This window comes from Microbispora sp. H10670, assembly GCF_014161385.1.
Lineage (GTDB): Bacteria > Actinomycetota > Actinomycetes > Streptosporangiales > Streptosporangiaceae > Microbispora > Microbispora triticiradicis.
Genome location: NZ_JABBWW010000001.1, coordinates 57,672 through 168,162 on the forward strand (window position 1 = coordinate 57,672; position 110,491 = coordinate 168,162).

A 110,491-nucleotide genomic window follows, 5' to 3' on the forward strand; every position below is an offset into this window, starting at 1 on the left:
CCCGCCACCGCGGGGGAACGGGCGTCGCGCAGGAGCGGACGGGGCGTCCCGGAGCCGTCGGCGGGCACGGTGTAGACGTCGGTGGTGTTCTCGCCGCGTACCCGTGCGTACATCACGTCGTGGTCGTCGAGCCAGGCCGCCTGGTCGTCGACGGAGGCCGTCTCGGCCAGTTCGACGTCGCGTCCGCTGCGCAGGTCGAGGACGTGCAGCCGCCAGATCGCGGTGCCGTCGGCGACCCGCTTCTTGTAGACGACCCGCGTCCCGTCCGGGGACAGCGACGGGCACTCGACGTTCTCCCGCACCGTCTCCATCCGGCGCCTCGCGAAGTCGCCCCGCACCAGGTAGGTGGAGCCCCCGGTCGACACCGTCGCGTAGAAGCGGTTGTCGTCGTGGTCGAAGGTGACCCCCCAGTAGTTCAGGTCGGCCGGCCGGTGCACCTTGCCCTTCATCACCAGCGTGAACGCCTCCAGGTTCTCGACGAGGGCGCCGGTCCTGGTGTCGAGGACGCCGGTGCGGGTCGAGAAGCCAAGGCCGGCGTAGGAGTCCCCGTTGACGAAGACCGTCCAGGAGACCATGCGGCCGGTCGGCGACACGCGGGCGCGGCTCGGCGCCCCCGGCAGCTCGATCCGCCGCGTCTCCCGCAGCCGGGCGTCCACCATGACCGCGTAGAACCTGGCCACCGCCGAGCGCACCGCCGTGAGGCAGACGCCCGAGCCGGCCGCCGTGTAGAAACGCACGCACTCCAGCCCCGACACCTCCCGGGGTCCGTCCGCGGGGACCGGACCGGACGGCGGGCCGGTGGAGGCCACCTTTCCGCCACCCGCCCCGGCGGTCACGAACACCAACCGGCCGGGCCCGTCGAGGTCGACCCGGCCGGGCCGGGAGGACGCCGCGGCCGCCGTCGTCTCCTGCCGCACCCGCTTCGCCGCGTTGGCCGTGTAGACCCACGCCGCGACCGCCAGAAGGACCGTCGCGGCCGCCAGGGCCACCAGACGCGTCCGCGTGCTCATCGTCACTTCTCCGCTTTCCGCCCCTGGCATCCGGCGTCTCGCGAAGCGCTCGCCGTGCCCTGCCCGACGGCCGCCAGGGCTGTTTCAGTGCTGATCGGGCGCTTTCTGCCGCCTGTTTCAGGCGAGGGCGAGCAGCCCCGCGTCCTCCACGTACCGCTCGCCCGTCTCCGGACAGATCCATCCGCCGTCCGAGGACGGCGTGAGCGGCCGGCCCGCTCGCCCGACCCATCCGATCCGCCGCGCCGGGTTGCCCGCGACCAGCGCGAAGTCGGGCACGTCCCGGGTCACCACCGCGCCGGCGGCGACCAACGCGTACCGGCCGATCGTCCGTCCGGCGACGATCACGGCCCGCGCTCCGACGGCCGCCCCCTCCCGCACCTGGACGCCGCGGGCCTCCCAGTCCCCGTCGCGCTTGAGCCGTCCGGTCAGGTCGGCCGAGCGCGGGTAGAGGTCGTTGGTCAGCACGGCCGCCGGGCCGATGAAGACGCCGTCCTCCAGCACCGCGGGCTCGTAGACGAGCGCGTAGTTCTGGACTTTCACGTTGTCGCCCAGCACGACGCCGGGGCCGACGTACGCCCCCCGCCCGAGGATGCAGGAGACGCCTATCCGCGCCTTCTCGCGGACCTGCGCGAGATGCCAGACCCGGGTCCCCCTGCCGATCGCCGCGCTCGGGTCGACGTCCGCCGAAGGGGCGATAACGGGTTCCTCGGTAGTCATGCCACTCCTCGGGTGTTCGGTGAATAATCCGGTCCATGACCGAGACCGCCCCGGCCGCCATGACCGTCGTCGTCCCGGCGCACAACGAGGCCACCGTGATCGGGCGGCTGCTCTCCGGGCTGCTCCGTGACGCCGAGCCGGGCGAGATGGACGTCGTCGTGGTCGCCAACGGCTGCACGGACGGCACCGCGGACGTCGCCCGCGGCTTCCCGGGGGTCCGCGTGCTGGAGACGCCCGTGCCGTCCAAGCGCGAGGCGCTGCGCATGGGCGCCGCCGCGGCCGGCGTCTTCCCGATCCTCTACGTGGACGCGGACGTCGAACTCGGCACGACCGACGCGCGGGCGATGTGCGCCACGCTGAGGGCCGACGGCGTCCTCGCCACGGCACCCGAGCGCGCGCTCCCGCTGGCGGACCGGCCCTGGCCGGTGCGTTCCTACTACGCCGTCTGGAGCCGCCTGCCCGAAGTGCGGGCGGGACTGTTCGGCCGGGGCGTCATCGCCGTCGGCGAGGAGGGCCAGGCGCGGCTCGACGCCCTCCCCTCCGTCATGGCCGACGACCTGGCGGCCTCCCTGGCGTTCCAGCCGCACGAGCGGGCGGTGACGGGGACGGCAAGGGTCGTGGTCCACCCGCCACGCACCCTCGGCGACCTGATCCGCCGGCGGGTCCGGGCGGTGACCGGAGTGGCGGAGCTGGATGGGAGTCCGGGCGGGCGGACGGCGCGGACCGGGGTGCGCGACCTCGTGGGCATGGCCCGCTCCCCCCGGCTGGTCCCCCACCTCGCCGTGTTCCTCGCGGTGACCCTGCTCGCCCGCACCCGTGCCCGTCGTGCCGTACGGCGCGGGGACTTCACCACCTGGCTCAGGGACGACAGCAGTCGCTGACGCCGTCCCGCCGGCGTCGCGGAGGCCGGTCATGACGGCGATCGGGACGGCCATCCCCGCGTCCACTGCGCCCTGGCGGCCCACAGCGCGCGCCAGTCGTCCCGGCGCGACGTGGGACGCCCCTGCCTGGCCGCGTCGGGCGGACTCATCCATCTGCTCAGCACCGCCCGCAGGAGCACCCCCGACTTCAGCAGCAGGACCGCCGCCCACCGCGTGCCCGGCGTGAAGTGCCGCCGGATCAGGGTGACCTTCCCCGTGTGCAGCATGACCTGCTTGCGCAGGCTGCTCGACGACAGGCCCCCCGGGTGCACGAACGCCGCCGTGGAGGTGACCATCGGGCGGTAGCCCATCCGCGCCGCCCGCAGGCAGAGGTCGGCGTCCTCGCCGTACATGAAGAACGCGCGGTCGAACCCGCCGAGCTCGTCCCAGGCATGCCGGTCCACCAGCATCATCGCCCCCGTGACGATCGGCACGCGCGACTCCTCCGGAGCCCCGCCCGGCGCCGGGGCGGCCCACGGCCGGGGCGTCTCGGGGTCGAGGAGCCGGTGGCCGGGGAAGGCCGTGCTCAGGCCAAGGCCGAAGCAGAGCGCCGACCACAGCGTCGGCCGGCCCCACCACGAGCGCGGGTCGCTCTCCCCGCTCTCGGTGACGCATCTGCCGCCGATGATCCCGGCGTGGGGGTGCCGCCGCGCCGCGTCGAGCAGCGCGGTGACCGCGCCGGGCTCCAGCTCCGCGTCGGGGTTGACGAACAGCAGATGCCCGCCCCGCGCGATCCGGGCGCCGGCGTGGCACCCCCCGGCGAAGCCGTCGTTCTCCTCGCGGGCCACGATGCGGGCGCCGGGCGCCGCGCCCCGCACCACGTCCACCGTGTCGTCGCCGGAGGCGTTGTCCACGACGACGAGCTCTCCCGTGATCCCCTCGCCGCGCGCGTGTTCGAGCGCCCTGTCCACGGCTTTCAGGCAACCGGTCACGTAACCCGCGCTGCGGTAGGTCACCACGATCACCGAGACGCCCAGATCCGGCCGGGCGGGCCTCGGCGCCACGGCACTCGCCCCCCTCATCCGCTCCAGCGCGGTCATGCGGATGAACGCCCCGTTCGTGCGGAGATAGCGCGGCCCTAATCGCCTGGGCTCCTGGAGCAGCCGGTAGAGCCACTCCAGCCCGGCCCGCTGCCAGGCGAGGGGAGCCCGCCTGACGACCCCTGCCAGCACGTCGAAGGAGCCGCCCACACCATGCACCACGCAGGCGCCGGTGCGTTCGCCCCAGGCCTCGACGAACCTCTCCTTCCTGGGCGACGACATGCCGAGGAAGAGCAGGTCGGTGCCCGCCGCGCGGATCTCCTCGGCCACGGCGCCCGCCTCGTCGTCCGAGAAGTAGCCGTCCCTGGCTCCGGCCACGACCAGACCGGGGTGCCGCCGGCGGATCTCCGCGAGCAACGCGTCGAGCACCTCGCGGGTCGCTCCGAGGAAGAACACCCGGTGGCCGCGGCGCTCGCTCTCCCCGAGCAGTGACGTGAACAGGTCGATGCCGGCCACCCGCTCCGGCAGGGACCGGCCGAGCAGCCGGGCGGCCCACACGACCGCCTGCCCGTCGGCCAGGATCATGTCGCACTGGACGACGGACCGCCGCAGTTCCGGCTGGGCCCGCATGTGCACGAGCTTCGCAGCGTTCACCATGCCGATCGACAGGAACGAGCGCGTCTCGACGGCGGACACGCACCGTTCGACCGCGTCCCGCAGCGTGAGCGGATCGATCGGCGTCCCGAAGACCACGGCGGGCGCCCTCACTTCGCGAGCTCCTCGAACAACCAGGCGTAGAGCAGCCACCCCAGCTCGTACGGCCGGCACTCGTGGTCGACCGCCACGGGCGGATAGACCCTGTCGAGCACGCCGATCCGCGTGCCCCTGCTGACCGCCGTGGACATCGCGCGTACGCCTCTGACGAGTTTGCGGGGATCCTCCCGGGCGGCCTTGCGCCAGGTCAGGCCGAGCTCTTCGACGATCAGTTCCTCGCCGGTCTCCGGTCGCCCGGTCATCCAGCCCAGCCCCAGGCGGATCGCGTCGAGGTGCGACGTGCCGCCCGCGTCCGCGAGGTCGAGCAGCGCCATCGGCGCCATGGACAGCTGGTGGACGCTGTACACCGGGTAGCCCTCGACCACCTCACCCGTACGGGCGTCGTAGTGCCACCACCACTGGCCCTGCGGTCCCTGGACCCCGCAGATGCCCGCCGCCACGCGCTCGGCGGCGGCGAGCGCCTCCGGGTCGCCGCCGCTCACGACGTGCAGCCGGGCGAGGGCCTGCAGCGGGTAGACCTGGTCGGCGAAGCAGCCGACATGAGCCCGGTACCAGGGCGCGGACCCGATCACATGACGGTAGAGCCGGTCCTCGCCGAGCCCGGCAAGGAGGCGCCCACGAGCCTTCCGGAGGCGTTCGCCGAGGCCGGAGGTCTCCCCGGCCGCCGTCGCCGCGGCCAGCGCGGAGAGCGCCCATGCGGCCTCGACCGTCGGGACCGGTCCGTCGAGGGCGTCCTCGACCTCGGCCAGCCGGGCGAGGGCGAGGGCGAGGTCGCCGTGCCCGCTCTCGGCCGCGGCCCAGCAGATCAGCGCCACGTCGCCGAGTCCGGTCACCTCCGGCAGGCGCTTGACCAGGTGCCCGGTCAGGTCGAGGGCGGTGTCGCCGGCGAGCGCGGCGCGCTGCCCGTCCTCCGGCAGGGCCGCGACGCCGAGCGCGACGATGGCGCTGTACCTGATGCTGCGCCCCTCCGGCACCGCCGTCCACCGTCCGTCGGGCTCGCGCCGGCCGCGGCGGGTGAACACGAACTCTCCGTCGGAGTAGCCCGGAGGAAGCCCGCGGATCGACAGGGCGACCATGCGGTCGACGAGGTCGGCGGCGGCGGGGTCGGCGGCACGGAGCCGATCGAGACGGGTCACAGCTCAGCCCTCCGGCGGCCGCACGACGTACCGCGATGTCTACTCTTCACCGGTACCTCCATTTCTGGGGAGAACGAGGAAGGCGGCCACGAGCGTGATCGCCAGCCCGGCCGCCATGACGCCGACGGCGGCCCGCGGCCCGAGCCAGGACCACAGGACGCCGAAAATCCAGGAGGCGGCCATCGCGGCGAGCGCCTGGCCGGTCTGCACGACGGCGAGCCCCGTGGCCCGGCGCCGTTCGGGGAGGAGCGGCCCGACGAGCGCGCTGACCACGCCGTCCGTCGCCGCGTAGCCGAGCCCCCGCAGCAGCAGCACGGCCACGGACACCACCGGATGGTCCGCGGCGAGCACCAGGAGGTAGCAGGCGAGCAGCGCGCCGTACCCTCCGAGGACGACCTTCGGCCGGCCGAGACGATCGGCGAGCCGGCCGGCGGGCACGGCGGCGAGGAGATAGGACGCGGACACGACGACCGGCAGCAGCGGCAGCCACCGCGCGGCGACGTCGAGCCGCTCCAGCACGAGGAGATAGAGGAAGGCGTCGCTGATCGTCGTCAGCGACAGGGGCACGACGGCGAGGAGCACCCGCCGGAAGGGCCCGGGACCGAGCAGCGCCGTGGCCTGGGTCAGCGAGACCCGCGCGCGCCCGCGCGCCACCCCGTCCGGTTCCCGGACGAACAGCACGAGCACCAGCACGCCGAGGACGGCCACGCAGAAGCTGGTGACGAAGACGGCGTCATAGGAGCCCAGCGCCAGTTCCAGCACGCCGAAGGCGACGAGCGGACCGGCGAGGGCCCCGGCGGTGTCGAGCGCGCGGTGCACGCCGAAGGCGCGGCCCTGCGCCTCGTGCGGCGCGCTCAGCGAGATGATCGCGTCACGCGGCGCCGTCCGCAGGCCCTTGCCCGCCCGGTCGACGCCGATGACGAGCCCGAGGAGGGGCGCCGACCTGCCGGCCAGCAGGAACCCGAGCTTGGTCACCGCCGAAAGGGCGTAGCCGGCTCCGGCGACCGCCTTACGCCGCCGGAACCGGTCCGCGACGTGTCCCCCGGCGAGGCGCAGCACGGCGGTGGCGCCCGTGTACACCCCGTCGAGCACCCCGAACTGCACCGTGCTCATGCCCAGGCCGAAGACGAGGTAGAGCGGCAGGATCGCCGTGACCATCTCGGACGAGACGTCCGTCAGCAGGCTGACCATCCCGATCGCCAGGACGTTGCCCGTGACGACCCGCAGCGGACGCCGTCCGGACGTCCGTTCGTCCCGGGGCCGCGTGTCCCCCGTTCGCGCCTCGGACAGGTACATGTCAGGCCACCAGCGAGGGCCAGGCGGCGTGCAGCGCGTCCCGCCAGTGGCGGATCGGCGCCAGCCCCGCCCGGGACCAGGCGGCGTGGCCGAGCACCCCGAAGGCGGGCCGGGGAGCCGGTCGCGGGAAGGCGGCGGAGGCCACCGGGCGCACCCGGTCCGGGTCGGCGCCGAGCAGCGTGAACACCTCGCGGGCCAGGCCGTGCCAGGAGGTGCTCGCGGAGCTCGTGCCGTGGTAGACGCCGGAGGGCGCGCCGGCCCCGATCATCCGGATGATCTGGTGGGCCAGGTCGTCCGTCCAGGTCGGCTGGCCGAACTGGTCGTCCACCACGTCGACGGTCGGCCGCTCGCCCGCCAGCCGGATCATGGTGCGGACGAAGTTCCCGCCGGTCGCGCCGTACAACCACGCCGTGCGCACGACGTAGCCGGTGTCGGGCAGCGTCTTGAGGACCGCCTGTTCGCCCGCGAGCTTGGTGCGCCCGTAGGCGTTCAGCGGAGCCGTCGGCGCGTCCTCCGCGTACGGCCGCCGCGCGGTGCCGTCGAAGACGTAGTCGGTGGACGGCTGCACGAGCCGCGCGCCCACCTCCCCGCACGCCTCGGCGAGGACCCGCACGGCGTCGCCGTTGACGGCGAGCGCCTCCTCCTCGTGGGTCTCCGCGTCGTCGACGGCGGTCCAGCCGGCGCAGTTCACCACCACGTCCGGCCGCAGTTCGCGGACGGCCGGCCGCACGGCCGCCGGGTCGCGCAGGTCCAGCCGGGCACGGTCCAGCGGCACGACCTCGTGCCGTCCGGCCCGCAGCACGGCGACCAGGGTGCTGCCGAGCATGCCGCCGGCACCGGTGATCAGCCATCGGGGGGTCATCAGGTTCGCTCTCGGGTGCTCGGGTCGGTGCCGTGTCGTCGTGGGCGGTGTCGTCGTCGGCGGTGTCGTCGTCGGTGTCAGGACCGGGCCTGCTTGAGGGGGCGCCACCAGTCCGCGTTGTCGACGTACCAGCGGACGGTGGCGTCGAGGCCCTCGTCGAACGCGATCCGGGGTTCGTAGCCCAGGGCGCGCAGCTTCGTGTCGTCCAGGGAGTAGCGGCGGTCGTGGCCCATGCGGTCGGCGACCCGCTCGACCCTCTCCCACTCCGCCCCGAGCGCGGCGAGCAGCTTCTCGGTGAGCCGCAGGTTCGTCAGCTCCGCCGTGCCGGCGACGTGGTAGACCTCGCCCGGCTGCCCGACCTCGGTCACGAGCCGGATTGCCCGGCAGTGGTCGTCGACGTGGATCCAGTCCCTGACGTTGCCCCCGTCGCCGTAGAGGGGGACCTTCACCCCCTCCAGCAGGTTGGTGATGAAGAGGGGGATCACCTTCTCCGGATACTGGTAGGGCCCGTAGTTGTTGCCGCACCGGGTGACGGAGACCGGCAGCCCGTAGGTCACCCCGTAGGCCAGGGCGACCAGGTCTCCCCCCGCCTTCGCGGCCGCGTACGGCGAGCGCGGGCGCAGGGGCGCGGACTCGTCCCAGGACCCGGAGTCGATCGACCCGTACACCTCGTCGGTCGAGACGTGCACGACCTTCCCGACCCCCGCGTCGAGGCACGCCTGCATCAGCGTCTGCGTGCCGAGGACGTTCGTCCGCACGAACGGCGCGGCGCCCGCGATCGACCTGTCGACGTGGGACTCGGCGGCGAAGTTGATCACGAGGTCGTGGCCGGGAACCACGTGCGCCAGTAGCTCCGCGTCGCAGATGTCGCCGTGCACGAAGTCGAAGCGCCCTGACACGGGCTCCAGATTCGCCGGGTTGCCCGCGTACGTGAGCGCGTCCAACACGGTGATCTTGTCGTTGGTCTCGGCGGCGGCCATCCGGACGTAGTGGGAGCCGATGAAGCCGGCGCCGCCGGTGACGAGCACTCTCATGGGGAGATCTGCACCTTACTGTGATCACCGAGCACGAGCCGGTGCGCCTTGGGCGTGTTGGGGGCCGGGGTGACCTCGACGTCGTGTCCGATGAGCGAGGCCTCGATCCGTCGCACCCCCTGGATCGACGCACGGGCAAGCACGATGGAGTACTCGATCTCGCTGTCCGTCAACCGGCAGTCCTCCCCCACCGAGGTGAAGGGACCGACGTAGGAGTCCGTGACGACGGTCCGGGGGCCGATGATCGCGGGACCCACGATACGGGAACCGCGCACCGACGCGCCCGCCTCCACCACCACCCTGCCGATGAGCTCGCAGTCGCGGACCTCGCCGTCCACCCGGGGCTCCACCGCTTCGAGCACGAGGCGGTTGACCTCCAGCATGTCGGCGACGTTGCCGGTGTCCTTCCAGTACCCGGAGATCACCTCGGGCTCGACGTCGTGGCCGGTGTCGATGAGCCACTGGATGGCATCGGTGATCTCCAGTTCGCCCCGCCCGGACGGCTTGAGTTCGGCGACCGCCTCGTGCACGACGGGGGTGAACAGATAGACCCCCACGAGCGCGAGGTCGCTCTTCGGAGCGCGGGGCTTCTCCTCGAGTCCGACGACGCGTCCCCGCGCGTCCAGTTCCGCGACCCCGAACTGACGCGGGTCGGAGACCTGGGTGAGCATGATCTGGGCGCTCGGGCGCCGGGCACGGAAGCGCCGGACCACCCCGTCGATGCCGCCGACGACGAAATTGTCGCCGAGGTACATGACGAAGTCGTCGTCGCCCAGGTAGTCGCGGGCGATCAGCACCGCGTGCGCCAGTCCGAGCGGCGCCTCCTGGCTCAGGTAGGTGACGTCGAGCCCGAAGGCCGAGCCGTCCCCGACCGCGGCCTCTATCTCGGCGCGGGTGTCGCCCACCACGATGCCGGCCTCCCGGATCCCCGCGGCCGCGATCGCCTCCAGGCCGTAGAACAGGACGGGTTTGTTGGCCACCGGAACCAGTTGCTTCGCCCGCGTGTGGGTGATGGGTCGTAACCTCGTCCCGGCTCCGCCGGCGAGCACGAGGGCCTTCATGTCAGTAGGCCCCCCTTCCCCCGGTCACCGCGGACCACGTCTTCCACAGCACCTGAAGATCCATCATGAGCGACCAGTTCTCCACGTAGCGCAGGTCCAGCCGGACCGACTCCTCCCAGGACAGGTCCGATCTGCCGCTCACCTGCCACAACCCCGTCATGCCCGGCCGGACGACCAGGCGCCGGTGCACGTCCGTGCCGTACTGGTCGACCTCGGCGGGCAGCGGCGGACGCGGCCCGACCAGTGACATCTCTCCCCGCAGCACGTTGATGAGCTGCGGCAACTCGTCCAGCGAGTAGCGGCGGAGCAGGTGCCCGACCCGCGTGATTCGTGGATCGTTCCGAATCTTGAACAGCACGCCGTCCGATTCGTTGGACTGCTCCAGGACCAGCTTGAGCCGCTCGGCGTCGACGACCATGGTGCGGAACTTCAGCATGTCGAACTCCCGGCCGTACCGGCCGATGCGCGTCTGCCGGAACAGCGCGGGACCGGGGCTGGTCGCGCGGACGAGCGCCGCGATGACCAGCATCGGGACGAGGAGGACCAGGAGAAAGGCCGCGGCCACGATCCTGTCGAAGGCGTTCTTGACCAGCCGTCGCGATCCTTCGAGCTCGGGGTGCTCGACATGCAGCAGCGGCATCCCCGCGACCGGACGGACGCTGATGCGTGGGCCGGCGACGTCCATCAGGGCCGGAGCGACGAAGAGGTCGGTGCCCCCGGACTCGATGGCCCAGGCGAGGCGGCGCAGCGCGGCGCCGTGGAGTTCGGGGCACGCGAGGACCGCGACCGCCTCGGCGTCGACCTTGTCGACCACGGCGGCCACGTCCCGGAAGTCCCCGAGCACGGGCACGCCGTCGATGTCGGAGCGCTGTCTCCGGAACTGCCTGTTCGGCAGGCATGCGGCCACCACCCGCATGCCGTGGTACGGCTGCCGCCGCAGCTGCAGCACCAGCTCCTGGACGGACTGCCGGTGCCCCACGGCCACGACCCGCCGCATGTACTCACCCCTGGAGCGCAGGCGGTGCAGCCTCTTCCGCATCCGGTGCCGGAAGAGCAGCGTCAGCACCGTGGCGAGCGGCAGCATCGCCATGACGTAGCTCCGGGCCACCATGGTCTGCGTCAGATACGCCCCGATCGCGACGGCCGCGGTGAGCCCGAGCCCACCCTGGGCCACCGAGCGGAACTCCGCCGTGCCCTCGCCGTGAGCGCGTGCCCGATACCCGCCCGCGAGTCCGACGACCAGAGGCCAGCCGAGCGTCAGGGTGGCGCCGAAGACGAGGTCGTAAACCGGGATGTAGGCCCCCAGCTGGAGCCGGGTCAGCTCAACTCCGCAGAAGGCCAGGGCCCCGCACAGGAAATCCCCCGCCGTGAGGAGTCTGCGAAAGGACCGCTCCGACACCCTTGCCGGGAGCCGGACGCCGAGGCCGCGGGGAATCACCCCCAGTTCCGCCAACTCTAACCGCGATTCCATGTCACCACGCCCAAGTAGCCAGACTGCGCAGGAAGATGACGCACCCCCCGTCACACAGGTTGACGCACAACTCATCTTTTTTCAGGGACGGGGAGCATGCACGAGCCTGATGGTAGACAGCGACCGCTCAGTACGGAATGTACGTGATCTGTCCACAGTTGGCCGGGTGAATTCGCGTTTTGGACTTGACGGGAACGTTCCAATATGCCCCTCGCGTCGGTCATCGCCCAACACCACTGACTTATACATCAGATCCTCGTCTATGATCTCCGCGTGGCGAGGGCGGGACAGCGGGTGAAAGCCGGAGCCGGGGTACGGCCGGCCGGGCGGTGCGCTTCCCACCACGACCCGACCGCGGCGACCGGTGGATGTCCGCTTCGGAACACGTCCGCCGCGTGGAACCGAGCATTGGACGCCTCGTGACGACATCCGGGCAGTTACCTCTCACTGTGACTCCACCGCCGCGGACGTCGCGCCGGCGCAAGGTGCTGATCGTCGTGACCCTCGCGCTCCTCCTCCCGCCGGCGGCCCTCTTCGCGGTGCTGATGCAGCGCCAGCACGTGTACGACACCAACCTCCGGCGGGTGCAGCAGGTGTTCCCCGAGGAGTCGGACCGACCGGCCAGAGCCATTGGAACCGCCCAGAACTGGCTGGTCGTCGGCGCGGACAAACGGCCGGGGGAGAGCGGCTTCCAGCGGTCGGACAGCCTGATGATCGCGCATGTCCCCGCCGACCGGAAGCGAATCTTCCTGATCGGCATACCTCGTGACTCGTACGTGACCATCCCGGGCCACGGGCACGACAAGATCAACGCAGCCTACGCGTACGGCGGCCCGCGCCTGCTCGTCCAGACGGTGGAGCGACTGGTCAAGGTCCGGATCGACCACTTCGTCGCGCTGGATTTCGACGGCTTCATCGACATGAGCACGGCGTTGGGCGGCGTCGACGTCTATGTGGCGCGCCAGGTACACGACCCCGCGAACAAAATCACCTGGCCGCAAGGAAACGTACATCTGGAGGGCGAGCGCGCGTTGCTATTCGTCCGCCAGCGTTACGGACTACCCGGTGGGGATTTCGACCGGATTAAACGGCAGCAGGCGTTCTTACGGGCGGTGGCCGAAAAGGTGGTCAGCAAGGGAATGCTGACCAATCCGTTCGCAGTGGACAAGTTCCTCCAGGCTTTGACGCGATCCCTGTCGGTGGACGCCGGGGTGGACATGAAGACCCTGAGGGGCCTGGCGCTCGAACTCCGCGACATACGCGGCGGCGACCTGCTGTCGGCCACCTACCCCGTCGCCGGCACGGGCACGGTCAAGGGGGCGAGCGTCGTCCGCCTGGACGCGAAGGAGGGCGCCAAGCTCACCGACTCCCTGCGGAACGACACGCTGGAGCGCTACTTCGCCGACCGGGGCGGGCTGAACGAGTCCTCCTTCGTCAGGTGACCCCGCTCGTCTAGTCGTACTCGAGATCGGGCAGGGGCGAGGGCGGCTCCGGGCTGCGCCACACCACGACGTAGTCGGCGCGCGCGCCGGCCACCGCCGTGCTCAGCCGGTCGAGGTCGAAGTCCGGCAGGTACCGCAGCCGGGCGAGGAAGCTCGCGTCGGTCGCCGAGTGCGGGACCACGCAGCCCTCGCCCTCCCGGTCCAGCAGGACGATGAAGACGTCGTCCGGCTGGCCGGACGGATCCCGGCGATCGTGACCGCCGACGCGGACCTCGACGACGTCCTCCCACGCGAGGGCCTCGACGCTGCCGTCGGCATAGTGACGCGTCACGCCTTCTTCGGTGACGTACACATAGGTGTCCGGCACTGGGTTGCCGTGCATGGGCGCGATTGTGACGACTCACAGCGGCCCCGTGCAAGACCGTTCAGACCCGCGCTCAGCCGTGCCGCCACCGCAGATGGTCGCGCACCGCCCGTACGGCCGCCTCCGCCGGTCCCTCCGCGATCGCGCGGAGCAGCGCCGCGTGCTCGGCCGCGAGCTCACGGGGGTCCTCGTACGCGTGCCTGAGCCGGACGAGGCCGAGCCGCGTCTCGGCCGCCAGCGTGCCGTACAGACGCTCCAGGCGAGGGCTCCCGGCGGCGGCGACGAGCGCCTCGTGCAGCGCCATGTGCTCGGCCACCACACTCGCCCACGGCGCGCCGGGCGGCAGACCGGACAGGCGGCCCAGCGCCTCCTCCGCGGCGCCCACCCGGCGACCGGCCACCGCCTCGGCCATGAGCTCCTCCAGCGGCCTTCTGACGTACATGAGGTCGGCCAGGTCGGCGGGGGTGATCACCGGGACGTACGCGCTGCGGTTGCGCTCGCGCCGCAGCAGCCCCTCGTGGACGAGGAGCGCCAGCGCCTCCCGGACGGTGGGGCGGGCCACGCCGTACCGGGCGGACAACTCCTGCTCGGGCAGCGCCGCTCCCGGCTCGACGTCCCCCGACAGCACCCGCTCGCGCAGCGCGGCGGCGAGCGCCTCGACGGTGGAGACGGGCCTCAGGGTGGTCACGGGGCCGAGCCTACTCATCGGGCCTACTCGCCGGGCCCACTCGCCGCCGGGCTCGTCGGCCGAGCCTGTCAGTGCCGCCCGGCCGTCGCCCTCGGCGTCCTCGGCGCGGGGACGTCCGGAGTGCGCGCCCGGGCGGGCAGGGCGACCACGGCGAGGCCCGCGGCGAGCAGCGCCAGGCCGGCGCACGAGACCGCGGACAGGTGCTCGCGCAGCGCCACGACGCCGAGCAGGGCCGCGACGGCCGGTTCGGCCAGCGCGAGCGTGGCCGCCGTGGCCACGGGGGTCGTGCGCAGGCCCCGGCCGTACAGGAGGTAGGCGAGGGCCGTCGTGGCGCAGCCGAGATAGAGCGCGGTCAGCAGGCCGCCCGGCCGGGCGAGCCACACCGGGCCGCTCAGCACGAGGACCGGCAGCATGAGGACGGCCGCGCCGCCGAAGAGCACGCCCATGACGATCCCCGAATCCGTCCCCCCGCCGATCGCGCGGGCCGCGACGACCGCGTAGAAGGCGTAAAGGAGCCCGCCGAGCAGGGCGAGCCCGATCCCCGCGGCGTCGGCGCCGCCGGCCTCCCCTCCGGCTCTCCCGCCGGTGACGAGCACCGCGCATCCGGCGACGGCGGCGGCCGTGGCGAGGGCCCAGCGCCCGCTCGGCCGCTCGTGCCCCACGAGCCAGGACAGGACCCCGGTGAAGACCGGGCCGCTGCCGATGGCCACCACCGTGCCGATCGCGACCCCCGTACGGTGGACCGCGGCGAAGTAGCAGAGCTGGTAGGCCGCCACGGCCGCGGCCCCCAGAGCCAGTGTCCAGTGCGCGCGGGCCCAATGCGCGAGGGCCCACCACGCCGGACTCCGTCCGGCGCTCCGTACGCGCTCGCGGGAACGGTCCAGAGGACGCGAGCGGAAGGAGCGGCGGCGCGCGGACACCGCCAGCGCGGCCAGCACGGCGCCGCCCAGCACCAGGCGGGCGGCGGCCAGAGAGACGGAGTCGGCGGCGGCGAGGGCTCCCGCGGTGCCCGCGGTCCCCCACAGCACGGCCGCGGCGACGACGGCGAGCGGACCGGATCGCGAGTACATGGGCTCGATTGTCTGACAATCAGACAGAATCGGCAAGGTCTTTGCCCCTCAACGTCGAGACTGTCCTGATACGGGCTGTGGCCCAAGTCGTTAGGAACGATCCCTGGTGGGCCGTCTCACGGATTGCTAGGGTTTCGCCACTAATTAACATGTGTGTAACCGACGGGCGGGGCCATGGCTGGTCGGAAACGGTCCATTCGCTTCAAGATTTTCGCGATCCTGCTGGTGCCGGTGACCGCTCTGGTGGTGATCTGGGGGTTCGCCGCCACCGTGACGATCGAGCAGGGGCAGCAGCTCCTGCGCATCCAGAAGGTGTACGACAACGTCGTCTATCCGGTCAGCGAGACGATCAACGCACTGCAGACCGAGCGGTTCGTGTCCGTGAGCTACCTCGCGTGGCGCACCACCTCGTTGCGTACGGACCTCCAGGGTCAGCGGCGCAGGACCGACGGCTGGGCGGCCGAGATGACCCGCCTGTCGGCGCAGGCCCGGGACGAGACGCCGCCCGCCATGTGGAGCCGGGTCCAGGACCTGATCCGGCAGGTCCGCGGGCTCGACGTCCTGCGCGGCCAGGTCGACGACCACACGCTGACCCGCCTTGAGGCGATCGAGGAGTACAGCTCGGTCATCGAGATCGCCCACCAGGTCTACGACCGGCTCATGATCTCGCCCGACATCGACATCGTCGCGCAGACCAAGGCGATCATCCTCCTCGTCCGCAGCCGCGAGGTGGTGAGCCAGCAGTCGGCGCTCGTGCTGGGCGCGCAGGCGGCCGGACGGATGTCGCAGGACGAGCGGGACGCCTTCTCCGGCATGGTCGGCAAGCGCCGCCTGCTCTACCAGCTCGGCACCAGCCAGCTCGACGCCACCCTGCTCAAGCAGTTCGGCGCCCTGAACGCCGCCCCCGTCTACTCGGCGTTCCTCTCGCTGGAGAACGACGTGATCGCCAGCGTGCGGCCCGGGCAGCCGCTGCCCCCCGACGCGATCGCCTGGCCGACGACGGCCCAGGCCCTCACCAGCCAGCTCACCGAGACGACCAACGTCGCGGCCGACATGACCGCCGCCCGGGCCATGCCGCTGGCGCAGGCGGTGCTCTGGCGCATCGGGATCGTCGGCGGCCTCGGCCTGGCCGCGGTGCTCGCGACCCTGTTCGTCTCCTTCCGGTTCGCCCGCACGCTGACCGGCGAGCTCACCGCCCTCCACCGCGCGGCCCGCGACCTCGCCGAGCGGCGCCTGCCCGACCTCGTACGGAGGCTGCGGCGCGGCGACGACGTCGACGTGGCGGCGGAGACGCCGCCCGTGGTGGGGCGCAGCGACACGGTCGAGGTCGAGAACGTGGGCAACTCGTTCACCTCCGTGCAGCAGACCGCCGTGGAGGCGGCGGTGGGCCAGGCGGAGCTGCGCAAGGGCGTCAACAAGGTCTTCCTCAACCTGGCCCGCCGCAGCCAGTCGCTGCTGCAGCGCCAGCTCGGCATGCTCGACAGCCTGGAGAAGGAGATCGCCGACCCCGACCTGCTGGAGCGGTTGTTCGGGGTGGACCACCTCACCACCCGCATGCGCCGCCACGCGGAGGGTCTGATCATCCTGTCCGGGGCGGTGCCCGGGCGCGGCTGGCGCAACCCGGTCCGCCTGTACGACGTGGTGCGCGCCGCGATCGAGGAGGTCGAGGACTACCTGCGGGTGGACGTGACCGTCCCGCACGGGTACTCCCTCGCCGGCGGCAGCGTCACCGACGTGATCCACCTGCTGGCCGAGCTGATCGAGAACGCCACCGTCTTCTCCCCGCCGCACACCCGGGTGCACGTCCGGGGCGAGGTGGTCGGCCGCGGTTTCGCGCTGGAGGTCGAGGACCGCGGGCTCGGCATTCCTCCGGAGGAGCTGGAGCGGCTCAACCAACGCCTCGCCGACCCGCCGGAGTTCGACCTCGCCGACAGCGACCGGCTCGGGCTGTTCGTGGTGGGCCTGCTGGCCCGGCGGCACAACATCCGCGTCTCCCTGCGCAGCTCGCCGTACGGCGGGACGAGCGCCGTCCTGCTGCTCCCGCAGGAGGTCGTGGTGGAGGGCGGGATCCACGAGCCGGTGGTGGAGCCTCTCTCTCAGCCGGAGCACGTCGCCCCGGCGCTCGCCCTCACGCCGCCGGTCGGCGGCGACCACGGCTCGCTGCCCAAACGGGTACGTCAGGCCAACATCGCTCCGCAGCTCAGGGAGGATCCGAGGGAGGAGCGGAGCGACGTGTTCTCCTCGTTCCGGTCCGGCTGGCAGCGCGCCCAGGAGGACTCGTGACCGAGCAGGAGGAGGGGCCCCTGCTACGCCCCTACACGATCACCCGGGGACGCACCCGTCCGACGGGGCCGGAGTTCGACCTGATGACGATCATCAGGACGGCCCCCGCGGCGTACCGCGGGGTCTCCGGTCTGGCCCCCGAGCACTGGCGGATCCTGCAGCTGTGCCGGGGGCCCTCCTCCGTGGCCGACCTGGCCTCGGAGCTGGGCCTCTCGCTGAACGTCGTACGCATCCTGCTGAGCGACCTGCGCGACCAGGGGCTGATCACGGCACGGCCGCCGGCGACCGTGGCCCAGCTGCCCGAGGAGCGTCTCCTGCGCGAGGTCATCCAGGGGCTGCAGGCGTTGTGACGCCTCAGGAGTCCGTCGCGCAGGACTCCACGAGGCGCTGCACGTGCCAGCGGGCCGGGGTCGTCAGCTCGTCGGCGTACCGGTCCAGCAGGTCCGCGCACTGCACCGGATCGGCGATCTCGACGGACGGCAGGACCAGGATCGCCTCCTCTCCGTCCAGCACGAGTTCGCCCCGCACGCCGAACGCGCCGTCGCCGACCGCGACGGCGGTCTCGAACACGAGGTCGTGCCCGGGCAGCTCCAGCGCCACGCCGAGCCGTACGGCGGGCCCGGCCAGGTCGGAGATGATCTCGACGCGGACATGGGGGAAGAAGTCACGGGAGAGGGACCGTCCCATCTCGCTGAACCGCGCCGCCGTGCGCTGCAACGCCCGCAGAAGCTCGGCGGCGCCCTGACTTTTGGCGTCCACCCCCGCAGGGTAGATCACCGCAGGTAGCGGTTTGGCCGAATATTTAGGTTGGTCCGGAAATTTCCCCTGGGAAAACCGTCGTCAGCGGAAGGCGTAGCACTCGACCTCCGCACGCCGGCGGGTCAGCCCGCCGCCCACCGACTCCTCCACGCACGCCCGCTGGGCGGCGCTGAGTTCGAGGGGCCCGCAGACGGAGACCCCGGAGTACGTGCGGCAGTCGAGGGCGGGGTTGAACGCCCCCACGACGTACTTCGCGCGCACCTGCGCCCGGCACCGCGCACGCGCCTGCCCCGTCTTCGGGTACCGGCACTGGCCGACGAGGACGTCGTACTGCTCCTGGCTGACCTCCTGCCGCTCGACCCCTCCCTCGGGCGGCGCGGGAGCCTGCCGGTACGCGCTCCGCAGGCCGGTCCCCGGGCGTACGCCGGTCCCGGCGGCGACCGCCGCGACCGCGGCGGCCGTGCCGAGCGTCGTCATGGCGGCGAGCACGGAGACAGCGACGATCTTTCTCATGCGATCCCCCCGAGGAGGAACGTACCCACGAGCGACAATCCGCCCCAGGCGCCCCGCCGGACCACAATGGACGACCGTGACCTCACGTCATCGTGAGATCGGAGAAGTCACCACGTTGGGTAAACGCGATATTGCCGAGTGTGGTCGAAGAAGATCGCGGGTAGATGTGGTCCCGGAACCGAAGGGGACGGCCTTCCGCCGTTCAAACTCATTTTCCTCGGTCCAAATCCGGTCATTCTCGACACAACGGAGCTTTTACGTGCGATTTGTTCACGCGGTCACGACTGGCGTCCTGGTTCTCGCCGGACTGACGGGTACGAGCGCGGCCGCCCTGGCCGGCACCGGACCGACCGACCCCTCCGGGGCGGCGTTCACCGGCTACCAGGTCGTCGCCCTGCCCAACGCGAACGTGCCGAACTTCACCCGGCGGACCGTGTACTGCCCGGCCGGCAAGCGTGCCGTGGGCGGCGGCGGCGAGGCGCAGGGCAACGACGCCGTCCTCGTGGGCAGCTTCCCCACGGCCGACGGCACCGGCTGGATCGCCCTCGGCCGGCAGCCCCGTTACGACAGCGTGGGCATCAGCGTCTACGCCATCTGCGCGTACACCAGCTGACGCGGCCCGTCCGCGGCGCGCCCCACAGCGCGCCGCGGGCGCGGACCGCGCCGGGAGGCTCACCCCGAGGCGCGGGACGGGCGCCTTCCGGCGTGCGCCGCCGTGTGCGTCAGAGTGTGCGTCAGAGTGTGCGTCAGTGCATGGGAGGCCCGGCGGGCCATGGCCTTGGGACGCGAGAGCGCCCGCGGGGCGGGGCGCCCGGCGGGCGGGTCCTCCCCGGAAGGCGCGGCGAGCACCTGGGCGATGTCACACGCCCGGCTCCCCCGGCACAACGCGTTCTGGATGCCGATTCCCTCGTTCGCGACGTTGACGGAGACCTGCTGGGTGCCCCGGTTGCTGACGGGGCTCGACGCCGAGAGCGCCGGCCGCGCCTCATCCCTTCCCGCCGACGCTCCCCGGTCCCGGTGCGACTCCCGCGGATGACCGGCCGCAGCGGCGGCGGGCGCCGCGACGGCGAGAGTCAGCACGAGCGACGCACAGGCGAGAAGCCCCGGACCGCTCCGCATAACCGGCCTGCCGTACCACCGACACCTCATCGCGCGCCGCTCCCGTCAGCCGGACCGCTCCTGCGGCCCCTCCTCGTGCGGGGCCGTTACTCAGGCTAGTGATCCGCCTTTTCCCAGCGTCCGGCACGCGCTGCGTCTTACGCCATCATTGCCATATTCGTCGGCGCACGGTCCGGTCGATCGATTCGCGGCCTGGACGCGCGGCGGGAAACGTCACCAGCCGAAGGCGTTGACCGGCATGTTCTGCCAGATCTTGCAACGCTTCGGGCCGGGGCCGCAGAAGGCGCCCTGGGTGTTGATGCGGCCGCCGACCGTGATGCCGGTCTGCTGCTGGCCCATCATGAAGGTCGGGCTGTAGACGCCGTTGAGGTTCTGGTTGAACCTGCCGTTCCCGGAGCCGAACTGCCTGGCCGTGGCCACCCCTCCGGCCGCCACCTGCCCCTCGCCGCCTCCGTGTCCGCCTCCGTGCCCCCGTCCGTGTCCGGCGGCGTGCGTCACCACGCCCGGGCGCAGTGGAGCCGTGCTCGCACCCGCCTCCCGCGCGGTGGCGGCCGAGGCGAGCGCGGCCACGAGGACGGCCAGTGTCAGGCGGCCGGCCACGAGCGCCGGAATCATTCGCGAAGGGGGCGTACAGTCGCGGGACATCTGGAAACGCACCTACTCACCAAGGCCATCCGGCGACGGGTCTCGTCGTGGACATAAGCAACGATGCCCTCATACCCCATTCGATGGCCTCGGTTCCGGCCCTGCCAAGCGCGGCATGGATGATGACTCAGCTTTTGCAGCAATTCCGCTTATCCGGCAAATACGCGCAGAATCACCATTTCTACGACACCTGGGCGACCGGTGACACGGGAGCGGACGTGGGGTCCGGCCTGCCGTCCTGCCTCGGAGACGTCCATACGGGCCACGCCGGCGAAGACGTCGGCAGCGTCGTGGCGGCGGGCCGCGCCGGAAGACCCGTCCCTTGGTCGAGCCCGTGACCGACGCCCAGATCGACGCCCAGATCGAGGCCCAGGTCGAGGCCCAGGTCGAGGCCCACGGTCAGCGTTCCGTCGTCCGGCAGTTCCCGCTCGCCGCATCGGTCCCAGACGGCGAGCGGGCCCTCGAAGCGCGACGTGAGCAGATGCTGCAGCGGAGTGCGGGGCAGGAAGAGGTCGACGTCGGGCGTCGCCCGGCGCACCGCCCGGGGCAGTCGCGGCTCGCGCAGCCGGACCAGTGTGGCCGGTTGGGAGCGCTCGGCGAGCGCGCGGATGTCGAGGAAGGACAGGTTCGCCACCTCCCGGGCCGCCGAGACGTGCCGCACCAGCACGCGGACCGGACCCGGCGCGCCGTCCATCCGGGCGAGCGCGGGCTCGGCCCCGGCGTCGCAGACGATCTGGTCGGCGAAACCGTCCCTGAGCGCCACGACTCCCCCGGCCTCGATCACCGCGACCGCCTCCGCCAGTGCGTCCTGGCCGAGCAGCCCGTCCCAGCGCAGCGCGGGGCCGCAGGCCGCGCATCCCATCGCGTCGTCCGGGCCACGCCGCGAATGGGGCCGGTCGCACTCGCGCCGGCAGTCCTCGCACAGGGCGAGCGGCCGTACGCGCGGCTCGCCGGCGGGGGGACCGCACTCACGGCACCGGACCAGCGGGTAGAGATGCCTGCGCCCGCGCGGGTCGAACAGTTCGCGTACGCAGCCGGGGCAGATGCGGTGCTCCAAGCCGTACCCGTCGATGCCCACCGGCAGGGTTCCCGCCGTCGCGGAAGCACCGGCGGCCCGCCCGCCGGGAGAAGTCAAGATGCCCATGGCGTCCGCACTGCCCCGGATGATCGACACTAATCCCAGAGACACCAATAGCCACAGATGTCACATATTGCGCATCTCGCCCACCGGCGCGAGACTGATGATCTCGATCGGCACAGCAGACCGGAGAACCACGGTGACCGACGGACCAGGATCGCCCGCGATCGACTCCTCCGCCTCGCACTCGGCCCGCGTCTGGAACTACCTCCTGGGCGGCAAGGACAACTACGCCGTGGACCGCGAGGCCGGCGACATGATCATGCGGATGTTTCCCGACATCGCCCGGATCGCCCGTCAGCAGCGGCGTTTCCTCGTCCGCGCGGTGCGCTACCTGACGGCCGAGGCGGGTGTGCGCCAGTTCCTCGACATCGGCACCGGCCTGCCGACCGCCGACAACACCCACCAGGTCGCCCAGCGCGTCGCCCCCGAGAGCCGGATCGTCTACGTCGACAACGACCCGCTCGTCCTGGTGCACGCGCGGGTGCTGCTCACCAGCACGCCGGAGGGCAGGACCGACTACATCGAGGCCGACGTGCGCGACACGGACACGATCCTGGCCGCCGCCCGGAACATGCTCGACTTCGACCGGCCCGTCGCATTGATGATGCTCGGGATCCTGGGGCAGCTTCGCGACGAGGAGGACCCGTGGGCGGTCCTGGCCCGCCTGCTCGACGCCCTGCCGCCCGGCAGCTATCTGGCGGTGAGCGACGGAACCGACACCAGCGAGGCGCTCGTGCGGGCCATCGAGATCTACAACGCCAACTCCGCGAGTTCCTACCACCTGCGCGCCCCCGAGGCGCTCGCCCGCTTCTTCGAGGGCCTTGAGCTCGTCGACCCCGGAGTGGTCACCATCCCCCGCTGGCGGCCCGACGTCGCGGACACCGAAAGCTCTCCCCGCGCCGTGGACGCGATCTGCGGCGTCGGCCGCAAGCCCTGACGGACGGCCGGGCCCGGCCGCTGAATATTTCACCGGCTCCGGCGTGGGCCGGCAGGGGTCTCGTACGGATTCTCCGAGGTCCCCTCACACTCTCGTCCGTTCGTTGCGGAAAGGGCGCTTTCCCCTGACGCGGACGGTGTACACGCGCCGGGCGATTGATGAGTCTGGGGATCGTCGGCGCCCCTCCGGCATCCGGAGCGGCCGCCGGGACACGCCCGGCTCACCTCACCTGGAGAACGATCGCCCATGACATTCGGCGGCAACCGGTTTCTACGCGGACTCCTGACGGCCGCCACGGCCACGGCCCTGGGCGGAGCGGGGCTCGTCCTGGGCACGACCTCCGCCGACGCCGCCGTCGGCTGCGAAGTGACCTACGCGACCACCCAATGGGGCACGAACTCGGGCGGCTTCACGGCCGGCGTCACCCTCACGGGCACCGGCGAGTCGCTGAACGGCTGGAAGCTGACGTTCTCGTTCCCCGGCACCCAGCGGCTCACGCAGGGCTGGTCGGCCAGGTGGACCCAGTCCGCCAACCACGTCGTCGCGGAGAGCGAGACATGGAACGGCTCGGTGCCCTCCGGCGGATCCGTCCACCTCGGCTTCAACAGCACCTGGACCGGAAGCAACCCGCCGCCCACGGACTTCGCCGTGAACGGGGTGCCGTGCCAGGTGATCCTCATTCCGAACCCGTCGCCGAGCCCTTCGCCCAGCCCTTCACCGAGCCCTTCACCGAGCCCTTCACCCAGTCCTTCACCGAGTCCCTCGCCGAGTCCGAGCGTCAGCCCGAGCCCGGACGTTCCGGTGGACAACCCGTTCATCGGCGCCACCGGGTACGTCGACCCGGGCTGGGCGGCCGACGTGGAGTCCTCGGCCGTCAAGGTGGACGACGCCACCGCGGGCAAAATGCGCGGTCTGAAGAGGACGTCCACCGCGGTCTGGCTCGACCGCATCGCCGACGTCACCGGGGGCTCCGGTGTGGCGAGGACGCTCAAGGACCACCTCGACGAGGCCGTGCGGCAGAACGCCGGCTACGTCACGCTCGTGCTGCACGACCTGCCCGACCGCGACTGCCGGTCGCTGGTCTCCAACGCCGAACTGCACGAGGCGCAGGGCGGCCTGAACCGCTACAGGACCGAGTACGTCGACGCCATCGCCGCCCTCCTGGCCAGGCCCGAGTACCGGAACCTGCGTGTCGCCACCGTCATCGAACCGAAGGCGCTGATCGACCTCATCGTGGGCACGGGCACCCTGCGGTGCCTGCAGGCGCAGCAGTCGGGCGTGTACACGACGGGTATCCGCTACGCCCTCGACAGGCTCTCGCCCCTGCCCAACGTCTACACGTACCTGGACGCCGGCAACGCGTCGCTCGCGGGCTGGGACACCAACTTCACGCAGCTGACGACCCTCATCACCGAGACCGTGCGCGGCACGGCGGCGGGGCTGAACAGCCTCGACGGCATCGCCACGAACGTCGCCGACTACGTCCCCCTCACGGAACCGTTCCTGCCCGACCCCAACGGCACCGTGGCCGGCCAGCAGCTCATCATGAGCAGGTTCTACGACTGGAACCCGCACTTCGACGAGCGGGACTACGCCCTCGCGATGCGCGGCGCCCTCGTCGCCAAGGGCCTGCCGAGCTCACTCGGCGTGGTGATCGACACCTCCCGCGACGGCTGGGGCGGACCGGGCAGGCCGACGGCCGTGAGCACCTCGCTCGACCTCAACACGTACGTGGACCAGAGCCGCGTCGACCGGCGTCCGTCGCGGGGCGCCACCTGCAACCAGAACGGCGCGGGGCTGGGCACGCGGCCGGTCGCGGCGCCCGTTCCCGGGGTCGACGCCTACCTGTGGATCAAGCGGCCCGGCGAGTCGGACGGAGCGGGCGGCCCGATTCCGCCCGCGGGCTCGGACCAGCCACTCGACGGTGTGTGCGACCCGAAGGGCAACCTCACTCCCTGGACGGACTCGATACGACCGACCAACGCCCTTCCCAACGCGCCGCTCTACGGCGACTGGCACCACGAACAGTTCGTGATGCTGGTGAACAACGCCTACCCCGCGCTCTGAGCACGCTCCGGCGCCCCGCTGCGAAAGGCCGGGCGGCTAGCCGCCCGGACGGCTCTGGAACAACTGGGCGTCGGTGCTCGGGGGCGCCTGTGTCGAGGTGTCGACCTGGGAGGTGATGTCGATGCCGTGCCTGAGCTGGGTCCACAGGCCGAGGATCGCCGCCGCCTGGGCGACGATGAGCGCGATCCCGCTGCCCGCCGTACCGAGCCGGTAGACGACGGCCACGGGGGTGAGCCGCGACGCGAGGCCGCCCGGACGGGTCTGGAGCGTGCGCGCGTCCATGAGGACGGCGACCACGGTCAGGACCAGGAAGAGCAGCAGGATCCGGACGAGAGAACCGCGCACGGGGGCCTGTCCGATGAGGTTGTTCAGCACGGCGTGCGCCCCCGTGGCCGCGCCGTACGCGAGCACGGGCACGGCCCCCTTCAGGTAGCCGCGCCTGCCGGGCAGGCGACGCCACAGCGCGCCCAGCACGAACCCGGCGACCGGCCAGATCAGCAGCCCTCCGATCAGGTCGCCGGCCAGCCCGTAGAACCCGTTGGGCTCGCTGAGCCGGTCGAGCCAGCCGTCGTGGCCCATGCTGTCGGTGCTCCAGGTGGCCCAGATGAGGAACACGGCGGCGGGCGCGCCCACGTAGGTCGCGTACCGCGAGGCGAGCCGCGCGTTGGCCCACCATGAGCTCCCCGGGCCGCGCGCCAGCGCGAGGTCGAGCGGGGTCAGGCCGTCCTCTCTGCGGGGATCGAGGCCGATCTCCCCGCGTAACCGCCCGATGCGCTCCACGACCGGCTCGTTCTCCCTGTGGTAGGCGGCGTCGTCCATGTCTCCCGCGGCCCAGCGCCGGCGCAGGCCCTTCTCCCGCGCCTCCAGGGCCCGGTGCTCCTCGACGATCACGGCGAGCCGCCGCCGCGACACACCCGGGTCCGCGGGCTCGGCCCGTCGCGTCAGCCGCAGCAGCAGAGACAGCACCGCCAGACCGGCGAGCGCGGCGAGCGGGACGGGCATCCCCGCGTACGTGCTGGGCCATCTGATCGTGCCCACCACGAACAGGAAGGCGACGAGCCACGCGGTGAGCGGCCCGACGGCTTCCGTGCGCCGTCCGTGCAGACGCAGCAGCAGCAGAAGCAGGAGCACCACCAGCGGCCACATCAGATAGGCGAGGTTCCGCAGCAGAAAGAAGGGCGACACGACGACATCCGGCAGGTATCCCCAGGTCCGCAGGCCGGTGACGGCCGCGTGGGCCACGAACGCCAGGGTCGTCAGCGCGAGCCCCGGGACGCTCCAGCGCAGCAGCGCGCGGACGGCCCGGGGCGTCCTCCTGTCCGGTACGCGAGCCGCCCGCACCGCTATCACCCACGCCGCTGTGGTGAGCAGTGACGCCGTCGCGACGGCCGATGCGATCCACGCGGGGTCCGCCTGCTCGTGGACGTACCGTCTGGCCAGGGGCGCGAAGCCGCTGACGGCGACGAGCGCCACTCCCGCGAGCACCACTCCCGCCAACGCCGGACCGGTGGGCCCTGGACGGGTGCGCCCGGCGCCGGTGGGCGCCCGGCCGGCCCGCCGGATTCGCGGGCGCGCCCGCCGCCACGCGGCCGCGCAGAGCGGCGCCGCCAGGATGAGAACGGCCCCCACGTCCGTCAGGCCGATGAGGTGGGACAGGAAGAGCGTCCCGCTGAGGAGGAGTACGGCAGCGATCACCTCCACCGCGATGATCATCGCCAAGGTGCCGAGAACGATCCTGACGAGGGCGCGCTCGTCCCGGTCGGCCGAGCGCCGGCCGAGCAGCACGAGCAGTCCGGCGAGCAGCAGGTACGGCAGCGCGAAGCCCAGGCAGGTCGCGACCGTGAGCACCTTCTGTCCTCCGGAGCCGGTCCAGCGCTGGAACGCGGACCGCGCGGACAGCCGGAGGGCGACCTCGACGCGCGGTGGGGCGGCGGCGTCCCGCCACACGTATGTGTGGCCGGGCCGCACCTCCGACGGCAGGGGCATCACTCCGCGCACCTCGGAGTCCGGCGCCCGCACGGCCACGGCCCGCCAACGCGCCCGGGCCAGCCCGGGCGGCAGACCGGCCGGTGAGAGCTGCAACGCGACGAACCGGGTCCGGCCGGACGTCCGGCTCGACCAGAGCCCGGCGCGATTGGGTTCCAAAGGATCAGTCGCTCGGGAGGCGGCATTGGTTACAGCCAGGGCGGAGATGTCGGCGCGGCCGCCGGCTGCGCCGACAGAGGCCGTTGAGGGGCCGCTCAGGGGCCGCTCAGGCGCCGTTCGCCCTTCGTCGTGATGACGTACACCTGCCAGTTGTAGTAGGCGTAGTAGTTCCTGATGTCGCGCTTCATCTGGCGGGTGTGCAGCAGGACCGCGTCCACGTACGCCTGGGAGTGGTTGTAGGCGTACAGCGCCCGCCGGTAGTCGCCCGGCGCTCCCGACGCGTGCAGGTAGTTGGCCGCGGCGAGCAGGGCGTCCCGGGTGTCGTCGATGTCGCCGCCCATCCCGTACGCCTTCCAGGTGCCGGGCATGAACTGCATCGGCCCCTTGGCGCCGACGTAACTCGGCGACCGGACGCGGCCGAACTTGGTCTCCACGAGCATGACCGCGGCCAGCACCTGCCAGTCGATCCCGAACCGGCGCCCGGCCCGGCGGAAACCGTCGAGCAGGACGTCCGCCGGTTCGGGCGGCTCGATGCGGAACTTGACCGGCCCGCTGACGGGGTGGGCCAGGGAGAGCAGGTCGCGTACGGCCGTCACGTTGTCCCGCGCCCGCGCGGCCTGGTCCTTGGACAGTTTCCCGTAGGTGCGCGACGCGACGCCGGGGTTACGGGCCAGATGACGGTAGAGGCGCTGCTCGTACAGGGCGAGCAGGACCACCGGCTCGGGGGCCTGTCCCCTGGCGGGGTCCCCCGTGCGCCGCCAGTCGTCGACGGCGTCCCGCAGCAGCGCGGTCGTCCGGGTCAGCGCCTCGGCCAGCGCGGCCGGATCCTTGGGGATCTTCGCGTCGGGCGCGGGCGGCTTCGCGGGCGGCGGCTGCTCCGGCGTCGCCGGCGCGGACGGGCCTCCGGAAGGCGGCTCCGGCGGCGTCACGGACGCGGCCGGAGCCTCGGCCCCGCCGGAGACGGCCGGCGATCCCTCGCCCCGCGCGCCGGCGCAGCCGGACAGCGAGACCAGACCGGCGAGCCCGCCTGCCAGCAGGCCGGCGAGCAGGCGCGGACGCCGCGACGCGGAGAGGAACAGGACATGACTGGTACGGGCGCGCTGATCGTTCATCGGTCCCAACGTATGCCCGGCGGCGCCGTTTCACGTCGTCCCGACGCCGGGGCGCCGTGCGCCGCCGTCCCCATGGCGGGCGGCGGCGACGGGAGGGATACAGCCGGCCGTAACCTTTTCCGGCCGCACCCCATTCCCCGTTCTCCCACATCAGGTGTTGACCGGATAAGTAACCGGGCAGTAATGCTCGACTCGTGCGCCTGCCCCGGGTGAAATTCGAGCACCGGCCCCACCGGTACGAGGACGGCACCATTCGCATCGGCGGCGAGATTTACGGGATCGCCGCCGAAATCGAGGATCCGTACGGCTGGGTCTGGACCGCCCTGTGCCTGATGGACGGCACCCGCTCCCGCGAGGACATCGCGGACCGGCTCCGCCTGGCCCATCCGGAGCTGCCGGACGCCGAGTCGGTCGTCGAACAGCTCGTCGCGACCCGATACGTGGAGGACGCCGCCGCCGTGCCGCCCGCCGCGCTGAGCGAGCGGGAGATCGACCGGTACAGCAGGAACCAGGCGTTCTTCCGGATGGTCGGCCCGGGCCCGCACAGCTGGGAGGCGCAGCTGCGGCTCAAGGGCGCGCGGGTGGTGGTGCTGGGCCTGGGCGGCACGGGCAGCCACGCGGCGTGGGCCCTCGCCGCCGCGGGCGTCGGCGAGATCCACTGCGTGGATCCCGACCTGGTCGAGCTGTCGAACCTCAACCGTCAGGTGCTGTACGGCGAGGCCGACGTGGGACGGCCGAAGGCGGAGGCGGCCGTCGCGCGGCTGCGCGGCGTCAACTCCGACATCACCGTCACCGGCGACCGGCGGTGCGTCGGCAGCCGCCGCGAACTCGCCGAGCTGATCGCGGGTTTCGACGCGCTCGCCCTCTGCGCCGACCGGCCGGACGGGCACCGCATCAGGGTGTGGGCCAACCGCGCCTGCGCCGCGGCGGGGATCCCGTGGGTGGGCGGCGGGTACAGCGGGCCGCTGGTCACCGTGGGCTGCTTCACCCCGGACGCCGGCACCTGCTACGAGTGCCTGTGCGACGGCGAGGAGGCCCGGCGCCGTCCGGGCACGCCGGTGGACCTCGGCGGACCGGGGGTGATCGCCACGTCGGCGGGCCTGTCCGGCCAGCTCGTCGCCCACGCGCTGATCGCGCTGCTGACCGGGGCGTCCGCGCCGCCGGCCGGCACCATCCGGGGAGTCAACCTGATCGCCGCGGACCACCATGTGCGGGTCAGCCATCCGCCCCGCCCCGGCTGCCCGGTCTGCGGGACCCGGGTACGCGCCCGTTTCGATTCGAATGGGCGCATTTCACCGGCATGACCGAAACAACGATTACCACAACGAATTGACACAATCATTGACTGCGTGCCACCGGCGGCGAATCATGAACGCGTTCTCGCGAGAACATCCCCGTCCCTCACCCACGAGAGGAACCGGATGACCCCCAACGAGCACGAGATCGAAACCGCCGACGAGGCGGCCCCGCCGGTCAAGACGAAAATCACCATCCGGCTGCTCGACAAGATCGAGACGACGAACGCCAGCAACAGCGTCGGCAACTGACGCCGGTGCCGCCACCGTGGTGTGCGGGCGCGCAGCGGGAGCGCCCGCACGCCGCAGGCGGTCGTGCCGCACCGGCCCCGCGGCCCCGCGCCGCACCGCGACGGACGGCCCGAAGGAGGGAAGGGTGGCATCCACCCGCACCATCTTTGACGACGTACGGCAGGCCGAGGCGCGGGTGCTGCCCGCCGACGCCTACCAGGCCGAGTTCGCCGAGGAGTTCGGCCGGGCGACCGGCGTGGTGTGGAAGCTCGAACGCGCCCAGGAGTTCCGCGAGCCCGACGTCCCGAGCTGGCGGGCGATGATGACCGGCGACTGGGAACGTTCCCTCGCCCTGATCGCGGAGATGCGGGAGCCGCTCACCGCCTACTACCGCACCCGCCCGGCGACCCGCAGGCTCCGCGTCGTGGAGACCCCGCTCACCCCCTATCTCCAGTGGGAACTGCGCGTCCTGGCCGTCAGGGCGGAGGCCGGGGAGCGTCCACGGGTGCTCGCCGCGGGCGCCGTACGGGAGTTCGAGCGCACCGCGCCGCTCCCCGAGCTCGTCGCGATCGGCTCGTCGCTCCTCTACGAGGTGCTGTACGACGAGATCGGCGGGCACGTCGGCGCCCGGCGGATCACCGACCCGGACCTCGCGGGCCCCTGCCGCGCCGCGATCGGGTCGCTCTACGAGCGGGGAGAGGACGTGCGGGCGTACGTCGAGCGGGAGGTCCTCCCGCTGCCGCCCCCCTCGGCCTCCTCCCGGTCGCGCGGCACCCACCGCCCCTGAACCCCGCGCCTGGAGGCCGCGATGAGCCAGGACGCCGGGCAGCCGGCGGACGGGACCCGGGTCCGGCTGCGCGACCTCGCGTTCCGGCGGGACGGCTCCCAGTGGATCGTCGGCCGCCCGGACGGGCAGGAGTTCGCCGCGGTGCCGTACGAGGGGATGCGGGCCATCAGGCTGCTGATGGAGGGCGCGACCATCGAGGAGGCCGAACGGCGGCTGCGCGGCGAGACGGGCGCCGACCTCGACGTCCGGGACTTCGTCCGCGCCCTCGGCGAGCTGGGTTTCCTGGACGAGCCGGGCAGGCCGGCCGCCCCGGCCGAGCCGCCGACGTTCCCCCGGCTGCGTGCCCGGCACGTGCGGTGGACGCTGAGCCCGCTGCTCCACACGGCGGTGGCCGGCGTGATCGCCGCCGGGACGGTGACGGCGGTGATCAGGCGGGAGACGCTGCCGGGCTGGCGGGACCTGCTGTGGAGCGAGCACGGCACGCTCGTCCTGCTCTCGGAGATCGCCGTCGGCTGGACGCTGATCTTCCTGCACGAGATGGCGCACCTGTCGACCGCCAGGGCGGCCGGGGTGCCGGGCCGGATCCGCCTGGGCACGCGGTTGCAGTTCCTGGCCGTCCAGACCGAGGTGTCCGGGATCTGGCTGGCCGAGCGGCGCGTCCGCCTGACGGTCTATCTCGCCGGGATGGCCGTCGACGCGGCGGCCTGCTCGGCCGCGATCGTCCTGGCCGCCATCCTGGGCCGCCACACCGTGCTGTCCCTCGTCACGCTGACCTCGGCGTCCATGCTGACCACCCAGTTCCTGGTGTTCATGCGCACCGACGTGTACTTCCTGCTGCAGGACCTGACCGGCTGCCGGAACATGTACGGCGACGCCACCGCCTACGCGCGCCACCGGGTGCTCCGGCTGCTCGGCAGGCCGACGCCCGACCCGCTCGCCGGCCTGCCCCGCCGGGAGCGCCGCAGCCTCCGGGCGTACGCGGTGCTGGTGGTCGTGGGCACCGTGGTCTGCCTCGGGGTGGCGTTCGCGGTCACGCTGCCCGCGACGCTCGTCCTGCTCTGCCGGGCGGTGCGCGCGCTCGGCACCCCCGCCACGCCCCTCTCCGTGCTGGACGCCGCGGCGGTGCTGCTGGCCGCGCTCGCGTTCCAGGTGGCCTGGGCGCGGGCCTGGTGGCGCAGGCACGGCCCCCGTCTGCGCCGCACGCTCTCCCGCCCCCGCCCCCGCCCGCGGCCGTAGCCGTCGCGCAGGCGCCCCCATCGATACTCGTGTAAAAAATTCTGTACACGAGGTCAAAGATTGGCTACCTTGGAGATGTCAAAGATGTTGTACATCGAGAGGAGCCGCTCATGACTCACCTGGAGAAGCGCGCCTGGATCAGGCTGGTCGTCGCCGTGCTCGCCTACGCGGCGTACGTCGTCGTCGTCCTCAGACGGGCGGGCGGGGGTCCGTTACCCGACACGCCGTACACCGCCGCCCTGCTGTGGTCGGTCGGCGGGGCCATCGCCGCCACGATCGCGGCCGAGATCGGGATGGCGATCGTGAACCCCCGCGCCTCCCGCGTGCAGGACGCGCGTGACCGGGAGATCGGGCGGTTCGGCGACCACGTCGGCCAGGCGTTCGTCGTGATCGGCGCGGTGGCCGCGATGCTCATGGCGATGGCCGGGTGGGACCGGTTCTGGATCGCCAACGTGGTCTACCTCTGCTTCGTGCTGTCGGCGGTCCTCGCCGGGATCGCCAAGGTCGTCGCCTATCGCAGGAGCCTGCCGGAATGGTGAAGCCGACCCGCGTGACCAACCGCATCCGCACGCTGCGGTTCACGCACGACGAGATGACCCAGGCCGAGCTCGCCGAGCGCATCGGCGTGACCCGGCAGACCCTCATCGCCATCGAACAGGGCCGATACTCGCCGTCCCTGGAGATGGCCTTCCGGATCGCCCGCGTGTTCGGCGTTCCGCTCGACGACGTGTTCCAGTACCCCGACCTTCCCGAGGAGACGCCATGAAAGCCATCGTCCAGGACGCGTACGGCCCGGCGGACGTGCTCCGCCTGAGCGACGTCGACCGCCCCGAGATCGGTGCCGAGGAGGTGCTCGTCGAGGTCCGCGCCGCCGCGGTGGACCCCGGCGTGTGGGTCCTCATGACCGGCCGGCCGTACCTCATGCGCCTCGCGGGCTTCGGGCTGCGCCGGCCGAAGGTGGCGGTCCGGGGCCGTGACGTGGCCGGGGTGGTGGCGGCCGTCGGCGCCGGAGTGACCCGGTTCCGGCCGGGTCAGGAGGTGTACGGCACCTGTACGAGCGGCTCGTACGCGGAGTTCGCGAGGGCGCGGCAGGACAGGCTCGCGCCGAAACCGGCCGGCCTCACGTTCGAGCAGGCCGCCGCGATGCCGGTCTCCGGCATGACGGCGCTGCAGGCCGTGCGCGACGTCGCCGGTGTGCGGCCGGGGCAGCGGGTTCTGGTGATCGGCGCCTCGGGAGGCGTGGGGTCGTTCGCCGTGCAGATCGCCAGGGCGTACGGCGCGAGCGTCACGGGCGTGTGCTCGGCGGCGAAGGCGGACTTCGTACGGTCGCTCGGCGCCGACGACGTCGTCGACTACAGCCAGGAGGAGATCGACCGGGACGGGCCGCGCTACGACGTCGTCGTCGACACCGCCGGGAACCGGCCGCTGTCCCTGCTCCGGCGCGCCCTGACGCCGCGGGGGACGCTGGTCGTCGTCGGCGGCGGGCACGTGGCCCACCGCTTCACCGGGGGCATGGGACGCACGTTCCGGGCGCCGCTGCTGTCACCGTTCACGGGGCAGCGGCTTCGCCCGGTCATGACGCGAGAGCGCGCCGAGGACCTGGAGGAACTGACCCGGCTCGCCGAGTCCGGCGCCGTCACCCCGATGATCGACCGGGTCTATCCCCTCGCCGACGCGCCCGACGCGATCCGTCACCTCATGGGGGGACACCCGGGCGGCAAGGTCGTCGTCACCGTGAACGGGACGGCCTGAGGCACGGCGGAAGCATCGGTGGGCGGCTCTAGGCAAAAGTGATATCACTTTGCTAGTGTCTTGCTAGACATCGAGGAGCGTGCACATGACCGACCTGCAGATCGCCGTCGACATGCCGGCCCCCCAGACGCACGAGAGAGCGGCCCGCGAAACCGGGGGATGGCCGATGCTGATCCTGGCCCTGCTGGGCCTGCTGAGCCCCTTCGTGCTGGTCCCGGTCGGAATCGGCATCGCGGCCGGCGGGAGCGGCGGCTCGGGGGCCGTGCTGATCATCGCCGGGGTGCTGCTCCTCCTGGTGGCCGTCGTCGCCTTCACCGGGCTCACCGCGGTCGCTCCGGGCGAGGCGCGCGTGATCCAGTTGCTCGGCCGCTACGTGGGCACGGTCCGTACGCCCGGCCTCCGGTTCGTGGTGCCCTTCACGCAGAAGCGCCGGGTGTCGACCCGGATCCGCAACCACGAGACCGACGTCAGCAAGGTCAACGACGCCGACGGCAACCCGATCGAGATGGCCGCGGTGGTGGTCTGGCAGGTGGAGGACACCGCGAAGGCCGTCTTCGAGGTGGACGACTTCGTGGAGTTCGTCGCCTTCCAGACCGAGACGGCGGTCCGCCACATCGCGGGCAGCTACCCCTACGACGGGCACGACGACGTGCTCTCCCTGCGCCAGAACGCCGACGAGATCACCGGCCGCCTGTCGGCCGAGATCCAGGCCCGGGTGGCCTCGGCGGGGGTCCGGGTGATCGAGTCGCGCATCACCCGCCTGGCGTACGCCCCCGAGATCGCGCAGGCCATGCTGCGCCGCCAGCAGGCCGGAGCGGTCGTCGCGGCACGTCAGCGGATCGTGGAGGGCGCGGTCGGCATGGTCGAGGCCGCCCTGGCCCGCCTCGACGAGCACGACGTGATCGAACTGGACGAGGAGCGCAAGGCCACCATGGTCAGCAACCTGCTCGTCGTCCTGTGCGGCGACCGGGACGTGCAGCCCGTGGTCAACACCGGTTCCCTCTACCGCTGACCGTGGCGACCGACCGGAAGAGCATCCTGCTGCGACTGGACCCCGCCGTGCACGACGCGCTGGCCCGGTGGGCCGGTGACGAACTACGCAGCACCAACGCGCAGATCGAGTTCCTGCTCCGCCAGGCGCTGGCGGAGGCGGGGCGGCTTCCCCGCGAGGCCGCCCGCATCCCCCGGCGCGGCCGGCCGCCCAGGACCTCGGCCCCGCCCAACGGCTCCGCGGCCACCCAGGAGCCCGACGAGCCCGAAGGCGGAGCTCCGCCCGGAGACGACTGAGAGAAGGCGACCTCATGAACGTTCCCGGCTCCCTGCCGGCCCGGCTCTACCTGCTCGGCTACGACCCCCGTAAGGAGCGGGTGGTGACGAACTACCGCTTCCCGTACCTGCTCCGCGCCGCCGCGCTCACCGAGCTGCTCCTCGACGGCCGGATCGCCGACGAGCGCGGCAAGGTGCGGGTGGTGAGCGAGCAGCCGCTCGGCGATCCGGTCCTGGACGACCTGCTGCACCAGATCGCCGGGTCCCGCCCCAAGCCGTGGCGGCACTGGATCGACAAGGACGGCCGCGCGACGGTCCGGGCGGTCCGGGACGAGCTGGAGACGCGGCACTGGGTCCGCGTGGAGCTGCGCCAGCCCTTCCTCCTGGTCTTCAACAGGACCCAGGTGCGCGTGCGCGATCCGCGCGTGGTGAAGCGGCTCACGACGCAGGTCGCCACCGCGCTCAACGGTCCTATGTCCCGGGTCGGCGAACGGGAGGCCGCCCTGGTCGCGCTGGCCGCCGCGGGAGAGCTCCGGACGGTGCTGCCGCGGGCCAGGCGGAAGGCGTACCGGCAGCGCATCGCCGAGCTGGGCGAACGCGGCGGACCGGCGACGCCCGCCCTGCGCAAGGTCATCCAGCAACTGCACGCGGCGTCCGCCGCCGCCATGAGCGGGGGCGGCTGACCCGCCCGCACGACGTCGTACGGCCCCGGCGTTCCGGGGCGGCGGGCCCCGGCGGGGGCGTCACGGTGCGGCGAGGCCTGGGGCGATCGTGCGCAGCGCCTCGGCGAGGTCGGCGGCGGACGGCGCCTCGTCGGGATCGACGAGCCACTGCGCCGCCATGCCGCCGAGCAGCGCCTGGTAGAACGCGCCGACGGCCATCGCCTTCCGCGGGTCCGCGGCCGGGTCGAGGTTCTCGAAGAGCGCCGCGAGTCCCAGCTTCGCCTGGCGGTTGGCCGTCGCGAAGGCCTCCCGCAGCTCGGGCAGGCGGTCCATCTGCGCGATGAGCTCGAACTGGATGGCCCACAGGGGCCTGAGCCTGGCGAAGGACTCGATGATCCGGGTCCAGGTGGCCTCGAACCGCTGCGCGGGCGTCCCGCCGAGCGCCGGTCCGGCGGCGAGGGTCCGCTCGATCTCCTTGCCCCACTCCTCCATCGCATCGACGAGAGCCGCGTTGAGCAGCGCCTTCGTCGACCTGAAGTGGTAGCCGATGGAGGCGAGGCTGGTGCCGGCCGCGGTCGCGATGTCACGCGCGGTGGTGCCGGAGTACCCCTTCTCCATCAAGCATCGCCTGGCACCGGCGAGCAGGTCTTCCCGGTTTCCCATGCGCAGATCCTAACCGATTCACGGACTGATGTCTGAGACATATGTACTAGACAAAATATTGAGACGTTTGTACAGTCCGAGTCGTGACGAACATCCTGATCTCCGGCGGAAGCGTCGCCGGGCTGACGCTGGCGCATTGGTTGCGTGAGCACGGGTTCACCCCCACCGTCGTCGAGCGCGCTCCCCGCCTGCGGGAGGGCGGCTACAAAATCGACGTCCGGGGCGCGGCACTCGACGTCGTCAGCCGCATGGGCCTGCTGGACGAGGTGCGCCGGCACAGCACGGACATGCGCGTCGCACGCTTCGTCGACGCCCGGGGGAAGCAGGTCGCGACGATGAACGCCGAGGTGTTCGGCGGCCGCGAGGGCGACGACGTCGAGATCATGCGCGGCGACCTCGTCCGGATCCTGCACGGCGCGGCCGGAGACGGTGTCGAGTACCTCTTCGACGACTCCGTCACCGCCCTGGAGCGGACGCCCGGAGGGGTGCGCGTCACCTTCGAGAGCGGCCCCCCGAGGACGTTCGACCTGGTGGTGGGTGCCGACGGCCTGCACTCCAACGTCCGCGCGCTGGCCTTCGGCGAGGAGTCCCGGTTCGTCCGCGACCTCGGGCACCACATCTCGATCTTCACGGTGCCCAACCACCTCGGCCTGGACCGCACCGAGATGATGCACCCCGCGCCGGGCCGGAGCGCCGGGATGTACGGCACCCGGCGAGACGCCGACGCCAGGGCGATGTTCCTGTTCTCCTCCCCGCCGGGGGCCGGCGACGGGCGGGACGCCACCCGGCAGAAGAAGCTGCTCGCCGAGGTCTTCGCGGACCAGGGCTGGGACGTCCCGCGCCTCCTCGACGCCATGTGGGACGCGCCGGACTTCTACTTCGACTCGATCAGCCAGGTGTGCATGGACGGCTGGTCGTCGGGCCGCGTGGCCCTCGTGGGCGACGCCGCCTACGGGCCCTCACCCGCATCCGGGCAGGGCACCAGCCTGGCCCTGGTCGGCGCCTACGTGCTGGCGGGCTGCCTCGCCGCCGCGGCCGGAGACCACACCGCCGGGTTCGCCGCGTACGAGCGTGAGATGCGGCACTTCGTCGAGGAGAACCAGAAGCTCGCGGCCGCCAACATCAAGGGCATGGTGCTGAGGTCCGCGGCGCAGATCCGCTTCCAGATGCTGATGCTGCGCCTGATGCCGCACCTGCCGGGGAAGGACCGGATGATCGAGCGGGTCACCGGGCCGATCCGCCGGGCCGCGACCGCGATCACGATCCGGGACTACCGGGTCCCGTCGGTATGAGCCGCACCGCCGGGCGTCCCGGGCCGGGCGGGGCTTCTGGGGCCGCCCGGAATGACGGTGCGCCCGGCTGCGCCCCCACGGCGGAACCGGGCGCACCGAGCCGGCCCCGGACTCTGGCGGCAGAACGGCGGCGAGATGGCATGGGGATGGCGGCGAACCCACGTCCGCCGTCGCGAGGCCGGTGCTCGCGCGGGTCCGGTGGGTCCGCCGCCTCCTGGTGGGCGGCGCCGTCAGGGCGCCGCCGGTCTCACGAGCCGGTGCAGGTGACGGTGGGAGTCGACGCCGTACCGTTGGCGAGGAAGCCGAACGTCGTCGACGCGGACGGCGCGAGCGAGCCGTTGTACGAGGCGTTGCTCACGGAGACCGTCGAGCCGCTGGTGGTCAGCGTGCCGTTCCAGACCTGGCTGATGGTCTGGCCGCCGGCCAGGGTCCACTTGACGGTCCAGCCGCTGATCGCCGAGCTTCCGGCCGTCACGGTGACCTCTCCCTGGAAGCCGCCGGACCACGTGTTGGTGGTGCGGTAGGTCGCGCTGCAGGCTCCGGTGACCGGCGGAGTCGGCGTCCGCGTGGGCGTGGCCGACGGCGACTGCGACGGCGACTGCGAGGGCGACTGCGAGGGCGACTGGGAGGGGGACTGCGACGGCGACTGGGAGGGCGACTGTGACGGGGACTGCGACGGCGACTGCGAGGGCGTGGCCGAAGGCGACGGCTGGCCGTTGCCGCTGAACTGCCACCAGTTCACGTTGAACAGGTTGCCGCTGCCGCCGGTGAACTTGAGGTACAGGTCGTGGGTGCCGGTCGCGCCGTTCACCGAGCAGGAGACGGTGGTCCAGGTCTGCCACCCTCCGGTGCCGGAGACGTTGCACGTGCCGACCAGGGTGCCGTTGACGCCGTCCAGGTGCAGCTCGATCTTGCCGCCGGAGTTGGCGGAGGCGACCCGGGCGCTGAAGGACGTCGCGCCGGAGCCGAAGGCGACCCCCTTGACCTTGATGTAGTCGCCGTTCTCGATGAACCCGACGTTCATGCCGCCCTCGGTGGAGGCCTCGGTCTCCACACCCGACTCCCACGCGATCGTCTCGGCCTCCTGCCGGACGTACGGGTTGAGCGTGCCGATCTGCGGCGCCCCGGTCGTGGTCATGTTGATCGTCGGGATCGACCCGTCAGAGCCGTAGGTGAACTTCTCCACCGCCACCGACCGCGTATAACCACCGCCGCCCGGCAACGCGCCGTTGTGGTAGAAGAAATACGACCCGCCGTTGTAGTCGATGATCCCCGGGTGGTTGGTGAAACTGCTGCCCTGCGTCGACATGATCGTGCCGCGGTAGGTCCACGGCCCGGTCGGGCTGGAGGAGGTCGAATAGGCGATGAACTCCGAGCAGCACTTGGCCGCGAACACCATGTAGTACAGGCTGCCCCGCTTGTAGAACCAGGGCCCCTCCTCGAACAGCGTCGGCCGGTTGGCGTCCCCGTTACGCGTGCCGAAGCCCGACGTGGTCAAGGTGACCTTGGTCGCGCTGCCGGAGTAGGAGATCATGTCGCTGTTCAGCTTGACGTACCACAGGTTCGGGTTGCCCCAGTACAGGTAGGCCTGCCCGTTGTCGTCGATGTAGACGGTCGGGTCGATCTCCCCGTTTTCGACCAGCGGGCGCCCGATGGCGTCCTTGAACGGGCCGGTGGGGCTGTCGGAGACGGCCACGCCGATGGCCATCCGGCCGGTCGAGCGGTTGGTCGTGGGGACGTACCAGTAGAACTTGCCGTTGCGGTAGACCGCCTGGCCCGCCCACGCGTCCGACTTCGCCCAGCTGAAGGTGGCCACGCTCAGCGGGGAGCCGTGGTCGGTCCAGTTCACCATGTCGGTGGTGGAGAAGACCCGCCAGTCCTTCATCGTGAAGTAGGTCGAGCCGTCCTCGTCGTGACCGGTGTAGAGGTACACCCGCCCGTTGTAGACCAGCGGGGCCGGGTCAGCGGTGTAGATCGTCTGCACGATGGGGTTGTCCGCCTTGGCCGTCGTGGCCGGCAGCAACGCCGCCATGCACAACAGGCCCGCCATCCAGACGACACCACGCCTGAGCCGGGCCCGAAGGGTGAACGCCGATCCCATACTCACCTCCTGGGGTAGTGACCACGCGACTTGCGCATCGACACGTTCAGCGGCGACAAGTACTACCTAATTGTTAGCGTTAACAATCACGGGCGCACGATTCCGTTCACCCGCTTGTACGGAATTCGTCTCCGTCAACGCGTGCCGCGGCGACCGTGGACATCGCCACGGCGCGGAGCCAATCCCATGCGGGCGGGATGGTCAAGGTTCCGGGCCCGCGCCACGGCGGCGTCACGCGCCCGGGCCACCCGTCCTGAACTGTGTCCGGAGCGCCGCGACCGGGACCTCCGTACCCGTGCGTGGTGTGAAACTTTCAGCTCCGCGACGCGGCGGAAAACCTGCCCGTCCGCCGGTCAGCCACCCGGGCCGACCTCGTTGTCCGGCGCGCCGTCGCCCGCCGTGGGCAGGTCGCCTCGTTCCACCGGCACGCGGGGCGGCGCGGTGCCGGCCTTCCCGTCGCCGGTGGCGCGGCGCGCCCCGGCGACGGCCGCCTTCAGCGCCGCCCGGCCGACGTCCGTCACCCCTCCACTCAGCTTGATGAGGACGTCTCCCCTGAGCGCGACGTACTCGTGGCGGTCACCGGCCATCCGATACCAGCCCACCTCGTCGTGGACGCAGAGGACCAGCGCGTCCGGAGGCGTGGCGAGGTTGATCGGAGTGCTCCGGCACACGTCGTCATCGAAGGCGCCCCGGTCGACCCGCAGTTCCACCTGACGTCCGCCGGGCGCGGTGTAGAAGACGCCGAACCCCTCCTCGTTGATCCCGCCCATGGACTGCTCGGCCATCTCGTATCCCGGCAGATCGACGAGATAGACGAGGTCGGGCGCGACCCCCAGCTCCCGCAGGTGATCCATGTCCACACCGGAGGAGGCCGTCACCGACCCGCACGCGCCCAGGCAGGCGAGCCCGAGAGCCGCCGCCATGGCCCATCGGCCTCTCCTCACCCGGTCATCGTCCCCGGCCGGGAGCGTTCGACCACCGCGCGAGCCGCATCGTCGCTCCTTGATCGCCTGCAGGTGTCCCCATTATGCGCGGAAAGCGGCGGTTCGTCCTTGAGACGGTTCAGCGGGCGTCTCCTGGGCGCCGCGTGGTTTCGCCCGGACGTGCATGCGTTCGCCCTGGGTGCCGAACAGGCTGAGGATCTCCACCGGCGCCTCGCCGGTGCTGCCGAACCAGTGCGGCAGCCGGGTGTCGAACTCCGCGGCCTCCCCCGCCCTGAGGACGAGGTCGTGTTCGGCGAGCACCAGCCGCAGCCTTCCGTTGAGCACGTAGAGCCACTCGTAGCCCTCGTGCGTACGCGGCTCGGGATCACAGCGCTCCACCGAAATGATCATCTTGTACGCCTGCAGCCCGCCGGGGTGCTGGGTCAGGGGCACGATCGTCGAGTCCCAGCGGCTGATGGGCTTCAACCGCACCCGGGGGTCGCCGACCGGCGGCGCGCCGACGAGTTCGTCGAGCGGCACCTGGTAGGCCCGCGCCAGCGGCAGCAACAGCTCCAGCGTGGGCTTGCGTTCGCCGGACTCCAGGCGCGACAGGGTGCTGACCGAGATGCCGGTGGACTCCGCGAGCCGGCTCAGCGTGCTGCCGTTCTGCCTGCGCAGCGCACGCAGCCGGGAACCGACGGAGGCCAGGACGGCGGCGTCGTCGTTTGCCATACCGGCAATCTTACTTGTCGTTTTCGCACGCGGACAGGCCGATTCCACCGCGCCCGCGCCGGAAGTCGCGTGGCCGCCCGGTGAACGAATGTCCTCGATCGGACGTCATATGGGCGAACGGAGGGGAGCGTCATGCGTACCGCAGTCGTCACAGGGGTGATGGTTCTCGGCCTGGCGAGCGTGCCGCCCGTGGCCGCGTCCGGTGCGGCCCACCAGGGCCACCTGGGCTATCAGGGCCGCCAGGCGGATGCGCCCGCGCCCACGTGGAAGCCGGTCAGGGTGAACACGCTGCCCGGGGACGACGTGCTCAACGACGTGACGGTCCTGGGCAACGGGTCGGTGTGGGCGGCCGGGCACCGGGTCGTGAACGGCAGGCAGCGGGGTCTCGTCCAGCGGTTCGACGGCCGATCCTGGCGGGTCATCCCGAACAGCCCGCCGTACGAGCTGCGGGCCGTGACGGCCACCTCCGGCACGAACGCGTGGGTCTTCGGCGAGGGCAGGGCCGCGCGCTGGAACGGCCGCGGATGGACCACGATCGCCCTGGGCAGTGGCTTCTCGGCGACGGACGCCGACGCGACGGGCGCGAAGGACGTCTGGGCGGTCGCCGGGACGGCCGCCACGGCGAGGCACTGGACCGGGTCCTCCTGGAAGAGCGTCCGGCTGCCGGGCCGCGCCTCCGCCGTCGACGCGTACAAGGCCGGCGTGGCCTGGGCGGCGGGCGTCAAGGGCAACCGTCCCTCGATCATGCGGTGGAACGGGACGTCCTGGACCCTGGTCCCGGCTCCGGCGCTCGCCCTTCCCGCGCCGGACGCCGTCGTGACCATCCAGGACATCGCGGTCGTGGGATCGAAGAACGTGTGGGTCGTCGGCGGGGTCAGCTGGGAGGGCGCCGACGAGCAGGGCGACGACGTCGACTTCGGCCGCACCCTGGTCATGCACTGGAACGGCAGGTCGTGGACCGTCTCCATCGGCTCCGCCAACGCCCAGCCGTACACCGAGGTGGAGCCCGACGGCAGGGGCGGCGTCTGGGTCCTGCAGGGCAACTGGAACCCCACCCTGTGGCAGGTCACCGGCTCGACGTGGCGACAGGCCCGGCTCCTCCGGAAGTCCGGCACCGACGCCGTCGTGTTCTCCGTCGCCCGCAGGCCGGGAACGACGACGATGTGGGGCGCGGGCTTCACCGTCCCGCAGGGCGACCCCGACGACCCCTCGGCCAACGGCACGTTCTGGCGTACGCAGTGACCGCCTGACCTCGCCACGCCGTGCACCGACGGCGTGGCCGGTGCTTCGGGATCGCCCGCGGCCGGTGGAAGACACCCATCGGCCGGTTTCGCGCGCCTTGGCGACCTGCGGAAGGCCGATCAGCCGGTGTGACGAGCGTCACGTTTCCGCCTACCACACCCGCCCTGACCTGCGGCTCCTCGCTTTATGACCCCTTTATGCGGTCATAATCCTATTTGCCCCCTTTGCGGCAATACGGCGCGCCTTGGTAGTTTCCTTGCCCAACGAACCCGGCCAGCCCGTGTTCGGAAAGCGCATCCACTGTCACCGGCGCCATGCCCTCTCCCGCCCCCCTGGGCGCCGGTGATGCCGAATCCGTGCAGCAAGGAGGCTCGGAGCCGGGGAACCAATCGACCTTCCATCCGAAGGTCCGGGGTGAATCGGCGCGTAAGCGCTGTAGGGCGACTTCCCTGCCCGAATCCGTCAGCTAACCCGGTAGGCGCAAGCGGAAGACCCTAGGAGAGATCCCCCTGTCCGCCAACCCCACCACTCTGCTTCGCGCTGCCTGCGTCACGGTCGGTAGCGCAGCGCTCACCCTCTCCCTGGCAGGTTTCGGCGCCCTGCCCGCCGGCGCCGTCACGGGGACCGTGACAGCCCCGCCCCCGGACTCGACGGCCATCCCGCCCGAGCCCCCCGTCACGGCGTTCACCCCGTACGCCGGAGAGGCTCCCACGGCCTCCACGGCGGAGTCCTCCGTGAACACGAAGCTCACCAAGGCCGCTGTCCAGCAGGAGAAGGCCGAACTCGCCATCAAGGTGGCGAAAAAGCAGATCGGCGATCCCTACGTCTGGGGCGCCACGGGCCCGGGGGCGTTCGACTGCTCCGGGCTGGTCCAGTTCGCCTGGCGCAAGGCCGGCGTCAAGATCCCGCGTACGACGTGGTCGATGCTCAACGCCGTCAAGAAGAAGGTCTCCCTGGCGCGTCTCAAGCCGGGCGACCTCATCTTCACCAGTGGCGGCGGCCACGTGGGCATGTACATGGGGAACAAGAAAGTGATCAACGCTCCCCACTCCGGCGCGGTGGTCAGGGTCGACCGCCTCAAGGGCTACTGGAGGAGCAACTTCGTCACCGCCGTACGCCCCGGCGTGTGACCCCGGCGTCGTGGACGACACCCCGGCGGGGACGTCCGGTCACACGTGACCGCGTCCCCGCCGGGGGCCGGCCAGGCCGGCGGCACGCCGGCGGTCGTCCCGGCGCCGCCCGTAAGGGCGGATTCGGCTTGCCGCAAGGGTTCGGGGATGCGGAAGGATTGGGCCATGGACCGCCAGCTGATCAGCCATCTCGCTCATCGGGACCACCCCATCGCCGCGCCGGTCTCCGGTGCCAACGTGACCCGGCTGCTGCGCCGGGCCCGGCTGGCCGAGGGGGCGAGAATCCTCGATCTCGGCTGTGGCGAGGCGGCCTGGACGCTGCGCGCGCTGGCGCTCTACCAGGACGCGACCGCCGACGGTGTGGACATCTCCGCGCTCGGCCTCAAGGCGGCGGAGCAGGCGGCCGAGGTCCAGGGCGTCTGGGAGCGCATCCGGTTCCACGAGCGGCCGGCCGCCGACTTCCCGGTCGCCGAGCAGTACGACCTGGTGCTCTGCGTCGGAGCCACGCACGCGTTCGGCGGGCTCGTCCCGACCGTCGAGCACGTCCGCCGTTACCTGCGGCCGAACGGGCTGGCACTGGTGGGCGAGGGATTCTGGGAGCGCGAGCCGACCGCGGAGGCGCTCACCCGGCTGGGCGCCGCGAAGTCGGAGTTCCTCGACCTGCCCGGCACCGTCGCCGCCGCCGAGTCCCCCGGTTTCGACGTGGTCCACGCGTACACCAGCGACCTGGCCGAATGGGACGAGTACGAGTGGTCCTGGACGGGCACGCTGCTGCGCTGGGCCAACGAGCACTCCGGCCCGGACGCCGACGACGCTCGCACGGCGGCTCTGGAGCACCGCGACATGTGGCTGCGCGGTTACCGGGGCATCCTGGGGTTCGTCACGCTCCTCCTCCAGCGGAGGAACTGACCCGATCCCCTACAGCTGACGGAGCACCCGCATGGCGTCCTCCTCCAGGCGCGATAGGTCGCGGAGGATGACCCCGGCCTGCTCCAGGTGTCCCGCGTCACCGCTTTCTCCCGCCTTCGCGATCAGGACGGACACCTCCGTCCAGAGGCCGGCGGCCTCGGCGTACAGGCGGTGACCGGTGCGGAGGCCGCCGTCGTCGATCAGCCGGGTGCACTCGTCGAGGAAGTCGCGGTAGAGGGCGCGGAACAGGGCGCCGCCGGTTCCTCCCTTCTCCATGAGGAGAGCGGCCTGCGGCAGGTCCCGCCGCGGCTCGGCGGCGCGTAGCAGCCATCCGGGCACCAGCTTGCCGGCCTTCTCGATGCCGCGGTGGCCCAGGTTCGCGATGGGAGCGGCGAGGAAGGCGTCGGCGCAGTCCCGGATGGCGGGAATGATGTGGTCCTGCCAGTTGAGCGGGCGGGCCGGCAGGGTGATGGTGAAGGACCGGTTCCTGGCGGTCATCGGGCCGCGTTCGGCCCGCGCCCTGGCGAGGCCGTCCCGGCCGGTGCGTACCGCTCCGCCCTGCTGGTCGGTGTCCACCAGGTAGACCTCGTGCTCGTCGTAGCCGTACATCGCGACGACATGACCACCGAAGTGCACCTTGGAGCGGAAGTAGTCCAGGTGGTAGCAGTCGAGCTGGAGGCCGACCGGCCGGCCCGCGTCGACGCGGGAGGCCACGTTCTCCCACGCCTTGCGCGACGAGGTGGTCTCCTCGGTCGCCAGCGTCAGTTCCAGCCGGGCGGCCAGGTTCCTGGTGAGTTCGAACGGCTTGACCCGGCCGCCGAGGAAGGGGATCGGCATGGCCTTGCTGTCCCAGTAGACGAAGGACAGGCCCGACCCCAGCCCGAACAGCATGGGCTCGGACAGATCGAGCCCCTCGTGCCGCAACAGCACCCCCAGCGCCGTCGTCTCGCAGTGGCGCATGCCACGGGTCTCGACGTCCTTCACGAAGGTCATGCGTCGCTCTCCTCATGCCGGCCGACGTTCACCCTGACACCTCTATCGCACCTGATGTGAGTAGGGAGGTACTCATGCGGAGCGTCAGAGGCCTGTCTAGCCTTCGAGCATGTCGATCGAGCTCGCCGTCGCGCTGGGCGCGATCGCCACCAAGGCGGCCGTCACCGCGCTGCTCCAGCAGGGCGCGTGGGACGACGCCAACTGGGCGATCGTCGCGCACCAGGTGATCGACGCCGTGGTCGGCGTGCGGAACCGGCCCGACGCGGGGGTGCAGCGGATCGGCCGGCGGCTGGACGTGCTGGAGCGGCAGATCGCGGCGGTGGGGCGGAAGGTCGACCTGATCCCGGTACGGGAGTTCGACGAGCACATGGCCGCAGGGCGCCGGTATATGCGGGACCTACGGGACCAATGGCGCACCGCCTACGACCGGTACGCGCTCGTCGAGCGAGCACAGCACGAGTTCGTCCGTGCGTTCGGCATCGCGGAGAACATGAAGGACGCGTCCCGGCAGGCACTGGCGGACACCGCCATCGCGGGCTGCTGGTTGTGGGTGCCCTCCATGCCGGACGTGATCAAGACCATCGGGCAGGCACGGCTGATCCTGGAATGGGAGTTGCTGTTCGGCGCGACCCTGCCCACCAGCTCGTACGCCGATGTGGTCAGGCTCTGCAGGGCGTACGGCGAGTGTCCCGCATGGACCGGGAATCCCGTCGTGCCGGCGAGCGGTCCGCCGACGCCCGGCGCCCGGGTGGCCGTCAGGGCCGAGTACAACCGGTGGACCAGATGCGCGGGCGTCGACATGCGGGTCAACCCGGCAGGCGACGACGGTGCTCGGCAGCGGACGGTCACGACGCGCAGCGGGCTGGTGATTCCGGTCGACACGGCTCCGGGCCCGCAGGAGCGGGTGAAGATCGAGCTGCACAACAGGCGCGCCGACTGGATCTCGGTGTCGGTGACGGCGGACGCCGTCGTCGTACGACTGCCGCAGCACAACAAGCTGCCGGGTCAGAACAGGGTGGCCCCGGGGAGCTCGGCCGCGCTCACTCTGCCTCGGCCGGGGTTCCCGGTGTCCTCCTCACTGTACGGAAGCCCTTCAGGCCTGCCGCCGGATCAGTACTTCGCGAGCCCGCGGAACGGCCTGGCCTCGAACACGTCGCCGATACCGCCGATCCCTGCCATCGGTTTCGTCCTGCCCCAGCGCTCCAGGCGGCTCCGGGCCGCACCGCCGCCCTCGACGCCGCGGATCCCCCCTCCCAGGCGGAACCAGAGAACGTCCTGGTGGCAGTCCGCCCTGGACTGGGTCGAGGAGAACTGGTGACTCCGATTCCGCCGCTGCCATGACCGCCGGCCTCGGCGCCGGAGGGGCCTGAAGCGCAAAGCTCCGAGATGAAATTTTCATCTAGGCGGCGACGGCGGTCACGGCCTTTTCCCTGGTCAAAACCGAAGGAATGGCCGCTCCCGGGCTAAGGGCCGTCGGGGAGAAGACAAGATCCTTGACACACTTCATGACTTCCTATTTGCTCCGGTTCACCACCACTTCCAGTCGCCCGTTAGAGAGGAGCACTTGGCCGCCCCCGTCACTGTTAGCGTTAACAAGTTGTGGCCTCAAAAACGCACGGCAATGCGCCATGCCGACGCTGACGGACATCTGAACTCGCCCTGCTCTTACGCAGCAGGGAAGGGGCGAGCACGCACACGCCGACGACGGTCGGTCACCGCGCCGCTCCGGGTCGACTGACGGTGGGCTCACCTGGCGTTTGAATCCGTCCGGCAAGACTGCCCGGCCGGCATGCACAGGCCGGCCGCGGACGCCCCACCGGACGAAAAAAACAAATGGCTTCCCTATCGACACACGTCCATTTTCGAATGGCAAGGGAGTTGCGGGAAATTGAGACAGAAATCCATTTTCGCCGCTGTCGCGGCGGCCGCGCTTCTCGTTCTGGCGACGGGACAGGCGGCGCTGAGCGACAGCCTTGACGCGACGAAGTCGTCCTCGGCCACCGCCGTCGCGGCGGCGACCGCCGGATGCGGTAAGACCCCGACGCTGAGAAGCGGTTCACAGACGATCACCACCAGCGGCAAGAATCGTAGCTGGATCCTGAGGATTCCCGACAACTACGACAACACCCGCCCCTACCGGTTGATCATCGCATACCACTGGCTGAACGGCACCGCCCAGATCGTCGACTCGGGCGGCTCGGACGGAGCCGTCTGGGCCTACTACGGGCTCAAGCAGCTGTCGAACAACAGCACGATCTTCATCGCGCCGCAGGGCATCAACAACGGCTGGGGCAACAGCAACGGTGAGGACCTGACCTTCACCGACGACATGCTGAAGCGGGTCGAGGGCGATCTCTGCGTCGACACGACGCAGCGCTTCGCCATGGGGTGGAGCTACGGCGGCGCGATGAGCTTCGCGGTCGCGTGCGCCCGGCCGACGGTCTTCCGTGCCGTCGCGGTCTACTCCGGCGCGCAGCTCAGCGGGTGCAACGGCGGCACCCAGCCCGTCGCGTACATGGGCATCCACGGCATCCACGACTCGGTGCTCAACATCTCGCAGGGACGGGCGCTGCGCGACAGGTTCGTCTCGAACAACGGCTGCACGCCCCAGAGCCCGCGGGAGCCCTCGCAGGGCAGCCTGACGCACATCATCACCGCCTACTCGGGATGCCGGGCCGGATACCCGGTCGTCTGGGCCGCGTTCGACGGGGACCACACCCCCTCTCCCAACGACGGCTCCACCTCCACCAGCGGCGCCAGGACCTGGACGACGGCTGAGGTGTGGAAGTTCTTCACCCAGTTCCAGTCCGGCCCGTCGCAGTCGCCCTCGGCTTCGCCGTCCCAGTCCCCGTCGCAGTCGCCCTCGCAGTCGCCGTCCCAGTCCCCGTCGCAGTCGCCGTCCCAGTCGCCGTCCCAGTCGCCCAGCGGCGGACCGGGCGCCTGCCGCGTCACCGCCACGGTCAACGCGTGGAACAACGGCCTGACCGAGAACCTCGCCATCACCAACACGGGCTCCTCCACCGTCAACGGCTGGTCGCTCGTCTTCACCCTCCCCGGCGGGCAGACCATCACCAGCGGGTGGAACGCCACCTACTCGCCCACCAGTGGCCAGGTCACCGCGAAGAACATGAGCTACAACGGCACGCTGGCGCCCGGAGCCACCACTGAGGTCGGCTTCCAGGCCACCCACACCGGCAACGCCGGCAAGCCCACCTCGTTCACCCTGAACGGAAGCCCCTGCACCGTCGCCTGATCGGCGAGGGTCACCGGGGGTGGCGCCCGACCGGGCGCCACCCCCGGACGCGTCCGTTCGTACGGCCGCGAGGACGACGCGGTCCAGCGCGCGAGGCGCCGGAAAGGCGAGCCGCAGAGCTCCGCTCTTCACACCTTGCGATGAGGTCACGAAGGCGGTCAGGCGGCCTCACGTTGGCTAGCCTCACCGCATGCCCCTCGCCTCGATCCCCAGCCCTGCCCAAGGGGTCTGGCACCTCGGATTCATCCCGATCCGGGCCTACGCGTTGTGCTTCGTCCTCGCCATCCTCTTCGGCGTCTGGCTCAGCGAGCGGCGCTGGCGCGCCCGCGGGGGCGATAAGGGCGTGATCGGCGACCTCGCGGTGCCCGCGGTGGTCTTCGGGCTGGTCGGCGCCCGCCTCTACCACGTCGTCACCGACTGGCAGACCTACTTCGGCCCGCGCGCGATCAAGGAGCCCTACCGGGCGCTGTTCGTCTGGGAGGGCGGGCTCAGCATCTGGGGCGCGGTCGCCCTGGGAGGCGTGGGCATGTGGCTGGCCTGCCGCCGCCGGAGGGTGCCCCTGGGCGCCGTGGCCGACACGGTCGCGCCCGCCATCGCGTTCGGGCAGGCGATCGCCCGCTGGGGCAACTGGTTCAACCAGGAGCTGTACGGCGGTCCGACCACGTTGCCGTGGGGCCTGGAGATCGACCAGGCCCACGGCGGCGAGCCAGGCGTGCTCTACCACCCGACGTTCCTGTACGAGTCGCTGTGGGACGCGGCGCTCGGTTTCGCACTGATCCTGGCCGGCAGGCGGTTCACGCTGCACCACGGCCGCCTGTTCGCCCTCTACGTCGCCGGCTACACGTTCGGGCGGTTCTGGATCGAGGGGCTGCGGATCGACCCCGTGGGCGGAGTGGACCACGCGGTGACGCTCCTCGGGCTGCGGATCAACCAGTGGACCTCGATAGTGCTGTTCGTCGGCGCGCTGGTGTATCTCCGGGTGACGCGTGACAAGGACGGCGAACAGATCCCGGTGTCCGCCGCACAACAGGGCCGGCCCGCACAGGATTGAATCCCTGTAGCCGCCTCACGGCCTGATGCCTGCGGGGAACCCGGTCCAGCGCAGGCCCGGCGGAAGGTGGCTCATGTCGTTGAACATCACGATCGTGGGCGGCAGCCCGAGCCGGTACTCGATGACCGTCAGCGCGGTGTTGGCGCTGTTCAGCCCGAGCCACCGGGACGGCGGCGCGTCCATCGCGTGCCGCACCAGCCACGCGATCGGGTAGGCGTGCGTCACCAGGACCTCGTTCATGTCGGGCCGGGTCCCTTTCGTGCCCGGATCGGGGACCTTCGCGAACCTGGCGACCAGGGCCTCGGCGAGCCTCCGGCCCGAAGCCGCCTCGGTGTCGTCGTAGCCGTCGAAGAAGCCCGCCCAGGACGCAGGCGTCTCGGCCGCGCTGGGTACGTAGGGCACGTGGTCGACGAGTTCGGCGGCCTCGGCCACGGGCACGTCCGGTAGGTGACGGGCGATCTCGTGCGCGCTCGCCACGGCACGTGGCAGCGGAGAGTGCCACACGGCGTCGACCGGCAGGCCCGCGAGCCGTTCGCCCAGCAGGCCCGCCTGCCGGCGCCCGATGTCGGTGAGTTCCCCGAACGCGTCGGCCGCGCCGTGACGTGCCAGGTAGAGGCGTCGGATTGTCATCGGGATGCCTGGGTTCCGGTCGGCTTGGCGCTGCCCGGTCACGCGTTCGCCGCCGTGACTGTGCCGTTGGTGCCGTCGACGGTGACGACGGTGTCGTCGCGGAGCCTGCTCGTCGCGGCCGGGATGCCGAGGACGGCGGGGATGGCGTGCTCTCGCGCGACGATCGCGGCGTGCGAGAGCACGCCTCCGGTCTCGGTGACGACGCCGGCGGCGATGCGCAGCAACGGCGTCCAGGCGGGGTCGGTGAAGGGGCAGACGAGGATGTCGCCCGGGCGTACGCGCGCGAAGTCGCCGGGACCGCGGACGATCCTCGCGGTTCCGGTCACGGTCCCGCGACTGCCCGGCGTTCCGGTGAGCCGGGCGGACGGGATGCCGGAGACGCGGGCACGCGCCGCCGACGGTGGGAGTGCGGCGGTGACCGGCCGTGCCTGCAGAACCCAGGCGCGGCCGTCGGCGATCGCCCACTCGATGTCCTGCGGTCCACCGAGCACGGCGGCGATCCGTCTGCCCAGCGCGGCCAGCCACCTGGCGGTCGCGTCGCCGACCGCCGGCCGGTTCCGGGCAGCGGTGGGCACGTCCTCGACCACGAGCCGCGCGCCGCGCCGGTCGAGGCGCTGCCGTTTGTCCGCGATGGTACGGGTGACCGACCCGTCCGCGGCGACGAGGTAGGCGTCAGGGGTGACCCTGCCCTCGACGACGCTCGGGCCGAGTCCCCAGGACGCCTCGATCCGGGTCGCGTCGTCCGGGCCCGCGGGGGTGAACATGACCCCGGACGCCTCGGCGTCCAGATGGCGTTGGACGATGACGGCCATCAGAAGATCGTCGGAAGAATGGCCGGCGCGGCCGGAGGCGGCCCGGTAGGCGACGGCACGCGGGGAGAACAGCGAGGCCCAGCAGGCACGTACGGCCCTGGCGACCTCGTCGGCTCCGTGCACGGCGAGGAAGCTCTCGTGCTGACCGGCCGCCGACGCCTGTCCGGTGTCCTCCTTCGCCGCCGACGACCGCACCGCCACGGGCGGATCGCCGATCTCGCCGAGCGCGCGTCCCAGCGCGTCGATCACGGCGGCGTGGACGGGGCGGTCCTCGATCGTCCGCCGGGCCGCGGCGACGCCCTCCGGCTCGCCGGCGAGCCGCCCGAGGTCCAGGTCGCGGACGGCGGCGAGGTAGGCGGCGAACGGGACGACGAAGCCGTCGGGCACCGGCAGACCCGCGCGGAGCAACGCACCGAGCGCGCCGGCCTTCCCCCCGCAGGTATCGGCGACGGCCTTCACGAGGGGTACGATCATCCGCCCGCCCTTCAATGTTTCATTGACAACAATTTGTTGATTGTGCATTGTGAGACCCATGCACCGCAAGGACGACATGGCGCACGGCGCGCACGCCGACCACATACAGGCCCAGCGTGAGCGGGACGCGCGTGAGCGTCTTCTGCGCCTGGGCGCGGACACGCTCGACGCCCGTCCGTGGCGACCCCCGCCCGCCCCGCCGTCGGCGGTCGACCTCGTGCAGTTCGCCGTCTGGCGCAACACCGACCTGGACCCGGAGGACGTCCTGAGCGCGCTCGCCCTCCTGCCCGCGGCACGAGCCGAGGTCGAAGGACTCGAATCCGCCCTGCTGTTCATCGCCCGCGGCGCGGGACTGACCTGGGCGCAGATGGCGCAGGTGATGGGGTTCAACTCCCCGCAGGCGTGCCAGCAGCACTACACCCGCCTGACGGCGCGACAGGACGCCGAGTCGTGACGCGCGACTCCACGCCCGGCCTCCTGGTCCTGCACGCCGTGCGCGTCACCGGGTTCGCCGACACTCCGGTGATCGCCCGCCGGTACGGGCTCGACGCGGTCACGACGGAGCAGGTGCTGCGCGACGCCGAGGCACGCGGCTGGGTCGAGCACACCGCCTTCGCCGGCACCGCGGGCTGGTCGTTGACCGAACCGGGCCGGGCCGAGAACGAGCGGCAGCTCGCGGCCGAGCTCACCCGCGCCGGCGCCGCCGACGAGGTCCGCGACGTCTACCGGACGTTCCTCCCGCTGAACGCCCTCCTGCTGCAAGCCTGCACCGACTGGCAGCTCCGGCCCACCGCCGGCGATCGGCTCGCCGTCAACGACCACTCCGATCCCACCTGGGACGCAGGAGTGCTCCATGAGCTCGCCTGCGTCGAGCGGGCGCTCACGCCACTCGCGGACCGGCTCGGTCGCGTCCTCACGCGGTTCCGCGGATATGACACGCGATTCACCGCGGCCCTGGCGCGCGCCCGGGCGGGGGACGGCGCCTGGGTCGACCAGACCGGCCTGGACTCCTGCCATCGGGTCTGGTTCGAGCTCCACGAGGACCTCATCGCCACGCTCGGCCTCGACCGGCACGCGCAACCCTGACCCGCCGTCCCAGCTCGATACGCGGACGGCAACTGCAATACTTCACACCCGTTTTTCCACTCTTGACACTTCCACGGCAGCCGCCACAATGACGGTGTCGTCGCGAGTTGCGCCCTCTCGACGTGGACCATATTCCGTGGTTTTCGGGTCGAGACGTGGGAGTTCACACATGCACTCAGCATTTCGGCGTGCGTTCATGGCGGCGGTCATCGCCGCCGCGGCGATTCTCGTGCCGACGGGGCCCGCATCCGCGGGGATCTGGCAGCTCACCGACGGGTTCGAGCCGTCGACGAATCCGGCGTCCCGATGGACCTTCACCGCGAACGGGGATTGCAGCGGGCCGGTGTTCGGCAGCGCGTCGAACACGCCGCGTACGGGGAGCGGCATGGCCGCCATGGCGGCCTACACGAAGGGCGACTGGTGCGCGCTCGGGCGGACCATCACCCTCACGCCGGTGAGCGTTCATCCCGGGGCGCGTTGCACGGCCGGCGTCTGGACGGACCTGTGGGGTGAGTGGGCCCAGTTCAACCTTGAGGTGATCGACCCCGACACGTGGAGGTACATCGCGCTGAAGTCGATCACCCAGGACTGGGTCCACGGCTGGGAACAGCAGACAGTGAGCTGGACGGCGCAACGCTCCGACGTCGTGCTGCGGTTCGCCGTCGTGCAGCGGGAACCGTACTGGCACAACGCGGAGGTCGATCTCGACGACGTCGTGGTGCAGTGCTCCTACTGATCGGCCGAGCCGGCCGGGCCGTCCGGCCCGGCCGGTGCTAGCGGTCCGGGTCGTGAACGACGGCCCACTTGTCACCGCGCTTGAAGTAGAGCATGTCCGTACTGATGTAGAGCGTGGGAGATACCTTGCGGTCGTTGCGCATCCACAGCCTGCCGGCCCGTGCCGTGGCGAGATCGAAGATCACTGAGGCCTTCCGCCCCCGCTCGTCGCGCTGGTTCAGCGTCACGAAGCGGTCGGCCACGATCGACCGGGGGCTGTCGCCCGGCAGGTCCAGAACCCGGCTGCCGTCCCGGCGGATCGCCTGGCTGCCGGTGATGCACCAGGTCACGTCGCACTGCGCCCGCGCCGGATCGTCGAGCCGCTCCCCCGTGCTCAGGTTGAGCAGGTTCGTCATGGCCGCCGGACCATCGGCGGGACGCCCCGCCCAGGGCCAGGAGAAGAGACGCAACCCCTCCGTGCCCGGGACGAACGACGGTTCACCGCCCGCCACCGGAACCTGGTTGACGCCCCCCGACCTGGTCGACGACCAGAAGATCCTGCCGCCTCCGACGGCCAGGTCCACACCGTAGATGGTGTCCCCGTTCACCTTGTCCACATCGAGCTCGGCCGGGAACGAGACCACCGTGCGGGGAGATCCCCCGGTCAACGGGATCGACATGATGCGGATGTCCCGGTCCGCGTACTCGAACCAGGCGATCACACCTTCGCCCACAGCGGGCGAGTCCACCGGCGCGATGGGATGGTCGATGACGGCCAGACGCCGAAAGCTCTGCGATTCCAGGTGATAAGCCCACAGTTCAGGCGCGGGATCGTAGCCCTTCTTCGACACGTACCCGAGCATGGTGCGTGAATCGATGAACGCCTTCGGCGTGAAGGCCTCACCGTTGGGGACCTTCCGAGGGACCTCGGCGACCACCGAAGGCAGCACCTGTTCCAACGGCGGCGCGATCTCCTCCACGATCCGCGGTTTGTGAACGCGGGGCGTGGGCCTGGCCGTGACGGCGGGTGAAGGCTCGGGAGTCCGCCATGTCACGGCCGACGCCGCCCAGATCACCAGACAGGTGGCCATCGCGGTCGCCGGTACCAGGCCGCGGCGCCCGCGCCGGGTCTGTCCCTCGGTCACCTGGCGGAGCAGATCCGGCGGCACGGCCGGGATCCGCGCCTCGGCGCGGGCGAACGTACGGCGCAGCGCCTCTTCGACGTCGTTCATCGCAGGCTCCTTAGCGGGGTGACGATCTCGCGCAACTTGCCGAGGGCGCGGGACGCCTGACTTCGTACGGTCCCGGGAGAGATGCCGAGGATCTCCGCGATCTCGGCGTCCGACCGGTCCTCGTAGTAGCGCAGGACCAGTACGGCACGCTGCCTCTTGGGCAGTCTGGCCAGTTCGCCCCAGAGGTCCAGCGGGGGTTCCGCCACCGGTTGCGGCTGTTCGGGCACCTCCCATGCCAGGTGTTCGCGCCTGCGCCGTCTCCATACGGAGATGTGCAGCCGGGTGATCGTGGTTCTCACGTAGCTCTCCGGGTTGTGCTTGCGCCGCACACGCGGCCATGAGCCGCGCAGCCGTACCATCGCCTCCTGAACGAGGTCGGCGGCGTCGTGCGGGTTGCCGGTGAGCATGTAGGCGTAGCGGAACAACGCGTCGATCCGCTCGGCGGCGAAGTCCGCGAAATCCGGCGCGTCATCCACGGGCGGGAGTCCTCTCGTCCATCCCGGCTGAGACGCATCAGAACCCCGATATGTTGCATCATCTGGAAACCGCCCAAGCGGGGCGGGCCCGTACGCCGGGAAAGGCGGCCCCGCACCTGCAGGGGGCGCGTCCTCGTAAGTAGTGCCGGATCGGCTGAATGAGTAGTGCCTGCTCTACCTGCACAGGCGCCCATTGCCGATGCTGAGGGCGCAAGAGTCGGTTCCCGATCGGGAGGAGGCACCGAGATGACGGTGCAGGACATGGCCAAGCAGGTACTGGAGATCTCCGACGGCGAGGGGCGGGAACTGCTCGAGGAGTGGGCCGCCGTGGAGAACGCCACGTTCACGGCCTACGCGAGCAGGTACCTCACCACCTTCATGCACCCGTGCAACAAGACGCACTGCTGAGGTCGTAGCGGAATTCAGATCCACCTGAATCCGGGCGGGTGGGTCGGCGGGATCCCCGCCGGCCCACCCGCGTTTCGCGAACGGAGCCGATGATGGCGAAACCCGGCGTTCCCCTCCTGTTGAGAAGGCAGACGTTCAAGGCCGAACTGTCCGCGCAGTCCCTCGATTTCCAGTCGCTCGTGGGCCGGCCCGCACGATATGACGACGGCTGCATGCCGTGCGTCATGATCACCACGCGTGCCGACGACCGCGAGGCCGACTACATCTCCCTGCGTCTGGCGGCGGCGGGGATACCCCTGCTGAGAATCGACAGCGACCGTTGCGCGGGAGCCGAGCTGGTCTGGGACGTCTTCCGCGGGATCGTGAGCGTGGGAGGTGAACAGTTCCGGCCCAGGGTCTTCTGGTCGCGGTACTTCTCGGCGAGTTCCATCGACGCCCCAGCGCCGGACGGAATCGCTCACTATGTGCGGGAGCAGTGGGGCGCGTGGGCGGAAAGCATGCAGCCGCCCATGGACGTCGTCATGGTCAACCGCCTGACCGGACGGTGGCAGCCGAGCCGGATAGCGCAACTCGCGGCGGCGCGGAAAGCGGGACTGCGGGTCCCCGCCAGCGTGGTCACCACGTGTCCGGGCCTCACACCGGATCTGATCCCGGGATCTGGTGATCTGGTGATGAAAAGCCTGGGCGAGCATCTGATCGAGGAGACTCCCGGCAATGCGATCGGGTTGTTCCCCCGGAGAGTGAGCCGGGCCGAGTTGTCGCGCGACCGGACGGTGGAGTCCGCCCCGGTGTTGGTCCAGGAGTTCGTGCCGTCCAGCGGGGAGCTGCGGATCAATTGGGCCGACGGTGAGTTCGTCGCTTTTCGTCTGGACAAGCGGTCCATGGATGTCGAACGGCTGGACGTCTCCGAGGTGTCGATCGAGCGGGTCCCGATGCCGCCCGAGCTGACCGGGCCGCTCACCCTGCTCTGCGAGCAGTGGAATCTACAGCTGGCGGCTTTCGACCTTCTCGACACACCGTGGGGATATGTGTTCCTCGAGGTGAATCCCGCGTTCGACTGGTTGTGGCTGGAAAATCACGTCGAGGGAAGGCCCGTCTCGTCGGCCGTGTGCGATTTCCTGATCAACGCCTTCGAGGAGGTCTCGTCATGAGGGTGCGGGTCGCCGAGCACGCGGTGCTCTACTGGGACGACGGGAGGTTGGTCTGGGACGACTACCTCCATCAGCAGCAGTTCGCCCTGACCGAGGACAGCTCGCGCGTACTGTGGTGGTTCGGGAAGTGGCGCGAGCTGCGCAGCATCGAACGGTATGACGCCGCGCTCGTCCCGATCGCGGAGCGGCTGCTGGAGGCAGGGCTCCTCATCGCCGAGGGCTCCGACCGGCATGAGCGGCAGAACGAGCTCAAAAACCGGTGGGGAGTGTGGGGGCCACCGGCCGCGTACTACCATTTCGCGACTCGTGCACGGTCCGGCAGCAGGATCCTGACCGCCGGAGAGGACAAGGCCAGAACTCGTGAGAAGGTCGGCGCCTCTCCCGCCCCGCCGCCGTTCAAGCCGACCGCCGGCCGACCGCTGATCGCGCTCCGCAAGCAGCGGCCGAGTGATGCCGGCTGGCCCCACCCGCGCCTGATGGACGCCCTGTGGGCACGGCGCTCGACACGGGCCTATCTCGACAAGCCCGTCGCTCTCGACGACCTGGCGGGCATCCTGACGGCCGCCGGCGGCATCATCGCCTTCCGCGACGATCCGGAGTTCGGCCACAACGTCTTCAAGGCCAGCCCTTCGGCAGGGGCACGTGACCCCATCGAGATCTACCTGTACGCGGGTAACGTGGAGGGTGGTCTCGAACCGGCGATATACCACTTCTCGCCATCGGCCCACGGGGTGACGCGGATGGGGGACGCGCCTTCCCCCAAGAGGCTGGTGTCGGCGCTGGGCGGCCAGGCCTGGCTGGCCGCGGCTCCCGTACTGCTCATCTACACGGCGATGATCGAGCGAAGCCAGTGGCGCTACGGGGCCGCTCGTGCCTACCGGGACATCTCGCTCGGACTCGGTCACGTCAGCCAGACCGTGCTGCTGACCGCGACGGCCATGGGCCTGGGCGCCGTCTTCGCCACGGCCGTCCGCGACGAGGAACTCGAAGAGCTTATTGGCTGTGACCATATGTCCGAGATAGTGCTCGGCGTCACCGCACTCGGCCATCCCCGCGGTTCGACACCGTCGATCCCCGACGACACGGCTCTGTGACCGGCAGGTCCCTCGGGAAAGGGCCGCGCGGGGTGAGCCGCGGAGCACGGCCACGCGTACGCAGGGCCGGTCGGTCCGGGGGAATCCGAGCATGGACCTGATGCCGAGGCTGCCGCGATCCGCCTGGGTGACGCTCGTCTCACACGCCTTGTCCGCGGTGGGCACCGGCATGACCATGCCCTTCCTGATCGTTTATCTCCACGGCGTGCGCGGGATCGCCGTCGGAACAGCCGGGCTGGCGGCGGCCACGGTGGGCGTCGGCGCCCTGATGACCAACCTCGCGGGAGGTATGGCGATCGACCGTTTCGGCGCGCGTGCCGCCCTGATCGGCGGATAGTCGGTCGCCGCGGCCGGGACAGCGTTCATCGCCGTCGTGGGGGCACCGTGGCAGGCCTTCGCCGCCGCGGCCCTGGCCGGGGTGGGCGGAGCTGTGGCGTCTCCCGCCCAGGATGCCCTGCTGGCGCGACTGGCGCCCCGGACTCGTGCCTCGGCTTTCGCGGTCCGGTACGCGATCACCAATGCGGGCGTTACCGCCGGGGGCCTCGGCGAGGGTTACCGCGAGGTGGCGGGGGATCGCCTGTTCCGGAGGATCTGGGTCTTGACCGTGCTCCTGGTCCTGGCCGGCTACACTCCCCTGATCTCGGTGTTCCCGGTGTACGTCACCGAGTCGGCCGGGCTCGGCCCGCACGTCGTGAGCATCGCCTTCGTCGCCGACGCCCTGACTGTGGCCCTCGCCCAGCTGGCCGCGCTCCGGCTGCTCCGCGGCTGTCGCCGCACCAGCGTGATCATCGCCGCGTGCGGCTGGTGGGCCACCGCCTCGTGCCTGACACTCGCCACCGGCCGGCTCGGCACCGGCTTGACGATCGCCGCCTGCGTCCTCGCGGCCGTGATGGTCGGAATCGGCGAGACCATGCTGTCCCCGGCCCTTCTGCCTATGATCAACGATCTCGCCCCCGAGCCCCTGTCCGGCCGCTACAACGCCGCGACGTCCCTTGCCTTCACGGTCGGATTCACCCTCGGGCCCGCGCTGGCCGGGTTGATGCTCCAGCACGGTCTGGGCGCTCATCTGATCACCGGATCGATCGTCATGTCCGGCCTGGCCGCGATCCTCGCTCACCGGCTGGCCCTCCGGCTGCCCGCATCCGCGAACAGGATGACGCAGGCTCCGCCCGCCACACCCCAGGTGTCCGCGCTGTAGGGAACCTCAACCCGCCCGGCCCGCCGTGCTGTGTGCCCGCGGTCGTCACAAACGGCATCACTACTGATGTGCGGTTTTTCGCACCTTCCCCTCCCCTGCCGTCGGCTCCCGTCGGACAATCAGGAGGCGTCTCCGGCCGGCCCCGCCGACGCGGCCGGCTCCCGTACAACGCGCCCGATTGTCCAGCGGAAGGAGAAAGCTGCGGTGTCGACGGCTGAGATGGTGCCGAGACGATGGTCCTTGGTAGGCCGTGAACCGGAGCGGAAGGCGTTCACGACGGTCCTCGATGAAACCGGTTACAACGGGTTCCTCCTCTTCGGGGAGCCCGGCGTCGGCAAGACACGGCTGGCGGAGGAATGTCTCGCCGTCGCCGTCGGCCGGGGACACGCCGTGGGTCGCGCGGTCGCGACCGGCGCGGCGGCCCAGATCCCCCTCGGGGCGATAGCCCATCTGCTGCCGGACGGCGTGGACCTGTCGGATCCCGTCGCGGGCTTCGCGACGGCGGTCCGGCTCATGTCGCGGGCCTACAGCGCAACGGCCCGCCTCGTCCTGCTCATCGATGACCTGCACCTGCTCGACACCGCCTCGGCCCTGCTGCTGCGCCAGCTCATGGAGACCGGCGCCGTCTTCCTGGTGGGCACGGTGCGCTCCGACGCCTCGTCCGAAGAGAGCGTCGTGACGCTCGGGCGGGGCGATGCCGTCCATCACGCCGACCTCGCGCCGCTGACCTGGCGGGAGGTGCACGAGCTCCTCCAGTGCGCCCTGGCCGGGCACGTCCACCGCGAGACCGTCGACCGATTACACGCCGCGAGCGGGGGCAATCCGCTCTATCTCAGCGAGCTGGTACGCGGTGCGCTGGCCGAAGGCCGGCTGACGAACGATGGGGAGATCTGGCAGCTGGCCACCACCGAGCTCCTTCCGGTCACCCGCCGCCTCACCGATCTGATCCGCCACCGGCTCGCGACGGTGGCGCCGAGCGGCCGTCGCCTCCTCGACGTCCTCGCGCTGTGCGGCCCGGTGTCCGTGGCCGACCTGGAAAGCGACCCCGGCACCGACGCCCTCGACGAGCTGGAGCGAGCCGAACTCGTCACCGTCGTACGGGACGGACGGCGCACGTACGCCCGCCTGGCACACCCTCTCTACGCGGAGGTGCTGCCCGCGGGCATCACCGAGGGGTGGCGCCGGGAGATCCTGCGCGAGCAGGCGAACAGGCTGGAACGGACCGGCTCGCGCCGCCGGGAGGACGCCATGCGCCTGGCCTCCTACCGGCTCGCCGGCACCGGCACCGCCGATCCGGCCCTCCTCCTTCAGGCCGCCCGGCTCGCCGCGTACGGCGACGACCATGCCCGCGCGCTCGTCTTCCTCCGGGCGATTCCCGAGCAGGCCCTCACCTTCCCGGCGCTGCTCCTGCTCGGCCGTACGTTGTCGGAAGCGGGCCGGCCGCAGGAGGCCGAGGAGGTGCTGTGCCGGGCCGACAGGTGTGCCGCCACAGAGAGCCGCGCGCTCGCCGTGGCGCTGGCGCGCACCCACAATCTCATCTGGTGCCGCGGTGCGAGCCGCGAGGAGGCCGTCGCCGCGAACGACGCGGCGCGCGACCGCGTCACGAGCGCCGCCGGGCTGTGGGCGCTGCGGGTGAACGAAGCCAACATGCTCTCCAGCCTGGGCCACCACACCGAGAGCCTCGGCCTGCTCGACGGCATGCCTGACGGGGAACCGCCGCCGGAAGACATCGCGGGCGTGGCGGCCTGGACGGCCGCCGCCGCGACGAGGTCCAGCGCGCTGTCCTTTCTCGGCCGGAGTGAGGAGGCGGTGCGGTGGGCCGAACGCGCCGTGGCCCTGTGTGCCAGGGCGAGGGTGGAGGGCAGAAGCCGCAGCCCGCATGAGGCGGCCGCGCGGTCCGCCCTCGTCCTGGCCCTGACCGAGAGCGGGCGCCTGGAGGAGGCACGCGTCACCGCGGAGCGCGCCTACACCGATCCGGGTGCGGCGCCGACCGGGTGGCAGCGTACGCTCCTGGTCTTTCCACTCGCCCGCAACGCCTTGATGGCCGGCCGCCCCGCCTCGGCGCGTCGGTGGTACGCGGAAATCGCGCGCGACACCCGCCCCCAGGCAGTGGTCATCCGTCCGCTCGCCCTCGCCGGGCTCGCCGCGGCCGCGGCCCTGCAGGGTGACGTGCGCGCGGCGGAGGCCGCCCTCGCCGAGCACGCCGGCCTCGCGGCGCCGGTGCACGTGCCCGAGGAACGGCTCGGCGAGGCGTGGTCGCACGTCGCGCGGGGAGACCAGGAGGCGGCCAGGACGGTGCTCAGGGCGGCGGCGACCGAGGCCCGCGAGCGGGGGCAGTTCTCCTCCGAGACCGTACTCCTTACGGACCTCGCGCGGCTCGGCGTCGCGGCGGAGGCGGCGGGCCGTCTCGCGGAGCTCGCGAGGACCGGAGGGCCCTTCACCGCCGCCCGGGCACGGCTGGCGACCGCGCTGGCCACTGGTGACCAGGGCGGCTTGACAGCAGTGGCTGGAGACCTGGACCGGATGGGGGCGAGCCTGCTCGCGGCGGAGGCGGCGAGCGCCGCGGCGGAGCTGTGGCGCCGTTCCGGCAACCCCAGGCAGGCCTCCGCCGCGGCCGCGCGGGCGGCCGCCAGCGCGGCCATGTGCGAGGGCGCGCGCACGCCCATGCTCCAGGCGGCCGACGCGGCCGTACCGCTCACCGCCAGGGAAAGGGAGGTCGCGATCCTGGCCTCCGAGGGGATGCCGAGCAAGGACATCGCGGCCAAGCTGACGATCTCCGTCAGGACCGTGGACAACCACCTGCAGCGCGTCTACGCGAAGCTGGGCGTCTCGAACCGCCGGGAACTGGCCGGCTGGCTCCGCCGCACGACGGCCTGACCCTGGAAGGGGATTCCGCTGTGGGACTGCCGGGGCGGAGCCCCCGCCTGGGGGTTCGGGGCGGGAGTCCCAATGAGGGCAGCCCGAGCGGAGCCACGAATCCGGCTACGGGCCACACCCCGATGGGTGCGGTCCACAGTCCGGCGGATCAGGCCCTCGCCGGCGCTCCGGCCGGCGGGATACGGGCCGCGATCTGCTCGCGGGCATGCGTGCAGTGTCGCGGAGCCTGCTCGTCGCGGCCGGGATGCCGAGGACGGCGGGGATGGCGTGCTCTCGCGCGACGATCGCGGCGCGCGAGAGCACGAGGGCGATGTTCGTGCCGATCCGGCAGCGCCTCGTGCGGACGCCGCCAGATGCCGCTTCATACCACTCTTCAGGTTCCCGAGCAGTTGCTACGCCATTCCCGGCGCTTCGCCTGGCTCTTTGTATCGCATTCCTTCAGACACTCTCGCGCGGGGGCGCGACATCAGCAGGAACCATGCGACTTCGCGATCAGCACCAGCGATAGTAGTAACCTGAGTTCTCCCACGCCCCGCCGCGGAAGAACTGAGTGTAGAAGCTTTTCCAGTAGCGGCCCTGCACGTACCCGCCGGTGTAGTAGTTGGAGTAGTAGTAGAGCGATCCCTGCCCTGTGTAACCCTCCAGATGGTCAACGGCGCAGGAGGTGTAGTTCAGGCTGTAGGTACCGACGGGGAAGGTGTCCGCGCGTGCTGGGGTTACCGTCACGGTGATTGCGAGCGCGCTCAGGGCGAGTCCGGTGGCGGTGTCCACGAGAAGTCTTCGCGGCCTCTTCAACATGGAATCCTTTCTGCGGAATCATTTCTCTTATCTTGGGGCACAGCGCCGATTCGAGCATTGTGAATCAGTGCCACGCAATTGGATGAACACGCCACTCGCCTGGGTCGACGCGGCCTCGGAGGACGGCCGTTCACTGAAGGAAGGCGATCAGGCTTGGTGGAAGCCGGTGGTGCCGTAGGCGACGAGGGCGCCGTTGAGGTCGCTGAAGATCCACCCGTACACCGCCACTCGCCTGGAGCCGACATACACTCGCGGCGACCAGCAGTTGTATGTGTTGGGACCGCTACAGGGTGTCACGTTGAAGGTGACGTTGTCGCTGTACAGGTCGACTTCGAGGTTGTTGGGTATGATCGATCGGGTATATCCCTGGGCGTATCCGCACCCATCGACGTAGAGCAGTACGCTGCCGACCTGGAGCCCGGCGGCGTTGTACAGCCGCGTCTGATCGACCTGGTGAAAGCTGCATGCGGCCGTCGACGCGGAGGCGGCGACGGGATGGGCTCCACTGACCGCCGGCAGCGATGCGCCGGCGATCGACAAGGCGGCCAGGCGTCGACCCATTCGCTTGATCAAGGTGTTTCCTTTCTTGCTCAGGCGACCTGGACGGGACTGGAGGCGCACCCGCGCCTGATCCCGTTCAGGTAGACGCAGGTGGTGGAGTAATATTTGACGTTTTCGTTGCCCCAGCTGCCGTGGTCGACTCCGTCATTGATGCCGGACCGGCACTGGCGCATGTTGGTTGTCGCGACCAGAACGCCGGCGCGGTATAAGTCCGTGATCTGGGTGCAGCCGCTGGGAATGCTGCCGTCGAGGTAGGAGTCGGCGATTACGGAAATCATCCGGCCGTCGTAGCTGATGCAGGCCTTGAGAACTCCGAAGCCGACGCCTGCCGACGAGGAGCACCCGCCCCCCGAGGCGGCCGAGGCCGGGCCTGGGGAGAGTAGCGCCAGGCCAAGGACGGTAACCGCTGCCGCAGGCAGTAGAACCGATGCCCTCTTCATAGTTGTCCTCTTCTGTCTGGCGGGGGATGTCGACGGCCGTGGCCGATGACAGAGTCTCGTCGGTATGCCACTCACCGCTATGTCGTAAAGCGCCAACGGGTTGAATATCCGTGCCATGCCTCTGCGCCGGCACGGTTTCGGGCGCACTGGTAAGACCGGTAACGATATTGAACTGTTCATGGCAGGACCCTGGATCGTGAGGCGGTCCCCCCGATCCGGCGCAGGAGTTCGGATGGCTCTCCGCGTCCGGCATTCTCCGTCCGCGCCGCTCACTTGCTCAGGCTCGACCGCCGCCGGTGCGCCGATACGCGCCTGGAGTGAGACCGAATGCGGCAGTGAAGCAGCGGCTGAAATGCGCGGGATCCGGGAACCCCCAGCGAGCGGCGATGGCATGGACGGGACGATCTGCGAGATCGACCGACAGAAGATCCTTCCGGCAGCGTTCCAGGCGTAGGGCGCGGATCCATGCGCCTAAAGTCGCGTCCTGTCCCTCGAAGAGGCGGTGTACGGTGCGGACCGACAGATGGTGAGCGGCGGCGATCGAGGTCGGCGTCAGGTTCGGGTCGCCGAGGTTCTCCTCGATGTATTCACAGATCGAGCGCTTGAAGCGATGGCCTGTCGGTATGTCATCGTCAGCTTCCGGCGTCAGCACCCCGGTGACCGCGCTCACGAGCATGGCGGTGACAATCTCGATGTCGGCACGCGTGTAATGGTCGCCACCGCACAGAATCCTCCGCCCGAGACAATTCAGAAGCCCGGTCATCTCCACGGAGACCGGCAATCGGCACGCGGCGTTGTCTCGAAGCGTGGCGATGGGAAGATCACCGAGAGTGTCGACTTCGATGGACAGCATGAGGAGGTCGGAGAACCGGCCGGCCGCACGACGCCATCCCTCGTGCGGAGCGGAGCTGAGGTAGTACGCCGCCTGTCCAGGATGGAGGATCTCCTGCCGGTCGAACTGTGTCAGGCCGGTCCGCCCGCCCATGCTGATCAGCATGCGCACGACCTGCGGGTCGCCGCTCCGGACCAGTTCCCATGGGCGGCGCAGAGTCAGGTCGAGCGGCCCGTAGGTCCTGAAGCGACAGATGGTCACGCTGCCGAGATCACAGAACTGCGCGTGCGCCGAGAATGGCGCGTCACCGTCGTGGACAAGCTCGACCGGCTCGGGCAGCCGCATCGCCCGCTCACGAAAGTACGCGAAGCGGTCCGGAGCGCGTATGTGCCGCGTGGTTATGTCTACTGTTCGCACGGATCTCTCCTGGCCCGCAGCGAGTGAGCAGTCAGTTCTCGAACATCGCAGCGGGTCCGAAGGTCCGCAGCGAATCGGCCACCGCCTGGAAGCCGTAGCGCAGCATGTCGCTTTCGTACCGGGCTATCGCCTCTGCTGGGGCCGTCCGGCCTGATACCGCGCCGGCCAGCGCTTCACTCAGAAGACAGGCGTCCTGCATCGCGACGTTCGCGCCGTCTCCACGACCGGGTGACATGGTGTGTATGGCGTCCGCTCTGGCCGCTGCAGAGTCCAGGACAGATAGCCCGGCACGTGAGTCAGCGTTGTTCCCGGCGCGAGACGGGCGGCGGCGTCGGCGACAGGTTCGCGTGTGCGGCAGGTGGCCACCATCAGCGTTACGCCGTCCGGTCCGATGACGCGGTTGAAAGTGTCGAAAGGGTCTGGGGGAACCCACTCCAGGGTGTCGTCGGCAATGGGGGTCATACCGTAGATCGCCCAGTGCAAGGCGTCGATTTCGGCGTGTGGCAGCAGTTGCCGCCGGACCGCGGAGTTGGTGCCGTCTGCTCCGACGAGCACCTCCGAGGTGACCGAAGTGCCGTCGGCGAAACTTCGGTCATCGATCGGGGAAATCGGGCGGACGAGAAGCTCATGGCGCCCGCGGGAACCATCCAGGGGACCACCTTGACGGAGAAGCGGCCCGCCTTGACGGCTGGATCCCGCTCCGTCAACTCGCGGGCGCGCTCAGGCGGGACATTGAGGACGGCCAGGCCGCGGAAGGGCTCGTCCTGCCCTCCGAGCAGCGGGCCGGCGACCACCAGGTGCCCGGCCTCGTGAAGTTCCGCAAGATGGGACATGTGCGCGTCCTGCAGGTCACGCGCTTCTTGATCGTCCAGCTGTGGCGCATCCGGACGCAGGATGAGCAGAGCCACCGAGTAGTGGTCGAAGTCCATCACAGCCCCCGCCTGTCAGCTCGCCCGCTCGGTCCTGCGTACCGCGGCGGCCAGGAATCGCAATACGCGCTGCCACGCGTCGTGGCAGGCCTCATGGTGCTCGGCGTAGGTCTCATCGAAGAACCCGTGGGGCGCGTCCGGGTAGGTCACGACCTCGTGCTCGACTCCTGCCACCGTCAGCGCCTCGTCGAACTCGGCCACCGCCTCGGGAGGGATGCCCTGATCAGCGCCGCCGAAGAGGGCGAGTATCGGAGCCTGGAGTTCCGCGGCGTGCTGAGTCGGCCCCGGTCCGTACGGGCCGGCGATGCCGGGCGCTCCATAGAAACCGACGACGGCAGCGAAACCGAAAGCCGGCGCGGAGGCGAAGAACGCGTTGCGGCCACCCATGCAGAACCCGAGGGCGGCGGCTGGGCGACCCAGGTGGGCGGCGGCCGCCATGATGTCCGCTTGGATGTTCTCTCTGGTGAGCCCGGGGAGGTGCGACATGAAGGAGAAGTCCGGTCCCCGGTCGTCATCGGCGGCGGTACGCCCGTAGTAGTCGATAGCGACGGCCGGATGTCCCTGCTCAGCTAGCCGTACGGTGAGCTGTTTGTAGAACTCGTGCAGCCCGCGCCAGTCCGGGAGCACAACGACACCCAGACCCTTCACCTCCTCGGGCTGCGCATGGTAGGCGGTGAACGACGATCCGTCCGCCGAGGTGAGGCGGACGGTCGTGCCGTGAACGGTCGTGATAGGGGGCTGAAAGCGCGGAGGCGCGGCATCGGTGTCGTAACACATGATGCGGCAATCTACCAAAGCTAGATTGATAAAGCTATATTTGGTTTTATGACGGCAAAGGACCTCCGGATCTCCGTCGGGCTACTGGCCCGGCGCATCCGGCAGCTGTACACGATCGCGTCGGACGACGACCTGACCTTCACCGAGCTCGGGGTGCTGGCCAGACTCGAACGCGAGGGTCCACAGAGCTCAGTGCAGCTGGCCGCTCTCGAACGGATCAGCGCGCAGGCCGTCGGCACGTCCCTGAGCGAGCTTCATCGTCGCGGCCTTGTGATCAGGGAAGCCGACCCCGATGACGGCCGACGCGTGATCACTTCACTTTCGGATGCCGGGCGCATCGCTCTGAGCAACCGCGAAGAGGTGATCACTGAGCGTCTCGCCGTAGTCGTGAACAATCTCAGCGCCGAGGAACGGGATCGGCTCGCCGCAGCACTCCCGGTGCTCCGTCTGATCGCCGAGCGTCTGTGACGTCCGCTTGAGTCGGAGAGGACTCGGCGGCCGCTTGAGCACCTCTTCGCAGGCGGTGAAGTAGGCCTTGGGCCCGCGTGGGTGGCGGCGCGGGCCGGCGTGATGGCGAGCATCGTCTTGCCAGTCCCGATCGGGCCGATGAACCTGACGTTGCCGGCGTCGTCCAGGAAGCGCGGCACGCCCGGCTGTCGTCTGTGCAGAGGTGGTGAGGTACGAATCTTCTTTGCGGGCCCTGGGCGGGTTGTCATGGAGAACTGGATGTACAGGTTCACGAACGCCGGTCGTCCTTGAGGTATCCGTACGCCCCCGGCCACCCACCCCCTCGAACTGACAGGCGAGGACGGCCTCGCAGGGATCAGTACGTGTCGGCGGCACGGCGCTCAGCTCACGCAGCCCGAGGCCGGCCTCCTTACCCCTCAATATCAGCGCCACTCGCACCAGCGCGTCCCGCCCGTAACGGCGCTGACCGCCGGCACGCCGAGCGGGTTCGATCAGGCCCATGCTCTCCCAGTGCCGCAGCACATGCGTGGCCAGGCCGAACCGCTCTGCCAGCTCCCCTATGGTCAGTTCCCCACGTGACTTCATGCGTACATCAACCAGCACCGTCGGCCGCATGCTCAAGCAAGCGATCGCGGTCACCCGCGTGGTCAACTCATGTGTGCTGCTCGAACTGGACGGTCACGCCGTGCTCACCGACCCGTGGTTCACCGAACGATGGTTCCTGCGCCGTGGCGAGCCACTCGGGCTGCGGGTCGCGGAGTTGCCGCCACTCGCCGCGATCGTCGTCACCAATCCGGCCACCAACCACTGGACCTGCGCGGGCTGCGCGAGTTCCCCGACAAGGACTCCACGCCGCTGTACGTGCCCACCGCGGGCATGGCCCGCCGGGCGAGAGCGCTGGGCTTCCGGCGCGCGGAACAGGTGCGCTGGGGAGAGACGCGCGAGATCGCGCTCAGGCTGTCCATGCGGGTCGCGCCTGCCGGGCGGACCCTGGCGTGGCCCAACAACGCCTATGCGTTCACCACAACGGTTCCCGGCTGTTCTTCGGCGGAGAGATCGCCAAGGTGACGCTCCTGGAGCGGTATCGCGCCGAGCACCCGCCGGTGGACCTGGCCCTGCTGCCGGTGAACGGCCTGCGGCCGCTGTGCGGACCGCCTCTGGTCATGGGTCCCGACCTAACCTGTTACGCGCCGCTGGTGCTTGTGGGGGTGCGGCTCCCGCGCCGCTCAGCCAGTTGGTAGTCGCATCGCCGGCGCGATCAATCAGTGCTTACACGCGTACGAGGCGAACCGCCTTGCCGCAGAGCTTGCCCATGTCGTCTCCGTCCGAGGTGAGGATGATGACGGGGCGGGTGGAGCGAAGAGCCGTGGCGGCCACGACGGCGTCGATCGCGTATTTGTGGCCGTGCAGACCGCTCTCACGGAGCAGTTCCATCGCGTGGGCAGAGACCTCCTCGGTCACCGGCTCGACACGCAGCCGCGACAGGTGCCAGCGCAACCGATCGTTCGCCACTCGGCCGTCGAAGGCCTCGATAGGCGTCAGGGCACTGACAGCGACGCGGAAGTCGTTGTTCTGTGCCTCTCGGACGATCGCCGTGACTCGCTGATCAGCCGCACACCACTTCGAGAGCCCCTCGGAGTCAAGGATGACCGTCCCCGCACTCAGCTTGCTTCGTGCGCGTGCCATGCACGCTCCTCCTGTAGCTCCGGAGCGGACTTCACGCTACGGAACAGCTGCTCGGCCTCGTCCCGCAGATGCTGCGGGATGGGACCGCTCTCGTTCTCGTTCGCCTGCAGGGCCTCCTCCAACAGGTCCCGCTCGATCTGCCGCTCCACAGCGGCATCCACATAGGCCGAGAAGCCGCGCGCGCCGACACGTTCCTTGATCGCGCGGATGTTGCCGGCCCGCAGAGAGACGCTGACCTTGACCGCAGGCCCTTCCCCTGGCGGGAAGGCTTGTTCAGGCGTATCCATAGAGGCAGTTTACTACTCTGAGTAGCAAAACTACCGGCACTAGAAGCAGGAATCCTCCGAGCAACGCGACGCCGCCCGGAGGCCTCACGATTCCACCACTCCATGCCGAGCCTGCTGAGCCAGGTGGTCGAGTGATCACAGGTGCCAGCCGAGCAGGTTCCAGTGCAGGCAGAACCAGAGGAGGGTGAGCAGTCCCGCCAGCACGACCACCTGGTGGCCGCGGGCCAGGACGCCCGCGCCCCGCCAGGCCCTCACGGTGGTGGCGAGCGCGGCGACGGTGAGGGCGAGGACCAGCAGCGGCAATACCAGGAGGACCTGGACGTTGGCCGGCACGCCGTACAGGATGCTCGTGTCGCCGGTCAGGACCAGCGTGAACAGCACCACGAACACCAGTCCGACCGCGGCGGCGAGCCCGGTCAGGACACGCCCGGCACGCCAGACACGCGGAACGGGACGCTTCTTGGCCCGGCGGACCACAGCGGCCACCGGCAGGCCGAGCACGGCGGTCAGGGCGGTGACGGCGAACAGCAGGACGATGACGACGTCGACCGGCGGGGTGTCCCACCAGGGGACGCGTTGGTAGGCGGGGCCGTCCGTGGCCACGTAGGCGACACCGCTCGCGCCGGTCACCGGCGCCAGCCGCTGCATGCCGCCGTCCTGCTGGTACAGCCCGGGCCGCAGCGGGCTCCACGTCGAGCCCCTGAAGATGAGCTTCCCGCCCTCCACCCGCAGCCGGGTGGAACCGGTCAGGGCGACCACCTTCTCGATGCTGGACTCGGCGGACCGGGTGAGCTTGTAGAAGCCCTCGACGGGCACGACGGAAGCACCGCCGTCGGGCACGGCGCGCCTGCCGGGCAGGAAGCGGTCGAAGAAGGCAGGAACGATCTTGGTCATGGCGTCGGCCCCGTCCAGACTGTTCGTGGAGACGAACAGGCCGAGGTCGGCGTCGGGCACCAGCAGCAACGCGCTCTGGAAGCCCTCCCAGCCGCCGTCGTGCATGATCACGCGATGCCCGTTGAGCGTCTGCTCCTTGAACCCGTGGGCGTACCCGTCGATGCGCGGATCGGCCGCGAACGTCCGCCGGTGCATGAGCCGGGCCGTCGGCTCGTCGAGGATGCGCCGGCCGCCGAAGCGTCCGTCGAGCAGGTGGGCGATCATGAAGTGGGCCATGTCGTTCGCGGTGGCGCTGATCGACCCGTCGGGGGCGAGGTTGTCGAAGACGAACGGCTTACGCCGATACGCCCCGCCCTCGTAGTCGTAGCTGCGCGCCAGATCCGTGGCCAAGGGGGCGGGGACGGGCTCGGCGGCCGTGCTGTGCCGCATCGCGAGCGGGGCGAGGATGTGGTCGCGCACGTACTCGTCATACGGCTGCCCGCTCACCCGCGACACAATGTATCCGGCCAGCGCCGCCCCATAGTTCGAGTACGCCGACACCTCGCCGGGCGGGCGCACCCGCGCGGGCATGTTGTCGGCGAGATAGTCCGCCAAGGGCGGCACGTCGTCCTTGCTCCGCGACCCCACGCCGATCGTGCGGTCCTCGAACCCGGCCGTGTGGTCCATCAGGTCCTGCAGCGTGATCGGCCGGGGGTAGGTCGCGGGGATCCGGAACGCGGTGAGGTAGCGGTTCACGTCCGCCTTCAGGTCCAGCTTGCCCCGCTGCACCTGCTGCATCACCGCGGTCCAGGTGAACAGCTTGGTGATCGAGGCGATCCGGACCATCGAGGTGGCCGGGTCGAAGGGCCTGCGGTTCTCGACGTCGGCCAGTCCGTACCCCTTGCTGAAGAGCGTCTTCCCCCCGCCCACCACCGAGACGACCGCGCCCGGCACGTGGTCGGCCGCCAGCCCGTCCGCCATCGCGGCGTCGAAGAAGTCCGCCAGCGCGCGTCCGTCCGGAAGATGGGTGGCCGCCGCGGCAGGGGGGGCGACGCAGGGCGGCACGAGGATCGTCAGCGCCGCGCACGCCGCGACGAGCATCGAACGGAAGAGATACACGGGACGGCTCCTGACCTTGTCGAGGCCATCCACGATGCGGCCGGCGAGGGTCCGGCCACATCGCCATCGCGGCCACGGGCGTCTCCGACGAAAGTCGGAGACGCCCGGCGTACGGCATCGACGCCGGTATGAGGTGGCGCGCCGCCGCCCTGGCTACGCTGAAGCGATGCTGTCGTACCGCGCGGCGCTGCGGCGGGTGACCGCGCTCGGGCCACACGCGATCGGCGCGGCCTCCGTGGCGCTCTCCCTGTTCCTCACCGTCCTGGCGGTCAAGACGCCGTGGGCGCCGCTGCCACGACCCGTCATCGCCGCCGCCGGGCTGGCGGGCACGGGTGCGGTGTGGTTCCGGGGCCGGTGGCCGGTCGCGGTGGCCGTCGCCGGGGCGGGCGCGTACGTGCTGTCGGGCAATCCGGGCCCGCTGCTGATCAGCCTGTTCTCCGGCGCGGGCACGCGTTTCCTGGCTCTGGCGGCGATCGGCATGGCGGGGTTCCTGGCCCAGCAGTGGGTGGACGGCGGCACGTTGGGCACGGACGCGCTGATCTCGGCGGTGACCGCCACCGGCGTCACGCTGACGGCAGGGGCGTACGTCACCACCCGCCGCGAGCTGACCCGATCGCTGCGCGAGCGCGCCGAACGCGCCGAGACCGAGCAGCGTCTGCGCAACGAGCAGGCGAGGTCCGCTGAGCGCGGCCGGATCGCCCGGGAGATGCACGACGTGCTCGCGCACAAGGTGACGCTCATTTCGCTGCACGCCGGCGGCCTGGAGGTGAACGCGGGCGCGGGGCCGGAGCGCGTCGAGCGGGAGGCGGCGCTGATCAGGGTCAGCGCGCAGGAGGCGCTCGAAGAGCTGCGCAAGATCCTTGGCGTGCTGCGCGCCGGGCCCGACGATGACGACGGCTTCCCCGACCTGCGGCGGCTGGTGGACTCCTGGGTATCGGCCGGCGGGACCGTCACCCTGCACGGCGATATCGGGACGTGGCCACCGGAAACGGCGAGGGCCGCGCATCGCCTCGTCCAGGAGGGGCTGACAAATGCGCACAAGCACGCCCGCGGGGCCCCGGTCACGGTCACGGCCACCGGGAACAGGGAAGACGGCGTCACGATCGCGGTCGCCAACGGACGATCGTCCCAGCCGAGTCTGGAGACCGGCGCCGGGGTCGGTCTGGAGGGCCTGGCGGAGCGTTTCCGGCTGATCGGCGGAACGGTGCGCGGCGGGCCGGACGATGCGGGAGGCTGGTGTCTTGAGGGCCGGCTGCCGTGGCACGCCGCGGACGCGTTCCCAAGGGAATCACATGATCAGGACACTGCTGGTTGACGACGAGTCGCTGATCCGCGCCGGACTGCGGTTCATCATCGAGTCGGCGCCCGACGTGGAGGTCGTGGGCGAGGCCGAGGACGGCAACCAGGCCGTCGACGCGGTCCGCCGCCTGGGGCCCGACGTCGTCCTGATGGACGTCAGGATGCCGCGGTACGACGGCCTGGCCGCCACGGGGGCCATCCGCCGGCTCGCCCGGCCACCCGCGGTGATCATCTTGACCACGTTCGACAGCGACGAGCACGTCTTCACCGCCCTGGAGGCGGGAGCCTGCGGGTTCCTGCTCAAGGACACCTCGCCGCACGACCTGATCCGGGCGATCCGTCTCGCGCACGGCGGCGACTCGATGCTGTCCCCGCGGGTCACTCGGCGGCTGATCCACCGGCTCACCACCGACCAGCCCATCCGGCGCCGCCGTGACGCGCTCGCCCGGCTGGAGACCCTGACCGGCCGCGAGCGCGAGGTGCTCACCGAGGTCGGGCTCGGCCACTCCAACACCGAGATCGCAGCCCGCCTCAACATGAGCGAGGCCACGGTCAAGAGCCACATCTCCCACCTGTTCGACAAGCTCGCCGTCACCAACCGCGTACAGGTGGCCATCGCCGCCTACCGCGCCGGCCTGGTCGAATGACCCGGCCCAGCCCCCGTAGTTCCTGCGGAAGCGCCGCGTGCGATGGCGTACTCGGTGAACCGGCCGCAGGTATCGAATCCGAGGCGGCGGTAGACGGGCTCACCGTCCGGAGAAGCCTGCAGGACCGCGGTGCGACAGCCCTCGTCGTACGCGACGTGCAAGGTGGCCAGGGTGACGGCGCCGCCGTAGCCGTGCCGGCGGTCCGTCGCGAGGGTCGCGATGTTGTAGATCCCGGCGATTCCCCCGTGGAGGAAGACCTCGGCCGAGCAGACCGGGCGGCCGCTCACGTAGCCGACCAGATACCGGGCGGGGCAGCCGGGCGCGAGGGCCCACTCGGCGGCGTCGGTGAAGAACCGGCGCACCGTCGCGGCCGGCGGGTCCCAGTTCGCGGCCAGGACCATCGCGTAGTCGGCGAGCCGCTCCGGAGTCGTCACCAGGCGGATGTCCAGGCCATCGGCGTGCGGCTGCGGCAGGGCGGAATGCAGGTCCTTCCACATGCCCGTCTCGGCCTCGGCCGCCCGCAGACCGGCGCCCCTCAGGAGCGAGGCGAGGTTCGGTGGTGTGGAGGCGGGCCCGACCCACCAGGAGAAGGGGCGACCGGTTGCGGCCAGCGCACGGACGGTCTCCTCCACCCGCGCGGGGGCGGTGTCCACGGTGAAACGCGCCGCCGCGACGATGTTGAAAGTGTCGTCGTCGAGCCCGCTGTCGGCGATCAGGAGGTCGTCCGTCTCCGTGACAGTCGAGCGATCCATGCGACGGTGCAGGTGGCAGGCATGCTCGGCAAGGTTCTGCTCCATCCTGACCAGCAGATCAGGATCGCCGGGAACCCGTGGTTTCGCCTCATTCACGTAAATCATCACATCATGCCTTGTTTGCGGCTCGGGCGCTGTTTTCACGCCGCGATCGGGTGACGAATGTCCGGGCCGCCCGTCCACACCGACGGACGATGCTGTTCGGCATTCGCCCGCGAGCGTGGATCTGCCCCGAAAGGGCGGCTGATGAGCCACGCTGGACGTGTGAAGGACGACGGGCTCTACACGATCGGCCAGGTGGCGCGGCTCGCCGGGGTGCCGGTGCCGACGGTCCGGTACTACTCCGACGAAGGGCTGGTACCTCCAGCCGGTCGGTCGGCCGGCGGCTACCGGCTCTACGATCACGACGCCCTGGACCGGCTGGAACTCGTCCGTACGCTGCGAGATCTCGGCGTCGAGATCGCGACGATCACACGGGTGCTCGCCGACACGCAGACTCTGGCCGAGATCGCCGCCGGGCAGATCGCGGCCATGGAGGACCAGATCCAGACCTTGCGGGTACGCCAGGCGGTGTTGCGCTACGTCACCACCCGCCGTACCGGCACGGCCGGAATCGCCCGCGTGAACCGGCTCGCCCGGCTACCGGCGGAGCGGCGCCGGCAGCTGGTGGCCGATCTCGTGGCCGAAGCGACGCGCGGGCTCGACATGGAGCCCGCGTTCGCCGCGCACCTGCGCTCGATGCTGCCCGACCTGCCGGACGACCCATCGGCCGAGCAGCTCGACGCGTGGCTGGAGCTGGCGCACCTGGTCGGCGACCCCCACTTCCGGGAGAGCGCACGCGAGGCGTTCGAGCGACACGCGACGGACCGCTCCTCCGGCGCCGAGCACGGCGACCACGAGAGCTGGGCGCGGGCCGAGCAGGCCGCGCTGGACCTCGTCGGCCGCGCCCTGAAGGACGGGATTGCGCCGGTCTCCGCCCTGGCCCGGCCCATCGTGAACGAGCTGGTCGCCGTCTTCGCCCAGGCCCACGGGCGGTCCGACGACGCCGGGTTCCGGCTCTGGCTCGCCGAGCGGATCCGCATCGGGGCCGACCCTCGGGTCTCCCGATACTGGCAACTGCTGGCCATGATCAACGGCACGCCCCCGAAACCCGATCCGGTCCCTGCGGCCCGCTGGTTCCTCGCCGCACTCGACCCCGCGTACCCGGCCTCTAGGGAACGGGATGATGCCGGAGCGCCTGGGTGAACCAGTCGAACGCCGGCGCCAGGCTCGGCGGCGCCGGCCAGCCGTTGATCGTGTACAGCAGGGCGAAGTACCGCTCCGTACGGGGATCATCGGCGATCTCCAGCCGAGTCAGCAGCTTCCGGCGGTACTCGGCACTGTCGGGATGACCGAATGTCGCGGTGTATCCGGCGATCAACTCCACCAGCACCGTTCGCGCCTCCTGCGAACCCGGCTCGACCCCGTCCGCCTGCGCCTGCCGCACCCGTTCCCGGACCAGCTCGGTCACCTCGTGATGCAGACCGGTCTGATCCCCGGCCGCCCTCTCGGCCGCCTGATGCTCGGCCATCCTGCGGACCCTGGCCTTGAAGTCGGCGTCGCGGACCAGCTCGGACAGCTCCGCCCAGGCGCCCAGCTGCTCAGGGCTGGGATCGGCGGGCATCTCGGGCACCACCGTACGCAGCATGGCGACGAAGTCCGGGTTGGCGTCCAGATCACCGAAAGTCTCGTCGATGAAGTCGTCGATGAGGCGCTTGCCATCCTCAGCGGACGGCGTCACGTATCGCGGCATGGAATGCGCTCTCCCGAAGTCGGATCGGATGGGTCGCGGACGGCGGAAACGAACAACGCGCCGCCCACGGCATCGATCCTGGAGTCTCCGGTTACTTGAGACTCAAGTGCCGGTCCGAACAAAGGCTCAGCCCACGTCGTGAGCGGCGAGGAAGCCGTCGACGGCGGCGAGGAACTCCGTCGGTTCGCCGGCATGTACGTTGTGGCCGGCCGCGGCGGTGGTTCCGGGGCGAGCGGTCGTTCCGAGGTCGGGCCGAGACCGGCCTCCGGGATCAGGTCGCGAGGGCGGTGCGGCGGCCGCGGCGGGCCACCTCGCGCTCCAGGTACCACTCCACGGCCAGCAGCGGGATCGTCCAGCCGAGCCAGCCGGACAGGCCTGCGATCGTCCACGCCATCAGATCGGGGTCGCCGCGGAAGACGGTGTCCTGCAGCGGGGACAGGGCGATGATAAGGATCACGGTCCACACCCTGTTGGTGATGATGGAGTAGGTCAGCACGGCGCTGCGCAGCATCCAGCGCCGGTGGTCGGCGTACCGGCGGGCGCGGGCGGCGCGCCAGCCCGCCAGGGTGAAGGCGAGCCACAGCAGGGCGAGGAGCACGTCGCTGACCGCGAGGAACAGCCCGAACGGGGAACGCGCCCCGATGACCAGACCGGTCAGCCCGGCGGGCAACACCCCGGCGAACACGTAGACCCGCCCGGCGCGCCGGTGCCACGCCCGGTGCCGCCGCCGGAACCACGGCCACACCTGGAAGAACGCGGTGACCATGGCGACCGAGGCGAACAGCACGTGCGCGACGAGCAGCGGGTAGTGCAGGCCGAACCCCTGTGGCTGCGGCACCCGGGACAGCGACGGGTCCCCGGTCAGGTACGGCGGCAGCGAGAACGCGAGGAACCCGGCCGTGACCAGGCCGAGCGGCGCCGTCCAGCGGCGCCGCCACCACGGACGCCGGTGGGCCGATACCGGCGGAGGACTGTCGATCGTCGTGTGCATGACGGCTCCAAGAGGACGGTCGAAGATGCGTATCCCATACGCTTAATGCGTATCATATACGCAACGCGTAGGCCGTACGCAAAGTGCTAAGCTCACTGGAATGCCGGACGACATCGGGAACGAGCTGCCGCACGCGCTGAACGTGCTGTGGGGGCGGGCCAAACCGAAGGGGCGGGGACGCACGCCCGCGCTCAGCTTGGACCGGATCGTGGCGGCGGCCATCACCCTCGCCGACGAGGAGGGCCTGGCCGCGCTGTCCATGGCCCGGCTCGCCGAACGGCTCGGCTGCGCGCCCATGTCGCTGTACCGGCACGTGACCGGCAAGGACGACCTGCAGCTGTTCATGCTGGCCGCCGCGCCCGGCACGCCGCCGGAGTTCGGCACGGCGCCGGCCGACTGGCGCGGCTCACTCACCCGGTGGGCCGTCGAGCTGTTCGGCGTCTACCTGCGGCATCCGTGGATTGCCCAGCTGGCGAACTCCCCGCCGATGGACCCCGGCCAGCTCGCCTGGCTCGACGCCGCGCTGCGCTCCCTCGGCGGCACGCCGCTGGACCCGCGGGCCCGGTTCTCGGTGGTCATGCTGGTGCTGCACTACGTGCGCGGCGCCGCCCAACTTCTGACGTCCATCCCCGCCGAACCAGAGGAAGGGGCCGACAGGGCGTACGCCGCCCTGCTCACCGAGCTCGCCGACCCCGGCCGGTTCCCGGCGCTGGCCCGCGCCGTCGAGGCCGGGGTGTTCGACCCCCAAGCGGGGGCCGCTCCGGACGACGACTTCCGCGCCGGCCTCGACCACCTGCTCGACGGGGTGGGAGTGGCGATCGAACGGGCCGCCGGGGACTGAGCCGGGTCAGCGGGCCGGCGCTGCGCCAGGAGGCGCGGACCTTCGGCCCGCACAGCCGAGGCGGCCGGACCCTGCGCCTCGAAGCGGAGTGCGAGCGCCTCGTCGGTTTCGGTGCCGCGCATGCTCCGCGACGACCGGCGCCTCCTGCCGACGCGGGCTAGATCGTGTCGGCCGATCCGGAGAGAAACGAGTTCTGCTTGGACGGAGCGACGGGGAACCTCACCCCGGTGAGGTCTTCGGAGACGGCCCACAGCCGCTGCTGGACGGCCACCTCGTACGACTTCGAACTGGAGGTGACCAGCCGGGGGTGGCCCATGACTTCGAAGCGTCCGCCGGGGCCGTAGTACTGGCCGCCGAGCACGGCGGGGTCGGTGGCGGCGCGCAGGGTCGGCAACGCGCCCATCGCCGGCGTCTGGGTGATCAGCGGCGCGAGCCAGGTGAGCGGAAGCCGGAGGGCCGCGGGGGTGTTGCGGGCGAGCTCGGTGCTGGACACGCCGGGGTGCGCGGCCACCGCGACGGTGGTGCCGTGCGTGGCGAGCCGGCGCTGCAGCTCGTACGTGAACATCAGGTTGGCCAGCTTGGACTGACCGTAGGCGGCGACCCGGCTGTACGACCGCTCCCACTGCAGGTCGTCGAAGTGGATCGCGGCCCGGATGCGGTGGCCGGTGCTGCTGACCGTCACCACGCGTGAGCCGGGCACCGGCAGCATCAGGTCCAGCAGCAGCCCGGTGAGCGCGAAGTGGCCGAGGTGGTTGGTGCCGAACTGCATCTCGAAGCCGTCCCGGGTGGTCTGCTTCGGGGTGTACATCACGCCGGCGTTGTTGATCAGCAGGTCGATCCGGTCGAGCCGGGACCGCAGCGCCGCCGCCGCGGTCCGGACGGAGTCGAGCGAGGTCAGATCCAGCGCCTGTACGGTCACGTCGCCGGTCATACCGGCCGCGGCCTGCTCGCCCTTCTCGACGTTACGCACGGCGAGGACCACGGACGCTCCTCGCTCGGCGAGCGCCTTGGCGGTCTCGTACCCCAGTCCGGTGTTGGCCCCGGTCACCACGGCCACCCGCCCGCGTTGGTCCGGAATATTCGCCGTCGTCCACTTCTCGCCCATGCCAGGCTCCCAACTAACGTACCGAAGGTATCTTCCTTCCGCAACGCTAAAGTACCTTCGGTACTTTGTCAACGTACCGAAGGTACTTAAATTAAGCTGGCGACCGTGGCTTTCCAGCGGGCGCGAACCGAAGAGCAGCGGGAGATCCGTCGGCGGGCGATCCTCGACATGGCGTCGGCGATGCTCCACGAGATGCCCGTGGCCGCGGTCACCCTGAACGAGCTCAGCCGCAGGGTAGGCCTGGCGAAGCCGAACGTGCTGCGCTACTTCGAGTCTCGTGAGGCGGTGCTGCTGGAACTGCTGGACCGCTTCCTGCAGGAGTGGCTGACGGAACTGGCGGGCGAGCTGGCCGCCGGCATCGACGAAGATCTACCCATGGCCGAGCGAGCGGCAGCGGTGGCAGAGATCCTCAGCCGCTCGCTCTCCAGTCGAACGGTGCTGTGCGACCTCTTCGGCGCACAGGGCAGCGTCCTGGAACACAACGTCTCCGTCGAGGTCGTAGCACGCTACAAGCGCGCCTCCCTGGACCGCCTGACAACCATGACCGCCCTGATCCAGAACTACCTGCCGGAGCTGGGCGAGAACGCAACACTGTTCAGCCTGCAAACCATGGTCATGGCCGGCGCGTTGTCGGCGTACAGTACACCCCCACCCAACCTGCAGGAGGCCTACCAGGCCGAGCCCGACCTCGCCCGCTTCCACTTGGAGCTGGAAGACTCCTTGAAGCTGGCCCTGACCGCAACCCTCCTGGGCGTGCTACCCCGCCGCTGACCTGCCTTGCACTGGGCAGGACCTGGAGCCTCGATCCTCGGCCGGGACCAGGCCCGTCGGGCAGGCGGCCCACCCGGATTGGTCACCTAGCTCGACGTTGGTGCCGCCGATGCCGCACTAGGTGTTAGCACTCCACTTCAGGCAACAAATCTCAAGGCTCGTGTCCGCCCTGTCAGGACCATCGACCAAGGGGAACACTGCTCTCCGTACTGGTGGGCGGGACAGCGTTCAGAGCCGCTCCGGCAGGAGCATGAACGCTCCGGTGTGCCGTGGGCGGACAACAGTGAAGTGGCGGCGATCGAGAGTGGCCACCTCTGTGATATCGAGTCGTTCAGCGACGGCGACGACGGAGGCATCCACCGCGCCGAGGGGAAGGCTGGCGTACGTCTCAACCAGAGTGCTCATTCGTTGAAGATCACGGTCCGCGAGCTCCACCAAGGTAAGGCCAGACCCGAAGGACCGCAGGAAGGCCGCCTCCGCCTTGCTCCCCTGTCGCTTCTCGACGAGTTGACACACCTCGGTGACCACGGTCGCGGGGACGAGCAGTGGCTCTGGATGGGTCTGCAGAAGGCGGGCACAGGCCTCGTGGTAGCGATCGCGGATGTTCAGGGCGGCGATCAACGGACCCGAGTCAATGACGATCACAAAGAGTGATTGTCCTCCGCACGCAGGATCTCCTCCGAGCGTTCCGCGAAATCCGGCTCGGCTTCAAGCAGGCCGATGAACGGCAGGTCACGTACCACAGGCGCTTCTTCGAGCTGATCCCGGACAAGCCGGAGCAGAGGAGCCACCTTCTCCTCCGGCAGCCGATCCACCAGGTGGTGGAGTTCCTCGCGCATCACGCTCATGCATCGAGTGTAATCAGTCGGGCTGCTACGGACAGTCCCGTAGCGTCTTCACTTCCGCGAACCTCGCCGCTGCCGAAGCTGTCGGCCCAGGGCCTACAGGCGGGGAGCCTGGCGTCTCCGGGCCGACGAGACCCACCCTCAGGCTTCGCCGGTGGTGAGGCCGACGGGGCAGCTCACACCGATGCCGCCGATGCCGCAGTAGCCGTTTGGCACCTTGAAAAGGTATTGCTGGCGGTAGCACTTCGCCTCGGGCAATAACTCGCAGCTAGCGCGGGTTGGACCGGAAGTCAGCCCAGAGGTCGACCGCCTGCTGCAAGTCGAGAGCGGCGACGTCCTCGCGAGACATACCAACCGTGTAGATCAAGCGATCCGCGAGCCAATCCGGCACCGGCTCCCTGGAAGGCGGTTGCTCGACGCGGATGTGATCGGCCAGTGCGCCCAGGCGTTCGATGACTCGGCCAAGCCGCATCACCTCGGGACGCTCCTCACCAGCAGCACGAACCCTGGCCGTCGCCTCGGCGTAGACCTCACCATCGGCTCTTTCGCCGACAGCCCATACTTCGCAGATCTCGATCGACTTTTCGTCTGTGATCCGATAGACAACCCGCCAGGTGTTACGCCCGACCACGAGCTTGCGGAAGCCGGTCAGCTCACCGCCCAGTGGATAGCCCGCCTCAGGATTGTCGAGCAGGAGAAGGATCTTCTTGAGCACCTTGGGCGCGGCGTCCGGACCGATTCGCCGCAGGTCATCGACCGCCGGGGCCGTGAAGACGACGTCAGACACGGGCTACTCGTCGTCCGGCAGCGCAGCCAGGGACTCCCGCGTGTGCCCGAAAGCAGAGAGCACGTCGTCGAGCGGGACACGCTCTCCAGAGTCGGTTACCGAGCGCGCGAGCACGAGCGCCAAGTCCCGGAGATCGGCGGCGGCCTCCTCCAACTCTTCCAGGCGCCGGATGCTGACAACCGCCGCCACCGGCTGATGCCGACGGGTCACCACCAGATCGGTCCCACGCTCAGCGTCAGCGACGAGACGCGCCACCCCACGCTGGGCCGCTTCTGTGACACTCAACTCGGCAGCTTCATGCAGCATGGCCATGCGACTACTGTACAGCAATCTGTATAGGACAGCAGGAGGCGCCTCAGTCGTTCGACGATGATGACGGGCGCTGTCAGCGTGTCCCATCTCTCGTTGCCCCTCGTCCACCTTCCCAAGGGGCAACGACTCACGATCCTGCCAGGCAACTGATCAGGCTTCGCCGGCGGTCAGGCCGACGGGGCAGCTCGACCTTGGTGCCACCGATGCCGCAGTAGCCGTTTGGCACCTTAAAACGGTATTGCTGGTGGTAGCGGTTCACTCCAGGCAATAAGTCGCGCTACGACCCCGCGACATTGCTCCCGCCCTCGGCGCTGGGAATGGCTGTGTCACATTCGCCAGCAGGTCAGCCGGCCTCAGACATCGGTGTCCTTGGGATGACGGGGCGAGGCATAGACGATCCATACCGTGTGAGCGGCGTCATCGATCACGTAGCGCACGCGCCCGCCGCTGGTAACCTCGAACTCCCATTGCTCGATGTCCTGTCCGTTGTGGCAATGAGTCGCGAGGTCGCCACGCAGGCGATGCTGACGCTCATGGTCGGTGCGTGAGCGTGGATCTGCGCGCAGCGTCTCCAAGCATCGGCGTGTGTTGGCCAGGGCATGACGGCATAGTTCCTCCCAGCCCTTCACCGCATCGCTCGTACCGAACCGTGCGTCCCATTCGCTGTCAGGAGGCGGGACTGTGACCCGGTCTCCGCGCTTCGGACTCATACCGAAACCTCAACCGGCCCGAAGTCTCCGCTCGTCGCCTCACGCGCCTGCGCATAGTGCGCGGGGTCGGCCTTGATCCGGGCGGTGGCCCGCCAGCCTGCGATGACTTCCTGAGTAGCGGCGTCGACATCCAGCTCGGCCGCGTCAGAGAGCGCCTCAACCAGTTCAAGAGTGAAGGACCGCACCTCATCAGAGGAGAGGTGACGAACCCAGGGAAAGACCTCAGGCATGGCGATGACCAGGGCGCGGGCGGTCGGATCATGCCTCAGCAGCGCGAGGAACAGACGGGAAGCAGTGGCCAGCGTCTGCTCGCGTCGTTCCTCACGGTCAGCCGCGGTCAGGTAGAAGTCCTGGGCATCCCGGTGAGTCACACGTACGCGACCGAGTCGCGCGGCGCGTTCGGCGACAGCCCGGGGATTCCTCGACAGGTCCGAGAAGGTGACGGCGTCGGCATTGCTGATGCTCACGCCGTCAGTCTAATTCAGAACACATTCTGATAGCGCTCCAACCTCGCCCACCTGGCGCGCCGCGCTGTGGGACGGCCGCGCCCCACCCAGGCCCGCACTTCGAGACCGCCGATCGCGTCGAGCCTGACCCCGGCCCACACCGCACCAGCCCGGGCGGCGAAGGGCCAGGATCAGTCAGTTACCCGCAGGTCAGGCTTCGCCGGCGGTCAGGCCGACGGGGCAGCTCACGCCGGCGCCGTTTCCTGATCAAGCTACCGAAGTCCGGAACCGTCGTTCCGCCGTCCGCTGGATCGCCGGCTGGGCCAACGGCGGGACACGCTAAGGCGTCGGTACTGATGGCGGCCTCCATTCCCGCACCTGGACGAGTGCCTGAGTCCGCACTGGGAGATGCGCCAAAAAGATCACGTGGAACGCGTCTGGCACGCACCGTTCGAAGGAGTCCGGCGGGTGCGGGCGCTCGGGTGGACCTGCGGCTGCCGGGCCGTCGTCTACGAACTCCTCCAGGCCGGTGGGCAGGCGTTCATCCGCAAGACCACCCAGACCGAGCCCACACCAAAGGTCGAGGAGACACACCGCTGGCCGATCGAGGAGGCGCGCAGGGTGTGGCATGCCCTGCTGCTCGGCGAGATGCGATAGACGGTCCAGCCCACACGCGGCCCCGCTCACTCGGGCGGGGCCGCGCTCGCGTTTACAACCCGCGCCGCTCCTCCCCCGCCCCCGATAGCTGCCGACATCAGTGGCCCGACCGAGGTGTCAATGCCGTCTTCGCGTGTCCGTCCACCAACGACGTACACCGCAACCCAGATCCAACCCGCACAGACGGCGTTGACACCGACCAAGGGCCACGAACAATGAGGCAGCGGGGGTGGGGTTGTACCGCAAATACCCTATTGCCAGACGGGATATTGCTATTGACTTGAGAATCCTATTCTGCTTTTTCCTGCTGAACGTTCCGCGCGAAGCTCCGTCGCATCACCTTACTGGGGGTGGTCGGGGCCGAGCGCCGACTCACTAATGGACAGCGCCCGCTCCTCCAACAACACCGCCTCCGCCACCCGCCCCAAATCACGCAGACCACACGCCAGATTGCTGAGACAAATGGCAACATCAGGGTGGTCAGGGCCGAGCGCCGACTCAGTAATGGACAGCGCCCGCTCCTCCAACAACACCGCCTCCGCCACCCGCCCCAAATCATAAAGACTAGACGCCAGATTGCCAAGCCGAATGGCAACATCAGGGTGGTCAGGGCCGAGCGCCATCTCACTAATGGACAGCGCCCGCTCCTCCAACAACACCGCCTCCGCCACCCGCCCCAAATCAAGCAAACTGGACGCTAGGTTGCCGAGCCGATTCGCAACATCAGGGTGGTCAGGGCCGAGCGCCGACTCACTAATGGACAGCGCCCGCTCCTCCAACAACACCGCCTCCGCCACCCGCCCCAAATCACACAGACCACACGCCAGATTGCCGAGACAAGCAGCAACATCAGGGTGGTCAGGGCCGAGCGCCATCTCACTAATGGACAGCGCCCGCTCCTCCAACGGCAGCGCCTCCGCCGCCCGCCCCAGATCAAGCAAACTGGACGCTAGGTTGCCGAGCCGAATGGCAACATCAGGGTGGTCAGGGCCGAGCGCCGACTCAGTAATGGACAGCGCCCGCTCCAACAGCGGCAGCGCCTCCGCCGCCCGCCCCAAATCACACAGACCACACGCCAGATTGCTGAGACAAATGGCAACATCAGGGTGGTCAGGGCCGAGCGCCATCTCAGTAATGGACAGCGCCCGCTCCTCCAACAACACCGCCTCCGCCACCCTCCCCAGATCATAAAGACTAGACGCCAGATTGCCGAGCACGGTGGCGACGCCAGGGTGCTCGGGACCGAGTGCCGCCTCGACGATCGCGAGGGCTCGAATCCGCATGGCATAGGCGTGATCATAGTTGCCTTGGCTCTGTTCGAAAAGCGCCAGTTCATTCAAGGCATATCCGAGCGCTGTGGGTTCTTGGCCCGAAGAGAAGCATGAGGTGAGATGGTCGAGGTGAGGGACCAGTCCGCGAAGCATTGGCCAGGCGACAACGTTGGAGTCCGGGTTTTCTGGAAGAGCGTTATACAGCCAGTGCAAAGCGATACAGCGGGCGGCTTGAAGGGCCGGCGTATTATGTTGAGTGAGTGCGGCTTGCGTGAGGCGGTGCACGTTGATTATGTCGTCTGTCAAGGTGATCATGCTGTAGGAGGCTAGTAGGGCTAGCCTCCGGTCAATGTCGACCTCCTCTCCAGGCCCGCCGAGGATCGCACGGGGGATGTTGTCGGGGGCATAACAAGCCAGCGCGATCATAGTCCGCTCGGCAGCAGGGTCGCGTTTCCGAATAGCTTCCAGCGTGATGTGCCACAGTCGGGCGATAGTACGCTGTACATCCCCGCCTTCCGGTCCGGCTTCATACATTTGGCTGGGCTGAGCACGCAGCAACGTCAAATACCGGGATGGGCTGATATGCCCCTGCTGCATATAGGCAGCGGCCTGATCCAGAGCGAGCGGAAGATAACCTAGCTCTTTTACAATGTCTCCAGCGGCCCGACGCTCCTCAACAGAATCTCTGCCAGTCAGCACAGTGATCAATTCGATAGCCTCCGCTTCTTCCAGCAAATCCAAGCGGAGGGCACGGATGCCCGCACCCCAACGGACATTACGGCGAGTGGTAATCAGGATGTGGCCCCTGGTCAACCGCCCCAAAAGGGGAGCAACCTCGACGGAATCATCAACATTGTCGAGGATCAGTAACCAGCCAGTATGTGTGCTCAGCCAGCCCAGAACCCAGTGGGCGGCTTGCTCGGTTGTCCCGGCGAGCGCGATCGGTGGGTGGATATGTCCTGCGAGAGCGGCCAACTGCGTCTCAATCCGCTCGGGGCCGTCCGCGGTAATCCACCACACCAACCGGTACCGATTCCCATACCGGGCGGCGTACTGCATCGCCAGCTCGGATTTTCCTACACCACCCAGCCCGAACACAACTTGGCCCACAACCACCGGCCCCGGACCTGCTACCAGCGCACTGGCGACCCACTCCAATTCATCTTCGCGTCCAACAAACACTTCGGTCGGGATGCGCGGAAGACTGCATAGCGGAGCGGAAAGGTCTACTTGCGCAGGCGGGAGGATACTGTCGGCTGTGAGGCGGAAGGTCCGAGCATCAACGTGCTCGGCATCTCCGGTCAGCACCGGGCCCTCAATGCGATCGGCGGCTACAGAACGATCCCCGGTAGCCGAGACAGCAGGCTGACCCACACGTTCGTCGTTCATATCCTGCTTGGTTCATTTACTAGTATGGCCGTCTCCAGTGTGCACCCCGCCGGTAATCGTGTGGGCGGCGACTGAGCGCTCCCCGGATGCAGTGATCCTGATCGTCGTACCCGTCGGCGGTATCTGTGACAGCAGTTTGTGGACCTCTGCGGTCATTGTGGGGTCTTGGGCCAAAATTCGGCGGATTTGCACCCGCAGTGCCGCCTGGAGATCAGCATCGTCGGGGTCCTCCACGATTTCAGCCAGCACCTCAGGCAGCGGTTCCCCTTCCGCTCGGACACCGAAGATGCGCTGAAGCAGCCGTCGGCCCCAGCTGACGGTAGTATCTGCCGCTTCCTCCTGCGCCTTGGACAGCACTGCGCCACCGTATGCGCCGATCGCCGCCGTCACATATGGCGAGAGATCAGCTACGAGCGTCGCAAGCTCCCCACTCATATCCTTGCCCCTCCTGGCCAGTCGACCCCATCATGTGACTGTCACGCATCGCCACAACGACAGTAGCGCGACAACTGCCGCGATACAGGGTGAACCGTTCCAGCTCTGCATCTGTATACGTTTATCGTCCTAACCGAGAGCATTCACCTGTCAGCGTGGGTCGGAAGCGCGGGGCGGCGCGGGCCGGGACCGGCCGGAGAGCCGCATGCCCGGCCCGCTGGCCGCCCGGCGCGCCGCGAGCCGCCGCAGGCGGCTCGCCTTGACCTTGTAGCGAAGGTTCTCGCCGAAAACAGCTCTGGCCCTCGATCGGCACCGGGCTTGCCGGGCGACCAAGGGCCAGGATCAGTCAGTTACCGCAGGTCAGGCTTCGCCGGTGGTCAGGCCGACGGGGCAGCTGACGCCGGTGCCGCCGATGCCGCAGTAGCCGTTTGGCACCTTAAAAAGGTATTGCTGGTGATAATCCTCGGCGAAGTAGAACTCGCCGGCGGGGGCTATGTCGGTGGTGATCTCGCCGTACCCGGCGTCGGTCAGCACCTTCTGGTACGCCTCCTGAGACGCCAGGGCGGCCTCCAGTTGCTCCGGGCCGTGGGTGTACACGGCCGACCGGTACTGCGTGCCGACGTCGTTGCCCTGGCGCATGCCCTGGGTGGGGTCGTGTGCCTCCCAGAAGACCTTGAGAAGCTCCTCGTACGACACCTGGGCCGGGTCGAAGACCACCCGGACGACCTCGGTGTGCCCGGTGAGGCCGGAGCAGACCTCCTCGTACGTGGGGTTGGGCGTGTACCCGCCCGCGTAGCCCACCGCGGTCGAGACGACGCCCGGGGTCTGCCAGAACTTGCGCTCGGCCCCCCAGAAGCAGCCCAGCCCGAACTCGGCGATCTCCGTTCCCTCGGGGTACGGCGGAGCCAGCGGCGCGCCGAGGACCTGATGGCGGGTGGCCACCGGCATGATCTCGGCGCGGCCCGGCAGCGCGTCCGTGGGCTCCACCATCGTCGTCTTGTCCCTGCCGAACAGCCAGCCCATCGTGAACCTCCCCTTCTGTTCTGCCAACACCAACCACCCACCCGGCCGCGTTGTTCCTCCCGTAAGGATTCCTAAACGTCAGACGTAGAGCTCCTTATTTGTCCTGAATCCAGGTAAGCAGCGAAGATAGGCGACATGCCTGATACCCGCCGTGGCCTCCTGTTCGGCGTCGCCGCCTACACGATGTGGGGTCTGTTCCCTCTCTACTGGCCCCTGCTCAAGCCCTCCGGCGCGGTGGAGATCCTCGCGCATCGGATGGTCTGGTCGCTCGTCGTGGTGGTCGCGGTCCTCGCCGTACGACGTCACTGGTCGTGGATCCGCACCATCACCCGACGCCAGCTGATCCTCCTCACCGTCGCGGCCGTCACGGTCTCGGTGAACTGGGGCACCTACATCTACGCCGTCAACACCGGCCATGTGGTCGAAAGCGCACTCGGCTACTTCATCAACCCCCTGGTCAGCGTGCTCTTCGGGGTGCTGGTCTTCCGTGAGCGGCTGCGCGTGTGGCAGTGGGCCGCGGTCGGCCTGGGCGCGGTCGCGGTTCTCATCCTGACCCTCGACTACGGGCGCCTGCCCTGGATCGCGCTCGTGCTCGCCTTCAGCTTCGGCACGTACGGCCTGGTCAAGAAGAAGGCGGGGGTGGGCAGCGCGGAGAGCCTGACCATCGAGACCCTCGTGCTGCTGGTGCCGGCCCTGGCCTACCTGCTCGTCCTGGAGGTGAACGGCACGGGCACCTTCGCCCACCACGGCGCCGGCCACGCCCTGCTGCTGGTGGCCGCCGGCCTGATCACGGCGGTGCCGTTGCTGTTCTTCACCGCCTCGGCGCTGCTGGTCCCCCTCACGGTCATCGGCCTCCTGCAGTACATCGCGCCGGTGCTGCAGTTCCTCTGCGGCGTGCTGATCGTCCACGAGACCATGCCCGCCAGCAGGTGGGCCGGCTTCGTCGTCGTCTGGCTCGCGCTGAGCGTCTTCACCTGGGACAGCATCCGCGCCGCCCGCGTGTCCCGCCGCGAGCGCGCCGCCGAGCTCCAGACCGTGTAGTACGCCCCCGGGAGTACGACTCCCGCCACCGACGGGGGGACGACCTCGACCGGCCGCGGCGGCGAGGATCGGCCCATGAGCAAGGACTTCCGCTTCGGGATCGTCGCCGGCCTGGCCCCCGACGCCGCCGCGTGGACGGCCACGGCCCGCCGGGCCGAGAACCTCGGCTACTCGACCCTTCTCGTCCCCGACACGCTGGGGACGCTCCCGCCGCTGCTCGCCATGACCGCGGCGGCCACCGCCACGACGACGCTGCGCGTGGGCACGTTCGTGCTGGCCGCGCCGTACCGCAATCCCCGGTTGCTGGCGCACGAGCTGGCCGGGCTCGACTTCCTCTCCGGCGGACGGCTGGAGGTCGGCCTGGGAGCCGGCCGCCCCGCCGCCGAGCGGGACGCCCACGCGCTCGGCATGCCGTACGGCACCGCGGGCGAGCGCGTCGCGCAGGTCAGTTCGGTGATCGACGAGGTGCGGACGGCGTTCGCGGAGGGCGGCCTCAGCGTGCGCTCTCAGGGGCCGCCCGTCCTGGTCGCGGGCGCCGGTCCCCGCATGCTCGCGCTCGCCGCGGAGGCGGCCGACATCGTCGCGCTCGCCGTGCCCGCCGGCACGCCCGAGGAGGGCCTGCGCGGGCCCGTCGGCATCCTGCGGGAAACAGCCGGGGCGAGGTTCGACGACATCGAGCTGAGCATGAACCTCTTCCAGGTCGGCGACGCGCCGGCCCCGTGGCTGCCCGAGGGGTCCCGCACCATCCCCGACGGCGCGGCCGCCGTACTGCGCGGTTCGCCCCGGGAGATGGCCGACACGCTGCTGCGCCGCCGTGACGAGCTGGGCGTCTCCTACGTCACCGTCAACGGCTTCTACGCCGACGCGTTCGCTCCCGTCGTCCAGCTCCTCGCCGGCCGCTGACGCGCACCCCTCGGCGGCGTCAGCGCGTGGCCCCGATGCGCGACCGGGTGCGTGCGGGCGCCGACTCCGGCAGCGTGGCGAGGATGTCGGCGAGCGTGACCCCCGCGAGGCTGCCGCGCCACGCGGCGTGCGCCTCGCCCATCTTCTCCGCGATCACACAGATGCTCCGGCAGTCCTCGGGAGGCAGCGCCCCCCGTCCCCTCTGGCGGATCTCACGGCACTCGTACGGCGAAGACGCGCCGTCGACGGCCTCGACGATCTGCAGCAACGTGATGTCCGAGGCCGCCCGCCCGAGCCGGAAGCCGCCCCGTGGGCCGGTCATCGCGGCCAGCACACCGGCCTTCACGAGCGCCTGCAGCTGCTTGGCCAGGTAGGGCGCCGGGACGTCGTAATACTCAGCCAGCTGTGCCGCCGACGCGGTGGCGCCCGGCTCCAGCTGCGCCAGCGTGGTGGCGCAGTGCAACACCCACTCGGTGCTCGCGGGCAACTTCATAGGCCGTAGTATATTGCAGACATTGCGGACCTTTTTTGTCCGAGATGACATACGTGGCATCGAGTGAAGGAGAAGACCATGCGAATCGCAGTCGCCGGCGCCACCGGGAACATCGGGTCGCTCACCGTCGCCGCCCTCGAACGGGACGGGCACGACGTCGTACGCATCAGCCGGTCCCTCGGCGTGAACCTGCTGACCGGTGAGGGGCTGGACGACGCTCTGGCCGGCGTCGAGGCGGTGGTCGACGCGATCAGCTCGGAGGCGACCGACCGGGACGAGGCGGTGGCGTACTTCGGCACCACCACCCGCAACCTGCTCGCCGCCGAGAAGCGGGCGGGCGTCCGTCACCACGTGCTGCTGTCGATCATCGACATCCACCGGGTGGAGGGCAACGCCCACTACGCCGGCAAGCGGGAGCAGGAGCGCCTGGTCTCCGCCGGTCCGGTGCCGTGGACGATCGTCCCGGTCGCGCAGTTCCACGACTTCGCCGAGATGGTGGTGAGCTGGACCGAGCAGGACGGCGTCGCCACGATCGCACCGCTGCTCGTGCAGCCGATCGCGCCCGCGGACGTGGCCGACGTCCTCGCCGAGATCGCCGTGGGCGAGCCCCAGGGGCGCTACGCCGACGTGGCCGGTCCCGAGCCGCAGGACCTCGTCGACATGGCCCGGCGCACCCTCGCGGCGCGCGGCCGTACGGTCAGGCTCGTGCCGACCTGGTCGGGACTCTTCGACACGTCGATGGCCGGAGACGTGCTCCTTCCCGGAGAGGGCGCCCGCATCGCGCCGACCACCTTCGACGAGTGGCTCGCCGACCAGAAGTAGACCTCGTGCTCGGCCAGCGGCCGGACGGGGCGGCCCCGGCCCGCGGAGACGTCAGGCGAGCGCCGCCTCGGCTCTGGCGTACGCCGCCTCGGCGATCCTCGGCAGCAGTACGGCGGGATCGACGCGCGGCTTCGGCCACTGCCTGGAGATCCGAATCTCCAGTACGTAACGCGGCGTCTGCACCACCTCGGCCCACTGCGTCACCGACTTCTCCTCGAAGACCCGGAAGGCCCAGGACCGGCTGCCAAGAGCTGGCACGGGGAACGGCTCCACCGCTCCGGTGCCGACCCCGGTCCCCTCAAGCTTCCGGCACGACTCCACACCGGTGGTGTCCGCCAGGTGGTCCAGCTTCTCGGCCGGCCCGGTGATGATGGATTCACCGAACACGAGAGGGTCCCTCGTATCCGGCGGGGTCGTCAACTGCGTCGCCGCGATCCATACGCCCCGCTGGTCGAAGTCCCGCAGCATGGCGCTCCATGTCCCCGAGGTCCACTTCCCGCACCGGGAGGGCCCGTGCAGGGGGCTGCCGAGCATCCGAAGTCCGATGAACAGCGACGCGTCGTCGACGGGGGCCGGCAGGCCGACCACCGCCCCCGGAGTCGTATCCGACTCGTGCGCCGTACCGAAATCCGTGAGCAGCGCCGACAGCAGGCGCGGATTCGCAACCCCAGTGCCCGGATTGGGCACCGGGATGGGTTCACCTTCCTCCAGCGCCCAGCCCATCAGGCCCAGCTCCTCCGACTCGGAAGGGGTGGGGCCGAGTCGTCCCTCAGCGGGCACAGGTGTCCGGGGGGCGGCGGTGCCCGCGCGGTGCGTGCCGCAGGCTGCCGTCACGCAGAGACACACGCTGAGGCACAGGACGGCCGCGGACCGGGTGATTCTCACCCGGTCCATGATCTACGAAGGGGCGTCAGCCCGTACGGTCGACGACGTAGTCGCACAGGGCGACCAGAGCCGCACGGGCGGGGATGTCGGGCAGGCCGGCGAGGGCGGTCTTGGCCCGGTCGGTCCAGCGGATCAGCTCGGCGCGGGCCTGCGCCATCGCGTGGTTGGCCCGCAGCAGCGTGAGCGCCTCCTCGACGTCCTCCTCCGCCACCGGCCCCGACAGCAGCGTACGCAGCCGGGCGTCGGCGGGGTCGTCCGAGGCCAGGGCGTGCAGCACGGGAAGTGTGCGGATGCCCTCGCGCAGGTCGGTGCCGGGCGTCTTGCCCGAGTCGGCCGTGGGCGCTGCCACGTCGATGAGGTCGTCGCCGAGCTGCCAGGCCACGCCGATCGCCTCGCAGGCGTCGGTGAGGCGGTCCACGACGTCGGCGGGGGCGCCGGCCAGCATGGCGCCGAAGCGGCCCGAGGTGGCGATGAGAGAGCCCGTCTTGTCGGCGAGCACGCCGATGTAGTGGGCGACCGCGTCGCGGCCCTCGGCCGGGCCGATCGTCTCGCGGATCTGGCCGCGCACGAGACGGGAGAACGTGCGCGCCTGGATCCGGATCAGCTCGCTGCCGAGGTCGGCCAGGATCTCCGACGCCTGGGCGAAGAGAAAGTCGCCGGTGAGGATGGCCACGGTGTTGTCCCACCGGGCGTTGGCGGACGGGGAGCCCCGGCGCACCGGGGCCTCGTCCATCACGTCGTCGTGGTAGAGCGTGGCCAGGTGGGTCAGCTCGATGACGACGGCCCCGGGCACGACGCCGGGAGCGTCGTGGGTGCCGAACTGGGCGGCGAGCAGCACGAGCGTGGCCCGGAACCGCTTGCCGCCCGCCTCGATGAGATGCCGGGACGCCTCCGTGACGAAGGCGTCCTCGCTCTCGACCGACGAGCGCAGCAGCTTCTCCACTGCTGCGAGACCGTTCGCCAGGTCCTCGGCCAACCGCTCGTCGACGAAAGGAATGTCCACTACGGGCGGCGCGGCCATACGGAGATCTCCTATCGGACGAACAGGGACTGCGCAGCCGTGTGCGCGAGGTCAAGCACGGGCTGAGGGAACACCCCGAGAACTACCGTAGCCAATGCCGCGATACCTACCACAGCCGCGGTCCCCCGGGAGGGCAGGACGACGGACGGACCGTCGGCGGCCGGGTCGCTGAAGAACATCAGCACGATCACCCGCACGTAGAAGAACGCGGCGACGGCCGAGGCCACCACGCCGACGATGACCAACGGCAGCGCGCCCCCGCTGACGGCCGCCTGGAAGACGGCGTACTTGCCGAAGAACCCGCTGGTCAGCGGGATACCGGCGAAGGCCAGCAGGAAGAAGGCGAACGTGCCGGCCAGCAGCGGCGAGCGCTTGCCGAGCCCGGCCCAGCGGGACAGGTGCCACGCCTCGCCGCCCGCGTCGCGCACCATCGTGACGACCGCGAACGCGCCGACCGTGGTGAAGCCGTACGCCACCAGGTAGAACAGCAGGCCCGACAGGGCCGCGGTGTTCTGCGCGGCGCTGCCGGTGGCGATCACGCCGATGAGCAGGAAGCCGCCGTGGGCGATCGAGGAGTAGGCGAGCATCCGCTTGATGTCGGTCTGCGTGATCGCGAGGATCGCGCCCACCACCATGGTGAGAATCGCCACTCCGTAGAACACGGGGCGCCAGTCCCAGTCGAGACCGCCGAGGCCGACCCAGAACACGCGCAGCAGCGCGCCGAAGGCGGCCACCAGGGTGCCGGAGGCCATCAGCGCCGTGATGGGCGTGGGCGAGCCCTGGTAGACGTCCGGCTTCCACGCCTGGAACGGCGCCGCGCCGATCTTGAACAGCAGGCCGACGCCGAGCATGGCCGCGCCGATGTAGAGCAGGGTGTCCTGGCCGCCGACCGAGCCGAGCGCGAGGTTGATCTTCGCGAGGTCGACGGAACCGGCGTAGCCGTACAGCAGGGCGGTGCCGTACAGGAAGAACGCCGAGGAGAAGGCGCCGAGCAGGAAGTACTTGACCGCGGCCTCCTGCGACAGCAGGCGGCGGCGGCGCGCGAGGCCGCACAGCAGGTACAGCGGCAGCGACATGACCTCCAGGGCGACGAACGCCACCAGCAGGTCGTTGGACGCCGGGAAGAGCAGCATGCCGCCCACCGCGAACAGCAGCAGCGGGTAGACCTCGGTGTGCGCGGCGCGCTCCACCAGCGACTGCTCCTCCTCGGCCGACCCGGGCAGGGCCGCCGCGGAGCCGACGAAGTGCTCCTCGTCCTTGATGAGCAGCACGCTCACGAAGGCGAGCACGAGGATCGTGCCCCAGATGAACAACGCCGGGCCGTCGACCGCCACCGCGCCCATGGCCGCGGGCTTGGTCGGCACGCCCTTGACCGCCTGCCACACGGTCAGCGCGAACGCGCCGGCCAGCGAGAGGAGCGTGAGCGGGAGGTGGACCGCCGATCGCAGGTAACGCGGCGCGAACGCCTCCACCAGCACACCGGCGATCGCCGCGCCGAAGACGACGAGCATCGGCGCCAGCAGGGCGTACTCGATGGTGGGCGCCTCAATGGTGCCGTTCACTTGCCCTCCTGAGCAACGGGTACGGCCGGCTTCGGGTCCGTGACCGAGACGCTGGACAGCGTGTCCTTCACGGCGGGATTGATCACGTCGAGCAGCGGCTTGGGATAGAAGCCGAACACCAGCAGCAGCGCGATCAGCGGCGCCACCACGAACTTCTCCCGCGTGTTGAGGTCCGGCAGCGCCTTCACCGACTCGGCGGTCGGGCCGTTCATCGTCCGCTGGTACATCCACAGGATGTAGATCGCGGCGAGGATGACGCCGGTCGTCGCGATGACGGCGGGCACGAGATACCGCTCGTAGGTGCCGATGAGGACCATGAACTCGCTGACGAACGTGCTCAGGCCGGGCAGCGAGAGGCTGGACAGACCCGCCACCAGGAACGTCCCGGCGAGGATCGGCGCCACCTTCTGCACGCCGCCGTAGTCGGAGATGAACTGCGAGCCCCTGCGGTAGATGAGGAAGCCCGCGACGAGGAACAGCGCGCCGGTCGAGAAGCCGTGGTTGACCATGTAGAGCGTCGCGCCCGAGCCCGCGTTGGTCGTCATGGCGAACACGCCCATCGCGATGAAGCCGAAGTGCGACACCGAGGTGTACGCGATGAGCCGCTTCATGTCGGTCTGCCCGATGGCCACGATCGCGCCGTACACGATGCCGATCACCGACAGCGTGATGACCAGCGGCGTGAAGAACTTCGCGGCGTCGGGGAACAGTTCGAGGCAGAAGCGCAGCATGCCGTACGTGCCGACCTTGTCGAGCACGCCCACGAGCAGGACGGCCGCGCCGGCCGGGGCCTGGGCGGCGGCGTCCGGCAGCCAGGTGTGGAACGGCCACAGCGGCGCCTTGATCGCGAAGGCGACGAAGAAACCGAGGAACAGCCACTTCTGCGTCGTCACGTCCTGGATGGTCCCGACCAGGTCGGTGAACATGAACGTGCCCTTGCCTGCGATCGAGTAGAGCGCGATCACCGCCACCAGCATCAGCAGCCCGCCGAACAGCGAGTACAGCAGGAACTTCACGGCCGCGTACGACCGCTGCGCCCCGCCGTACGACCCGATCATGAAGTACATCGGGATCAGCATGGCTTCGAAGAAGACGTAGAAGAGGAAGACGTCGGTCGCCGCGAAGACGCCGATCATCATGGCCTCGAGCACCAGCAGCAGCGAGAAGTACGTGCGGACCGAGCGCTTGCCGGCCTCGGCGTCGTGCCACGAGGCGAGCACCACGATCGGCACGAGGATCACCGACAGCAGGATCAGCACCAGGGCGATGCCGTCCACCGCGACGCCGTAGTGGACGCCGAACGCGGGGATCCAGTCGTACGTCTCGGCGAACTGGAACTTGTCGCCGTTCGGGCTGAACTGGACCGCCATGGCGACGGTCAGCGCCAGCACGATCAGCGACACCACGAGGGTGAACTGCTTGGCGAGCTTGTCGTTGCGGACAAGGGTCACGCCCAGCGCGCCGAGCACGGACACGCCCATCAGGGTTGAAAGCCAGGGCATCACAGGTTCCCTACGACGAGCCAGGCACCGGCCAGGATGGCCGCGCCCAGGAAGATCGACAGCGCGTACGAGCGGACGAACCCGGTCTGGATCCTGCGCAGCCGCCCGGAGGTCCCCCCGATGCCGGCGGCCAGGCCGTTCACCAGGCCGTCGACGCCGCGGTTGTCGAAGAACACGGCCAGGCGGGTCAGCCACTGGCCGGGGCGCATGAACAGCGCCTCGTTCAGGGCGTCGCCGTACAGGTCACGACGGGCGAAGGTGGTGAGGAACGAGCCGCGCGGGGCGACCGCCGGCACCTCGGCCGCGCCGTACCGGAACCAGGCGAACACCGCGCCCACCGCGACGAGCGCGAGCGTGGCCAGCCCGGTGAGGCTGAACGGGTGGAAGGACGGCATCTCCTCCGGCGCGCCGACGGCCGGCGCGAGGAAGGTCATGAACCGGTTGCCGAGGACCAGGAACGCGCCCAGGCCGATCGCGCCGATCGACAGGATGATCAGCGGCCAGGTCATGACGGCGGGCGACTCGTGCGGGTGGGCCGTCGGCTCCCAACGCTTGGCGCCGAAGAACGTCATGAACACCAGGCGCGACATGTAGAAGCCGGTGATGCCGGCGCCGAGCACGGCCAGCCAGCCGAGGACGGCGTTGTGCTCCATCACGGTCTCGATGATGCCGTCCTTGGTGAAGTAGCCGGACAGCAGCGGGAACCCGATGATCGCGAGGTAGCCGATGGCGAACGTCGCGAACGTGACCGGCATGACCTTCCGCAGCGCGCCGTACTTCCTCATGTCGACCTCGTCGTTCATGGCGTGCATGACCGAGCCCGCCCCGAGGAACATGTCGGCCTTGAAGAAGCCGTGCGTGATCAGGTGCGCGATCGCGAAGGCGTAACCGGCCGGGCCGATGCCCGCGGCGAGCACCATGTAGCCGATCTGCGACATCGTCGAACCGGCCAGCGCCTTCTTGATGTCGTCCTTGGCGGTACCGATGATCGCACCGGCGAGCAGGGTCGCCACGCCGACGATCGTCACGACGAGCTGCGCCGTCTCGGCACCCTGGTAGATCGGGCCGGACCGGACGATGAGGTAGACACCGGCGGTGACCATGGTCGCCGCGTGGATGAGGGCCGAGACCGGGGTCGGGCCCTCCATCGCGTCGAGGAGCCAGGACTGCAGCGGCAGCTGGGCCGACTTGCCGCACGCGCCGACCAGCAGCAGCAGGCCGATCGCGGTGAGCGTGCCCGAGGACGCCTTGTCCGCGTTCGCGAAGACGTCGTTGAAGGCCAGCGTGTGGAACGTCGCGAAGATCGTGAAGAGGCCGATCAGCAGGCCGAAGTCGCCGACGCGGTTGACGATGAACGCCTTCTTGGCCGCGGTCGCCGCCGAGGGCTTGTGCTGCCAGAACCCGATCAGCAGGTACGACGCGAGGCCGACGCCCTCCCAGCCGACGAACAGCGCGACGTAGTTGTCGGCCAGCACCAGCAGGAGCATCGCCGCCACGAACAGGTTCAGGTAGGCGAAGAACCGCCGCCTGTTCGGGTCGTGCGCCATGTAGCCGATCGAGTAGATGTGGATCAGCGACCCCACACCGGTGATCAGCAGGCAGAACGAGATCGACAGCGGGTCGACCAGCAGGCCCACCTTCGCCAGGCCCGGGACGAAGTCGTACAGCTCGATGCCCCGGCGGCGCTCACCGGGGGCGAAGCCGAGGAGCTGGACGAACGACAGCGCGGCCACCGCGAACGAAGCCACGGCCATGAGCACCCCGAGCAGGTGGCCGATCTTGTCGGTCCTCCGGCCGCCCAGCAGGAGGATCGCCGCTCCCACCAGGGGCAGAGCGATCATCAGCCAGGCGGCCCCGATCGCTCCACCGGAGTGCTGGATGATCTCAGCGGGTTCCACGGCCACCTCTTAGTACTTCAGCAGGCTGACGTCGTCGACCGACGCGGACCTGCGGGTTCGGAAGATCGTCACGATGATGGCCAGGCCGATGACCACCTCGGCGGCGGCCACGATCATCACGAAGAACGCGATGAGCTGGCCGTCGAGGTTGCCGTTCTGCCGGGCGAAGGTGACGAACGCCAGGTTGCAGGCGTTGAGCATGAGCTCGACGCACATGAACACCACGATGGCGTTGCGCCGTACGAGCACGCCGACGCCGCCGATGGCGAACAGCAGCGCGGAGAGCACCAGATAGTGGGTGGTCACTTGCCGTCCTCCTCGGTGACCGCGGACTCGCCGCGGGGACGGACCACGCGACCGGCCACGACGGTGTCCTGCTCGGTGCCCTCGGGCAACGGCTCGGTGTCGGGACCGCCGTCCCTGGCCTCCTCGGCCACCGTCGGCGTGCTGTGCCCGCCGTGCCCGTTGGCCTGGGCGGCGGCCCGCTGCGCGGCCTCCTCCTGCTCCAGCACGTCGGCGACCTCCGGGGGCAGGATGCCCTTGGACTCCTCGTACCGGGCGATGTAGCGGTTGACCGACAGCGGCGAGATGGTCCCGTCGGGCAGCAGCGCCGGCATGTCGATGGCGTTGTGCCGGGCGTAGGTGCCGGGGCCGGGCAGCGGCGCCGGGTTCTTGCCGGTACGGCCGAAGGCGGCGAAGCGCTGCCGGGACAGGTCCCGCTGGGTCGGCTTGGCCTCGGTGCGCTCCCGGTGCGCCAGCACCATCGCGCCCAGGGCAGCGGTGATCAGCAGCGCCGAGGTCACCTCGAAGGCGAACACGTGACGCGTGAAGATCAGCTGAGCCAGGGAGGACACGTTGCCCCCCTCGGTGGCCGCGGTGAGGCCCTTCGGCGAGCCGACCACCGCGTTCCCGATGCCGAGCGCGAGGAGGAGGGCGAAGCCCAGCCCGCCCACGACGGCCCAGAAGCGCTGCCCCTTGATCGTCTCCACCAGGGAGTCGGAGGAGTCCACGCCCACGAGCATGAGCACGAACAGGAACAGCATCATGACCGCGCCGGTGTAGACGATGATCTGCACGGCCGCCAGGAACGGAGCGTCCTGGACGGCGTACAGCACCGCCAGCGAGAGCATGACGACGCCGAGCATCAGGGCCGAGTAGACGGCCCTTCGGCTGAAGACGAGTCCGAGTGCGGCGATCACCGAGACGACCGCGAGCACCCAGAACGTGATGGACTCACCCATTGCTTCGACCCAACCGGTAGTAGTCCTCCTCGGTCTCGCCGAGGCGCATCGGGTGGGGCGGCTGCTCCATGCCCGGTCCGAGCGGCGCGAGGAGCATCTCCTTGGTGAAGATCAGCGACTCGCGGCTGGAGTCGGCGAGCTCGTACTCGTTCGTCATCGTGAGCGCCCGGGTGGGACACGCCTCGATGCAGAGCCCGCAGAGGATGCAGCGCAGGTAGTTGATCTGGTAGACGCGGCCGTACCGCTCACCGGGCGAGAACCGCTCCTCGTCGGTGTTGTCGCCGCCCTCGACGTAGATGGCGTCCGCCGGGCAGGCCCAGGCGCACAGCTCGCAGCCGACGCACTTCTCCAGGCCGTCGGGCCACCGGTTCAGCTGGTGCCGCCCGTGGAAACGCGGCGCGGTGGGCCGCTTCTCCTCGGGATAGTTGACCGTCACCGGCTTCTTGAACATGTGGTGGAAGGTGACGCCGAATCCCTTGATCGGATTCAGCCAATCAGTTGCTCCCACTGGTCACCTCCTTGGCGTCGGTAGGGACACGCGCGGCGGGCACGGCGCCGTGGTAGTGCGGGAGGTCGAGCGCCGGCACCGGGAACCCGCCCGCCGCCGGCTCCTCGCGCAGTTGCTCGAACTCCTCCTCGACCTGGGCGGCCCTGGCCTCCCTGCGGCGCTGGTTCACCGTGTCGAACCGCAGCCAGACCACGAACGCGACGATGATCACCACCGCGCCGAAGGCCATGATGCCCATCCGGTCGGTCTCCGGCAGGCGCAGCGCCTTGAAGGTGGCGGCCAGCAGGATCCAGACCAGGTTGAGCGGGATCAGCACCTTCCACCCGAAGGCCATGAGCTGGTCATAGCGAACGCGTGGCAGCGAGGCGCGGACCCAGACGAAGAACCCGAACGCGATGACCAGCTTGGCGAAGAACCAGAGCATGGGCCACCAGCCGGTGTTCGCGCCGTCCCACAGGGAGATCGGCCACGGGGCCCGCCAGCCGCCGAAGAACAGCGTGATCGCCATGGCCGAGACCGTGAACACGTTCACGTACTCGGCGAGCATGAACATCGCGAACTTCAGCGACGAGGAGTATTCGGTGTGGAAGCCGCCGACCAGTTCGCCCTCGCCCTCGGGGAGGTCGAACGGCACGCGGTTGGTCTCGCCGAGCATGCAGACCGCGTAGATCAGGAACGACGGGATCAGCGAGAACACGTACCAGGACGGCGTCGGGATGTGCAGCCCGCCGATGTCCCAGGTGCCGCCGCCCGCCTGCCTGGCCACGATCTCCGAGGTGGACAGCGTGCCCGCGTTCAGGAACACCGCCACGAACGACAGGCCCATCGCGATCTCGTACGACACGACCTGGGCGGCCGAGCGCAGGCCGCCCAGCACGGCGTACGGCGAGCGGGAGCCCCACCCGGCGAGCACGATGCCGTAGACGCCGATCGAGGCGGTGGCCAGCACCAGCAGGACCGCGACCGGCAGGTCGGTGAGCTGCAGCGGCGTCCGGTGGCCGAACATCCACACCATCGGCCCGAACGGCACGACGGAGAAGGCCAGGAAGGCCGGGACGGCGATGATGATCGGGGCCAGGAAGTAGATCACCTTGTCCACGGTGCGTGGCATGAGGTCTTCCTTCAGGCCCATCTTCAGGCCGTCGGCCACCGTCTGCAGCAGGCCGAACTTGCCGGCCCGGTTGGGGCCGTAGCGGTGCTGCATGCGCGAGATGAGCTTGCGCTCGGTCCACACGCCCATCAGCACGCCCAGCATCAGGAACACGAAGATCGCGACGGCCTTGATGATCGTGATCCACAGGGGATCGTGGCCGAAGTCGCTCAGCGTGGGTCCGGGGTTGTTCACGAGACGCTCCCGATCTTGACGACGTCTCCGGCGACCGCGCGCAGGTCGCGCGTGACCGACAGGCCGGCGGAGTTGGACGGCACCCACACGACACGGTCGGGCAGGTCCGCGACGCGCACCGGCAGGACGACGCCGTCACCGATGGTGATCTTGCCGCCGTCCACCGCGCCGATCTCGGCGGCGGTGGCCTCCGACAGCAGCGCCGCCGTCGAGCGGGCGGTCCCCGCCAGGTACGGCTCGCCGTCCTGCATCCGGCCGTCGTCGAGCAGCAGGTGCCAGGTGGCCAGCACCGCCTCGCCCGCCTGCGGCTCCGCGACCACGAGGCCGCCGACCGCGGGCGCGGCCGGGCGCGGGCCCTTCCAGGCGCCGAGCGTGGCCATCTCGCGCCGCGCGGCGGCGTCGTCGGGCAGGCCGAGGTGCACGTCCATCAGGTCGGCGATCGAGCCGATCGCCCGCAGGTCGCTCATCAGGCCCGGTACGGCGGTCGCCACGCCGAAGGAGCGGCCCCTGCCCTCCCAGTCGACGAACGTGCCGGACTTCTCGGCCACCGCGGCGACCGGCAGGACCACGTCGGCCCGGTCGGTGACCGCGCTGGCGCGGATCTCCAGGCTGACGATGAACGGGGTGTTCTCCAGCGCGGCCAGGGCCCTCGCGGGGTCGGGCAGGTCGTAGGGGTCCACGCCCGCCACGACCAGCGCGTCGACCTCGTCGTTCAGCGCGGCCTCGACGATGCCCGCGGTGTCGCGACCGGGCGCCTCGGGCAGCGCGGCGACGCCCCATGCCCTGGCGACCTCCGCGCGGGCGGTCTCGTCGGCGGCCGGGCGGCCGATCGGCAGCAGGCCGGGCAGGGCGCCCGCCTCCAGCGCGCCGCGCTCCCCCGCCCGCCGCGGCACCCAGGCGAGCCGCGCGCCGGTGGCGAGCGTGAGCCGCACGAGCGCCGACAGGGCGCCGGGGGCGGAGGCGAGCCGCTCACCGGCGAGGATGATCGTGCCGGGCGGCAGCAGGTCGCCGGAGACGAGGTCGCCGAGCGCCTCGGCCTCCGCGCCGGGCAGCGTCCGGATCAGCGAGCCGTTCATCTTGGCCAGGCCCGGCGTGGCGAACGGCGCGATCGCGTGGACCTTCAGACCCCGCTTGCGCGCCGCCTTGCGCAGGCGCAGGAAGACGATCGGCGACTCCTCCTCGGGCTCGAACCCGGCGAGGAGGACGGCCGGGGCCGTCTCCAGGTCGGCGTAGGAGACCTCGATGCCCTTGCCGGCGACGGCGTGGGCGAGGAACCGCGCCTCCTCCTCGGAGTGCGGCCGGGCCCGGAAGTCGATGTCGTTGGTGCCGAGGGCGATCCGGGCGAACTTGCTGTAGGCGTAGGCGTCCTCGACCGTGAGCCGCCCGCCGACCAGCACCCCGGCCCTGCCCCGGGCCCGCGCGAGGCCCTCGGCGGCCGTGGCCAGCGCGTCCGGCCAGGAGGTCGGGACGAGCTTGCCGCTCTCGTCGCGCACCAGCGGCGAGCGCAGCCGGTCGGGCGCGGTGGCGTAGGTGAACGCCCAGCGGCCCTTGTCGCAGTTCCACTCCTCGTTGACCTGCGGGTCGTCCCCGGCGAGGCGGCGGGTGACCTTGCCCCGGCGGTGGTCGGTGCGCAGCGAGCAGCCCGACGCGCAGTGCTCGCACGCGCTCGGCGTGGAGACCAGGTCGAACGGGCGGGAGCGGAACCGGTAGGCCGCGCCGGTCAGCGCGCCCACCGGGCAGATCTGGATCGTGTTGCCCGAGAAGTAGGACTCGAACGGCTCGCCGTCGGCGACGCCCACCTGCTCCTTGGCCCCGCGGTCGAAGAAGTCGATGAGCGGGTCGCCCGCGATCTGGTCGGAGAAGCGGATGCACCGCGCGCACTGGACGCAGCGCTCGCGGTCGAGCAGCACCTCGGTGGACAGCGGGACCGGCTTGTCGAACGTGCGCTTCTGCTCGACGAACCGGCTCTCACCCTGGCCGTTCGACATCGCCTGGTTCTGCAGGGGGCACTCGCCGCCCTTGTCGCAGACCGGGCAGTCGAGCGGGTGGTTCAGCAGCAGCATCTCCATAACGCCGCGCTGTGCCTTCTCGGCCACCGGCGAGGTGAGCTGCGTCTTGACCACCATGCCCTCGGCGACCTCGATCGCGCAGGACGGCTGCGGCTTGGGGAAGCCGCGGCCGTTGCCCGCGTCGGGGATGTCGACGAGACACTGGCGGCAGTTGGCCGCGGGCGAGAGCAGCGGGTGGTCGCAGAACCGGGGGATCTGGATCCCCAGCAGCTCCGCGGCCCGGATGATCAGCGTGCCCTTGGGGACGCTGACCTGGAAGCCGTCGATGGTCAGGCTGACCATGTCCACGACCGGCTGTTCCGGCTGCGTCGTCTGAACTGTCACTTGGACCCCCACACCGTGGAAGCGGCGGGATCGAACGGGCAGCCGCCGATCTCGAAGTGCTTGAGGTATTCGTCGCGGAAGTGCTTCACCGACGAGTGGATCGGGCTCGTCGCGCCGTCGCCGAGCGCGCAGAAGGAACGCCCGAGGATGTTGTCGGCGATGTCGGTGATGGTCGCCAGGTCCTCCTCCGAGCCCTGGCCCTTCTCCAGCCGCTTGAGCACCTGCTTGAGCCAGTAGGTGCCCTCGCGGCACGGGGTGCACTTGCCGCAGGACTCGTGCGCGTAGAACTCCGTCCAGCGCAGGACCGCCCGGACCACGCAGGTGGTCTCGTCGAAGATCTGCAGGGCGCGGGTGCCCAGCATCGAGCCCTTGGCGCCGACCGACTCGAAGTCGAGCGGCACGTCGAGGTGCTCGGCCGTGAAGATCGGCGTCGAGGAGCCCCCCGGCGTCCAGAACTTCAGCTCGTGGCCCTCGCGGATGCCGCCCGCCATGTCGAGCAGTTCGCGCAGCGTGATGCCCAGCGGGGCCTCGTACTGGCCCGGCCGGGTCACGTGGCCCGACAGCGAGAAGATGCCGAAGCCCTTGGACTTCTCGGTGCCCATCCCGGCGAACCAGTCGGCGCCGTTGGCGATGATGCTCGGCACGCTCGCGATCGACTCGACGTTGTTGACCACCGTCGGGGAGGCGTACAGACCGGCGACCGCCGGGAACGGCGGCTTGAGCCGGGGCTGGCCGCGGTAGCCCTCCAGCGAGTCGAGCAGCGCCGTCTCCTCGCCGCAGATGTACGCCCCGGCGCCGCTGTGCACGACGAGGTCCAGGTCGTAGCCCGAGCCGAAGATGTCCGTCCCGAGGTAGCCCTTCTCGTACGCCTCGCGGACCGCGGCCTGCACCCGGCGGATGACGTGGAGCACCTCGCCGCGGATGTAGATGAACGCGTGGTTCGCCCGGATCGCGTACGACGAGATGATGACGCCCTCGACCAGCGAGTGCGGGTTGGCCATCATGAGCGGGATGTCCTTGCAGGTCCCCGGCTCCGACTCGTCGGCGTTGACGACGAGGTAGTGGGCCTTGCCGTCGCCCTGCGGGATGAAGCCCCACTTCATGCCGGTGGGGAAGCCCGCGCCGCCGCGGCCGCGCAGGCCGGAGTCCTTCACCGCCTGGATGACCGCGTCCGGGTCCATGCCCAGGGCCTTCTTCGCGGCCTCGTACTCGCCGTACCCGTCGAGGGTGAACGAGCCGGCCACGTCCCAGTTGTCGGTAAGGACGGGCGTAAGCGTTGTCACTTCTCGCTCCCCTCGGCCTTGGGGGCCTCCCAGCCGTTGGCCCTGGCGATCTTCAGACCCTCAAGGGAGGGACCGGCGGCCGACGGTCCGTCGGCGGCGAGGCCGTCGGGGAACCCGGCGAGGACCCGGGAGGCCTCCCGGAACGTGCACAGGCGGCCCGGGCCGCGCGTGGGCGCGACCTCCTTGCCGGCGCGCAGGTCGTCGGCGAGCTGCTTGGCCGACTCCGGGGTCTGGTTGTCGAAGAACTCCCAGTTGACCATCATGACCGGGGCGAAGTCGCAGGCGGCGTTGCACTCCAGCCGCTCCAGCGTGATCTTGCCGTCCGGGGTGGTCTCGTCGTGGCCGACGCCCACGTGCTCGCTGAGCTCCGCCCAGATCTGGTCGCCGCCCATGACCGCGCACAGCGTGTTGATGCAGACGCCGACGTTGTAGTCGCCGGCCGGCCTGCGCTTGTACATCGTGTAGAAGGTCGCCACGCCCACGACCTCGGCCTTGGACAGGCCCAGCATCTCGGCGCAGAACTCCTGCCCGTCGTCGGAGACGTAGCCGTCCACCGACTGCACCAGGTGCAGCAGCGGCAGCAGCGCCGAACGCGGCCGGGGGTAGCGGCCGATGATCTCCTTGGCGTCCGTCTCCAGACGCTCGCGGACCTCAGGCGCGTAAGTCATCGGTCCACACCTCCCATGACCGGGTCGATCGAGGCGACCGCGGAGATGACGTCGGCGACCATGCCGCCCTCGCACGTCGCGGGCACCGCCTGCAGGTTCGTGAACGACGGGTCGCGGAAGTGCACCCGGTAGGGCCGGGTGCCGCCGTCGCTGACCACGTGCGCGCCGAGTTCGCCGCGCGGCGACTCGACCGAGGAGTACACCTGCCCGGCGGGCACCCGGAAGCCCTCGGTCACCAGCTTGAAGTGGTGGATCAGGGCCTCCATAGAGCCGCCCATGATGTGCGCGATGTGGTCGGGCGAGTTGCCGAGTCCGTCGGGGCCGAGCGCGAGCTGCGCCGGCCAGCCGATCTTCTTGTCCTCGATCATCACCGGGCCGCCCTTGAGCGGGCCGGACAGGCGGTCGAGCGCCTGCTCGATGATCTTGAGGGACTCCTCCATCTCGTCCATCCGGACGAGGTAGCGGCCGTACACGTCGCAGGTGGTCTGCGTCGGCACCGCGAACTCGTACGTCTCGTAGCCGCAGTAGGGCTGCGACTTGCGCAGGTCCCACGGCAGGCCGGCGGCCCGCAGCATGGGGCCGGTGATGCCCAGCGCCATGCAGCCGGTCAGGTCGAGGTAGGCCACGTCCTTGGTGCGCCGGGTGTAGACCGGGTTCGCGTCGAGGAGCTTGCGCATCTCCTTGAGCCGCCCCGGCATGACCTTGAGGAACTCACCGATCTTGTCGACCGCGCCGGCCGGCAGGTCGACGCTGACGCCGCCCGGCCGGACGTACGCCATGTTCATCCGCAGGCCGGTGATGTACTCCATCAGGTCGAGCACCATCTCGCGCTCGCGGAAGCCGAACAGCATCGGCGTCGTCGCGCCCAGCTCCATGCCGAACGTCGCGATCGCGACGAGGTGCGAGGAGATCCGGGTGAGCTCCATCGTCAGGACCCGGATGGCCTGCGCCCGGTCCGGGATCCGGTCGGTGATGCCGAGAAGCTTCTCGACGCCCAGGCAGTACGCGGTCTCGTTGAAGATCGGCGCGAGGTAGTCCATGCGGGTGACGAACGTGACCCCCTGGGTCCACGTCCGGAACTCCATGTTCTTCTCGATGCCGGTGTGCAGATAGCCGATCACCGTGCGGGCCTCGGTCACGGTCTCGCCGTCGAGGGTCAGCACGAGCCGGAGCACGCCGTGGGTCGACGGGTGCTGCGGGCCCATGTTGACGACGAGGCGCTCGTCGGCCGACTCGCTGACGGTCTTGACCAGCTCGTCCCAGTCCTGGCCGGCGACGTCGTAGATCCGGCCCTCGGTCTCGGTGGTGCTCACGACGCTCTCCTCGCTGCCCTCGTTGCCTGGTGCGGGTCGACGCTCACGAGTACGACCTCCTCCGGTCCGGCGCGGGGACCTCGGCGCCGCGGTACTCGACCGGGATGCCGCCGAGCGGGTAGTCCTTGCGCTGCGGGTGCCCCTCCCAGTCGTCCGGCATCTCGATCCGGGTCAGCGCCGGGTGGCCGTCGAAGACGATCCCGAAGAAGTCGTACGTCTCGCGCTCATGCCAGTCGTGCGTGGGGTAGACCTGAACCGTGGAGGGGATGTGCGGGTCGGCGTCGGGGCAGGAGACCTCCACCCGGACGCGCCGGTTGTGCGTGATGGAGCACAGGTGGTAGACGGCGCGCAGCTCGGCGCCGGTCTCCTCCGGGTAGTGGACGCCCGAGACGCCGAGCGACAGCTCGAACCGCAGGGCGGGGTCGTCGCGCAGGTGCTTCATCACCTCGGTCAGCCGCTCGCGCCGCACGTGGAAGGTGACCTCGCCGCGGTCGACGACCACCCGCTCGATCGCGTCGGCGAACGCCGGCTCCAGCGCGTCGGCCACGTCGTCGAAGTACGACCCGTACGGCCGGCTGCTGACCAGCTTGGGCGGGCGGCGGACGACCAGGCGGTTGTAGCCGGAGGTGTCGCCGGTGTCCCTGGAGCCGAACATGCCCGTACGGGCGATCGGCTCCTCGGGCAGGCCGGGCAGGTTCTCGGTCGTCACTTCCCGGCCCCCTGGTCGATGAGCGGCAGCGTCCGCAGCGCCTGGAGCTCCAGCTCCTCGACCTGCTTCTCGCGGTGCGCGCCGAACTTCATGTTCTGGATCTTGTCGTGCAGCTTCACGATGGCGTCGATGAGCATCTCCGGCCGCGGCGGGCAGCCGGGCAGGTAGATGTCGACCGGCACCACGTGGTCCACACCCTGCACGATGGCGTAGTTGTTGAACATGCCGCCGCTCGACGCGCAGACGCCCATGGCGATGACCCACTTGGGCTCGGCCATCTGGTCGTAGATCTGGCGGAGGACGGGCGCCATCTTCTGCGACAGCCGGCCGGCCACGATCATGAGGTCGGCCTGCCGCGGGGAGGCGGAGGCGCGCTCCATGCCGAAGCGGGCCAGGTCGTGCTTCGGGCCGCCGGTGGCCATCAGTTCGATGGCGCAGCACGCGAGACCGAAGGTCGCCGGCCAGACGGAGTTCTTCCGGGCCCAGCCGGCCACCTGCTCGACGGTGGTGAGGGCGAACCCGCTCGGGAGTTTCTCTTCAAGACCCATGGCTAATCCCAATCGAGGCCGCGGCGGCGCCACACGTACGCGTACGCCACGAGGACGGTGACGATGAACAGCACCATCTCGACCAGCCCGAACACGCCGAGCCTGTCGAAGGCCACCGCCCACGGATAGAGGAAGATGATCTCGATGTCGAACACGATGAACAGCATCGCGGTGATCATGTACTTCAGCGGGAAGCGGCCACCGCCGACGGGCTGCGGCGTCGGCTCGATGCCGCACTCGTAGGCGTCCAGCTTCGCGCGGTTCCAGCGCTTCGGCCCGGTGAACGGGGCGATGCCCACGGAGAACACGGCGAACCCCGCCGCGAGGACCGCGAGCACCAGAATCGGCACATACAGCTCCATGGCTACATGTCCTCGCTTACTCGGTGAAATTGACTGATCACGAGAATGCCGGAAGGCGCGGCGGGCCGGCCGGCGGCCCGCGCGGCCGTCGGCGACGCCGTGCGCGTCATCTCGGTCATGCGGGTCATGTTCATGCGACTCTCGGTCATACGGGCCTCGGTCATGAGGGCGGAGCCACCTTCGACAGGGCGTTGATTATGCGGTCGGAGACGTCGCCCCGCCGGTCTGTGAGATTAGCGAGAAGCTTGAACGCGAATCTCATCAGGGTGGGATGGGGCATCCCGTGCCGGGTGGCGAAGCTCATCACCCCCGGCCTCCCGATCGCCTCGACGAACAGGCGGCCGAGAGTGAAGTATCCGCCATAGGCGTCTTTGAGGATACGCGGGTACGCGAGTAATACGCGCTCACGCTGGGCGGGCGTCGGCCGGGCCAGTGCCTGCGCGATCACTTCGGCGGCCGTCCGGCCGGTCTCCATGGCGTACGCGATGCCCTCGCCGTTGAACGGGTTGATCGAGCCGCCGGCGTCCCCGATGAGGACCAGGCCGCGGGTGTAGTGCGGCTGCCGGTTGAATCCCATCGGCAGCGCGGCCCCCCGGATCGGGCCCGTCATGTTCTCGTCGGTGAAGCCCCACTCCGGCGGCGTGTTCTGCATCCAGCGCCGCAGCAGGTCGCGGTAGTCGATGCTCTTGAACGCGTCGCTGGTGTTCAGCAGGCCGAGGCCGACGTTGGCGGTGCCGTCGCCCATGGGGAAGATCCAGCCGTAGCCGGGGAGCAGCCGGTCGCCGTCCCACAGTTCGAGCCACGTCTCCAGGTAGTCGTCGTCGTGGCGGGGGCTGGTGTAGTAGGTGCGCACGGCCACGCCCATCGGGCGGTCCTCGCGCTTGTGCAGGCCCATCGCGATCGACAGCCGGGTCGAGTTGCCGTCGGCCGCGACCACCAGGCGGGAGCGGTAGACGACCTCCTCGCCGTCCGCTCTGGCCGTCACACCGATCACGTGGCCGCTGCGCTCGTCCAGCAGCGGGCCTGTAACGTTCACGCCCTCGCGCAGCCGCACGCCCGCGCCCTCCGCGTGCCGGGCGAGGATCTGGTCGAAGTCCGCGCGGGTGCGCACGAGGCCGAAGCCGGGGTAGCTCGACAGCTCCGGCCAGTCGAGTTCGAGCCGCACGCCGCCGCCGTAGACGCGCAGCCCCTTGTTCCGCACCCAGCCGGGGGCGTCGACGTCGACGCCCATCGCGACGAGTTCCTTCACCGCCCGCGGGGTCAGCCCGTCGCCGCAGACCTTCTCCCGGGGGAAGCGCGTCTTCTCCAGCAGCAGCACCTGGAGGCCGGCGCGGGCGAGGTGGAAGGCCGCCGTCGAACCCGCGGGACCCGCACCGACGACGATGACGTCGGCGTCGACCTCTCTCCGCGTTGCGCGGGCTTGCTCGCTCACGGGGTCCTGTCCGTTCCAGGGAAGGAAGGCCTCGAAACTGGTTAGACCTTCGTGCCTTTGTGAACAACTTCACAAACTGTCGCGCCGCAGTCTAACCCCTACTCGCGGCGGGATGTCAGAGGGGTGTGGGCAACCACGCCTCACCGGCCCTTGACGGCGCGGTGGAGGGCGACGATGCCGAGGCTCAGGTTGCGCCAGCCCACCTTCTCCCAGCCCGCCTCCTGGATGATCCCCGCCAGCGCCCGCTGGTCGGGCCAGGCCCGGATCGACTCGGCGAGGTACTCGTAGGAGTCGGGGTTGGAGCTGACCATCCGGGCGACCGGCGGCAGCAGTCTCATCAGGTACTGCGAGTAGACGAGGTCGAACGACTTCGGCGTCGGCCGGGAGAACTCGCAGATCACCATACGCCCGCCCGGCCGGGTCACCCGGAGCAGTTCGCGCAGCGCCCGCCCGGTGTCGGCGACGTTGCGCAGGCCGAAGGAGATCGTGACGGCGTCGAAGGTCTCGTCGCGGAACGGCAGGCGCAGCGCGTCGCCCGCGACGAAGGTCACCCCGCGCACGCCCCCGCCGTACAGGCCGGACCCGCCGCGCCGCGCCACGCCGGTGCTGAGCATGCCGAACGAGAAGTCGCACGCGATCGCCCGCGCGCCGAGCGCGGTGAACGCGTCGGTGGAGGTGCCGGTGCCCGCGGCGAGGTCGAGGACCAGCTCGCCGGGGCCCGCGTCCACCGCCGCCGCCGTGGCCCTGCGCCACAGGCGGTCCTGGCCGAGGGAGAGGACGTCGTTGACCAGGTCGTAGCGCCGGGCCGTGCGATCGAACATCGCGGCGACCTCGTGCGGCTGCTTGTCCAGCGATGCGCGCGTCATGCACGCAAGCCTAGGCCGCGCCGCCCGGGCCCCCTCACCACCCGGACAGGATGAGCGGAACGTAGTTCATCGATTACGCTCAGTCTGCTAGAACTTGGGGAATGCGTCTCACCACCGCACTGATCGCAGTGACCTCGCTCGCCGTCCTCCCGGCCGCGCCGGCCTTCGCCGGCCTCCGGCAGCCCCACGTGGTGTCGGAGAACCCCGTGAACACCACTCCGCACGTGCTCGACGGCATCGTCACCGCGTTCGCCCTGGTCGGCCGCACCGTCGTGGTGGGCGGCGAGTTCAGCGCGGTGCGGGAGGCCCGCGGCGGGGCGGACCTGCCGCGCGCCAACGTCTTCGCCTTCGACCTGCCCACCGGCCGCGTCCTGCCCGGCTTCGCGCCGGACCTCGACGGGCCGGTGTCCGCCCTGGCCCCGGGCCCCGGCGGCACCGTGTACGTGGGCGGCGCGTTCACCTGGCCGTCCCGGGGGCTGACCCGGCTGCGCGTCTCCGACGGCGCTCCCGTCTCCTCCTTCTCCGCGCCCGTCTACGCGGGAGAGGTGACCAGCCTGGTACGTCTCGGCGGGGCGCTCTACGTCGGCGGCGACTTCGCCAGGATCGGCCGCAGCGCGCGCACCGCCCTCGCCCGCGTGGACGCCGGCACCGGCGCGGTGGACCCCCGCTTCACCGTCACCCCCGGCGGCGGGCGCGGCGGCGGGGCCGGGATCTACGCCATGGCCGCGACGTCCGACCGCTTAGTCGTGGACGGCTCGTTCACCACGCTCGACGGCCTGCGCCGCCCGCAGCTCGGGGTGATCGACCTGACGACGGGCCGGGTGACCGGCTGGCACACGGAGGCGTACGCCCCCGCATGCAAGCCCGACTTCCCCTCGTACGTCCGGGGGCTGGACCTGTCGCCCGACGGCCGCTACTTCGTGGTCGTCACGACGGGCGGCCCGGCGCCGCGCACCACCAAGCTGTGCGACTCCGCCGCGAGGTTCGAGACGTACGCGAAGGGCGACGCGATCCGTCCGACCTGGGTCAACCTGACCGGGGGCGACTCCCTGTACGCGGTCGCGGTGACCGGTTCGGCCGTCTACGTGGGTGGTCACCAGCGCTGGCTGAACAACCCGCGAGGGTCCGACACGGCCGGCGCGGGAGCGGTCCCCAGGCCGGGCATAGGGGCGATACACCCCGTGACGGGCCGTGCGCTGACATGGAACCCGACGCGGGAA

Annotated in this window: 117 protein-coding genes, 1 pseudogene and 1 riboswitch (2 of these 119 only partly in view); of the genes and pseudogenes, 45 read left to right on the top strand and 73 right to left on the bottom strand. The window is 70.3% G+C overall.

From position 1 onward, the window contains the following. Together HHX33_RS00250 and HHX33_RS00255 are read right to left on the bottom strand one after the other, a co-directional pair. Positions 1–1,010, bottom strand: partial view of a TolB family protein gene (locus HHX33_RS00250; protein ID WP_182872796.1) — the 5' portion only. The gene continues 4 nt to the left of window position 1, outside the view; the window shows 1,010 of its 1,014 coding nt (coding positions 1–1,010); it begins with the start codon at positions 1,008–1,010; its stop codon lies off the left edge, out of view. A gap of 117 nt (positions 1,011–1,127) precedes the next feature. Beyond that, positions 1,128–1,727 carry an acyltransferase gene (locus tag HHX33_RS00255; protein ID WP_111700623.1) on the bottom strand — a complete coding sequence of 200 codons (600 nt, stop codon included), beginning with the start codon at positions 1,725–1,727 and terminating at the stop codon, positions 1,128–1,130. Between the two features lie 35 nt (positions 1,728–1,762). Here HHX33_RS00255 and HHX33_RS00260 point away from each other — a divergent pair, with 35 nt between their 5' ends. Further along, entirely contained in the window at positions 1,763–2,608 is an 846-nt protein-coding gene (locus HHX33_RS00260; RefSeq protein WP_220499699.1) for a glycosyltransferase, read from the top strand. 29 nt (positions 2,609–2,637) lie between these two features. On the opposite strand, the gene HHX33_RS00265 is transcribed toward HHX33_RS00260, so the two are convergent. From HHX33_RS00265 to HHX33_RS00295, 7 genes are all read right to left on the bottom strand, one after another. Continuing rightward, the gene (locus HHX33_RS00265; RefSeq protein ID WP_182872797.1) at positions 2,638–4,395 is read right to left on the bottom strand and encodes a WecB/TagA/CpsF family glycosyltransferase; all 1,758 of its coding nucleotides are present in this window, start codon (positions 4,393–4,395) and stop codon (positions 2,638–2,640) included. Further along, positions 4,392–5,537: a hypothetical protein gene (locus HHX33_RS00270; protein WP_182872798.1), complete on the bottom strand. Its 1,146-nt coding sequence runs from the start codon at positions 5,535–5,537 to the stop codon at positions 4,392–4,394. The genes HHX33_RS00265 and HHX33_RS00270 overlap by 4 nt, the downstream gene beginning before the upstream one ends. Positions 5,538–5,576: 39 nt before the next feature. Continuing rightward, positions 5,577–6,833: an MFS transporter gene (locus HHX33_RS00275; RefSeq protein ID WP_182872799.1), complete on the bottom strand. Its 1,257-nt coding sequence runs from the start codon at positions 6,831–6,833 to the stop codon at positions 5,577–5,579. A 1-nt stretch (position 6,834) separates the two neighbouring features. Continuing rightward, positions 6,835–7,695: a dTDP-4-dehydrorhamnose reductase gene (gene rfbD / locus HHX33_RS00280; RefSeq protein WP_182872800.1), complete on the bottom strand. Its 861-nt coding sequence runs from the start codon at positions 7,693–7,695 to the stop codon at positions 6,835–6,837. 77 nt (positions 7,696–7,772) lie between these two features. Beyond that, positions 7,773–8,729 carry a dTDP-glucose 4,6-dehydratase gene (gene rfbB / locus HHX33_RS00285; RefSeq protein WP_182872801.1) on the bottom strand — a complete coding sequence of 319 codons (957 nt, stop codon included), beginning with the start codon at positions 8,727–8,729 and terminating at the stop codon, positions 7,773–7,775. Next, positions 8,726–9,790 carry a glucose-1-phosphate thymidylyltransferase gene (locus tag HHX33_RS00290; protein ID WP_111700618.1) on the bottom strand — a complete coding sequence of 355 codons (1,065 nt, stop codon included), beginning with the start codon at positions 9,788–9,790 and terminating at the stop codon, positions 8,726–8,728. The genes rfbB and HHX33_RS00290 overlap by 4 nt, the downstream gene beginning before the upstream one ends. Before the next feature lies 1 nt (position 9,791). Further along, a complete protein-coding gene (locus tag HHX33_RS00295) occupies positions 9,792–11,261 on the bottom strand; it encodes a sugar transferase (RefSeq protein ID WP_182872802.1) in 1,470 nt (489 codons plus the stop codon). A 497-nt stretch (positions 11,262–11,758) separates the two neighbouring features. On the opposite strand from HHX33_RS00295, the gene HHX33_RS00300 reads away from it, so the two are divergent. After that, entirely contained in the window at positions 11,759–12,703 is a 945-nt protein-coding gene (locus tag HHX33_RS00300; protein ID WP_182872803.1) for an LCP family protein, read from the top strand. A 10-nt stretch (positions 12,704–12,713) separates the two neighbouring features. Here HHX33_RS00300 and HHX33_RS00305 read toward each other — a convergent pair whose 3' ends face one another. From HHX33_RS00305 to HHX33_RS00315, 3 genes are all read right to left on the bottom strand, one after another. After that, positions 12,714–13,085, bottom strand: coding sequence for a hypothetical protein (locus HHX33_RS00305; protein ID WP_111700615.1), 372 nt, complete (start codon positions 13,083–13,085; stop codon positions 12,714–12,716). A 55-nt stretch (positions 13,086–13,140) separates the two neighbouring features. Then, positions 13,141–13,755, bottom strand: a complete 615-nt coding sequence (locus HHX33_RS00310) for a GntR family transcriptional regulator (protein ID WP_310738335.1) — start codon at positions 13,753–13,755, stop codon at positions 13,141–13,143. A gap of 68 nt (positions 13,756–13,823) precedes the next feature. After that, positions 13,824–14,825, bottom strand: a complete 1,002-nt coding sequence (locus tag HHX33_RS00315) for an EamA family transporter (RefSeq protein ID WP_182872804.1) — start codon at positions 14,823–14,825, stop codon at positions 13,824–13,826. 174 nt (positions 14,826–14,999) lie between these two features. On the opposite strand from HHX33_RS00315, the gene HHX33_RS00320 reads away from it, so the two are divergent. After that, positions 15,000–17,108: a nitrate- and nitrite sensing domain-containing protein gene (locus HHX33_RS00320; RefSeq protein ID WP_182872805.1), complete on the top strand. Its 2,109-nt coding sequence runs from the start codon at positions 15,000–15,002 to the stop codon at positions 17,106–17,108. Beyond that, positions 17,105–17,458 carry a DUF742 domain-containing protein gene (locus tag HHX33_RS00325; protein ID WP_111700611.1) on the top strand — a complete coding sequence of 118 codons (354 nt, stop codon included), beginning with the start codon at positions 17,105–17,107 and terminating at the stop codon, positions 17,456–17,458. Before HHX33_RS00320 ends, HHX33_RS00325 begins: the two co-directional genes overlap by 4 nt. 4 nt (positions 17,459–17,462) lie before the next feature. Here the strand turns inward: HHX33_RS00325 and HHX33_RS00330 are convergent, their stop codons facing one another. Beyond that, positions 17,463–17,867 carry a hypothetical protein gene (locus HHX33_RS00330; RefSeq protein ID WP_182872806.1) on the bottom strand — a complete coding sequence of 135 codons (405 nt, stop codon included), beginning with the start codon at positions 17,865–17,867 and terminating at the stop codon, positions 17,463–17,465. A gap of 81 nt (positions 17,868–17,948) precedes the next feature. Continuing rightward, positions 17,949–18,380 carry a hypothetical protein gene (locus HHX33_RS00335; RefSeq protein ID WP_259402008.1) on the bottom strand — a complete coding sequence of 144 codons (432 nt, stop codon included), beginning with the start codon at positions 18,378–18,380 and terminating at the stop codon, positions 17,949–17,951. A gap of 259 nt (positions 18,381–18,639) precedes the next feature. Here HHX33_RS00335 and HHX33_RS00340 point away from each other — a divergent pair, with 259 nt between their 5' ends. Continuing rightward, positions 18,640–18,993 (top strand): hypothetical protein, encoded by a 354-nt coding sequence (locus tag HHX33_RS00340; protein ID WP_182872807.1) that lies wholly within the window; start codon positions 18,640–18,642, stop codon positions 18,991–18,993. A gap of 59 nt (positions 18,994–19,052) precedes the next feature. Here the strand turns inward: HHX33_RS00340 and HHX33_RS00345 are convergent, their stop codons facing one another. The 3 genes from HHX33_RS00345 to HHX33_RS00355 all read right to left on the bottom strand — a co-directional run bounded on the left by HHX33_RS00345 (position 19,053) and on the right by HHX33_RS00355 (position 21,288). Then, positions 19,053–19,460 carry a hypothetical protein gene (locus HHX33_RS00345; protein WP_182872808.1) on the bottom strand — a complete coding sequence of 136 codons (408 nt, stop codon included), beginning with the start codon at positions 19,458–19,460 and terminating at the stop codon, positions 19,053–19,055. 252 nt (positions 19,461–19,712) lie between these two features. After that, positions 19,713–20,114, bottom strand: a complete 402-nt coding sequence (locus HHX33_RS00350) for a hypothetical protein (protein ID WP_182872809.1) — start codon at positions 20,112–20,114, stop codon at positions 19,713–19,715. Positions 20,115–20,325: 211 nt separating this feature from the next. Further along, positions 20,326–21,288, bottom strand: coding sequence for a Sua5/YciO/YrdC/YwlC family protein (locus tag HHX33_RS00355; protein WP_182872810.1), 963 nt, complete (start codon positions 21,286–21,288; stop codon positions 20,326–20,328). Between the two features lie 133 nt (positions 21,289–21,421). On the opposite strand from HHX33_RS00355, the gene HHX33_RS00360 reads away from it, so the two are divergent. Further along, on the top strand, positions 21,422–22,222 hold the full coding sequence (locus tag HHX33_RS00360; RefSeq protein WP_310741153.1) for an SAM-dependent methyltransferase: 801 nt from the start codon (positions 21,422–21,424) through the stop codon (positions 22,220–22,222). Between the two features lie 246 nt (positions 22,223–22,468). Then, a complete protein-coding gene (locus tag HHX33_RS00365; RefSeq protein WP_182872811.1) occupies positions 22,469–24,289 on the top strand; it encodes a glycoside hydrolase family 6 protein in 1,821 nt (606 codons plus the stop codon). Positions 24,290–24,325: 36 nt separating this feature from the next. Here HHX33_RS00365 and HHX33_RS00370 read toward each other — a convergent pair whose 3' ends face one another. Together HHX33_RS00370 and HHX33_RS00375 are read right to left on the bottom strand one after the other, a co-directional pair. After that, positions 24,326–26,434, bottom strand: a complete 2,109-nt coding sequence (locus HHX33_RS00370) for a DUF6185 family protein (protein WP_182872812.1) — start codon at positions 26,432–26,434, stop codon at positions 24,326–24,328. A gap of 95 nt (positions 26,435–26,529) precedes the next feature. Continuing rightward, positions 26,530–27,546: a lytic murein transglycosylase gene (locus HHX33_RS00375; protein ID WP_182872813.1), complete on the bottom strand. Its 1,017-nt coding sequence runs from the start codon at positions 27,544–27,546 to the stop codon at positions 26,530–26,532. Between the two features lie 194 nt (positions 27,547–27,740). On the opposite strand from HHX33_RS00375, the gene HHX33_RS00380 reads away from it, so the two are divergent. The 10 genes from HHX33_RS00380 (at position 27,741) to HHX33_RS00420 (ending at position 34,796) form a co-directional block, all read left to right on the top strand. After that, positions 27,741–28,850, top strand: coding sequence for a HesA/MoeB/ThiF family protein (locus tag HHX33_RS00380; protein ID WP_220501355.1), 1,110 nt, complete (start codon positions 27,741–27,743; stop codon positions 28,848–28,850). A gap of 117 nt (positions 28,851–28,967) precedes the next feature. Beyond that, positions 28,968–29,093, top strand: a complete 126-nt coding sequence (locus HHX33_RS35410) for a hypothetical protein (RefSeq protein WP_259402009.1) — start codon at positions 28,968–28,970, stop codon at positions 29,091–29,093. A 124-nt stretch (positions 29,094–29,217) separates the two neighbouring features. Then, positions 29,218–29,859 carry a DUF6879 family protein gene (locus HHX33_RS00385; RefSeq protein WP_182872814.1) on the top strand — a complete coding sequence of 214 codons (642 nt, stop codon included), beginning with the start codon at positions 29,218–29,220 and terminating at the stop codon, positions 29,857–29,859. Positions 29,860–29,880: 21 nt separating this feature from the next. Then, positions 29,881–31,095 (top strand): hypothetical protein, encoded by a 1,215-nt coding sequence (locus HHX33_RS00390; RefSeq protein ID WP_182872815.1) that lies wholly within the window; start codon positions 29,881–29,883, stop codon positions 31,093–31,095. Between the two features lie 110 nt (positions 31,096–31,205). Then, positions 31,206–31,634 (top strand): hypothetical protein, encoded by a 429-nt coding sequence (locus tag HHX33_RS00395; protein ID WP_182872816.1) that lies wholly within the window; start codon positions 31,206–31,208, stop codon positions 31,632–31,634. Then, the gene (locus HHX33_RS00400; protein ID WP_111700599.1) at positions 31,628–31,861 is read left to right on the top strand and encodes a helix-turn-helix transcriptional regulator; all 234 of its coding nucleotides are present in this window, start codon (positions 31,628–31,630) and stop codon (positions 31,859–31,861) included. Before HHX33_RS00395 ends, HHX33_RS00400 begins: the two co-directional genes overlap by 7 nt. Further along, positions 31,858–32,847, top strand: coding sequence for an NAD(P)-dependent alcohol dehydrogenase (locus HHX33_RS00405; RefSeq protein WP_182872817.1), 990 nt, complete (start codon positions 31,858–31,860; stop codon positions 32,845–32,847). The genes HHX33_RS00400 and HHX33_RS00405 overlap by 4 nt, the downstream gene beginning before the upstream one ends. Positions 32,848–32,932: 85 nt before the next feature. Next, positions 32,933–33,859: an SPFH domain-containing protein gene (locus HHX33_RS00410; protein WP_182872818.1), complete on the top strand. Its 927-nt coding sequence runs from the start codon at positions 32,933–32,935 to the stop codon at positions 33,857–33,859. A 2-nt stretch (positions 33,860–33,861) separates the two neighbouring features. Further along, positions 33,862–34,134 carry a hypothetical protein gene (locus HHX33_RS00415; RefSeq protein ID WP_310741154.1) on the top strand — a complete coding sequence of 91 codons (273 nt, stop codon included), beginning with the start codon at positions 33,862–33,864 and terminating at the stop codon, positions 34,132–34,134. 14 nt (positions 34,135–34,148) lie between these two features. Beyond that, positions 34,149–34,796, top strand: coding sequence for a GOLPH3/VPS74 family protein (locus HHX33_RS00420; RefSeq protein WP_182872819.1), 648 nt, complete (start codon positions 34,149–34,151; stop codon positions 34,794–34,796). A gap of 60 nt (positions 34,797–34,856) precedes the next feature. Here the strand turns inward: HHX33_RS00420 and HHX33_RS00425 are convergent, their stop codons facing one another. Next, positions 34,857–35,438 (bottom strand): TetR/AcrR family transcriptional regulator, encoded by a 582-nt coding sequence (locus tag HHX33_RS00425; protein WP_182872820.1) that lies wholly within the window; start codon positions 35,436–35,438, stop codon positions 34,857–34,859. Positions 35,439–35,521: 83 nt separating this feature from the next. Here HHX33_RS00425 and HHX33_RS00430 point away from each other — a divergent pair, with 83 nt between their 5' ends. After that, a complete protein-coding gene (locus tag HHX33_RS00430) occupies positions 35,522–36,730 on the top strand; it encodes an FAD-dependent monooxygenase (RefSeq protein WP_182872821.1) in 1,209 nt (402 codons plus the stop codon). Positions 36,731–36,977: 247 nt separating this feature from the next. Here HHX33_RS00430 and HHX33_RS00435 read toward each other — a convergent pair whose 3' ends face one another. The 3 genes from HHX33_RS00435 to HHX33_RS00445 form a co-directional block, all read right to left on the bottom strand. Next, entirely contained in the window at positions 36,978–38,831 is a 1,854-nt protein-coding gene (locus HHX33_RS00435; RefSeq protein WP_182872822.1) for a family 43 glycosylhydrolase, read from the bottom strand. A 353-nt stretch (positions 38,832–39,184) separates the two neighbouring features. Further along, a complete protein-coding gene (locus tag HHX33_RS00440) occupies positions 39,185–39,754 on the bottom strand; it encodes a hypothetical protein (protein ID WP_182872823.1) in 570 nt (189 codons plus the stop codon). Positions 39,755–39,856: 102 nt separating this feature from the next. After that, complete coding sequence (locus HHX33_RS00445) at positions 39,857–40,486, bottom strand: helix-turn-helix domain-containing protein (RefSeq protein ID WP_182872824.1); 630 nt, start codon at positions 40,484–40,486, stop codon at positions 39,857–39,859. Positions 40,487–40,618: 132 nt separating this feature from the next. Here HHX33_RS00445 and HHX33_RS00450 point away from each other — a divergent pair, with 132 nt between their 5' ends. The 3 genes from HHX33_RS00450 to HHX33_RS00460 all read left to right on the top strand — a co-directional run bounded on the left by HHX33_RS00450 (position 40,619) and on the right by HHX33_RS00460 (position 43,767). Continuing rightward, positions 40,619–41,728 carry a hypothetical protein gene (locus HHX33_RS00450; protein WP_182872825.1) on the top strand — a complete coding sequence of 370 codons (1,110 nt, stop codon included), beginning with the start codon at positions 40,619–40,621 and terminating at the stop codon, positions 41,726–41,728. Between the two features lie 336 nt (positions 41,729–42,064). Next, positions 42,065–42,224, top strand: a riboswitch (cyclic di-AMP (ydaO/yuaA leader). A gap of 238 nt (positions 42,225–42,462) precedes the next feature. Further along, entirely contained in the window at positions 42,463–42,858 is a 396-nt protein-coding gene (locus tag HHX33_RS34805; RefSeq protein ID WP_220501356.1) for a C40 family peptidase, read from the top strand. Positions 42,859–43,023: 165 nt separating this feature from the next. Next, complete coding sequence (locus tag HHX33_RS00460) at positions 43,024–43,767, top strand: SAM-dependent methyltransferase (protein WP_182872826.1); 744 nt, start codon at positions 43,024–43,026, stop codon at positions 43,765–43,767. A gap of 9 nt (positions 43,768–43,776) precedes the next feature. On the opposite strand, the gene HHX33_RS00465 is transcribed toward HHX33_RS00460, so the two are convergent. After that, positions 43,777–44,760, bottom strand: a complete 984-nt coding sequence (locus HHX33_RS00465) for a BtrH N-terminal domain-containing protein (RefSeq protein ID WP_182872827.1) — start codon at positions 44,758–44,760, stop codon at positions 43,777–43,779. A 109-nt stretch (positions 44,761–44,869) separates the two neighbouring features. Here HHX33_RS00465 and HHX33_RS00470 point away from each other — a divergent pair, with 109 nt between their 5' ends. The 3 genes from HHX33_RS00470 (at position 44,870) to lgt (ending at position 49,064) form a co-directional block, all read left to right on the top strand. Then, on the top strand, positions 44,870–46,078 hold the full coding sequence (locus HHX33_RS00470; RefSeq protein WP_182872828.1) for a hypothetical protein: 1,209 nt from the start codon (positions 44,870–44,872) through the stop codon (positions 46,076–46,078). A 570-nt stretch (positions 46,079–46,648) separates the two neighbouring features. Next, positions 46,649–48,013 (top strand): cellulose binding domain-containing protein, encoded by a 1,365-nt coding sequence (locus HHX33_RS35415; RefSeq protein ID WP_259402010.1) that lies wholly within the window; start codon positions 46,649–46,651, stop codon positions 48,011–48,013. 190 nt (positions 48,014–48,203) lie between these two features. Continuing rightward, the gene (gene lgt / locus HHX33_RS00480) at positions 48,204–49,064 is read left to right on the top strand and encodes a prolipoprotein diacylglyceryl transferase (RefSeq protein ID WP_182872830.1); all 861 of its coding nucleotides are present in this window, start codon (positions 48,204–48,206) and stop codon (positions 49,062–49,064) included. Between the two features lie 15 nt (positions 49,065–49,079). On the opposite strand, the gene HHX33_RS00485 is transcribed toward lgt, so the two are convergent. Further along, on the bottom strand, positions 49,080–49,694 hold the full coding sequence (locus HHX33_RS00485; protein WP_182872831.1) for a histidine phosphatase family protein: 615 nt from the start codon (positions 49,692–49,694) through the stop codon (positions 49,080–49,082). Positions 49,695–49,732: 38 nt separating this feature from the next. Beyond that, positions 49,733–50,980, bottom strand: a complete 1,248-nt coding sequence (locus HHX33_RS00490) for a PEP/pyruvate-binding domain-containing protein (RefSeq protein ID WP_182872832.1) — start codon at positions 50,978–50,980, stop codon at positions 49,733–49,735. A 58-nt stretch (positions 50,981–51,038) separates the two neighbouring features. Between HHX33_RS00490 and HHX33_RS00495 the strand changes: the two genes are divergently transcribed. From HHX33_RS00495 to HHX33_RS00505, 3 genes are all read left to right on the top strand, one after another. Then, entirely contained in the window at positions 51,039–51,434 is a 396-nt protein-coding gene (locus HHX33_RS00495; protein WP_182872833.1) for a DNA-binding protein, read from the top strand. Further along, positions 51,431–52,066: a transcriptional regulator gene (locus HHX33_RS00500; protein ID WP_182872834.1), complete on the top strand. Its 636-nt coding sequence runs from the start codon at positions 51,431–51,433 to the stop codon at positions 52,064–52,066. The genes HHX33_RS00495 and HHX33_RS00500 overlap by 4 nt, the downstream gene beginning before the upstream one ends. Positions 52,067–52,235: 169 nt before the next feature. Continuing rightward, positions 52,236–52,802 (top strand): hypothetical protein, encoded by a 567-nt coding sequence (locus HHX33_RS00505; protein ID WP_182872835.1) that lies wholly within the window; start codon positions 52,236–52,238, stop codon positions 52,800–52,802. A gap of 37 nt (positions 52,803–52,839) precedes the next feature. Here HHX33_RS00505 and HHX33_RS00510 read toward each other — a convergent pair whose 3' ends face one another. Next, positions 52,840–54,012 carry a hypothetical protein gene (locus tag HHX33_RS00510; RefSeq protein ID WP_182872836.1) on the bottom strand — a complete coding sequence of 391 codons (1,173 nt, stop codon included), beginning with the start codon at positions 54,010–54,012 and terminating at the stop codon, positions 52,840–52,842. Continuing rightward, a complete protein-coding gene (locus HHX33_RS00515; RefSeq protein ID WP_111700577.1) occupies positions 54,009–54,488 on the bottom strand; it encodes a SigE family RNA polymerase sigma factor in 480 nt (159 codons plus the stop codon). The genes HHX33_RS00510 and HHX33_RS00515 overlap by 4 nt, the downstream gene beginning before the upstream one ends. A gap of 246 nt (positions 54,489–54,734) precedes the next feature. On the opposite strand from HHX33_RS00515, the gene HHX33_RS00520 reads away from it, so the two are divergent. The 6 genes from HHX33_RS00520 (at position 54,735) to HHX33_RS00545 (ending at position 61,216) form a co-directional block, all read left to right on the top strand. Then, positions 54,735–54,896 carry a hypothetical protein gene (locus HHX33_RS00520; RefSeq protein ID WP_182872837.1) on the top strand — a complete coding sequence of 54 codons (162 nt, stop codon included), beginning with the start codon at positions 54,735–54,737 and terminating at the stop codon, positions 54,894–54,896. Between the two features lie 89 nt (positions 54,897–54,985). Beyond that, positions 54,986–56,047 (top strand): hypothetical protein, encoded by a 1,062-nt coding sequence (locus HHX33_RS00525; RefSeq protein ID WP_182872838.1) that lies wholly within the window; start codon positions 54,986–54,988, stop codon positions 56,045–56,047. Further along, a complete protein-coding gene (locus HHX33_RS00530) occupies positions 56,044–57,141 on the top strand; it encodes a SagB/ThcOx family dehydrogenase (RefSeq protein WP_182872839.1) in 1,098 nt (365 codons plus the stop codon). Before HHX33_RS00525 ends, HHX33_RS00530 begins: the two co-directional genes overlap by 4 nt. Positions 57,142–57,232: 91 nt before the next feature. Next, positions 57,233–57,478, top strand: coding sequence for a hypothetical protein (locus HHX33_RS00535; RefSeq protein ID WP_182872840.1), 246 nt, complete (start codon positions 57,233–57,235; stop codon positions 57,476–57,478). A gap of 36 nt (positions 57,479–57,514) precedes the next feature. Then, entirely contained in the window at positions 57,515–58,339 is an 825-nt protein-coding gene (locus HHX33_RS00540) for an MFS transporter (protein ID WP_182872841.1), read from the top strand. 240 nt (positions 58,340–58,579) lie between these two features. Next, complete coding sequence (locus tag HHX33_RS00545; protein WP_220501357.1) at positions 58,580–61,216, top strand: helix-turn-helix transcriptional regulator; 2,637 nt, start codon at positions 58,580–58,582, stop codon at positions 61,214–61,216. A 105-nt stretch (positions 61,217–61,321) separates the two neighbouring features. On the opposite strand, the gene HHX33_RS37605 is transcribed toward HHX33_RS00545, so the two are convergent. The 8 genes from HHX33_RS37605 to HHX33_RS00585 all read right to left on the bottom strand — a co-directional run bounded on the left by HHX33_RS37605 (position 61,322) and on the right by HHX33_RS00585 (position 65,970). After that, positions 61,322–61,519, bottom strand: coding sequence for a PEP-utilizing enzyme (locus HHX33_RS37605; RefSeq protein WP_220501358.1), 198 nt, complete (start codon positions 61,517–61,519; stop codon positions 61,322–61,324). A gap of 189 nt (positions 61,520–61,708) precedes the next feature. After that, the gene (locus tag HHX33_RS00555; protein WP_182872842.1) at positions 61,709–61,987 is read right to left on the bottom strand and encodes a hypothetical protein; all 279 of its coding nucleotides are present in this window, start codon (positions 61,985–61,987) and stop codon (positions 61,709–61,711) included. A 174-nt stretch (positions 61,988–62,161) separates the two neighbouring features. After that, positions 62,162–62,587, bottom strand: coding sequence for a hypothetical protein (locus HHX33_RS00560; protein ID WP_182872843.1), 426 nt, complete (start codon positions 62,585–62,587; stop codon positions 62,162–62,164). A gap of 17 nt (positions 62,588–62,604) precedes the next feature. Continuing rightward, entirely contained in the window at positions 62,605–62,853 is a 249-nt protein-coding gene (locus tag HHX33_RS00565) for a hypothetical protein (protein WP_182872844.1), read from the bottom strand. Between the two features lie 439 nt (positions 62,854–63,292). After that, positions 63,293–64,192, bottom strand: coding sequence for a helix-turn-helix domain-containing protein (locus tag HHX33_RS00570; protein ID WP_182872845.1), 900 nt, complete (start codon positions 64,190–64,192; stop codon positions 63,293–63,295). Between the two features lie 103 nt (positions 64,193–64,295). Further along, positions 64,296–64,697 (bottom strand): FAD-dependent monooxygenase, encoded by a 402-nt coding sequence (locus tag HHX33_RS36975; RefSeq protein WP_310741155.1) that lies wholly within the window; start codon positions 64,695–64,697, stop codon positions 64,296–64,298. Positions 64,698–64,722: 25 nt separating this feature from the next. After that, on the bottom strand, positions 64,723–65,193 hold the full coding sequence (locus HHX33_RS00580) for a YciI family protein (RefSeq protein WP_220501359.1): 471 nt from the start codon (positions 65,191–65,193) through the stop codon (positions 64,723–64,725). Positions 65,194–65,208: 15 nt separating this feature from the next. Next, positions 65,209–65,970, bottom strand: coding sequence for a dienelactone hydrolase family protein (locus HHX33_RS00585; RefSeq protein ID WP_182872847.1), 762 nt, complete (start codon positions 65,968–65,970; stop codon positions 65,209–65,211). A gap of 48 nt (positions 65,971–66,018) precedes the next feature. Here HHX33_RS00585 and HHX33_RS35420 point away from each other — a divergent pair, with 48 nt between their 5' ends. Continuing rightward, positions 66,019–66,438, top strand: a complete 420-nt coding sequence (locus HHX33_RS35420) for a MarR family winged helix-turn-helix transcriptional regulator (RefSeq protein WP_182872848.1) — start codon at positions 66,019–66,021, stop codon at positions 66,436–66,438. A 393-nt stretch (positions 66,439–66,831) separates the two neighbouring features. Here HHX33_RS35420 and HHX33_RS35425 read toward each other — a convergent pair. After that, positions 66,832–67,053, bottom strand: a pseudogene (locus HHX33_RS35425) (MerR family transcriptional regulator); the annotation flags it as partial. Positions 67,054–67,433: 380 nt separating this feature from the next. Between HHX33_RS35425 and HHX33_RS00600 the strand changes: the two are divergent. Further along, the gene (locus HHX33_RS00600) at positions 67,434–67,679 is read left to right on the top strand and encodes a hypothetical protein (RefSeq protein WP_182872849.1); all 246 of its coding nucleotides are present in this window, start codon (positions 67,434–67,436) and stop codon (positions 67,677–67,679) included. 28 nt (positions 67,680–67,707) lie between these two features. Here HHX33_RS00600 and HHX33_RS00605 read toward each other — a convergent pair whose 3' ends face one another. The 3 genes from HHX33_RS00605 to HHX33_RS00615 form a co-directional block, all read right to left on the bottom strand. After that, entirely contained in the window at positions 67,708–68,124 is a 417-nt protein-coding gene (locus HHX33_RS00605; RefSeq protein WP_182872850.1) for a PIN domain-containing protein, read from the bottom strand. Beyond that, entirely contained in the window at positions 68,100–68,411 is a 312-nt protein-coding gene (locus HHX33_RS00610) for a hypothetical protein (RefSeq protein WP_182872851.1), read from the bottom strand. Before HHX33_RS00610 ends, HHX33_RS00605 begins: the two co-directional genes overlap by 25 nt. A 135-nt stretch (positions 68,412–68,546) precedes the next feature. Beyond that, positions 68,547–70,403: a serine hydrolase domain-containing protein gene (locus HHX33_RS00615; protein WP_182872852.1), complete on the bottom strand. Its 1,857-nt coding sequence runs from the start codon at positions 70,401–70,403 to the stop codon at positions 68,547–68,549. A gap of 166 nt (positions 70,404–70,569) precedes the next feature. Here HHX33_RS00615 and HHX33_RS00620 point away from each other — a divergent pair, with 166 nt between their 5' ends. Beyond that, the gene (locus HHX33_RS00620; RefSeq protein WP_182872853.1) at positions 70,570–71,718 is read left to right on the top strand and encodes a sensor histidine kinase; all 1,149 of its coding nucleotides are present in this window, start codon (positions 70,570–70,572) and stop codon (positions 71,716–71,718) included. Continuing rightward, complete coding sequence (locus HHX33_RS00625; RefSeq protein WP_182872854.1) at positions 71,696–72,349, top strand: response regulator transcription factor; 654 nt, start codon at positions 71,696–71,698, stop codon at positions 72,347–72,349. The genes HHX33_RS00620 and HHX33_RS00625 overlap by 23 nt, the downstream gene beginning before the upstream one ends. On the opposite strand, the gene HHX33_RS00630 is transcribed toward HHX33_RS00625, so the two are convergent. Then, positions 72,325–73,146, bottom strand: a complete 822-nt coding sequence (locus HHX33_RS00630; RefSeq protein ID WP_182872855.1) for a GNAT family N-acetyltransferase — start codon at positions 73,144–73,146, stop codon at positions 72,325–72,327. The two genes, HHX33_RS00625 and HHX33_RS00630, sit on opposite strands and share 25 nt — an antisense overlap. Positions 73,147–73,365: 219 nt before the next feature. On the opposite strand from HHX33_RS00630, the gene HHX33_RS00635 reads away from it, so the two are divergent. Then, positions 73,366–74,346, top strand: a complete 981-nt coding sequence (locus HHX33_RS00635; RefSeq protein WP_182872856.1) for a MerR family transcriptional regulator — start codon at positions 73,366–73,368, stop codon at positions 74,344–74,346. Here the strand turns inward: HHX33_RS00635 and HHX33_RS00640 are convergent. Continuing rightward, positions 74,312–74,893, bottom strand: a complete 582-nt coding sequence (locus HHX33_RS00640; protein WP_182872857.1) for a hypothetical protein — start codon at positions 74,891–74,893, stop codon at positions 74,312–74,314. The genes HHX33_RS00635 and HHX33_RS00640 overlap by 35 nt on opposite strands. Before the next feature lie 271 nt (positions 74,894–75,164). Then, complete coding sequence (locus tag HHX33_RS00645; RefSeq protein ID WP_182872858.1) at positions 75,165–75,884, bottom strand: DUF2306 domain-containing protein; 720 nt, start codon at positions 75,882–75,884, stop codon at positions 75,165–75,167. 100 nt (positions 75,885–75,984) lie between these two features. Here HHX33_RS00645 and HHX33_RS00650 point away from each other — a divergent pair, with 100 nt between their 5' ends. Next, entirely contained in the window at positions 75,985–76,725 is a 741-nt protein-coding gene (locus HHX33_RS00650; protein ID WP_182872859.1) for a TetR/AcrR family transcriptional regulator, read from the top strand. Between the two features lie 157 nt (positions 76,726–76,882). Here the strand turns inward: HHX33_RS00650 and HHX33_RS00655 are convergent, their stop codons facing one another. Next, positions 76,883–77,830, bottom strand: coding sequence for an SDR family NAD(P)-dependent oxidoreductase (locus HHX33_RS00655; protein ID WP_182872860.1), 948 nt, complete (start codon positions 77,828–77,830; stop codon positions 76,883–76,885). Between the two features lie 105 nt (positions 77,831–77,935). Between HHX33_RS00655 and HHX33_RS00660 the strand changes: the two genes are divergently transcribed. Then, positions 77,936–78,601, top strand: coding sequence for a TetR/AcrR family transcriptional regulator (locus tag HHX33_RS00660; RefSeq protein ID WP_182872861.1), 666 nt, complete (start codon positions 77,936–77,938; stop codon positions 78,599–78,601). Positions 78,602–78,829: 228 nt separating this feature from the next. On the opposite strand, the gene HHX33_RS00665 is transcribed toward HHX33_RS00660, so the two are convergent. From HHX33_RS00665 to HHX33_RS00690, 6 genes are all read right to left on the bottom strand, one after another. Then, a complete protein-coding gene (locus HHX33_RS00665) occupies positions 78,830–79,246 on the bottom strand; it encodes a type II toxin-antitoxin system VapC family toxin (RefSeq protein ID WP_182872862.1) in 417 nt (138 codons plus the stop codon). Next, positions 79,243–79,449, bottom strand: a complete 207-nt coding sequence (locus tag HHX33_RS00670; protein WP_030506893.1) for a hypothetical protein — start codon at positions 79,447–79,449, stop codon at positions 79,243–79,245. The genes HHX33_RS00665 and HHX33_RS00670 overlap by 4 nt, the downstream gene beginning before the upstream one ends. Positions 79,450–79,714: 265 nt before the next feature. Further along, positions 79,715–80,233 (bottom strand): type II toxin-antitoxin system RelE family toxin, encoded by a 519-nt coding sequence (locus HHX33_RS00675; protein ID WP_182872863.1) that lies wholly within the window; start codon positions 80,231–80,233, stop codon positions 79,715–79,717. A 3-nt stretch (positions 80,234–80,236) separates the two neighbouring features. Beyond that, positions 80,237–80,545: a type II toxin-antitoxin system prevent-host-death family antitoxin gene (locus HHX33_RS00680; protein ID WP_182872864.1), complete on the bottom strand. Its 309-nt coding sequence runs from the start codon at positions 80,543–80,545 to the stop codon at positions 80,237–80,239. 353 nt (positions 80,546–80,898) lie between these two features. Then, the gene (locus HHX33_RS35435) at positions 80,899–81,120 is read right to left on the bottom strand and encodes a hypothetical protein (RefSeq protein WP_259402012.1); all 222 of its coding nucleotides are present in this window, start codon (positions 81,118–81,120) and stop codon (positions 80,899–80,901) included. Positions 81,121–81,251: 131 nt separating this feature from the next. Continuing rightward, positions 81,252–81,722 carry a hypothetical protein gene (locus HHX33_RS00690; RefSeq protein WP_182872866.1) on the bottom strand — a complete coding sequence of 157 codons (471 nt, stop codon included), beginning with the start codon at positions 81,720–81,722 and terminating at the stop codon, positions 81,252–81,254. 447 nt (positions 81,723–82,169) lie between these two features. Here HHX33_RS00690 and HHX33_RS00695 point away from each other — a divergent pair, with 447 nt between their 5' ends. Beyond that, complete coding sequence (locus HHX33_RS00695) at positions 82,170–82,358, top strand: hypothetical protein (protein WP_182872867.1); 189 nt, start codon at positions 82,170–82,172, stop codon at positions 82,356–82,358. Positions 82,359–82,699: 341 nt separating this feature from the next. Here HHX33_RS00695 and fxsT read toward each other — a convergent pair whose 3' ends face one another. From fxsT to msrA, 3 genes are all read right to left on the bottom strand, one after another. Beyond that, complete coding sequence (gene fxsT, locus HHX33_RS00700; RefSeq protein WP_182872868.1) at positions 82,700–85,018, bottom strand: FxSxx-COOH system tetratricopeptide repeat protein; 2,319 nt, start codon at positions 85,016–85,018, stop codon at positions 82,700–82,702. Between the two features lie 12 nt (positions 85,019–85,030). Beyond that, entirely contained in the window at positions 85,031–85,453 is a 423-nt protein-coding gene (locus HHX33_RS00705; RefSeq protein ID WP_182872869.1) for a hypothetical protein, read from the bottom strand. A gap of 360 nt (positions 85,454–85,813) precedes the next feature. Beyond that, entirely contained in the window at positions 85,814–86,476 is a 663-nt protein-coding gene (gene msrA / locus HHX33_RS00710; protein WP_182872870.1) for a peptide-methionine (S)-S-oxide reductase MsrA, read from the bottom strand. Between the two features lie 135 nt (positions 86,477–86,611). Here msrA and rarD point away from each other — a divergent pair, with 135 nt between their 5' ends. Further along, complete coding sequence (gene rarD, locus HHX33_RS00715) at positions 86,612–87,517, top strand: EamA family transporter RarD (protein WP_182872871.1); 906 nt, start codon at positions 86,612–86,614, stop codon at positions 87,515–87,517. 75 nt (positions 87,518–87,592) lie between these two features. Then, entirely contained in the window at positions 87,593–88,420 is an 828-nt protein-coding gene (locus HHX33_RS00720; protein WP_182872872.1) for a TIGR03621 family F420-dependent LLM class oxidoreductase, read from the top strand. Positions 88,421–88,439: 19 nt separating this feature from the next. On the opposite strand, the gene HHX33_RS00725 is transcribed toward HHX33_RS00720, so the two are convergent. Next, positions 88,440–88,913, bottom strand: coding sequence for an RrF2 family transcriptional regulator (locus tag HHX33_RS00725; RefSeq protein ID WP_182872873.1), 474 nt, complete (start codon positions 88,911–88,913; stop codon positions 88,440–88,442). 78 nt (positions 88,914–88,991) lie between these two features. Between HHX33_RS00725 and HHX33_RS00730 the strand changes: the two genes are divergently transcribed. After that, complete coding sequence (locus HHX33_RS00730; RefSeq protein ID WP_182872874.1) at positions 88,992–89,735, top strand: SDR family oxidoreductase; 744 nt, start codon at positions 88,992–88,994, stop codon at positions 89,733–89,735. Positions 89,736–89,786: 51 nt separating this feature from the next. On the opposite strand, the gene HHX33_RS00735 is transcribed toward HHX33_RS00730, so the two are convergent. The 19 genes from HHX33_RS00735 to HHX33_RS00825 all read right to left on the bottom strand — a co-directional run bounded on the left by HHX33_RS00735 (position 89,787) and on the right by HHX33_RS00825 (position 109,271). Further along, positions 89,787–90,620 carry a hypothetical protein gene (locus HHX33_RS00735; RefSeq protein ID WP_182872875.1) on the bottom strand — a complete coding sequence of 278 codons (834 nt, stop codon included), beginning with the start codon at positions 90,618–90,620 and terminating at the stop codon, positions 89,787–89,789. 25 nt (positions 90,621–90,645) lie between these two features. Then, a complete protein-coding gene (locus HHX33_RS00740) occupies positions 90,646–91,641 on the bottom strand; it encodes a polyprenyl synthetase family protein (RefSeq protein ID WP_182872876.1) in 996 nt (331 codons plus the stop codon). An 11-nt stretch (positions 91,642–91,652) separates the two neighbouring features. Beyond that, a complete protein-coding gene (nuoN, locus tag HHX33_RS00745; protein ID WP_111700541.1) occupies positions 91,653–93,203 on the bottom strand; it encodes an NADH-quinone oxidoreductase subunit NuoN in 1,551 nt (516 codons plus the stop codon). Further along, positions 93,200–94,705 carry an NADH-quinone oxidoreductase subunit M gene (locus HHX33_RS00750; RefSeq protein WP_182872877.1) on the bottom strand — a complete coding sequence of 502 codons (1,506 nt, stop codon included), beginning with the start codon at positions 94,703–94,705 and terminating at the stop codon, positions 93,200–93,202. The genes nuoN and HHX33_RS00750 overlap by 4 nt, the downstream gene beginning before the upstream one ends. Further along, the gene (nuoL, locus tag HHX33_RS00755) at positions 94,705–96,546 is read right to left on the bottom strand and encodes an NADH-quinone oxidoreductase subunit L (protein WP_182873278.1); all 1,842 of its coding nucleotides are present in this window, start codon (positions 96,544–96,546) and stop codon (positions 94,705–94,707) included. The genes HHX33_RS00750 and nuoL overlap by 1 nt, the downstream gene beginning before the upstream one ends. 66 nt (positions 96,547–96,612) lie before the next feature. After that, entirely contained in the window at positions 96,613–96,909 is a 297-nt protein-coding gene (gene nuoK / locus HHX33_RS00760; protein WP_030506864.1) for an NADH-quinone oxidoreductase subunit NuoK, read from the bottom strand. After that, the gene (locus HHX33_RS00765) at positions 96,906–97,844 is read right to left on the bottom strand and encodes an NADH-quinone oxidoreductase subunit J (protein ID WP_182872878.1); all 939 of its coding nucleotides are present in this window, start codon (positions 97,842–97,844) and stop codon (positions 96,906–96,908) included. The genes nuoK and HHX33_RS00765 overlap by 4 nt, the downstream gene beginning before the upstream one ends. Then, positions 97,837–98,352 (bottom strand): NADH-quinone oxidoreductase subunit NuoI, encoded by a 516-nt coding sequence (gene nuoI / locus HHX33_RS00770; protein ID WP_111700538.1) that lies wholly within the window; start codon positions 98,350–98,352, stop codon positions 97,837–97,839. Before nuoI ends, HHX33_RS00765 begins: the two co-directional genes overlap by 8 nt. Next, positions 98,339–99,697, bottom strand: coding sequence for an NADH-quinone oxidoreductase subunit NuoH (gene nuoH / locus HHX33_RS00775; RefSeq protein WP_182872879.1), 1,359 nt, complete (start codon positions 99,695–99,697; stop codon positions 98,339–98,341). Before nuoH ends, nuoI begins: the two co-directional genes overlap by 14 nt. After that, on the bottom strand, positions 99,694–102,090 hold the full coding sequence (locus tag HHX33_RS00780; RefSeq protein WP_182872880.1) for an NADH-quinone oxidoreductase subunit G: 2,397 nt from the start codon (positions 102,088–102,090) through the stop codon (positions 99,694–99,696). Before HHX33_RS00780 ends, nuoH begins: the two co-directional genes overlap by 4 nt. Then, positions 102,087–103,373, bottom strand: coding sequence for an NADH-quinone oxidoreductase subunit NuoF (nuoF, locus tag HHX33_RS00785; protein WP_111699574.1), 1,287 nt, complete (start codon positions 103,371–103,373; stop codon positions 102,087–102,089). Before nuoF ends, HHX33_RS00780 begins: the two co-directional genes overlap by 4 nt. Beyond that, on the bottom strand, positions 103,370–104,041 hold the full coding sequence (nuoE, locus tag HHX33_RS00790; protein WP_111699575.1) for an NADH-quinone oxidoreductase subunit NuoE: 672 nt from the start codon (positions 104,039–104,041) through the stop codon (positions 103,370–103,372). The genes nuoF and nuoE overlap by 4 nt, the downstream gene beginning before the upstream one ends. Then, on the bottom strand, positions 104,038–105,354 hold the full coding sequence (locus HHX33_RS00795) for an NADH-quinone oxidoreductase subunit D (RefSeq protein ID WP_111699576.1): 1,317 nt from the start codon (positions 105,352–105,354) through the stop codon (positions 104,038–104,040). Before HHX33_RS00795 ends, nuoE begins: the two co-directional genes overlap by 4 nt. A 43-nt stretch (positions 105,355–105,397) precedes the next feature. Then, positions 105,398–106,063 carry an NADH-quinone oxidoreductase subunit C gene (locus tag HHX33_RS00800; RefSeq protein ID WP_138459494.1) on the bottom strand — a complete coding sequence of 222 codons (666 nt, stop codon included), beginning with the start codon at positions 106,061–106,063 and terminating at the stop codon, positions 105,398–105,400. Beyond that, a complete protein-coding gene (locus HHX33_RS00805) occupies positions 106,060–106,611 on the bottom strand; it encodes a NuoB/complex I 20 kDa subunit family protein (protein ID WP_111699578.1) in 552 nt (183 codons plus the stop codon). The genes HHX33_RS00800 and HHX33_RS00805 overlap by 4 nt, the downstream gene beginning before the upstream one ends. Positions 106,612–106,613: 2 nt before the next feature. Beyond that, positions 106,614–106,973, bottom strand: coding sequence for an NADH-quinone oxidoreductase subunit A (locus tag HHX33_RS00810; RefSeq protein ID WP_111699579.1), 360 nt, complete (start codon positions 106,971–106,973; stop codon positions 106,614–106,616). A gap of 2 nt (positions 106,974–106,975) precedes the next feature. Beyond that, on the bottom strand, positions 106,976–107,137 hold the full coding sequence (locus HHX33_RS00815; protein ID WP_165900563.1) for a hypothetical protein: 162 nt from the start codon (positions 107,135–107,137) through the stop codon (positions 106,976–106,978). Continuing rightward, positions 107,134–108,405, bottom strand: a complete 1,272-nt coding sequence (locus tag HHX33_RS00820) for a geranylgeranyl reductase family protein (RefSeq protein ID WP_182872881.1) — start codon at positions 108,403–108,405, stop codon at positions 107,134–107,136. Before HHX33_RS00820 ends, HHX33_RS00815 begins: the two co-directional genes overlap by 4 nt. A 140-nt stretch (positions 108,406–108,545) precedes the next feature. After that, positions 108,546–109,271 carry a demethylmenaquinone methyltransferase gene (locus HHX33_RS00825; RefSeq protein WP_182872882.1) on the bottom strand — a complete coding sequence of 242 codons (726 nt, stop codon included), beginning with the start codon at positions 109,269–109,271 and terminating at the stop codon, positions 108,546–108,548. A 101-nt stretch (positions 109,272–109,372) separates the two neighbouring features. Here HHX33_RS00825 and HHX33_RS00830 point away from each other — a divergent pair, with 101 nt between their 5' ends. Continuing rightward, positions 109,373–110,491, top strand: the 5' portion of a protein-coding gene (locus HHX33_RS00830; protein WP_182872883.1) for a hypothetical protein. Its footprint extends 117 nt past the window's final position; 1,119 of the gene's 1,236 nt are visible here — the first part of the coding sequence; the start codon lies at positions 109,373–109,375; its stop codon lies off the right edge, out of view.

Coding starts and splice junctions, on each gene's coding strand:
- HHX33_RS00255 (WP_111700623.1), bottom strand. CDS start 1,727: ATGACTACCGAGGAACCCGTTATCGCCCCTTCGGCGGACGTCGACCCG.
- HHX33_RS00260 (WP_220499699.1), top strand. CDS start 1,763: ATGACCGAGACCGCCCCGGCCGCCATGACCGTCGTCGTCCCGGCGCAC.
- HHX33_RS00275 (WP_182872799.1), bottom strand. CDS start 6,833: ATGTACCTGTCCGAGGCGCGAACGGGGGACACGCGGCCCCGGGACGAA.
- rfbD (WP_182872800.1), bottom strand. CDS start 7,695: ATGACCCCCCGATGGCTGATCACCGGTGCCGGCGGCATGCTCGGCAGC.
- rfbB (WP_182872801.1), bottom strand. CDS start 8,729: ATGAGAGTGCTCGTCACCGGCGGCGCCGGCTTCATCGGCTCCCACTAC.
- HHX33_RS00290 (WP_111700618.1), bottom strand. CDS start 9,790: ATGAAGGCCCTCGTGCTCGCCGGCGGAGCCGGGACGAGGTTACGACCC.
- HHX33_RS00295 (WP_182872802.1), bottom strand. CDS start 11,261: ATGGAATCGCGGTTAGAGTTGGCGGAACTGGGGGTGATTCCCCGCGGC.
- HHX33_RS00305 (WP_111700615.1), bottom strand. CDS start 13,085: ATGCACGGCAACCCAGTGCCGGACACCTATGTGTACGTCACCGAAGAA.
- HHX33_RS00315 (WP_182872804.1), bottom strand. CDS start 14,825: ATGTACTCGCGATCCGGTCCGCTCGCCGTCGTCGCCGCGGCCGTGCTG.
- HHX33_RS00320 (WP_182872805.1), top strand. CDS start 15,000: ATGGCTGGTCGGAAACGGTCCATTCGCTTCAAGATTTTCGCGATCCTG.
- HHX33_RS00335 (WP_259402008.1), bottom strand. CDS start 18,380: ATGAGAAAGATCGTCGCTGTCTCCGTGCTCGCCGCCATGACGACGCTC.
- HHX33_RS00350 (WP_182872809.1), bottom strand. CDS start 20,114: ATGATTCCGGCGCTCGTGGCCGGCCGCCTGACACTGGCCGTCCTCGTG.
- HHX33_RS00355 (WP_182872810.1), bottom strand. CDS start 21,288: ATGGGCATCTTGACTTCTCCCGGCGGGCGGGCCGCCGGTGCTTCCGCG.
- HHX33_RS00365 (WP_182872811.1), top strand. CDS start 22,469: ATGACATTCGGCGGCAACCGGTTTCTACGCGGACTCCTGACGGCCGCC.
- HHX33_RS00375 (WP_182872813.1), bottom strand. CDS start 27,546: ATGAACGATCAGCGCGCCCGTACCAGTCATGTCCTGTTCCTCTCCGCG.
- HHX33_RS35410 (WP_259402009.1), top strand. CDS start 28,968: ATGACCCCCAACGAGCACGAGATCGAAACCGCCGACGAGGCGGCCCCG.
- HHX33_RS00390 (WP_182872815.1), top strand. CDS start 29,881: ATGAGCCAGGACGCCGGGCAGCCGGCGGACGGGACCCGGGTCCGGCTG.
- HHX33_RS00395 (WP_182872816.1), top strand. CDS start 31,206: ATGACTCACCTGGAGAAGCGCGCCTGGATCAGGCTGGTCGTCGCCGTG.
- HHX33_RS00400 (WP_111700599.1), top strand. CDS start 31,628: ATGGTGAAGCCGACCCGCGTGACCAACCGCATCCGCACGCTGCGGTTC.
- HHX33_RS00405 (WP_182872817.1), top strand. CDS start 31,858: ATGAAAGCCATCGTCCAGGACGCGTACGGCCCGGCGGACGTGCTCCGC.
- HHX33_RS00410 (WP_182872818.1), top strand. CDS start 32,933: ATGACCGACCTGCAGATCGCCGTCGACATGCCGGCCCCCCAGACGCAC.
- HHX33_RS00420 (WP_182872819.1), top strand. CDS start 34,149: ATGAACGTTCCCGGCTCCCTGCCGGCCCGGCTCTACCTGCTCGGCTAC.
- HHX33_RS00425 (WP_182872820.1), bottom strand. CDS start 35,438: ATGGGAAACCGGGAAGACCTGCTCGCCGGTGCCAGGCGATGCTTGATG.
- HHX33_RS00435 (WP_182872822.1), bottom strand. CDS start 38,831: ATGGGATCGGCGTTCACCCTTCGGGCCCGGCTCAGGCGTGGTGTCGTC.
- HHX33_RS00440 (WP_182872823.1), bottom strand. CDS start 39,754: ATGGCGGCGGCTCTCGGGCTCGCCTGCCTGGGCGCGTGCGGGTCGGTG.
- HHX33_RS00445 (WP_182872824.1), bottom strand. CDS start 40,486: ATGGCAAACGACGACGCCGCCGTCCTGGCCTCCGTCGGTTCCCGGCTG.
- HHX33_RS00450 (WP_182872825.1), top strand. CDS start 40,619: ATGCGTACCGCAGTCGTCACAGGGGTGATGGTTCTCGGCCTGGCGAGC.
- HHX33_RS00460 (WP_182872826.1), top strand. CDS start 43,024: ATGGACCGCCAGCTGATCAGCCATCTCGCTCATCGGGACCACCCCATC.
- HHX33_RS00465 (WP_182872827.1), bottom strand. CDS start 44,760: ATGACCTTCGTGAAGGACGTCGAGACCCGTGGCATGCGCCACTGCGAG.
- HHX33_RS00470 (WP_182872828.1), top strand. CDS start 44,870: ATGTCGATCGAGCTCGCCGTCGCGCTGGGCGCGATCGCCACCAAGGCG.
- lgt (WP_182872830.1), top strand. CDS start 48,204: ATGCCCCTCGCCTCGATCCCCAGCCCTGCCCAAGGGGTCTGGCACCTC.
- HHX33_RS00485 (WP_182872831.1), bottom strand. CDS start 49,694: ATGACAATCCGACGCCTCTACCTGGCACGTCACGGCGCGGCCGACGCG.
- HHX33_RS00490 (WP_182872832.1), bottom strand. CDS start 50,980: ATGATCGTACCCCTCGTGAAGGCCGTCGCCGATACCTGCGGGGGGAAG.
- HHX33_RS00495 (WP_182872833.1), top strand. CDS start 51,039: ATGCACCGCAAGGACGACATGGCGCACGGCGCGCACGCCGACCACATA.
- HHX33_RS00505 (WP_182872835.1), top strand. CDS start 52,236: ATGCACTCAGCATTTCGGCGTGCGTTCATGGCGGCGGTCATCGCCGCC.
- HHX33_RS00510 (WP_182872836.1), bottom strand. CDS start 54,012: ATGAACGACGTCGAAGAGGCGCTGCGCCGTACGTTCGCCCGCGCCGAG.
- HHX33_RS00520 (WP_182872837.1), top strand. CDS start 54,735: ATGACGGTGCAGGACATGGCCAAGCAGGTACTGGAGATCTCCGACGGC.
- HHX33_RS00525 (WP_182872838.1), top strand. CDS start 54,986: ATGATGGCGAAACCCGGCGTTCCCCTCCTGTTGAGAAGGCAGACGTTC.
- HHX33_RS00530 (WP_182872839.1), top strand. CDS start 56,044: ATGAGGGTGCGGGTCGCCGAGCACGCGGTGCTCTACTGGGACGACGGG.
- HHX33_RS00535 (WP_182872840.1), top strand. CDS start 57,233: ATGGACCTGATGCCGAGGCTGCCGCGATCCGCCTGGGTGACGCTCGTC.
- HHX33_RS00565 (WP_182872844.1), bottom strand. CDS start 62,853: ATGATTTCCGTAATCGCCGACTCCTACCTCGACGGCAGCATTCCCAGC.
- HHX33_RS00570 (WP_182872845.1), bottom strand. CDS start 64,192: ATGCGGCTGCCCGAGCCGGTCGAGCTTGTCCACGACGGTGACGCGCCA.
- HHX33_RS00580 (WP_220501359.1), bottom strand. CDS start 65,193: ATGGACTTCGACCACTACTCGGTGGCTCTGCTCATCCTGCGTCCGGAT.
- HHX33_RS00585 (WP_182872847.1), bottom strand. CDS start 65,970: ATGTGTTACGACACCGATGCCGCGCCTCCGCGCTTTCAGCCCCCTATC.
- HHX33_RS35420 (WP_182872848.1), top strand. CDS start 66,019: ATGACGGCAAAGGACCTCCGGATCTCCGTCGGGCTACTGGCCCGGCGC.
- HHX33_RS00605 (WP_182872850.1), bottom strand. CDS start 68,124: ATGGCACGCGCACGAAGCAAGCTGAGTGCGGGGACGGTCATCCTTGAC.
- HHX33_RS00610 (WP_182872851.1), bottom strand. CDS start 68,411: ATGGATACGCCTGAACAAGCCTTCCCGCCAGGGGAAGGGCCTGCGGTC.
- HHX33_RS00620 (WP_182872853.1), top strand. CDS start 70,570: ATGCTGTCGTACCGCGCGGCGCTGCGGCGGGTGACCGCGCTCGGGCCA.
- HHX33_RS00625 (WP_182872854.1), top strand. CDS start 71,696: ATGATCAGGACACTGCTGGTTGACGACGAGTCGCTGATCCGCGCCGGA.
- HHX33_RS00630 (WP_182872855.1), bottom strand. CDS start 73,146: ATGGAGCAGAACCTTGCCGAGCATGCCTGCCACCTGCACCGTCGCATG.
- HHX33_RS00640 (WP_182872857.1), bottom strand. CDS start 74,893: ATGCCGCGATACGTGACGCCGTCCGCTGAGGATGGCAAGCGCCTCATC.
- HHX33_RS00645 (WP_182872858.1), bottom strand. CDS start 75,884: ATGCACACGACGATCGACAGTCCTCCGCCGGTATCGGCCCACCGGCGT.
- HHX33_RS00650 (WP_182872859.1), top strand. CDS start 75,985: ATGCCGGACGACATCGGGAACGAGCTGCCGCACGCGCTGAACGTGCTG.
- HHX33_RS00655 (WP_182872860.1), bottom strand. CDS start 77,830: ATGGGCGAGAAGTGGACGACGGCGAATATTCCGGACCAACGCGGGCGG.
- HHX33_RS00670 (WP_030506893.1), bottom strand. CDS start 79,449: ATGAGCGTGATGCGCGAGGAACTCCACCACCTGGTGGATCGGCTGCCG.
- HHX33_RS00680 (WP_182872864.1), bottom strand. CDS start 80,545: ATGGCCATGCTGCATGAAGCTGCCGAGTTGAGTGTCACAGAAGCGGCC.
- fxsT (WP_182872868.1), bottom strand. CDS start 85,018: ATGAACGACGAACGTGTGGGTCAGCCTGCTGTCTCGGCTACCGGGGAT.
- HHX33_RS00705 (WP_182872869.1), bottom strand. CDS start 85,453: ATGAGTGGGGAGCTTGCGACGCTCGTAGCTGATCTCTCGCCATATGTG.
- msrA (WP_182872870.1), bottom strand. CDS start 86,476: ATGGGCTGGCTGTTCGGCAGGGACAAGACGACGATGGTGGAGCCCACG.
- rarD (WP_182872871.1), top strand. CDS start 86,612: ATGCCTGATACCCGCCGTGGCCTCCTGTTCGGCGTCGCCGCCTACACG.
- HHX33_RS00720 (WP_182872872.1), top strand. CDS start 87,593: ATGAGCAAGGACTTCCGCTTCGGGATCGTCGCCGGCCTGGCCCCCGAC.
- HHX33_RS00725 (WP_182872873.1), bottom strand. CDS start 88,913: ATGAAGTTGCCCGCGAGCACCGAGTGGGTGTTGCACTGCGCCACCACG.
- HHX33_RS00730 (WP_182872874.1), top strand. CDS start 88,992: ATGCGAATCGCAGTCGCCGGCGCCACCGGGAACATCGGGTCGCTCACC.
- HHX33_RS00740 (WP_182872876.1), bottom strand. CDS start 91,641: ATGGCCGCGCCGCCCGTAGTGGACATTCCTTTCGTCGACGAGCGGTTG.
- HHX33_RS00750 (WP_182872877.1), bottom strand. CDS start 94,705: ATGCCCTGGCTTTCAACCCTGATGGGCGTGTCCGTGCTCGGCGCGCTG.
- nuoL (WP_182873278.1), bottom strand. CDS start 96,546: ATGATCGCTCTGCCCCTGGTGGGAGCGGCGATCCTCCTGCTGGGCGGC.
- HHX33_RS00765 (WP_182872878.1), bottom strand. CDS start 97,844: ATGGGTGAGTCCATCACGTTCTGGGTGCTCGCGGTCGTCTCGGTGATC.
- nuoE (WP_111699575.1), bottom strand. CDS start 104,041: ATGACTTACGCGCCTGAGGTCCGCGAGCGTCTGGAGACGGACGCCAAG.
- HHX33_RS00805 (WP_111699578.1), bottom strand. CDS start 106,611: ATGGGTCTTGAAGAGAAACTCCCGAGCGGGTTCGCCCTCACCACCGTC.
- HHX33_RS00810 (WP_111699579.1), bottom strand. CDS start 106,973: ATGGAGCTGTATGTGCCGATTCTGGTGCTCGCGGTCCTCGCGGCGGGG.
- HHX33_RS00815 (WP_165900563.1), bottom strand. CDS start 107,137: ATGACCGAGGCCCGTATGACCGAGAGTCGCATGAACATGACCCGCATG.
- HHX33_RS00825 (WP_182872882.1), bottom strand. CDS start 109,271: ATGACGCGCGCATCGCTGGACAAGCAGCCGCACGAGGTCGCCGCGATG.